The 101183-nt window shown below is 69.7% G+C and carries 94 protein-coding genes, 3 pseudogenes and 3 riboswitches; of the genes and pseudogenes, 39 read left to right on the top strand and 58 right to left on the bottom strand.

Features of this window, described 5'->3' with window-relative positions:
• The 7 genes and pseudogenes from AB0I71_RS24315 to AB0I71_RS24345 all read right to left on the bottom strand — a co-directional run.
• Window positions 1-963: pseudogene (locus tag AB0I71_RS24315) on the bottom strand (hypothetical protein); the annotation flags it as partial.
• 61 nt (window positions 964-1024) lie between these two features.
• Window positions 1025-2170: a hypothetical protein gene (locus tag AB0I71_RS24320; RefSeq protein ID WP_357588291.1), complete on the bottom strand. Its 1146-nt coding sequence runs from the start codon at window positions 2168-2170 to the stop codon at window positions 1025-1027.
• A gap of 326 nt (window positions 2171-2496) precedes the next feature.
• A complete protein-coding gene (locus tag AB0I71_RS24325; RefSeq protein WP_357588293.1) occupies window positions 2497-2730 on the bottom strand; it encodes a zinc-ribbon domain-containing protein in 234 nt (77 codons plus the stop codon).
• A gap of 92 nt (window positions 2731-2822) precedes the next feature.
• On the bottom strand, window positions 2823-3680 hold the full coding sequence (locus tag AB0I71_RS24330) for an SRPBCC domain-containing protein (RefSeq protein ID WP_357588295.1): 858 nt from the start codon (window positions 3678-3680) through the stop codon (window positions 2823-2825).
• Window positions 3673-4230, bottom strand: a complete 558-nt coding sequence (locus AB0I71_RS24335; protein ID WP_204025161.1) for a helix-turn-helix domain-containing protein — start codon at window positions 4228-4230, stop codon at window positions 3673-3675. The genes AB0I71_RS24330 and AB0I71_RS24335 overlap by 8 nt, the downstream gene beginning before the upstream one ends.
• 102 nt (window positions 4231-4332) lie before the next feature.
• Window positions 4333-5673: a class I SAM-dependent methyltransferase gene (locus AB0I71_RS24340; RefSeq protein ID WP_357588298.1), complete on the bottom strand. Its 1341-nt coding sequence runs from the start codon at window positions 5671-5673 to the stop codon at window positions 4333-4335.
• A complete protein-coding gene (locus AB0I71_RS24345; protein WP_357588300.1) occupies window positions 5670-7049 on the bottom strand; it encodes an FAD-binding oxidoreductase in 1380 nt (459 codons plus the stop codon). Before AB0I71_RS24345 ends, AB0I71_RS24340 begins: the two co-directional genes overlap by 4 nt.
• Window positions 7050-7174: 125 nt before the next feature.
• Between AB0I71_RS24345 and AB0I71_RS24350 the strand changes: the two genes are divergently transcribed.
• Window positions 7175-7876, top strand: coding sequence for an RICIN domain-containing protein (locus AB0I71_RS24350; RefSeq protein WP_357588302.1), 702 nt, complete (start codon window positions 7175-7177; stop codon window positions 7874-7876).
• 13 nt (window positions 7877-7889) lie between these two features.
• Here AB0I71_RS24350 and AB0I71_RS24355 read toward each other — a convergent pair whose 3' ends face one another.
• Window positions 7890-9191 carry an MFS transporter gene (locus AB0I71_RS24355; protein ID WP_357588304.1) on the bottom strand — a complete coding sequence of 434 codons (1302 nt, stop codon included), beginning with the start codon at window positions 9189-9191 and terminating at the stop codon, window positions 7890-7892.
• Window positions 9192-9262: 71 nt separating this feature from the next.
• On the opposite strand from AB0I71_RS24355, the gene AB0I71_RS24360 reads away from it, so the two are divergent.
• On the top strand, window positions 9263-10249 hold the full coding sequence (locus AB0I71_RS24360) for a DJ-1/PfpI family protein (RefSeq protein ID WP_357588306.1): 987 nt from the start codon (window positions 9263-9265) through the stop codon (window positions 10247-10249).
• Between the two features lie 73 nt (window positions 10250-10322).
• Here AB0I71_RS24360 and AB0I71_RS24365 read toward each other — a convergent pair whose 3' ends face one another.
• The 4 genes from AB0I71_RS24365 to AB0I71_RS24380 all read right to left on the bottom strand — a co-directional run bounded on the left by AB0I71_RS24365 (window position 10323) and on the right by AB0I71_RS24380 (window position 14893).
• On the bottom strand, window positions 10323-10790 hold the full coding sequence (locus AB0I71_RS24365; RefSeq protein WP_357588308.1) for a DinB family protein: 468 nt from the start codon (window positions 10788-10790) through the stop codon (window positions 10323-10325).
• Window positions 10791-10800: 10 nt separating this feature from the next.
• The gene (locus AB0I71_RS24370) at window positions 10801-12753 is read right to left on the bottom strand and encodes a VWA domain-containing protein (RefSeq protein ID WP_357588310.1); all 1953 of its coding nucleotides are present in this window, start codon (window positions 12751-12753) and stop codon (window positions 10801-10803) included.
• A 2-nt stretch (window positions 12754-12755) separates the two neighbouring features.
• Entirely contained in the window at window positions 12756-14201 is a 1446-nt protein-coding gene (locus AB0I71_RS24375) for a sigma 54-interacting transcriptional regulator (protein ID WP_357588312.1), read from the bottom strand.
• A 101-nt stretch (window positions 14202-14302) separates the two neighbouring features.
• Window positions 14303-14893 (bottom strand): TetR/AcrR family transcriptional regulator, encoded by a 591-nt coding sequence (locus AB0I71_RS24380; protein WP_357588314.1) that lies wholly within the window; start codon window positions 14891-14893, stop codon window positions 14303-14305.
• Between the two features lie 74 nt (window positions 14894-14967).
• Here AB0I71_RS24380 and AB0I71_RS24385 point away from each other — a divergent pair, with 74 nt between their 5' ends.
• A complete protein-coding gene (locus AB0I71_RS24385) occupies window positions 14968-15423 on the top strand; it encodes a GNAT family N-acetyltransferase (protein WP_357588316.1) in 456 nt (151 codons plus the stop codon).
• A 57-nt stretch (window positions 15424-15480) separates the two neighbouring features.
• Here AB0I71_RS24385 and AB0I71_RS24390 read toward each other — a convergent pair whose 3' ends face one another.
• The 3 genes from AB0I71_RS24390 to AB0I71_RS24400 form a co-directional block, all read right to left on the bottom strand.
• The gene (locus tag AB0I71_RS24390) at window positions 15481-16548 is read right to left on the bottom strand and encodes a hypothetical protein (RefSeq protein ID WP_357588318.1); all 1068 of its coding nucleotides are present in this window, start codon (window positions 16546-16548) and stop codon (window positions 15481-15483) included.
• A 77-nt stretch (window positions 16549-16625) separates the two neighbouring features.
• A complete protein-coding gene (locus tag AB0I71_RS24395) occupies window positions 16626-17276 on the bottom strand; it encodes a response regulator transcription factor (RefSeq protein WP_357588320.1) in 651 nt (216 codons plus the stop codon).
• Window positions 17273-18520 (bottom strand): histidine kinase, encoded by a 1248-nt coding sequence (locus AB0I71_RS24400; protein ID WP_357588322.1) that lies wholly within the window; start codon window positions 18518-18520, stop codon window positions 17273-17275. The genes AB0I71_RS24395 and AB0I71_RS24400 overlap by 4 nt, the downstream gene beginning before the upstream one ends.
• 194 nt (window positions 18521-18714) lie before the next feature.
• Here AB0I71_RS24400 and AB0I71_RS24405 point away from each other — a divergent pair, with 194 nt between their 5' ends.
• A complete protein-coding gene (locus tag AB0I71_RS24405; protein ID WP_357588324.1) occupies window positions 18715-19998 on the top strand; it encodes a TIR-like protein FxsC in 1284 nt (427 codons plus the stop codon).
• A complete protein-coding gene (fxsT, locus tag AB0I71_RS24410; protein WP_357588326.1) occupies window positions 19995-24047 on the top strand; it encodes an FxSxx-COOH system tetratricopeptide repeat protein in 4053 nt (1350 codons plus the stop codon). Before AB0I71_RS24405 ends, fxsT begins: the two co-directional genes overlap by 4 nt.
• Here the strand turns inward: fxsT and AB0I71_RS24415 are convergent.
• The 4 genes from AB0I71_RS24415 to AB0I71_RS24430 all read right to left on the bottom strand — a co-directional run bounded on the left by AB0I71_RS24415 (window position 24016) and on the right by AB0I71_RS24430 (window position 28545).
• Window positions 24016-26022, bottom strand: coding sequence for an HEXXH motif-containing putative peptide modification protein (locus AB0I71_RS24415; RefSeq protein WP_357588328.1), 2007 nt, complete (start codon window positions 26020-26022; stop codon window positions 24016-24018). The genes fxsT and AB0I71_RS24415 overlap by 32 nt on opposite strands.
• Window positions 26019-27227 carry an FxsB family cyclophane-forming radical SAM/SPASM peptide maturase gene (locus AB0I71_RS24420; protein WP_357588330.1) on the bottom strand — a complete coding sequence of 403 codons (1209 nt, stop codon included), beginning with the start codon at window positions 27225-27227 and terminating at the stop codon, window positions 26019-26021. Before AB0I71_RS24420 ends, AB0I71_RS24415 begins: the two co-directional genes overlap by 4 nt.
• Window positions 27209-27379: an FxSxx-COOH cyclophane-containing RiPP peptide gene (gene fxsA / locus AB0I71_RS24425; protein WP_099847423.1), complete on the bottom strand. Its 171-nt coding sequence runs from the start codon at window positions 27377-27379 to the stop codon at window positions 27209-27211. Before fxsA ends, AB0I71_RS24420 begins: the two co-directional genes overlap by 19 nt.
• Before the next feature lie 197 nt (window positions 27380-27576).
• Window positions 27577-28545, bottom strand: coding sequence for an aldo/keto reductase (locus AB0I71_RS24430; protein ID WP_357588333.1), 969 nt, complete (start codon window positions 28543-28545; stop codon window positions 27577-27579).
• Window positions 28546-28934: 389 nt separating this feature from the next.
• On the opposite strand from AB0I71_RS24430, the gene mgrA reads away from it, so the two are divergent.
• Window positions 28935-29930 (top strand): L-glyceraldehyde 3-phosphate reductase, encoded by a 996-nt coding sequence (gene mgrA, locus AB0I71_RS24435; RefSeq protein WP_357588459.1) that lies wholly within the window; start codon window positions 28935-28937, stop codon window positions 29928-29930.
• Between the two features lie 65 nt (window positions 29931-29995).
• Here mgrA and AB0I71_RS24440 read toward each other — a convergent pair whose 3' ends face one another.
• Entirely contained in the window at window positions 29996-31018 is a 1023-nt protein-coding gene (locus AB0I71_RS24440) for a lytic polysaccharide monooxygenase (RefSeq protein WP_357588335.1), read from the bottom strand.
• Between the two features lie 69 nt (window positions 31019-31087).
• Between AB0I71_RS24440 and AB0I71_RS24445 the strand changes: the two genes are divergently transcribed.
• The gene (locus tag AB0I71_RS24445) at window positions 31088-32089 is read left to right on the top strand and encodes a 2-hydroxyacid dehydrogenase (RefSeq protein ID WP_357588337.1); all 1002 of its coding nucleotides are present in this window, start codon (window positions 31088-31090) and stop codon (window positions 32087-32089) included.
• 89 nt (window positions 32090-32178) lie between these two features.
• On the opposite strand, the gene AB0I71_RS24450 is transcribed toward AB0I71_RS24445, so the two are convergent.
• Window positions 32179-33090, bottom strand: a complete 912-nt coding sequence (locus tag AB0I71_RS24450) for an AraC family transcriptional regulator (RefSeq protein ID WP_357588339.1) — start codon at window positions 33088-33090, stop codon at window positions 32179-32181.
• Between the two features lie 81 nt (window positions 33091-33171).
• Between AB0I71_RS24450 and AB0I71_RS24455 the strand changes: the two genes are divergently transcribed.
• Window positions 33172-34143: an SDR family NAD(P)-dependent oxidoreductase gene (locus AB0I71_RS24455; RefSeq protein WP_357588341.1), complete on the top strand. Its 972-nt coding sequence runs from the start codon at window positions 33172-33174 to the stop codon at window positions 34141-34143.
• Between the two features lie 123 nt (window positions 34144-34266).
• Here AB0I71_RS24455 and AB0I71_RS24460 read toward each other — a convergent pair whose 3' ends face one another.
• Window positions 34267-35694 (bottom strand): aldehyde dehydrogenase family protein, encoded by a 1428-nt coding sequence (locus tag AB0I71_RS24460; RefSeq protein ID WP_357588343.1) that lies wholly within the window; start codon window positions 35692-35694, stop codon window positions 34267-34269.
• A gap of 232 nt (window positions 35695-35926) precedes the next feature.
• Between AB0I71_RS24460 and AB0I71_RS24465 the strand changes: the two genes are divergently transcribed.
• The 6 genes from AB0I71_RS24465 (at window position 35927) to AB0I71_RS24490 (ending at window position 45404) form a co-directional block, all read left to right on the top strand.
• Complete coding sequence (locus AB0I71_RS24465) at window positions 35927-36763, top strand: helix-turn-helix transcriptional regulator (protein WP_357588345.1); 837 nt, start codon at window positions 35927-35929, stop codon at window positions 36761-36763.
• Window positions 36764-36915: 152 nt separating this feature from the next.
• Window positions 36916-37968 carry a trypsin-like serine protease gene (locus AB0I71_RS24470; RefSeq protein ID WP_357588347.1) on the top strand — a complete coding sequence of 351 codons (1053 nt, stop codon included), beginning with the start codon at window positions 36916-36918 and terminating at the stop codon, window positions 37966-37968.
• 109 nt (window positions 37969-38077) lie between these two features.
• Entirely contained in the window at window positions 38078-38476 is a 399-nt protein-coding gene (locus AB0I71_RS24475) for a carboxypeptidase-like regulatory domain-containing protein (RefSeq protein WP_357588349.1), read from the top strand.
• A 257-nt stretch (window positions 38477-38733) separates the two neighbouring features.
• Window positions 38734-42663, top strand: a complete 3930-nt coding sequence (locus AB0I71_RS24480) for a ThuA domain-containing protein (protein ID WP_357588351.1) — start codon at window positions 38734-38736, stop codon at window positions 42661-42663.
• Window positions 42664-43406: 743 nt separating this feature from the next.
• The gene (locus tag AB0I71_RS24485) at window positions 43407-44465 is read left to right on the top strand and encodes an RNA-binding domain-containing protein (protein WP_357588353.1); all 1059 of its coding nucleotides are present in this window, start codon (window positions 43407-43409) and stop codon (window positions 44463-44465) included.
• A gap of 114 nt (window positions 44466-44579) precedes the next feature.
• Window positions 44580-45404: a hypothetical protein gene (locus AB0I71_RS24490; RefSeq protein ID WP_204015509.1), complete on the top strand. Its 825-nt coding sequence runs from the start codon at window positions 44580-44582 to the stop codon at window positions 45402-45404.
• A gap of 578 nt (window positions 45405-45982) precedes the next feature.
• On the opposite strand, the gene AB0I71_RS24495 is transcribed toward AB0I71_RS24490, so the two are convergent.
• Both AB0I71_RS24495 and AB0I71_RS24500 read right to left on the bottom strand, forming a co-directional pair.
• The gene (locus AB0I71_RS24495; RefSeq protein WP_357588356.1) at window positions 45983-46678 is read right to left on the bottom strand and encodes an HAD family phosphatase; all 696 of its coding nucleotides are present in this window, start codon (window positions 46676-46678) and stop codon (window positions 45983-45985) included.
• Window positions 46675-47118: pseudogene (locus AB0I71_RS24500) on the bottom strand (GntR family transcriptional regulator); the annotation flags it as partial. The gene AB0I71_RS24495 and the pseudogene AB0I71_RS24500, both read right to left, overlap by 4 nt.
• A 26-nt stretch (window positions 47119-47144) precedes the next feature.
• On the opposite strand from AB0I71_RS24500, the gene AB0I71_RS24505 reads away from it, so the two are divergent.
• The 4 genes and pseudogenes from AB0I71_RS24505 to AB0I71_RS24520 all read left to right on the top strand — a co-directional run.
• On the top strand, window positions 47145-47276 hold the full coding sequence (locus AB0I71_RS24505) for an integrase (protein ID WP_357588358.1): 132 nt from the start codon (window positions 47145-47147) through the stop codon (window positions 47274-47276).
• A 1071-nt stretch (window positions 47277-48347) separates the two neighbouring features.
• Window positions 48348-48578: a DUF433 domain-containing protein gene (locus AB0I71_RS24510; RefSeq protein ID WP_117228534.1), complete on the top strand. Its 231-nt coding sequence runs from the start codon at window positions 48348-48350 to the stop codon at window positions 48576-48578.
• Window positions 48575-48952 carry a DUF5615 family PIN-like protein gene (locus AB0I71_RS24515; protein WP_357588360.1) on the top strand — a complete coding sequence of 126 codons (378 nt, stop codon included), beginning with the start codon at window positions 48575-48577 and terminating at the stop codon, window positions 48950-48952. The genes AB0I71_RS24510 and AB0I71_RS24515 overlap by 4 nt, the downstream gene beginning before the upstream one ends.
• A 59-nt stretch (window positions 48953-49011) precedes the next feature.
• A pseudogene (locus AB0I71_RS24520) lies at window positions 49012-49275 on the top strand (DJ-1/PfpI family protein); the annotation flags it as partial.
• A gap of 106 nt (window positions 49276-49381) precedes the next feature.
• Here AB0I71_RS24520 and AB0I71_RS24525 read toward each other — a convergent pair.
• From AB0I71_RS24525 to AB0I71_RS24535, 3 genes are read right to left on the bottom strand one after another with little or no spacing between them, the layout of a single operon-like run.
• Complete coding sequence (locus AB0I71_RS24525) at window positions 49382-49714, bottom strand: hypothetical protein (RefSeq protein WP_357588362.1); 333 nt, start codon at window positions 49712-49714, stop codon at window positions 49382-49384.
• A 35-nt stretch (window positions 49715-49749) separates the two neighbouring features.
• Window positions 49750-50010 carry a superoxide dismutase gene (locus AB0I71_RS24530; protein WP_357588364.1) on the bottom strand — a complete coding sequence of 87 codons (261 nt, stop codon included), beginning with the start codon at window positions 50008-50010 and terminating at the stop codon, window positions 49750-49752.
• A 5-nt stretch (window positions 50011-50015) separates the two neighbouring features.
• Window positions 50016-50630, bottom strand: a complete 615-nt coding sequence (locus AB0I71_RS24535; RefSeq protein WP_357588366.1) for a superoxide dismutase — start codon at window positions 50628-50630, stop codon at window positions 50016-50018.
• Between the two features lie 64 nt (window positions 50631-50694).
• Here AB0I71_RS24535 and def point away from each other — a divergent pair, with 64 nt between their 5' ends.
• Both def and tsaD read left to right on the top strand, forming a co-directional pair.
• Window positions 50695-51243 (top strand): peptide deformylase, encoded by a 549-nt coding sequence (def, locus tag AB0I71_RS24540; protein ID WP_357588368.1) that lies wholly within the window; start codon window positions 50695-50697, stop codon window positions 51241-51243.
• Window positions 51244-51246: 3 nt separating this feature from the next.
• A complete protein-coding gene (tsaD, locus tag AB0I71_RS24545) occupies window positions 51247-52287 on the top strand; it encodes a tRNA (adenosine(37)-N6)-threonylcarbamoyltransferase complex transferase subunit TsaD (RefSeq protein ID WP_357588370.1) in 1041 nt (346 codons plus the stop codon).
• 160 nt (window positions 52288-52447) lie between these two features.
• Here tsaD and AB0I71_RS24550 read toward each other — a convergent pair whose 3' ends face one another.
• From AB0I71_RS24550 to AB0I71_RS24580, 7 genes are all read right to left on the bottom strand, one after another.
• Window positions 52448-53377: an ECF transporter S component gene (locus tag AB0I71_RS24550; RefSeq protein WP_357588372.1), complete on the bottom strand. Its 930-nt coding sequence runs from the start codon at window positions 53375-53377 to the stop codon at window positions 52448-52450.
• Complete coding sequence (locus AB0I71_RS24555) at window positions 53374-55005, bottom strand: ATP-binding cassette domain-containing protein (RefSeq protein WP_357588374.1); 1632 nt, start codon at window positions 55003-55005, stop codon at window positions 53374-53376. Before AB0I71_RS24555 ends, AB0I71_RS24550 begins: the two co-directional genes overlap by 4 nt.
• Window positions 55002-56243, bottom strand: coding sequence for a CbiQ family ECF transporter T component (locus AB0I71_RS24560; RefSeq protein WP_357588376.1), 1242 nt, complete (start codon window positions 56241-56243; stop codon window positions 55002-55004). The genes AB0I71_RS24555 and AB0I71_RS24560 overlap by 4 nt, the downstream gene beginning before the upstream one ends.
• On the bottom strand, window positions 56236-57165 hold the full coding sequence (locus AB0I71_RS24565) for a hypothetical protein (RefSeq protein ID WP_357588378.1): 930 nt from the start codon (window positions 57163-57165) through the stop codon (window positions 56236-56238). The genes AB0I71_RS24560 and AB0I71_RS24565 overlap by 8 nt, the downstream gene beginning before the upstream one ends.
• Complete coding sequence (locus tag AB0I71_RS24570) at window positions 57162-58616, bottom strand: prenyltransferase/squalene oxidase repeat-containing protein (RefSeq protein WP_357588380.1); 1455 nt, start codon at window positions 58614-58616, stop codon at window positions 57162-57164. Before AB0I71_RS24570 ends, AB0I71_RS24565 begins: the two co-directional genes overlap by 4 nt.
• 149 nt (window positions 58617-58765) lie before the next feature.
• Window positions 58766-58835, bottom strand: a riboswitch (cobalamin riboswitch).
• A 128-nt stretch (window positions 58836-58963) separates the two neighbouring features.
• On the bottom strand, window positions 58964-59452 hold the full coding sequence (locus AB0I71_RS24575; RefSeq protein WP_357588382.1) for a hypothetical protein: 489 nt from the start codon (window positions 59450-59452) through the stop codon (window positions 58964-58966).
• A gap of 37 nt (window positions 59453-59489) precedes the next feature.
• Window positions 59490-60533 (bottom strand): peptidase, encoded by a 1044-nt coding sequence (locus AB0I71_RS24580; RefSeq protein WP_357588384.1) that lies wholly within the window; start codon window positions 60531-60533, stop codon window positions 59490-59492.
• A 98-nt stretch (window positions 60534-60631) separates the two neighbouring features.
• Window positions 60632-60778, bottom strand: a riboswitch (cobalamin riboswitch).
• Window positions 60779-60981: 203 nt separating this feature from the next.
• A riboswitch (cobalamin riboswitch) is annotated at window positions 60982-61129 on the top strand.
• A 135-nt stretch (window positions 61130-61264) separates the two neighbouring features.
• Between AB0I71_RS24580 and AB0I71_RS24585 the strand changes: the two genes are divergently transcribed.
• Together AB0I71_RS24585 and AB0I71_RS24590 are read left to right on the top strand one after the other, a co-directional pair.
• Window positions 61265-61777, top strand: coding sequence for an acyl-CoA thioesterase (locus tag AB0I71_RS24585; protein WP_357588386.1), 513 nt, complete (start codon window positions 61265-61267; stop codon window positions 61775-61777).
• A gap of 3 nt (window positions 61778-61780) precedes the next feature.
• Window positions 61781-62062 carry a hypothetical protein gene (locus tag AB0I71_RS24590; protein WP_357588388.1) on the top strand — a complete coding sequence of 94 codons (282 nt, stop codon included), beginning with the start codon at window positions 61781-61783 and terminating at the stop codon, window positions 62060-62062.
• A gap of 944 nt (window positions 62063-63006) precedes the next feature.
• Here AB0I71_RS24590 and AB0I71_RS24595 read toward each other — a convergent pair.
• From AB0I71_RS24595 to AB0I71_RS24655, 13 genes are all read right to left on the bottom strand, one after another.
• Entirely contained in the window at window positions 63007-64950 is a 1944-nt protein-coding gene (locus AB0I71_RS24595) for a hypothetical protein (protein ID WP_357588390.1), read from the bottom strand.
• Window positions 64951-65466: a hypothetical protein gene (locus AB0I71_RS24600; protein ID WP_357588392.1), complete on the bottom strand. Its 516-nt coding sequence runs from the start codon at window positions 65464-65466 to the stop codon at window positions 64951-64953. It abuts the gene before it with no gap.
• A gap of 29 nt (window positions 65467-65495) precedes the next feature.
• Window positions 65496-66878: a dsDNA nuclease domain-containing protein gene (locus tag AB0I71_RS24605; RefSeq protein ID WP_357588394.1), complete on the bottom strand. Its 1383-nt coding sequence runs from the start codon at window positions 66876-66878 to the stop codon at window positions 65496-65498.
• Window positions 66879-67405: 527 nt separating this feature from the next.
• Window positions 67406-68740, bottom strand: a complete 1335-nt coding sequence (locus tag AB0I71_RS24610) for an ATP-binding protein (protein WP_357588397.1) — start codon at window positions 68738-68740, stop codon at window positions 67406-67408.
• A 116-nt stretch (window positions 68741-68856) separates the two neighbouring features.
• Window positions 68857-70350: a class I SAM-dependent DNA methyltransferase gene (locus tag AB0I71_RS24615; protein ID WP_357588399.1), complete on the bottom strand. Its 1494-nt coding sequence runs from the start codon at window positions 70348-70350 to the stop codon at window positions 68857-68859.
• The gene (locus AB0I71_RS24620) at window positions 70343-71623 is read right to left on the bottom strand and encodes a restriction endonuclease subunit S (protein WP_357588401.1); all 1281 of its coding nucleotides are present in this window, start codon (window positions 71621-71623) and stop codon (window positions 70343-70345) included. The genes AB0I71_RS24615 and AB0I71_RS24620 overlap by 8 nt, the downstream gene beginning before the upstream one ends.
• Window positions 71620-74373, bottom strand: a complete 2754-nt coding sequence (locus AB0I71_RS24625) for a DEAD/DEAH box helicase family protein (protein ID WP_357588403.1) — start codon at window positions 74371-74373, stop codon at window positions 71620-71622. Before AB0I71_RS24625 ends, AB0I71_RS24620 begins: the two co-directional genes overlap by 4 nt.
• 209 nt (window positions 74374-74582) lie before the next feature.
• Window positions 74583-74993 (bottom strand): Imm1 family immunity protein, encoded by a 411-nt coding sequence (locus AB0I71_RS24630; RefSeq protein WP_357588405.1) that lies wholly within the window; start codon window positions 74991-74993, stop codon window positions 74583-74585.
• Window positions 74990-75475 (bottom strand): DddA-like double-stranded DNA deaminase toxin, encoded by a 486-nt coding sequence (locus AB0I71_RS24635; protein ID WP_357588461.1) that lies wholly within the window; start codon window positions 75473-75475, stop codon window positions 74990-74992. The genes AB0I71_RS24630 and AB0I71_RS24635 overlap by 4 nt, the downstream gene beginning before the upstream one ends.
• Window positions 75472-75999: a DUF6244 family protein gene (locus AB0I71_RS24640; RefSeq protein ID WP_357588407.1), complete on the bottom strand. Its 528-nt coding sequence runs from the start codon at window positions 75997-75999 to the stop codon at window positions 75472-75474. The genes AB0I71_RS24635 and AB0I71_RS24640 overlap by 4 nt, the downstream gene beginning before the upstream one ends.
• Window positions 76000-76276: 277 nt before the next feature.
• A complete protein-coding gene (locus tag AB0I71_RS24645) occupies window positions 76277-76894 on the bottom strand; it encodes an AAA family ATPase (protein WP_357588409.1) in 618 nt (205 codons plus the stop codon).
• Complete coding sequence (locus AB0I71_RS24650) at window positions 76891-78873, bottom strand: ABC transporter ATP-binding protein (RefSeq protein ID WP_357588411.1); 1983 nt, start codon at window positions 78871-78873, stop codon at window positions 76891-76893. Before AB0I71_RS24650 ends, AB0I71_RS24645 begins: the two co-directional genes overlap by 4 nt.
• A 150-nt stretch (window positions 78874-79023) precedes the next feature.
• Window positions 79024-79506 carry an NUDIX hydrolase gene (locus tag AB0I71_RS24655; RefSeq protein ID WP_357588413.1) on the bottom strand — a complete coding sequence of 161 codons (483 nt, stop codon included), beginning with the start codon at window positions 79504-79506 and terminating at the stop codon, window positions 79024-79026.
• 245 nt (window positions 79507-79751) lie between these two features.
• On the opposite strand from AB0I71_RS24655, the gene AB0I71_RS24660 reads away from it, so the two are divergent.
• Window positions 79752-80633: a helix-turn-helix transcriptional regulator gene (locus AB0I71_RS24660; protein WP_357588415.1), complete on the top strand. Its 882-nt coding sequence runs from the start codon at window positions 79752-79754 to the stop codon at window positions 80631-80633.
• Between the two features lie 501 nt (window positions 80634-81134).
• Here AB0I71_RS24660 and AB0I71_RS24665 read toward each other — a convergent pair.
• Window positions 81135-81851, bottom strand: a complete 717-nt coding sequence (locus AB0I71_RS24665) for a helix-turn-helix transcriptional regulator (RefSeq protein WP_357588417.1) — start codon at window positions 81849-81851, stop codon at window positions 81135-81137.
• 687 nt (window positions 81852-82538) lie between these two features.
• On the opposite strand from AB0I71_RS24665, the gene AB0I71_RS24670 reads away from it, so the two are divergent.
• Both AB0I71_RS24670 and AB0I71_RS24675 read left to right on the top strand, forming a co-directional pair.
• A complete protein-coding gene (locus AB0I71_RS24670) occupies window positions 82539-83390 on the top strand; it encodes a helix-turn-helix transcriptional regulator (RefSeq protein WP_357588419.1) in 852 nt (283 codons plus the stop codon).
• The gene (locus AB0I71_RS24675) at window positions 83387-83590 is read left to right on the top strand and encodes a DUF397 domain-containing protein (RefSeq protein ID WP_091330000.1); all 204 of its coding nucleotides are present in this window, start codon (window positions 83387-83389) and stop codon (window positions 83588-83590) included. The genes AB0I71_RS24670 and AB0I71_RS24675 overlap by 4 nt, the downstream gene beginning before the upstream one ends.
• A 134-nt stretch (window positions 83591-83724) precedes the next feature.
• Here AB0I71_RS24675 and AB0I71_RS24680 read toward each other — a convergent pair whose 3' ends face one another.
• On the bottom strand, window positions 83725-83925 hold the full coding sequence (locus AB0I71_RS24680; RefSeq protein WP_357588421.1) for a DUF397 domain-containing protein: 201 nt from the start codon (window positions 83923-83925) through the stop codon (window positions 83725-83727).
• Window positions 83926-84037: 112 nt separating this feature from the next.
• Between AB0I71_RS24680 and AB0I71_RS24685 the strand changes: the two genes are divergently transcribed.
• The 9 genes from AB0I71_RS24685 (at window position 84038) to AB0I71_RS24725 (ending at window position 90386) form a co-directional block, all read left to right on the top strand.
• Window positions 84038-84574, top strand: a complete 537-nt coding sequence (locus AB0I71_RS24685; protein ID WP_357588423.1) for a DUF6879 family protein — start codon at window positions 84038-84040, stop codon at window positions 84572-84574.
• A gap of 8 nt (window positions 84575-84582) precedes the next feature.
• Entirely contained in the window at window positions 84583-85437 is an 855-nt protein-coding gene (locus tag AB0I71_RS24690) for a helix-turn-helix transcriptional regulator (RefSeq protein ID WP_357588425.1), read from the top strand.
• Between the two features lie 129 nt (window positions 85438-85566).
• Window positions 85567-85716 (top strand): hypothetical protein, encoded by a 150-nt coding sequence (locus tag AB0I71_RS24695; RefSeq protein WP_357588427.1) that lies wholly within the window; start codon window positions 85567-85569, stop codon window positions 85714-85716.
• Between the two features lie 42 nt (window positions 85717-85758).
• Window positions 85759-86154: a DUF1232 domain-containing protein gene (locus AB0I71_RS24700; RefSeq protein ID WP_043723897.1), complete on the top strand. Its 396-nt coding sequence runs from the start codon at window positions 85759-85761 to the stop codon at window positions 86152-86154.
• A 559-nt stretch (window positions 86155-86713) separates the two neighbouring features.
• Window positions 86714-87697, top strand: coding sequence for a radical SAM protein (locus AB0I71_RS24705; protein ID WP_357588429.1), 984 nt, complete (start codon window positions 86714-86716; stop codon window positions 87695-87697).
• Window positions 87690-88433 (top strand): hypothetical protein, encoded by a 744-nt coding sequence (locus AB0I71_RS24710; RefSeq protein ID WP_357588431.1) that lies wholly within the window; start codon window positions 87690-87692, stop codon window positions 88431-88433. Before AB0I71_RS24705 ends, AB0I71_RS24710 begins: the two co-directional genes overlap by 8 nt.
• Before the next feature lie 98 nt (window positions 88434-88531).
• Complete coding sequence (locus AB0I71_RS24715) at window positions 88532-89320, top strand: hypothetical protein (RefSeq protein ID WP_357588433.1); 789 nt, start codon at window positions 88532-88534, stop codon at window positions 89318-89320.
• Window positions 89317-89898 (top strand): AAA family ATPase, encoded by a 582-nt coding sequence (locus AB0I71_RS24720; RefSeq protein WP_357588435.1) that lies wholly within the window; start codon window positions 89317-89319, stop codon window positions 89896-89898. Before AB0I71_RS24715 ends, AB0I71_RS24720 begins: the two co-directional genes overlap by 4 nt.
• Window positions 89899-89936: 38 nt before the next feature.
• A complete protein-coding gene (locus AB0I71_RS24725; protein ID WP_357588437.1) occupies window positions 89937-90386 on the top strand; it encodes an NUDIX domain-containing protein in 450 nt (149 codons plus the stop codon).
• A 170-nt stretch (window positions 90387-90556) separates the two neighbouring features.
• Here AB0I71_RS24725 and AB0I71_RS24730 read toward each other — a convergent pair whose 3' ends face one another.
• Entirely contained in the window at window positions 90557-90838 is a 282-nt protein-coding gene (locus tag AB0I71_RS24730; RefSeq protein ID WP_357588439.1) for a hypothetical protein, read from the bottom strand.
• A gap of 350 nt (window positions 90839-91188) precedes the next feature.
• Here AB0I71_RS24730 and AB0I71_RS24735 point away from each other — a divergent pair, with 350 nt between their 5' ends.
• Both AB0I71_RS24735 and AB0I71_RS24740 read left to right on the top strand, forming a co-directional pair.
• The gene (locus AB0I71_RS24735; RefSeq protein ID WP_158573876.1) at window positions 91189-91347 is read left to right on the top strand and encodes a hypothetical protein; all 159 of its coding nucleotides are present in this window, start codon (window positions 91189-91191) and stop codon (window positions 91345-91347) included.
• A 142-nt stretch (window positions 91348-91489) separates the two neighbouring features.
• Window positions 91490-92248: an HAD family hydrolase gene (locus tag AB0I71_RS24740; RefSeq protein ID WP_357588464.1), complete on the top strand. Its 759-nt coding sequence runs from the start codon at window positions 91490-91492 to the stop codon at window positions 92246-92248.
• Between the two features lie 119 nt (window positions 92249-92367).
• On the opposite strand, the gene AB0I71_RS24745 is transcribed toward AB0I71_RS24740, so the two are convergent.
• Entirely contained in the window at window positions 92368-92784 is a 417-nt protein-coding gene (locus tag AB0I71_RS24745) for a hypothetical protein (protein ID WP_357588441.1), read from the bottom strand.
• Window positions 92785-92923: 139 nt separating this feature from the next.
• On the opposite strand from AB0I71_RS24745, the gene AB0I71_RS24750 reads away from it, so the two are divergent.
• Window positions 92924-93283, top strand: coding sequence for a hypothetical protein (locus tag AB0I71_RS24750; RefSeq protein WP_357588443.1), 360 nt, complete (start codon window positions 92924-92926; stop codon window positions 93281-93283).
• Between the two features lie 363 nt (window positions 93284-93646).
• Here the strand turns inward: AB0I71_RS24750 and AB0I71_RS24755 are convergent, their stop codons facing one another.
• The 6 genes from AB0I71_RS24755 to AB0I71_RS24780 all read right to left on the bottom strand — a co-directional run bounded on the left by AB0I71_RS24755 (window position 93647) and on the right by AB0I71_RS24780 (window position 98304).
• Window positions 93647-94861: an acyl-CoA dehydrogenase family protein gene (locus tag AB0I71_RS24755; RefSeq protein ID WP_357588445.1), complete on the bottom strand. Its 1215-nt coding sequence runs from the start codon at window positions 94859-94861 to the stop codon at window positions 93647-93649.
• A gap of 187 nt (window positions 94862-95048) precedes the next feature.
• The gene (locus AB0I71_RS24760) at window positions 95049-95603 is read right to left on the bottom strand and encodes a GAF domain-containing protein (protein WP_204013531.1); all 555 of its coding nucleotides are present in this window, start codon (window positions 95601-95603) and stop codon (window positions 95049-95051) included.
• Window positions 95600-96205 carry an ATP/GTP-binding protein gene (locus AB0I71_RS24765; protein WP_357588448.1) on the bottom strand — a complete coding sequence of 202 codons (606 nt, stop codon included), beginning with the start codon at window positions 96203-96205 and terminating at the stop codon, window positions 95600-95602. The genes AB0I71_RS24760 and AB0I71_RS24765 overlap by 4 nt, the downstream gene beginning before the upstream one ends.
• The gene (locus AB0I71_RS24770) at window positions 96180-96557 is read right to left on the bottom strand and encodes a DUF742 domain-containing protein (RefSeq protein ID WP_091330042.1); all 378 of its coding nucleotides are present in this window, start codon (window positions 96555-96557) and stop codon (window positions 96180-96182) included. Before AB0I71_RS24770 ends, AB0I71_RS24765 begins: the two co-directional genes overlap by 26 nt.
• Window positions 96554-96976 carry a roadblock/LC7 domain-containing protein gene (locus AB0I71_RS24775; RefSeq protein WP_204013538.1) on the bottom strand — a complete coding sequence of 141 codons (423 nt, stop codon included), beginning with the start codon at window positions 96974-96976 and terminating at the stop codon, window positions 96554-96556. The genes AB0I71_RS24770 and AB0I71_RS24775 overlap by 4 nt, the downstream gene beginning before the upstream one ends.
• A 38-nt stretch (window positions 96977-97014) precedes the next feature.
• The gene (locus tag AB0I71_RS24780; protein ID WP_357588451.1) at window positions 97015-98304 is read right to left on the bottom strand and encodes an ATP-binding protein; all 1290 of its coding nucleotides are present in this window, start codon (window positions 98302-98304) and stop codon (window positions 97015-97017) included.
• 278 nt (window positions 98305-98582) lie between these two features.
• Between AB0I71_RS24780 and AB0I71_RS24785 the strand changes: the two genes are divergently transcribed.
• Both AB0I71_RS24785 and AB0I71_RS24790 read left to right on the top strand, forming a co-directional pair.
• Window positions 98583-99695: an AAA family ATPase gene (locus AB0I71_RS24785; protein ID WP_357588453.1), complete on the top strand. Its 1113-nt coding sequence runs from the start codon at window positions 98583-98585 to the stop codon at window positions 99693-99695.
• A complete protein-coding gene (locus AB0I71_RS24790; protein ID WP_357588455.1) occupies window positions 99692-100279 on the top strand; it encodes a kinase in 588 nt (195 codons plus the stop codon). The genes AB0I71_RS24785 and AB0I71_RS24790 overlap by 4 nt, the downstream gene beginning before the upstream one ends.
• A gap of 31 nt (window positions 100280-100310) precedes the next feature.
• Here AB0I71_RS24790 and AB0I71_RS24795 read toward each other — a convergent pair.
• The coding region (locus tag AB0I71_RS24795; protein ID WP_357588457.1) for a hypothetical protein at window positions 100311-101183 on the bottom strand (873 nt) is incomplete at its 5' end.

Raw genomic sequence — 101183 nt, forward strand, 5'->3', positions numbered from 1 at the left:
GCGCGGCTGCGGCGCACCATCGTCGTCGAGGTGCTCGGTGTGGGCGGTGAACGCGTCCCGGTCGCCGTCCCACCGCCCGGCCACCCGGGCGCCGGGCGGCAGGGCACGCAACAACCCCAGGCCGCGCCACATCAGCTCCCAGGTGGGCGTCAGCTGGTCCCGCAGCAGCCTCTCCAGCTCCGCGTACGCCTCGACGCGCGTCGCCTCGTCGGCACCGGCGGCGGCGTACGCCTCGATGGCCGGCGCCAGCAGCCGGTTGTCGAACTCGGGATCGGTGGCCGGGCCGGCCGGCGGGCAGGTCGACGGGTCCTCGGCCCGGGCGGCCGCCTCGGCTCCGGAGAGCCCGGCCGGTGGAGCGATCCATCCCAGCAGCGCCGGCAGGTGCAGATCCTCCACGGCGCTCTGTCCGGTCGCCCAGTGCAGCGTCAACGCCTGGGTCATCGCCAGCAGCGCCGACGAGCCGGGATGCTCGGCCCGTTCGGCGAAGAAGGTCAGCCAGCGGCCCAACAGTGGCACCTGCGCCGGCACCGGATACTCGCCGTCGACCCGACGGAACCGGGTGGAACGACCGAGCAGCCGCAGGAACGTCACCCCCGCCGGATTCGGCACCAGCAGCTGCGGAGCGTCGAGGTACCGGTACCGGACCTCCCGACCCCGGTCCACGGAGACCGCCTCGTTCGCCGTACGGTGCCCGTCCACGTACGGCAGGAGGATCGCGGCCAGTTCGGCGGCGAACGCGAACCGTTGGTCCCGGTTGCGTGGCTGCGGCACGATCAACAACCGCCCCTCGCCGGGGGCCGAGCCGACCATCGCGGCTAGGGGGGCGTTGGCCTCCCCCGCCATCGCCAGCGGCACCAGCACCAGCGGCCGCCTGGACAGGTGCAGATGCCGGACGGTCGCCACCGGTTGCGCCACCCCGGAGGCCACCGCCTGGGCCGCCGCCAACGCCCGCAACGTACTCATGCCGGCACTCCGCTGCGCTGCGTGCCGACATGAGGCACCACCATTCCCTCGCTCCGCTCGATCATGCCGGTGCGGCGAGGGCGTCGGCGCGCAGGCGAGCCGCGGTCCGCAACAGCGCGGCGGCCTCCGCCCGCTCGGGGTCGGGGGCGGGTTCCCCACCGGCGAGCGCCAGCACCTCACCGACGTCGGCGATCCCGCCGAGCGCCTCGCGGACCGGGCGGCCGAGCGCCCCGGTCTGCCCGCGTGCCTCGTGCCGACAGAAGTACGCCAGCTCGCAGCTGGCCAGACAGTCGGGGGCGTACCGGGCCGGCACCCGCGCCAGCGAACCGGCCAGGGCCGCCGGATCAGCTGCGGGGTCGGCGGTGAAGTCGGCAGGTACGTCGGCCAGCAGCGTGTCGAGCCGGTCCATCCGGTCCAGTTGCCGGCGCACCACAAGCAGTTGCCGGCGGACGTCGAGCAGATGCGCGACCGGCTCGTTGCTGAAGTCCCGGGGGCAGACCAGCACCACCTCGTGCGACACCAGGTGCGGGTCGTGGCCCCGGGCGGTGAACAGCTCCCGTAGGGCCAGCACGTAGACGGCGGACTGCACCGCCGCGGCGGCCAGCTTCGCCGGATCGGCCTGACCGTCGATCACCGGGAACGACTTGATCTCGACAACGTGGAACCGGCCGCCCAGCTGGGCGGCCACCAGGTCCGGTTCCAGGTGTACCCGCTGCCCGGCGACTGCCAGGCCGAGCATCGGGTGGTCGAACAGCGCCGCCGGCTCGTCGGCACGCGGCGGCTCCCCGGCACCTGGCGGCTCGTCGGAGTCGGGATCGACGGGCGACACCGCCCCGGTGAGCAGCGTCGCCGAGCGTCGGGCCCGGGCGGCCGGGTCGTCACCGTCGCCGAGGTCCGTCCAACTTGCCGTCGTCGGCACCGGCACGCCCAGCCGCTCCGCGACCAGTCGCAGCAGCTCCGCCCCGCCGCCGGCCTTCACCTGCGCCTCGAAGGTGTTGCCCCGGGTGATGGCGAAACGGGACTGCCCGAACCGGGCGGGAAAGCCGACCCGTGCGGCCAGCGTCGGCTTGTCCACCCCGGCACCGTCGAGGACCGCCCGGCGGGTGCAGCCCGGGTTGCCGGTCAACGCCGCGATCGTGCGGGCGTTGTGTCGTTTCGGAGGTGCGTCGCCCCGGATCGCGGCCAGTCGCTGCTCGGTACCCGTCACGACAGGCCACGATAGCCGTGCCGGCGAATCCCGGCCCGTCGCGCACGCCGGAGCGGGCCAGCATGCCGGAACGGGCGGCACGCAGGAACGGGCGGCACGCCAGGCCGAGCCGGCGCGTCATCCGGGACGGCGCCCGCGTCAGTGGCGGCCGGAACGGTTCCGGGGCGCGCGGGGCAGGGCGCCGCCGGCCACCGATCCGCGCAGCCGGCGGGACCGGCGACGCCCGGGCGTGCAGGGTGGCCGGGCCGCATGGTGCAGCGGCGGGGTCGGGCCTTGTCCGCCCTCGCACCGTCGCCAGCCGATCAGCCAGCCCAGCAGGCTTCCCATCAGGCGGCCATCAGGTGCTCGGCCTCGGCCCGGTCCACCGGGTACTCGGCGGCGCAGAAGGTGCACTGCTGGATGTGGCGGGTACGCACCGGGATCAGTGGGATGAAGAAGAGGCTGAACTTCGTCGAGCGACGGGTGAGCACCTGGGCGGCCTGGTGCCCGCAGTGACGACAGACCTGCTGCACCACCGCCGACCGGGTGACCCGGGTCCGGAGTCCGAAGATGAGGAACACCGCCGGCCATTACCCCGTCACGCGCCGGTTGATGCCAGCACGATGGGCGGTCACCCGACTACCTCCGGGTGACCGCCCACGCTTGTCGCTGCTCAGCCGGCCGTGGCGGCCGTCTCCTCGGGCAGCCAGATCGGCTGCCAGTCCGGCACCTCGTGGAAGCGACGCAGCTCGGCCCACCCGGACACGATGCCGGCCCAGGCCGCGTACGGCGGGTTCTGCTCGTCGAAGCCGCTCTGCACGAAGGTCAGCTTCGTCCGGCCCTCGGACTCGGCCAGCTCCCAACTGGTGACGCCGGCCGGCCCCCAGTCGATGGACATCTTCCGGCCCGGCTCCAGGTCGACCACCTTCGCGGCGAATCCGCTGTCGAAGCCGCCCATGGCGTACCGGCCGCCGACCCAGGGTTCGATGCCGATCGGGTAGCCGAACCAGGCGCTTGCCTGCTCGGAGTCGGTAAGGGACTCCCACACCTTGTCGGCCGGTGCGGCGATCTCCAGATCGCCTCGGAAGTCGGTGCCGGTGAAGTCCACCTTCGGCAGCAGCGGCTGGCCGGCCAGGTGGGCCTCCAGGTTGGCGATCGTGAGCGCCCAGTAGGTCTGGAGGACACCCCGGATGCTGGTGCCGTTGACCACGTCGTTGAAGTCGAAGTGGGTCTGCGACAGCCGCAGCACCGTGGCGTCCGGCCCGTCCGCGCTCAGCGTGATTTCGGTGGTGGTCTCCACCCCGTCGAGCAGCCAGGCGAAGCGGAGCCGATCGTCGTCGGCGTGCAGTACCCGCTGATGTGGGGCGTCGCCCTCTGGCGTGTAGCGACCCCAGAACTCGTACCGCTCGGGCAGCTCGACCTCGGCGTGCTCGGCCAGCCAGACGCGCAGCTCGGCGGGGTCGGTCAGGGCCTGGCGCACCCGCGCGATCGGCGCGGCGAGTCGGGCGGCGAGGGTCATCGGTTCAGTCACTGTCGGTCCCCTTCGGGTAGCAGGCCACGGCGAGCTTGAAGGCGTCTCCCTCGGCGCCGCCGTAGCGCGTGAACAACTCCTGCAGCGCGGACTGCAGGTCGTGCAGAAACTCCTGCCGGCGCTCCGCCGGCACGCGGATCTCGCCGGAGACGCCGATCGACGGCAGCTCCGGGGCGGTGCGGTCCAGGGCGGCGACGTCGGCCTGGACTTCCTCCATCAGGTCCAGCAGGTAGCCCAGGCTCAGCTCGTCACGGGTGCGACGCAGCCCGATCCGGCCGACCAGTCGGGGTGAGAGCCAGTACGACCGGGCGGCGGCCTGGTAGATGCCCTCGGTGATGCCGCGGACCTTGCGCTGGTCGACCTGCTCGACCAGCCCGGCCGCGACGAGTTGCTTGACGTGGTAGTAGACGCGCTGTGGCGTCTGCTCCAGCCGGGCGGCCACCTCGGTGCAGGTGCGTGGCTCGGCCAGCTGCCGCAGGATCTCGACGCGCTGCGGCTTCAGCAGCGCCTCGGCCTGCTCGATCTGCTCCAGGTACAGGACATCTCTCATGGCAAAATCAGTTTGTACGTAAAAAACTTCCTTGTCAATGGCTTCGCGAAAGGCCGCGCCGGCAGATCCGGCGCGGCCCTGCTCAGTACCGCGGTGACCCGGTCAGGGCAGCCAGTCCGGGCGCAGCGGATAGCCGTTCACCGCGTCCGGGCCGTTGCGCGTCGCCACCACCTGGTGCAGCTGGATGCCGTTGCGCTCGAAGGCCAGCCGCGAGCCGGCCATGTAGAGCCCCCACACCCGGGCCGTGCCCGCACCCACCTCGGCGACGCAGAAGTCCCAGTGCCGCACCAGGTTGCGGCACCACGCGGCAAGCGTCAGCGCGTAGTGCTGGCGCAGGTTCTCCTCGTGGTGCACCTCCAGCCCGACATCGTGGATCTCGCTGATCAACCGGCCCGGGCCGGCCAGTTCACCGTCCGGGAAGACGTACCTGTCGATGAACGCCCCGGACCGGTGCGGCGCCCGGTTGTCCGCCCGGGTGATGCAGTGGTTGAGCAGCCGGGCCCCCGGGCGCAGCCGGTCACGCAGAAACCCGAAGTAGGCCGGATAGTTCCGGACTCCGATGTGCTCGGTCAGGCCGATCGAGGACACCGCGTCGAACTGTTCGCGCGGCGCGTCGCGGTAGTCCAGGTGGCGCACCTGCGCCAGCTCGGACAGCCCCTCCCGCTCGATGGCGGCCTGCGCCCACTGCGCCTGCGCCCGCGACAGCGTCACACCGAGCGCCTTGACGCCGTACTCGCGGGCCGCGTGCCGGACCATGCCGCCCCATCCGCAGCCCACATCCAGCAGCCGCATCCCCGGCCGCAGCGCGAGCTTGCCGGCGACCAGGTCGTACTTGTTCGCCTGCGCCTGCTCCAACGTGTCGTCCGGGCTGCGGTACACCGCGCAGGTGTACGTCATCGACGGGCCGAGCACCTTCTCGTAGAAGGCGTTCGACACGTCGTAGTGGTGCGAGATGGCGCTGCTGTCGCGGGTCCGCGAGTGCCGCAGGCCACCCACGATCCGCTTCCAGCGCGGCCGGGCCTCCTGCGGCGGGGCCGGCGGCGGCAGCAGCCGCTCCCAGCCCAGCTCGCGCACCAGCGCCAACCCGTCGGCCAGCGCCGGGGCCCGCATCCGCAACCCGCTGAGCACCCGCAACGCCTCGTACGGGTCGCCCGGGTGCACTCCCTCCAGGGTCAGGTCACCGCTGACGTAGGCACGCGCCATGCCCAGGTCACCCGGGGCGGTGAGCAGGTACGACAGCCCCCGCTCGGAGCGGATCGCCAGGGTGATCCCGGCGTCTGCCGGGCCGATCGAGCTGCCGTCGTACCCGGTGACGCGTACCGGCAGGGGGCCCGAGGTCACCGCCCGGACGATGTCCGCAACGGTGGTCCCACGCCGCCGGCCCCCGGGGGGCGGTGTGGCGGGAGCGCCTGCCGCTCCCTGGCTTCGGTCGGTGAGACTCATGCTCGTGCTACCGCCTTCTCGTACAGTCCGGTGAGCCGATGCTCCGGGTCGTACCGGTCCCGCACGGCGCGCCATGCCCCGCCGCCGTAGAGCCGGTCGAACGAATCCCGGTCGTAGTACGCGTCGGAGTAGAGCGACTTGTGCCCGCCCTTCTCCGACACCGCGCGCTCGATCTCCCGGTTGACGTCGCCGTCGGCGGCGCCCTCGGCGATCGGCACGCTCCCCCAGAACCCGATGTTGACGTAGTCCTGCCCGGGCCGTAGTGGATACAGCGGCCAGGACCGGGCCGATCCCGAGCCGGCCGGCTCGCGCAGCCGCAGCGGACACAACCACACAGGCGTCATCCCGACGCCGGCGGCGAACCAGTGCAGAAACTCGGCGGTGCGGTCCAGTGGGATCTCCACGTCCTGCACGACCCGCTCCCGGGCCGGCTGGCCCCGCCACCTGTCGATCCGGGCCGCCACCCGGTGCCGGTGCTCCAGGCGCACGATGCGGTGGTAGACGTCGCTGCGTCGCCATCGTGCCGGCCACAGCCGCCGCACCACCGGATGCTGCGCGCCGAACGCCGCCGAGCACCAGAACCAGTCGGTGTCCCAGCGCCACAGGTAGTCGTGGGTGGTCAGCGCGTCGTGTGGGCGTTGGCGCAGCGAGCGGTAGTAGATCTCCTGGCCGGTGTAGTCGGAGACGGCCGGCACGTCGTCGGTGAAGCTGCCCAGCACCAGGTACGACTCGCCAGGGCTGAACATCACCCCGTCCATCGCGTCGACGCTCTCGCCGGCCCAGCGGCGGGACGCGGTGATCTCGCCGATCGCCTCGGTCAACGCGGTCAGGTTTGTGAACCGCAGGTTGCGCAGGCCCACGTAGCGGCGGACCGGTTGCAGTTCGATCCGCAGCCGGGTGGCGTACCCGAGACTGCCGAGCGAGTTGGGGAAGGCCGCGTACAGGTCGGCGTGCTCGCCGTCGGGGCGGGCGGTGACCACCTCACCGGCACCGGTGAGCACGTCCAGCTCGACCACCGACTCGTGTGGCAGTCCGTTGCGGAACGAGGTCGACTCGATGCCCAGCCCGGTCACCGCCCCGCCGAGGGTGATGGTGCGCAACTGCGGCACCACAAACGGCATCAGGCCGTGCGGCAGGGTCGCCTCGACAAGTCGTTCGTAGGTGCACATGCCCTGCACATCGGCGGTGCGGGCGACCGGGTCGACGCCCAGCACCCCGCCGAGGCCGCTGACGTCCAGGCCGGAGGCGGGGGCGCTGCGCGGACGGAACAGGTTCGAGGTGCGCTTGGCCAACCGCACCGGCTGACCGGGTGGCACCGCCGCGTACGACCGTCGCAGCTGGGCCACCGCCAGGTCATGATCACGCAGGGCGTGCATGGGATCACTTTACGCGTCATGGGCCCGCCTGGCGGGATGTCCATCGGAGGCGTTTCGCACCGCAATCAGGTCGGCCGGCCGGGGGCGGTTGGTCGGCACCGGGCACCGTGGGACAGGATGCCGGCATGTCGGAAACCGATGGGTCGGGCACCGTCTACGGCACTCGCCGTCCCGCCGGGCTGCCCCGCGACCCACTGCTGGTCACGGCGCTGGCCCTCGGGCTGGTCGGCGTACTGCTGGGGGTGCTGTTCGCCACCGGCGTGCTCGGTGGCGACGATCCGGAGCCGGCACCGACGGTGGCCGCGCCCAGCCCGAGCGCGGTGCAGCCCAGCCCGACCGAGAGCGAACCGGAGCCCGGCCCGACGACGTCCGAACCCGCCCCCACGCCGAGCCCCAGCCAGGACCCGGACGCGGTCGTCGGACCGAAGGTGTTCCGTGGGGTCGGTTCCGGCCTCTGCCTCGGCCTCGACGGCGACGGCGAGAAGGCCCCCGCCAAGCTGGCCGACTGCGGCGGCGGGCCGGAGCAGCAGTGGGTCGTCAACGCCTTCGGCCCGGACACGGTGACGCTTACCAACGCCGCCTACAACCAGTGCCTCGACGTCGAGGGCGGCAGCGGCGACGACGGTGCCCGGTTGCAGCAGTTCGGCTGCCACGGCGAGGCCAACCAGCAGTGGCGGCTGCAACCTGTCGACGGCGGCGCGACCGTGCTGGTGGCCGTGCACAGCGGCAAGTGCGCCCAGGCGCGCGACGGCGGCGCCGGGGCCGGCACCGACATCGTCCAGGCCCCCTGCGACGGCAACCCGGCCCAGCGCTGGGCGCTTCAGTAGTCGCCCAGCAGGGTCAGCCGCGATAGCTCCACGCCTTCGATCCGGCGGCGACCGGGACCGGCTCTCTGACGGTGGTGCCGCGGCGGCGCAGCAGCATCAGCGACAGCACGGCCGCGCCCACCGACAACGTCCCCGCCACGTACCAGGCGAGGGTGTACGTGCCGAGTTGGTCGCGGACCAGGCCCGCACCACTCGCCGCCACCGCGGCCCCGAGTTGGTGCGAGGCGAACACCCAGCCGAAGACCACCGCGCCCGAGGTGCCGAAGTACTCCCGGCACAGCGCGACCGTCGGCGGTACGGTCGCCACCCAGTCCAGGCCGTAGAAGATGATGAAGACAAGCATGCTCGGTTCGGTGGTGGCCGCGAAGAGCCCCGGCAGCACCAGCAGCGATCCGCCCCGCAGCGCGTAGTACGCCACAAGCAGCAGCCGAGGGTCGAAGCGGTCGGTGAGCCATCCCGAGGCGACGGTGCCGACGATGTCGAAGAGCCCGACCAGCGCCAGCAGCCCGGCCGCCGTGGTCTGCGGCATCCCGTGATCGTGCGCGGCCGGGATGAAGTGCGTACCGACCAGGCCGTTCGTGGTCGCGCCGCAGATCGCGAACCCCGCGGCCAGCAGCCAGAACGGCCGGGTACGCGCGGCCTGGGCCAGTGCGCCCACCGCGCGGGCGGCGGCCCCACCCGCTGGCCTGGTCACCGGCTCGATCTCCGTCGCACCGTAGGGCGGTAGGCCGAGGTCCGCCGGGTGTTCCCGGAGCAGCCACAACACCAGCGGTACGACCAGCAGCGCCGCCCCGGCGACGACAAGTGCCGCCGCCCGCCAGCCGGATGCGGCCACCAGCATCGCCAGCAGCGGCAGGAAGACCAGCTGGCCGGCCGCCCCACCGGCGGTGAGCACACCGGTGACCAGGCCACGGCGGCGCACGAACCAGCGCCCGGTGACGGTGGCCACGAAGGCCAGCGCCATCGACCCGGTGCCCAGTCCGACAAGCACGCCCCAGCAGAGGACGAGTTGCCAGCTCGCGGTCATGAAGACGGTCAACCCGCTGCCGGCGGCGACCAGGGCCAGCGCGGCGGCCACCACCCGGCGGATGCCGAAGCGGTCCATCAGCGCCGCGGCGAACGGCGCGGTCAGCCCGTAGAGGAGCAGGTTCACCGAAACGGCAGCCGAGATGGTGGCCACCGGCCAACGGAACTCGGTGTGCAGCGGGTGCAGCAGCACCGACGGCGTGGCCCGGAACCCGGCGGCGCCGACCAGCGCCACGAAGGCGACTGCGGCGACGATCCAGGCCGGATGCAGGCGAGCGGGTCGATTCACCAGGCGAGTGTGCGGCGACCCGCCCCGGCCCGGCGAGTGGCCGGCAAGCCACCTTGCGCAATAATCGGGCCATGACTCCGCATCGGGTCGCCGTCCTCGCCGTCGACCAGGTGGTCGGGCTGGACCTCGGCACCCCCGCCCAGGTGTTCAGCACCGCCCGTGACGCCGCCGACGCGCACTTCTACACCGTCGACACGTGCACTCCGGGCGGTCGGCCGGTCCGCAGCACCGCCGGCTTCCGAGTGCTGCCCGACCACGGGCTGGAACTGCTGGAGCAGGCCGACACGGTGATCGTGCCGGGGGTGCACGGTGACGCCACGCTCCGCCCTGACGTCATTCCCGCCGAGGTGACCGGGGCGCTGCGGGCCGCGTACGACCGGGGCGCGCGGATCATGTCGATCTGCACCGGCGCGTTCGTGCTGGCCACCGCCGGGCTGCTCGACGGGCGGCGGGCCACCACCCACTGGGCGTACGCCGACCGCTTCCGCCGGCTGCACCCGCGGGTGGACCTCGATCCGGAGGTGCTCTTCGTGGCCGACGACCGGGTGCTCACCTCGGCCGGGGTCGCCGCCGGCATCGACCTGTGCCTGCACGTGGTGCGCACCGACCACGGCAGCGAGGTGGCCAATCAGGCCGCCCGCCGGTGCGTCATGCCGCCCTGGCGCGACGGCGGTCAGGCCCAGTACATCGAACGTCCCGTACCGCAGGCCCCCGACACCAGCACCGCCACCGCCCGCGAGTGGGCCCGCCAGCGCCTGCACGAGCCGGTGAGCCTGCGCGACCTGGCCGGGCAGGCGCGGATGAGCGTACGCACCTTCACCCGGCGGTTCCGGGCGGAGACCGGGCTGAGCCCGGCGCAGTGGCTGCTGCACGAGCGCACCGACCACGCCCGGCTGCTGCTGGAGAGCACCGACCTGACCGTCGAGCAGATCGCCCGGCGCAGTGGCTTCGGCACCACCGCCGCCCTGCGTCAACAACTGCACCTGCGCATCGGCGTCGCGCCCTCGGTGTACCGCCGGACCTTCCGTCGTACCCCCGAGTCGGCCGACACCCGCTGAACCGCCCGGCCACCGGGCACGGAGCCGACCGGGTCGCCGCGCCGCCCAGGCCCGACACCTGGGCGACCCCCGGTCAGGACCGGCCGCGCAGCGTCCGTAGCTCGTTCAGGTGGCGGGGCAGGTGCACGCGGGCGTGCAGGTCGATCGTGCGGCCCCACGGCAGCGGCTCGTCGATGACGAGTTCGAACCCCTCACGTAGGTGCGTCTCGACCGGGGTGTCCGCCGCCGCACCCAGCTGGGCCACCAACGCGACCAGCCGGTCACTCGTGGCCCGCAGCCGGGTGGCGAGGCCGTCGAGGCCGCCGCACTCGGCGGCCAGTTCGTCAAGTTCCGGCCGGTGGACCTCGTCCAGGTCGTAGAAGGCGTACGGCGAGCCGGCCAGCACCGCCTCGGTGGCCTCGCGCATCAGCTCGTCGCTGGCGACCAGGTGCGCCACGATCTGCTCGGCGCTGTACCGGTCGGGCGGCGGCGGCCCGAACCCGCCCGCGTCGACCTCGGCCAGCACCGCGTCGTACGCCCGTCGCAGCCCGTCGACCTCCACCCGGCCGAGCCTAGCGGCGGCCCCGGCGGGCCCGCAGGTAGTCGCTGACCACGTACTCGCCGAGGTCGTCGGCGTCCGGGGTGAACACCCGGCCGCCGCTGCGCCGGGCCACCGCGTCGACGAAACGGCGCAGCCCGGGATCGTCGCCCAGCATGAAGAGGTTCAGGGTGGCCCCGAAGCGGCCGAGCCGGTCCACCTCCCGGACCGTGGCCTCGATCGTCTCCGGCGACGACGGCCACGCGAACAGCGCCTCACCGTCGTCCGGGTCCAGGTGGGCTGTCGGTTCCCCGTCGGTCACCACCAGCACCACCGGCTCGGCGTCCGGATGGCGCCGCAGGTGCCGGCCAGCCAGCCGCAACGCGTGTTGCAGGTTGGTCCCCTGCATCATGTCCGGCTCGACGGCGGCCAGCTCCTGCTGGGTAAGCGTCTCCGCCCGCCGGCCGAACCCGATGATCTGCAACGCGTCCTGCGGAAACCGGGTCGCCATCAGGTGGGCCAGGGCCAGCCCGGTCTGCTTCATCGGCCCCCACCGCCCCTGGGAGATCATCGAGTACGACAGGTCGACGCAGAGCGCCACCGCCGCCGACGCTCGTCGTTCGGTCTCGACGACCTCGAAATCCTCGACCGCCAGTTGCACCGGCACCCCGGGGCCGGCCCGGCGGATCGCCCGGGTCAACGTCCGCACCACGTCCAGCGGCTGCTCGTCACCGTGCTCCCAGGGCCGCGACGCGCCTGTCACCTCGCCGGCCGCCCCGGCCGAGCGCAGGTCGTGCTGGCCGCGCGGGCCGGCGGTCAGCTCGGCGAAGACCTGGCGCAGCGCCGTGCCGCCGAGCCGGCGCAGCGCCTTCGGGCTCAGGGTCAGACCGTCGGCGTCACGGGTCACCCAACCCTGCCGGCGCAGCTCCCGCTCCAGCTCCCGCAGCCGGCGTACGTCGTCGGCCGCGTCCCGGCCCAGCGTCCGGGCCACCGCGTCAACGTCGATGTCGTCAAGGGTCGCACCGGGGTGCGCCTGGCCCAGTTGGTCGAGCAGGTCGTCCAGTTCGGCGATCTCGTCGAGCGCCCCGGTCGCCTCGCCGTAGCCCAGTGGCTGGCCGCCCTGCATCCGCTCGCCCCGCCCCCAGCGCAGGTCGGGCCGCAGCGCCCGCAGGTTTCCCTCCAACGCGGCCAACTCGCCGGCGAGCCGGTCACCGAGGGAGTCGCGCATCAGCCCGGCCAGTTCCTCCCGCTGCCGCTCGGACAGCGAGTTCATCAGCCGCTGCCCGGCCGCCGCGCGGCGGGCCAACAGGTCGATCAGCTCGTCCACGTCACGGGGCCGTTCCGGGAAGAACTCGCCGTGCCGGCGCATGAACTCGGCGAACGCGTCGGTGGTGTCCTCGGCGCGGGCGTGCCGGGCCAGCAGGGCGTTGAGGTCCCGCATCATCTCGGCGACCCGCTCCTGCACCGCCGGGTCACCGGCCAGCCGCGCCGAGTCGCGCAGCCCGGCGAAGCGCTGACCCAGCACGTCGTCACGCAGCCCGGCGAGAATCCGCTGGTAGGTCTGCCGGGCCTCGTCGCTGGCCCACCGGTAGTCGGAGAGGTCCCGCACCGCCTGCGCGGTCGAGCGGGGCAGGTCGTCCAGCACCGTCTCGGCGAACCGGGCCGCCTCGTCGTCCCGGCGGGCCAACTCGTCCCGCTCGGCGGCCAGTGCCTGGTCGAGCAGCGCCCGCGCCCGGGTCACCGCACCGTCCAGCTCCCCCCGGCGCAGCGCCTCGCGGCGTAGCCGGCGGGCGCGGGCGGTCAGCCCGTCCAGCCCGCCACGCCCCTGCGGGCCCCGACGCAGCAGGTCCCGCAACGCGTCACGGAGACTGCCGCCGGCCAGCACCTCTTCGCCGACCTGGTCCACCGCGGCCTGCACGTCGTACGGCGGCGCGAGCGGATCGGGTCCACCGCGCCACTGCCCGTACCGGAACCGGTTGCCGGCCATCGCTAGTCCCGGCCGCCGTAACGGGTCCGGCCGGTGTCGGTGACGTCCTTGCCCAGCCGGCGACTCAGATGCAGCCCTTCCAGCACGAACTCGACGGCCGCGGCGGCCTGCCCGGTGCTCGGCGCGTCGCCGATGCCGAGCCGGTCGAGCACCTTCGCCAGCCCCGGCACCGTGCCCACCTGCCGCAGCAGGTCGGCCGCGGACACCAACTCGCCGGTCTCGACCGACTGCCCTTCCTCGACCAGCGCGGTGAAACCGGACAGGTCCAGCCCGGCCAGCCGGGCCCGGAACGTCTCGGCGGTGGCGGTACGCAGCAGGTGACCGAGAAGTTCGACCTCCCGGCCCTCCTCGCCGCTCTCGAACTCCACCTTGCCGCGCAGCGTCGACGTCACCGACACCGCGTCTCCCACCCGCGCCACCGCCTCCGCCGACGGCAGCTCCGAGTCGGCGTCCAGCAGGCACGCCCGGCGCAGCGCGGCGGCGGCGACGGTCTCCGCGGCGGCGATGGCGAACCGGGCGGAGACACCGGAACGCGGGTCCACCGACGGCGACTCGCGTACCGCCCGGGCGAACCGGGCCAGCACCTCCAGCACGTGCTCCGGCACCTCGGCGACCAGGTCGGCCTCCTGCCGGATCAGGGCCAGCTCCAGTTCCAGGTCGGTCGGGTAGTGGGTGCGGATCTCCGCGCCGAAGCGGTCCTTGAGCGGGGTGATGATCCGGCCCCGGTTGGTGTAGTCCTCCGGGTTGGCGCTGGCCACCAGCAGCAGGTCCAGCGGCAGCCGTAGCTGGTAGCCGCGCACCTGGATGTCCCGCTCCTCCAGCACGTTGAGCAGCGCCACCTGGATCCGCTCGGCCAGGTCGGGCAGCTCGTTCACCGCGAAGATGCCCCGGTTGGTCCGCGGCACCAGCCCGAAGTGGATCGTCTCGGGGTCGCCGAGCGTGCGCCCCTGGGCAAGCCGGACCGGGTCCACGTCGCCGATCAGGTCACCGACGCTGGTGTCCGGGGTGGCCAGCTTCTCCCCGTAGCGCATCGAACGGTGCAGCCAGCCGACCGGCAGGTCGTCGCCGGCCTCGGCGACGAGCGCCCGTGACGTCGGGGTGATCGGGTGCAGCGGGTGCTCGTTGAGCACCGAACCGACGATCACCGGCGTCCATTCGTCAAGCAGCGTCGCCAGTGCCCGGATCAGGCGGGTCTTGCCCTGGCCGCGCTCGCCGAGCAGCACCATGTCGTGGCCGGCGAGCAGGGCGCGCTCCACCTCCGGCAGCACGGTGTCGTCGTACCCGACGATGCCGGCGAAGCGCGGAGCGCCGGCCCGCATCCGGGCCCGCAGGTTGTCGCGTAGTTCCTGCTTGACGGTGCGGTAGCGGTGCCCGGCGGCGCGCAGCGCACCGAGCGTGGCGGGCAGGTCGGCGGGTGGGAGCGGCGGAACAGGCGATGACTCACTCACCCGCCCACGCTAGCTCGCCACCGCCCGGGTCAGTCGCCGCCAGCCTGGCTCGATGATGAACAGTGCGGTTCGGCAGGCGACGGCAGCCGCCCGCCTGCGGCTCAGGGCTCGGTGTCGAGCGCGGCGAGCGCGGCGTCGAGGGCGCTGCGTTGGGCCTGCTCGCCGTAGGTCTCCGGGTCGACGCAGGCGAGCGTGTTGAGTCCTTCGACGAGGGCCACCAGGCTGGTTGAGGTGTCGGCCGTCTCGACCGGGCCCAGCTCCGGCCGGGCGGCGCTGACCAGCTCACGGACCCGGGTGACGAACCGGCGGTTGTAGTCGCGGTGCAGGTCGGCCAGGACCGGGTCGGCCAGCGCGGCGGCGAGGAAGCCGACCCAGACCCGCGCCTCCTCCCGCTCCTCCTCGGTGGGCGAGGCGGCCTGGAACAGCACGGCCCGCAGCGCCTCCAGGGGGCTATCCGCCGCGGCCTGTGCGGCGTCGGCACGCTGGCCGGTACGCCGGTGCAGCAGCTCGCGGGCGTGGACCAGCAGGGCCTGCTTGTCGGCGAAGGTGTGCAGCACCATGCCGGTGGTGCACCCGGCCCGCTCGGCGACGGCGCGCAGGGTGAGCCCGGGCAGGCCGCGTTCGGCCAGCACCGACCAGGTGGCCGCCGACAGGCGTCGCTGCTGGTCGGCGAGATCACGGCGTCTGGCCATCCGTACCCCTTCCCGATCGACGACTCATACCGTAGCGTACGTTACGGTAACGCTCGTTACGGAAAGGTTGACAGGTGCTCTCCATCGTTCGCGAACCCTGGGAGTCGACCGACGCCACCCGGCTACGTGCCGCCCAACGGGCCGAACTCGACGCCCGCTACGGCTGCGACGACCACGAGCCGGGCGCGCCGCCCACGGCCGAGACGGTAAGCATCTTCCTGGTCGCCCGCGACTCCGGAGGCACCGCCGTGGGCTGCGGTGGGCTGCGCTTCCTGGCCGCCGGTTCCGCCGAGATCAAACGGATGTACGTCTGTCCGCCGGCCCGGGGCACCGGTGTCGCGACAGCCATCCTGCGCGCCCTGGAGCAGGCCGCCCGCGACGCCGGCGTACGCACCCTGCTGCTGGAGACCGGCACCGCCCAACCCGACGCGATGCGCTTCTACGAACGGGAGGGCTACCGGCGCGTCGACAACTTCGGGCCGTACCGGGGCGAGCCGCTCTCCGTCTGCTACGCCCGCGACCTGCCGTGACCGGTGGACCCGGCCCGCCGCCCACCCCCGTGCCGGACGGCGGACCGGATCCACAGGTCACCCCTGGCCGCAGCGACCGCAGCCGCCCCGACGGCGCAGGTGGTACGCGTACGTGGCGGCACCGAGCGCGAGCCCCCACAGCGGGAAGAACATCAGCGGGGCACCCGCCGCACTGAGCCCACGGTCCGGCTCCCAGAACGCGGGGACGCTCACCGCGCTCAGGCCCGCCGCGGTGGCCAGGACCGCGACCACCGTCGCGGGGACCACGGCCAGACGCACCGGCACCCGCCGACCGGCCAGGCCCACCATCCAGCGCGGGAACCGCTCACCCCAACGCTGCACCAACCCCAGGGTGAGCACCGAACCGACGGTGGCGAAGGCGCCCAGCCCGGCCCCGGCCCAGACCGCGCCGTTCTCCCACAACTCGGCGAGGTCGTCCCGGGAGATGCCGAGTGGGATGCCGGCCAGCCAGGCGAACCGGGTCAGCGCGTACCCGAAGGGGATCACGGCCGCGACCCAGACAGCCCACCGGCCCCACCGGGCGGCGGCCGCCGGAGTGGTCCAGCCCCGACCCGCGCCGTTGCGGCCGCACCCCGCACAGGAGCCGGCGGTACGCCGCTGCCAGCCCAGCAGCGCCCCGCTCAACAGCACACCACCGGCCATCGCGGCGACGCGGGCGGCGAGCGCCCAGGTGAACACGTCGGCGTAATCGACAGGCGGCCAGCCGAAGGGCGCACCGAGCAGCAGCATCGGCGCGTATCCGAGCAGGGCCAGCACCTGCATGCCGGGCACCACCATGGCCAGCACGACCGCGACGGCCCAGCCGTAGCCGAGCAACAGCACCCGCAGCGGGCCGGTGGGCGCGGTGGTGCGGCTGACCAGGGCCAGCGCGGCGGCGCTGAGCAGCATCCCGGCGAAGAACTGTGGTCCCGCTTCCGTCGGGAGCAGCCGGAGCAGCGTCGAGTTCCGGTGCGGATCGTCGGCACCGAACGGGTAGCCGGTGCCGGTGCTGGCCGCCACCAGGGCGAGCAGGCCCCACAGCCCGAGCCAACCGGCGGCGAGTGGGGCGAGCAGACCGGTCCGACGGGACGTGTCGCGGTGTTCGAGTACGGCTACGTTCGTCATGCTTCCCAGCCTCGGCCGGGGCACCGGCCCTGCCCTCCCGTGCGGCGGGGAACCGTCTCCCCCTCGTGGGGGACACCTCACCCGGCGGGCGTGACGAACCCCGACTCGTACGCGGCGATCACCGCCTGGGTGCGGTCGCGTACCCCCAGCTTGGTCAGCACGTTCCCGACGTGCGTCTTCACCGTCTCGACCCCCACCACCAGACGGGCCGCGATCTCCGGGTTGGACAGTCCGGCCGCCATCAGCCGCAGCACCTCCGCCTCCCGTTCGGTGAGTCGGGCCGCCCGCAGCCCGTCGGCGTTCCGCCGCCCGTACGCCCCGACCAGCCGGCGGATCGCGGCCGGAAAGAGCAGCGACTCGCCCCGCGCCACCACCCGTACCGCCGCCACCACCTCGGCCGGTCGGGCCCGCTTGAGCAGGAATCCGCTGGCGCCGACGCGCAGCGCCTCGTAGACGTACTCGTCGTTGGCGAAGGTGGTGATGACCAGCACCCGGGGCGGCTCGGCGGAGGTGGCCAGCAGGTGTCGGGTGGCCTGGATGCCGTCGATCCCGGGCATGCGCACGTCCATCAGCACCACCTGCGGGCGATGCCGGGCGACGAGCGGCGGCACCTCCGCCCCGTCGGCTGCCTCGGCGACGACCCGCAGATCCGGCTGGGCGTCGATGATGGTCCGCAGCCCGATCCGGACCAGTTCGTCGTCGTCGACGATCAGCACGTCCACGCTCATCCGTCCGCCCCGATCGGTAGCCGCACCCGCACCCGCCACCGCTCTCCGTCCGCGCCCGCGGTGATCCGGCCGCCGAGCAGCAGCACCCGTTCCCGCATACCGACAAGGCCCCGACCGCCACCCGGCACTGCCGCCCCGTCGGGTTCCCGCTGGGTCATGGCGTTGACCAGCTCGATCTCCAGACCGTCCGGCGACGCGTCCACCCGCAGGGTCACCGGCCCGCGGCCGTGCCGGGCGGCGTTCGTCAGCCCTTCCTGCACGATCCGGTAACCCTCCCGGGAGACCGCCGACGGCAGGGCGTCCAACGAGCCGCGGCTGCGGCTGCGTACCGACGTCCCGGCCGCCCGGGTGTCGGCGATGAGCCCGTCCAGATCGGACAGGGTCCGCTGCGGAGCGACGATCGACGGCTCCCCGGTCTCCCGGAGCAACCCGAGCACGTGGTCGAGATCGTCCATCGCGCGCCGCCCGGTTTCCTCGATGGCGGCCAGCGCCCGGCGGACGAAATCCGGGTCGGCGTCGAGCACCTCCCGGGCGGCGCCGGCCTGGAGGGTGGCGACGGTCAGCGCGTGGCCGACCGAGTCGTGCAGTTCCCGGGCCAGCCGGTTGCGTTCGGCCAGCCGCGCGGCCCGGGCCTCCAACGCGGCGATCCGCTCGGCCGACGCCGGTCCCAGCAGCGCCGGGGCCATCGACGCGGCAAGCGCGCCGAGCCCGGCCACGACGTAGCCGAGAGCGGCCAGTACGAGCACCGCGAGGAGTGCCAACCAACCGGTGTCCCCGCCGTCGAACGGTCCGAACCGCTCGGCACCTGTCATCCCGACGTCCACCCCGGCCTGCGCGACGATGAACGCCAGCGCCATCGGCACGGCACTGAACAGCGCGGTCACCACCAGCGCGCCACTGGTCAGGTGCAGTCCGATCCAGAGCGCGGCGCGCAGCCGGGTCTCCCGGTCGAGCCGGTGACCGGGCAACGGCTCGGGCAGGTCGACCCCGAGCAGGCCACGGACCGCGGCGATCTCCAGCGCGCGGCTACCGCCGAGGAAGATCGGTACGACGGCGATGGTGGCCGCCGGGACCAGCAGCACCAGGACCAGCAGCCGGGGCGCCCCGGAGGTGGCGAACAACTGCCCGAAAGCCACCCCGAGCAACGCGTACGGCAGGGCGAGAACCCCACCGAGCAACAGGAACACGCCGCGCCGCCAGGTGGAGCCGGCGACCAGCGGACGCAGCGGCGCGCGAGGATCCATCGCCCCATGATGCCGGTGCCCCGTCAGGCCGGTCACCGCCACCTGGGATACGACAGTTCAGCGGGCTGCCACGCACCGCTTCCACACCTATACTCGCGGTGAAGCTCCCGCCGCCACGGCCGCTGGAACCTGGCCCACCGGCGACAGCCACGACCCAGCCACCCCATGGCCAGAGTCCCAGGCGCGGAGGTGCGGTGCTGTACTTCTTCCTCAGCTACGCCAGAGGCGACGAGGACGCACTCGTCCAGAAGTTCTACGAGGATCTCAGTGCAGAGGTGCGGCTGATCGCCGGTCTGTCCCGGGACGAACGGGTCGGGTTCGTCGACCGGACCATCCTGCTCGGCGAACGGTGGCCGCAGCGGTTGGTCGAGGCGCTCGGCAGCTGCCGGTCCTTTCTCGCCCTGATGACACCCCGGTATTTCCAGAGCCGGGTGTGCGGGCAGGAGTGGCAGCTCTTCGCCGAGCGCACCGCCCGGTTCGAGAGCCAGCGGCGGGTGGACACCTCGCTGCTCAAGCCACTGATGTGGATCCCCGCGCAGCCGGGGCGGATCCACCCGGTGGCCCACCCCTTGCAGTACACCTCCGACAGTCTCGGTGACCTCTACCAACGCCTCGGCGTGCGGCAGCTGATGCGGCTCCAACGGCACAGCGACGACTACCGCACCTTCCTGTTCGAGCTGGCCAGCCAGATCGTGGCCAGCGTGGAGGCCAATCCCCTACCGGAGCAGCACCGCCCGGTCGACCTTCAGGCAGTCGACAGCGCCTTCCACCCCGAGCAGGTCACGATCGGCGCCGACCGCGTCACCGCCACCGGCGGCGACGCCACCAACCCGATGTTGGTGCACTTCGTCGTGGCCGCGTCCAACCGCGACGAGATGCGCGGGATACGCCAGCACGTCACGGTGTACGGCGACGACCCGTTGCAGTGGGCCCCGTACCGGCCGCCGATGCCGGAGCCACTTGTCGACTACGCCCGGGAGATCGCCGCCGACCACAGCTATCAGTCCACCGTGGTGGAGATGGACCAGCTACCCCACAGCGCCGAGCTGGCCGCCCGCTACAACCAGATCCTGGTGCTGATCGTCGACGCCTGGATGACCCGCCTGCCACAACGGCGGCAGGCCCTTGTCGCACACGCCTCGGCGGCGTTGGGCGACCGGAGTGCCGCCACCGCGGTCCTCATTCCCAGCAGTCGCGACGACCCGGAGACCCGCGAGCACTGGCAGACGCTCTCCCGCGCCTGCCGGGAGATCTTCAACGAGTTCACTTCGGACGACGAGCTGTACCGGTCGAACATCATCACCCACCGGGCCTTCGAGGATGAGCTGCCGGAGGTGCTTGAGGTCGCCCGGAACCGGGTGTTCAGCCGGGGTTCGGTGCACCGGCCGCCCGACCCTGCGACGGACACCTCGCCGCCTCGACTGGACGGCCCGTGGGCGCGTGACGACGACCAGCGTGGAACGGGAGGACCAGCGTGACGAGCAGCGACCCGGTCGCGGCAGCCGCCGACAGAGAAGGCCGGATCATCACGTTCTACTCGTACAAGGGCGGCACCGGACGCACCATGGCGCTGGCGAACGTGGCCTGGATCCTCGCCGCGAACGGCCACCGGGTGCTCGCCGTGGACTGGGACCTGGAATCCCCCGGCCTGCACCGCTACTTCCATCCGTTCCTGCTGGACAAGGACCTGCGCACCTCGCGCGGGGTGATCGACATGGCGCGGGACTACGCCGACGCCGCGGTACGCCCGATGGACGAGACCGAGGACCCGGACTGGATCGGCACGGCGGCCGACGTGCTGCGGCACGCGGTGTCGCTGGAGTGGCGCTTCCCGACACCGCACCGCGACCTCACCGGCGGTGCCCGTCCCGTCCGGCCCGGTTTTCTGGACCTGCTCCCCGCCGGGCGCCAGGACCCGTCGTACACGAAGGCGGTGAGCACCTTCGACTGGCAGGCGTTCTTCGAGAAGCTCGGCGGCAACAGCTTCCTGGACGCGCTGGCGGCAAGCATGCGGGCGAACTACGACTATGTGTTGATCGACAGCCGCACCGGGGTCAGCGACGGTGCCGGCATCTGCACGGTGCGGCTGCCCGACGCGGTCGTCACCTCTTTCACCCTCAACGAGCAGAGCATCGACGGTGCCGCGGCGGTGGCCCGGTCGATCGTCCGCCAGCGCGGCGACCGGCCGGTGCGGATCCTGCCGGTGCCGATGCGGGTCGACAACGCCGAGCAGCTCAAGCTGGAGGCCGGCCGGGATCAGGCACGCCGACGGTTCACCCCGTTGCTGCCCCGGCTCTCGCCCGAGGAGACGGACAGGTACTGGGGCGAGGTGGAGATCCCCTACCAGCCCTACTACGCGTACGAGGAGATCCTGGCCGCCTTCGGTGACCGGGCCCATCACGAGGCGACCCTGCTCGCCGCGTACGAGCGGTTGACCCGCGCGATCACCGACGGCGAGGTCGAGGACCTGCCCCCGTTGGACGACCGACTCCGCCGGACCTGGCTGGCCAAGTTCGAGCGGCAACGGCTCGTCGGTGCCGCCCCCGACGTCTTCGTCAGTTACGCGGCGCTGGACCGGGTCTGGGCGGAGTGGATCTGCGACGAGCTTCGCGCCGCCGGCTTGCGGGCGGTCATGCGGGAGGTCGACTTTCCCGCCAACCCGTCCGGCGGTGACCGGGCCACCGTCGGTCTGAACGACGCCGCCCGGCTGGTCGTGCTGCTCTCCCAGGAGTACATGCAGTCGCCGAACGCGGCCGAGCTGTGGAGCCAGGCCACCACCCACGACCCCACCACCGGCACCAGCTACCTGGTGCCGGTGCGGCTGGACAATTCCCGCGCTCCCGGGCTGTTCGTGGAACGCGCACCTGTCGACCTGGTGGGGATCAGCGAGCAGGAGGCGACGGCCCGGCTGCTGGAGGCGTTGGGCCATCCCGCCCGGCCCGCCCCCGACCCGGAGGACACCCACCGACGCCGTCGCTTCCCGGGTAACGAGCCGCCGGTCTGGCGGGTGCCGCTGCCCCGCAACGTCCAGTTCGTCGGTCGCGGTCCGTTGCTGGAGGAGATGCGCGACTGGCTGTCCAGCTCGGACGCGGGTCATGTGCCGTTGGCGCTGCACGGTCTCGGCGGCGTCGGCAAGAGCCAGATCGCACTGGAGTACGCCTACCGGTTCCGCGCCGAGTACGACATCGTCTGGTGGATCTCGGCGCAGCAGCCCAGCGTGCTCCGGCTCGCCCTGGGCGCGCTCGCCGACCGGCTGGCCGCCGAACTCGACGCCCCGCTCAGCGGCAGCGTCAGCGAACGGGTCAGCTGGGTCCTCGACGTGCTGCGCCGGGGCGTGCCGTTCCGGCGCTGGCTGCTCGTCCTCGACAACGCTGACGAGCCCTCGGAACTGCTCGACCTGATCCCGCAGGGGCCCGGGCACATCCTGGTCACCACCCGCAACCACGCCTGGGCCCGGCCGGCCCGGATGTTGGAGGTGGGCGCGTTCGACCGGGAGGAGAGCGTCGCCCTGCTGCGGCGACGGGCCCGGCATCTGGCCGACGGCGACGCCGACCTGATCGCCGACCGGCTCGGTGACCTGCCGCTGGCCATCGAACAGGCCGGCGCGTGGCTGGCCACCACCGGCGAGACACCCGCGCAGTACCTCGCCCGGGTCCGGCGCTACCTGCCGGACATGCTCGCCGAGGAGTTGCCGGCCGACTACCAGCAGACCGGTGCCCAGCCGTGGCTGGTCTCGCTGGACAGTCTGCGGGAGCGCAATCCGGCGGCGGCGAAGCTGCTGGAGGTCTGCGCGTTCTTCGCCAGCGAGCCGATCCCGATGTCGTTGATCAACGGGGACCGCTTCATAAACGTGCTGCTCTCCTACGACGGGTCGCTGCGCGACCCGCTGCTGATGGGTCGGACGCTGCGCGACATCGGCCGGTACGCGCTGGCCCGCATCGACAGCGTGCGTGGCGGCGGCCGGGGGCGCGCTCAGGAGCGTGCCGACGAGGCCGGCCAGACCAGCCTGCGGATGCACCCGCTGGTGCAGGAGCTGATCCGGGAGTCCCTCTCCGAGCGGGAGAAGGACGAGAACCGTCAGCACGTGCACTCCATCCTGGCCGCCGCCAACCCCAAAGATCCCGACAAGCCCGACAACTGGCCGATCTACGCGGAGCTGTGGCCGCACCTGCTGCCGTCGCGGACCCTCACCTCGGATCAGCCGGAGGTCCGGCAACTGCTGCTCGACGTGGCCCGCTACATGTGGATCCGGGTGGACTTCGCCACCTGCGCCGAACTGGCCGAGCAGGCGATCACGCTGTGGCTGCGACGGTACGGCCCAAACGATCCGCAGACGTTGATGATGCGGTTCCAACTGGCGAACGCCCTGCGCCTGGAGGCCCGCTACCAGGAGGCCTACGACATCGACCGCGACGTCCACGACCGGCTTCGCGGCAGCCTCGGTGAGGACCACGAATACACGGTGATCGCGGCCGGCAGCCTCGCCGCCGACCTACGGGCGCTCGGCTTCTTCGAGCGGGCCCGCGAGCTGGACACCCGCACCGAGGAACTGGCCCGGGAGGTGTTCGGTGAGGACCATCCCCGCGCGCTCATCGCGGCGCACAACCTGGCCATCTCGCTGCGCCTGGTCGGCGACCTGCGTGGTGCGCTGAGCCGCAACGAACGCACCCTGGCCCGGCGCCGGGAGACGCTCGGCCCGATGCACCCGTTCACCCTGTTCTCCGCCGGCCAGTACGGCCGCGACCTGCGCGACACCGGCGACCTCGTCGAGTCACGCCGGGTGCTGGAGGCGGCGGTGGAGGCGAACCGGCTGGTGCTCGGCGAGGAGGACCCGGAGACGTTGCGGGCGTTGAAGAACTACGCGGTGACCCTGCGCAAGCTCGGCGAGTTGGAGCGGGCGCACGCGTTGAGCGCCGACGTGCTGGTGCGCTCCCGCCGCCGGCACGGCCCGGATCACCCGGACGTGCAGGCCAGTGCGATGAACCTGGCCTGCGACGAGTCGGCGATAGGTGACGACGCGGGAGCGCTGCGCCGGGCCCGACCGGTGCACCGCTGGTACCGCGACCACATGGGCGAGGACCACCTGTTCACCCTCGCGTACGCCAACAACCTGGCGATCTTCCTGCGCAAGGCGGGTGACGCGGAGGCCGCCTTCGAGGTCTCCGAGGAGGTGGTCGCCCGGTTCAGCGAGCGGATCGGTGCCGATCATCCGTACACCCTGGCGGCCAACATCAACCTGGCGAACTGCTGGTTCGGCCGCCGGCAGTTCGCCGAGGCCCTGGCCAGCGACCGGGAGGCGTACGAGCGCAGCCGGCGGATCCTCGGGCCGGGGCACCCGGACACCCTGGCGGTGGCGAACAATCTCGCCACCAGCCTGAGCGTCACCGGGGACCACGGCGCTGCCCGGTCGCTGCGGGAGCAGGTCATGCCGCTGTTCCGTCGGGTGCTCGGCGAGGAGCACCCGAACACCATCGCCCTCGTCGAGGCGAACCGGCTCAACTGCGATCTTGAGCCGCCACCGACCTGACCGGCGCCGGTCCAACCGACTGCGGCCCGCCCTGCCGCAGTCGGCCCGGGGACGGTTCGCTCGATGGCGGACTGTCCGGCCGCCGTCCGCTCGATGCTGGTTCGTCCGGTGCCGGGCCGTCCGGAGCGGACACGCACGTCACCGGCGCCAGCCAGCGGGACAACTCCAGCGGGTCCGGCGCCGCCGTGGACTCCGCGACCGCGCACAGCACCGCCCGGCACAGCTCCGGGTCGGCGCGCAGCGCCGTCTCGGTCGCCGGTAACCGAGCGTCGGCGAGCGTCAGACCGACCCACGCCGCCGTCTGGTCCGGCTGCTGCCGCAGTTGTCGCCGGTACCAGTCACGGGCCGCGAGGTGATCACCGGCGGCCAGTGCCAGGTCGCCGGCCGAGGCCTCCGGGAGCGCGTCGGCGAGGCGCTCGGCACCGCTGCGCAGCCGCTCGAAACGCGCCGGGTCGGCCAGCCGCAGCCGGACCAGGTCCAGTCGGGGGCTGCGGCTCAGCCACCTACCGTCGGCTGGGCGCACCGCGACCGGAACGGTGATCGCCGGGCACGCTGACCCCGCCCGCCAGGCGTCGGCGAGCCGCTGCACCGGCCCTGTCTCCGGCCGCCGGTTGCGCAGCCGCCACACCGTCCAGTGATCGTCAGCCGCCTCCCGGGCCAGCGCGGCGGCCTCGACCGGCACCACCTCGTCCCGCCAGGCGTCGATGACCTCGCCCAGCCGGGCGACGAACCGGCGTCCGGCCGCCGTCAGCCGCCCGTACGCACGGATGTCGGCACAGGTCCGGGCGACCCGGTCCCGCCAACGCGCGAACTCCACCTCGGCCAGCCGGGTCCGGCCGGGCGGGAGCACCGTCCGACGGGTACGCCAGAACTCGGTCACCGCCACGAAGGCGTAGACCCCGTGCAGGGCGGCACCGAGCGGACGGGGATCGTCGCGCCAGGGCGCGTAGTAGTACCGCCGGTCCTCGGCGTCGTGCAGCGGCTCGATGTCGGTGGCGGCGCCGAGTTTCGCGTGCTGGAACTCGTGCAGCAGGCCGAGCGCCAACGCCGTACCGTCGGCGGGCGGGGTCATCGAGACCGCGCCGAACGCGTCCATGCTTGTGACGTTCACCCCGGCGCTGGCCGAGTCGGACTGCAACGGCACCACGGTCCGCAACCCCTCAGAGATCGCTTCCGCGTCGCCCCGGTGGTGCCGGACCAGGATCGGCCAGGCCTCGTCCAACATCCGCTGCCACCGCCCGACCACGGCCGCGTCCAGCCGCCCGGTCGCGCAGAGCCGGTGGCAGTCGCGGTACGGGTCGAGGTCGTCCAGCCACAGGTCGATGCTGAGGCCGTCGGCGCTGCCGGTCAGCCGATGCAGGCCGGACCAGCCGGCACTGTCGACACCCGCGCCCGCCGGCCCGTCCCCGTCGGGCGAAGGCACCTCGACCGACCCCACCCGCACCCGGTCCCCCGACCGGGACACGGTCACCGGACCGATGCCGCCGCAGCGGGCCCGCCCCAGGGACGGCAGGAACACCTCACCTTCCGGTGCCGGGAGGGTCACTTCGAAGTCCAGGCCCGCCCGGATCGCCGCCGTCGCGGCCAGCGCGCCGAGATATCCCAGGTCGACGCCGGTCGGGCGGTCCGCCTCGGTGGGCAGGTCCAGGCCGGCGGTGGTGCGGCCGGACGCTGCCGGGACCGTGGAGCCGTCCGGCCGCTGACGCAGCCGGCGCAGGGTGACCGCCAGCCACGCGCCGGTGTGCGGCAGGGCGAGCAGCTCCGGACCGACCGCCGGACTCCGCCGGACCGCGGCGGTGAGCAGCGCGAAGTACGTTCCGGTCCGCTCCGGGCCGGCCAGGTCGAGCACCGCGCGCAGGTGCAGCATCCGTTTGCTGACCTGCCCGGCGCGAAGCGTACGCACCAGGTCGGCGCTGCCCGGACCGGCGGCGAGCGCGTCGAGATCGGCCGGCCGGAGCCGGTGGTGGCCGCTCACCGCTCCTTGCTCCGCAGGCTGGTCAGGTCCGCTCGCAGCCGGCCCGAGACGTGCTCGATGAGCAGGCGCAGATCTCGGCAGTACACCGAGGGGTTGCGGAAACTGCCGGCCCGGTACCGGTGCGGGTAGTTGCCGCCCCCGCAGACCAGGTGGACGGGACAGGCCCGGCAGTCGGCGGCCAGCGCCGACAGACCCGCCTGGCGTACGGCGATGGCGGGATGACGCAGCACGTCGTCGAAGGAGTGGTCGAAGACCGTCAGGTCGGTGTCGACCGCGCCGGCATAGGTCGACCGCAACGTGTCGACCTGTTCGTACCCGCCGTCGGTGTTGACCACGACGGCGGCGACCGGGCTCAGTCCCACCGACTCGGTCCGGCTGCTCCCGCCGAGCAGCAGATTGATCAGTTCCTCGAAGAGTCGGACCCGGGTGAGCCGAACCGGCACGTCGTACCACGCGTCGAAGGCGTCGCAGAGCCACCTGCCGTACGCCGCCGCTGTCGCGGCCTGCCCCGGCCCGGGCGGCGGGGCGTCCCAGTTGGCGTGTGGCAGCAGGAAGTCCACAATCGGCGGGCGGTACGCCAGCAGGGCTTCGTAGATCCGCCGGGGATCGGCGTCGAGGTCGACCACGCAGAGAATTCCGGCGTACGCCCCGGGACGGTCGGCCAGCAGCCGCAACGCCCGGTCGACCTGGTCGAAACTGCCGCGCCCGGAGGCGTACCGTCGGCGCCTGTCGTTGGCGGCCCGGTCACCGTCCAGGCTCACCCCGATCAGCACGCCCGCGTCGGCCAGCACGGACAGCGCCCGATCGTCGAGCAGCGTGCCGTTTGTCTGCACACTCACCCGGGCGGAGGCGGGGTGCACCGCCGCCCGCAGCCGCTCGGCCATTCGCGCCAGCGTCGCGGCGCCGGCCAGCAACGGCTCACCACCGTGCAGCACGATGCGGACCGCGCTCAGCTCGTGCGCGTGGACGTGCTCCGCCACCCGTCGGCAGGTGAGGTCGAAGATGTCGGTGGACATCAGCGGCGGATCGGTGCGGGCCCGGCGATCCGCCAGCTCGTACATGTAGCAGTAGTCGCAGGCCAGGTTGCACCTGCTGTGGACCTTGAGGATGTACTCGGAGAAGGGCACCGGCCGCACCGCTGCCGGAGGGTCCACCACTGCCTGACCACGCCCCTCGCCCGGCACGGTCACATCGCCGAGTTCCACCCGGCGACCGCGTCCTGCGGGCGGTCGATCTCGTCCAGGATCCGGCGTAGCGAGCAGGCGAACGGCGACCCGTCCAGCTCCGGCAGATCGGCGAGGCTCACGTCGCTGAGGTCCACCAGGACGCCCAGGGAGCCGTCTTCGGTCGTATCCATAGTGATCCGTCCACCCGCGAAGGAAACTCGCGCCCGAATGAGCGATGACTTGTGCGGGAGCCGCCGGACCAGAGCCCGTCCCTACCGCCGAACCCGCCAACGAACCGGGCCATCGTAGCGGCATCGTGCAACGCGGCGACTCGGGTGGGTCACCCCGTTCAACGCTTCCGATGGTGCTGTGGACATCGTCCGCACGGTCAGCCGCGGGTGCGGGACCTGATGAATTTCGGTACCGCGGCCAAACCGGTGACCGGACGGAACGCCCGGGCCGCGTTGACAAGTGCGGCGTACTCGTCCTCGGTCAGGTCGATCTCGGCGGCGGCCGCGTTGCGCTCCATCTGCTCCACGCTGGACGCGCCGGGGATGGCCACCACGTTCGGGTGACGCAGCACGTACGCCAGGGCGATCTGGCTCGGTGTCGCGTCGTGCGCGGCGGCCACCTGACGCAACGTCTCGATCAACGCGCTGCCGCGTTCCAGGTTCTCCGGCAGGAAGTACGGGTTGGCCCGGCGGATCGCGCCGACCGGCGGGTGGTTCGCGTCGTACCGCCCGGAGAGAAACCCCTGCGCCAGCGGGCTGTACGCGATGACCAGGCGGCCGGCCTGTTCCGCGTACCGGAGCAGGTCCTCCTCCGGCTTGCGGTCGAGCATGCTGTAGCGGACCTGGTTGCTGAGCACCCGCCGACCCAGCGCCGCCTCCGCCACCTGCCAGCGGCGCAGGCTGTAGTTGCTCACCCCGACCTCAGCGACCAGGCCGACGTCCTGCAACGCGCGCATCCCGCGCATGGTCCGGTGGTCGCTGACCACCGGGTTGGGCTGGTGCACCTGGTAGAGATCGATGCTGGTGACGCCGAGCCGAGCCGCCGAGGCGACCGCCCGCTGCTGCACCACCGCCGCGACCGGTAACACCGGCAGGATCTTGGTGGCGACGGCCACCTTGTCCCGGTCAGCGGCAAGCGCCGCGCCGAGAAGCCGTTCGCTGCGGCCGAAGCCGTAGATCTCGGCGGTGTCGAAGAGGGTCACGCCCAGCTCGACGGCGCGCCGGACGATGTCCGCCGCCAGCCGTTCGTAGTCGGCGCCGTAGCCCCACTCCCGCGAACCGAACTGCCACGTACCGAGGCCGATCCTGGACAGGGGCTTCGGGGTGTCGAGCCGCACGTAACGCATGGGTCGACGCTACCCGGCGCGGCACACGACGGCGCGTGGCATGCAGTACGAGCCGGGCTGACTTGGCGCCACCGACGCATGGCCGGCTCTGGCCGGGCTGCCGCAGCCGTCCCTGTACCTTGCCCTTCCGGCGCTGTCGAGCTGAGCCGCCTGCGCTCTGAGCCGGGCAGCCGCCAACGGGTCGGGGGTCGGGCCGCAGCCGGGAGGTGGCGATGTGTTCACGCTCTCAGCTCGACAGCGTCCGCTACCCCCGAGCTAGCTCCGGCGTCGGCCTCGCCGATCCGGCTCCGTCCGCCGCCACCGATCCCAGCACCGCCAGCAGGCCCATCTGCCCGCGAGGCTGGACCGTCTGCGTCCGGGTGTCGCCCGTCCGGCCTCGGGCTATGGTCATGATCGTGACCTACCTCGCCGCCGACGCGCGCTACGACCAGATGACCTACCGGCGCAGTGGAGCCAGCGGGCTGCGGCTGCCCGCGATCTCGCTCGGCCTGTGGCACAACTTCGGACCGGACCGCCCCTTCGAGCGCCAGCGGGACATCGTCCGGCGCGCCTTCGATCTCGGCGTCACCCATTTTGACCTGGCCAACAACTACGGACCGCCGCCCGGTTCCGCGGAGGAGAACTTCGGCCGGATGCTCGCCGGGGACCTCAAGGCGTACCGGGACGAGTTGGTCATCTCCAGCAAGGCCGGCTACCTGATGTGGCCCGGCCCGTACGGTGAGTGGGGTTCCCGCAAGAATCTGATCGCCTCACTCGACCAGTCGCTGCGTCGACTCGGCCTGGACTACGTCGACATCTTCTACAGCCACCGGTACGACCCGGACACCCCGCTGGAGGAGACGATGGGCGCCCTCGACGCCGCCGTCCGCTCCGGCAAGGCCCTCTACGTCGGCATCTCGAACTACACCTCCGAGCAGACCGAGCGGGCCGCGGCGATCCTGCGTGACCTGGGTACCCCGTTGCTGATCAATCAGCCGGCGTACTCGATGTTCAACCGGTGGACCGAGGAGGACGGGCTGCTCGACACGCTGGAGCGGGTAGGTGCCGGCTGCATCGCCTACAGCCCGTTGGCCCAGGGGCTGCTCACCGACCGTTACCTCGACGGCATCCCGGCCGACTCCCGGGTCCGCACCAGCGTCTTCCTCAACGAGAGCGACGTGAGTGAGCAGCGGCTGGCCACCATCCGTGGACTGGCCGCCATCGCGCAGCAGCGCGGCCAGTCTCTCGCCCAGCTCGCGCTCGCCTGGGCGCTGCGCGACCCCCGGATGACCAGCCTCATCATCGGCGCCAGCAGTGTGCCGCAGTTGGAGGCGAACATCGCCGCGGTGGACAACCTCGACCTGAGCGTCGAGGAGCTGGCCGACATCGACGCCCAGCTGGCCTGATCGGAGCGGACACCGGCCCGACGGTCACCGCCGGGCCGGACGTCCGGGCCACCACCCGCGCCCGGTCACCAGACGCGGGGGTTGGCCCGGTGGTTGCGTACCGTGCAGGGCCGGCCGGGCGACGGGCCGCTGCGGGATCCGCGGAGCCGCATGCCGACCAGCAGGATCAGCAGCATGACCAGCGCGCCACCGGCGATCATCAGCCACCGTCGGGAGTCCAGCGGGGTCACCGACGCGACCGGAACGTTGCTCTCCGCCGCCTCGCCCCCGGTGGCGCCGGCGACCCGCGTCGGCCCGTCCGCGCCGCCGCCCTGCTCCGGGCCGGTCTTCGTCGGGTCGTCCGGGCCGGTGCCCTTGGTGACCGCGTCCGCCGGGTCCGACCCGGCGACGCCGGCCTGCTGGACGTCCACATCGGAGCAGGAGTAGTAGGTGTCCGCGCTGTCGGAGTTCTGCCAGACCGTGTAGATCATGTGGCGGCCGGTACGGTCGTCCGGCAGCCGCCCGGTCATCTGGTACGCACCGTCGCGGACCGGCGGGTCGGTGGCCCGCAGGAACGGCACCGCGTCCAGATCCGCCCAGGTCAGCTTCTTCGTGGGGACGTAGCCCGGGCGGGTCAGGTAGAGCCGGAAGCTGCCCCGGTGCGGGATCGTGGTGCGGTAGCGGAAGACGAACTCGGCACCGGCCGTCAGCGGCGTCGCCGGCCAGTCGGACCGCGCCAGGTCCAGGCCCCGATAAGCCGACAATCCACCGCTGCACAACTCGCCGTCGGGGATCCGCTCCCGGTCCTGGCCGTTGACCCCGTACACCCGGATGTTGTCCCATTCGCGCAGCGCCGCACCCGCCTTGACCGCCGCCCGGCAGGCCGGCTTCTCGGCGTGCTCGCCGTCCGGAGCGCAGGCGGCGGACCGGCTGAGCGGGTAGGTCGGTGCGCCGTGCGCGGCCGCGGGCACCGCACCGGTCGTCAGCGCGACTCCGGCGCCCAGCACGATGACGACGATCCGACGTACGGCCATGGCTTGTGCGACCTCCCACGCACTGGTACGGACGCGGAGGGCGAACAGTTCGATGTGCACGCGGATCACCGACACGGATCGACGGGCCGCAGGACCCTCCCCCGAACCGGTGTCCGGCCTTAGCGTGAAGGGTGGAGGTGGCCCATGCGGGTGGCAGTGTTCAGCACCAAGCCGTACGACCGGACGTTCCTCACCGAGGCGAACGCCGCAGCCGGTCACGAGTTGACCTTTCTGGAGCCGCGGCTCACCGCGCAGACCGCCCGGCTCGCCGAGGGGTCGGACGCGGTCTGCGCCTTCGTCAACGACGACCTCTGCGCCGAGGTGCTCGACCAGCTCGCCGAGGTCGGCGTCCGGGTGGTGGCGCTGCGCTCGGCCGGTTTCAACAACGTCGACGTGGCCACCGCCCGCAAGCTGGGCCTGACCGTGGTGCGGGTGCCGGAGTACTCGCCGCACGCGGTGGCCGAGCACACCGTCGGCCTGATCCTCGCCCTGAATCGCAAGATCCACCGAGCCTACAACCGGGTGCGCGAACACAACTTCGCCCTCGCCGGCCTGCTCGGCTTCGACCTGCACGGCCGTACGGTCGGCATTGTCGGTACCGGTCGGATCGGTGTCTGCGTCGCGCAGATCATGGCGGGTTTCGGTTGCCGGGTGCTGGCCAGCGACCCGTATCCGAGCGACGCGGCCGTCGCCGCCGGGGTGGAGTACGTCCCCCTGGAGCGGTTGTTGACCGAGTCGCACATCGTGACCCTGCACTGCCCGCTCACCCCGGAGACCCGGCACCTGATCGACGCCGAACGGATCGCCCTGTTCCGCGAGGGCGTCATGCTGATCAACACCGGTCGGGGCGCGCTTGTGGACACCCGGGCCGTGATCAACGGACTCAAGAGCGGCCGGATCGGCTACCTCGGCCTCGACGTGTACGAGGAGGAGAGCGACCTGTTCTTCGAGGACCGTTCCGAACGGGTCCTCGGCGACGACGACTTCGCCCGCCTCACCACGTTCCCCAACGTGCTGATCACCGGGCACCAGGCGTTCTTCACCGAGGACGGCCTGCACAACATCGCCGCCACCACCCTCACCAACCTCTCCACAGTCGAACAGGACGGCCCCGACGCCGTCCCCACCCCCGCCCGGGTCTGCTGACCCCACCCCGCGCCGATCTTGCACTTTCGGTCGCCGAAATGCCGGACACCAGCGGATCTGCCCCGACAGGAAGTGCAAGATCGCGGGGGTCAGTGGGGGCGGTGGCGGCGGTAGGCGCGCGGGGTGTGGCCGGTGACGCGCTTGAAGGCGACGCTGAGGGCACTCTCGGAGCCGTAGCCGACCTGTTGCGCGATGCGGGCCAGGGTGTCGTCGCCGCGGCGGAGCCGGTCGGCGGCGAGTTCCACCCGCCAGGCGGTGAGGTACTCCAGCGGGGCCCGGCCCACGACCGCCCTGAACCGTGCGGCCAGGGTCGATCGGGACACCGAGGCGGCCCGGGCCAGTTCCGCCACCGTCCACTGGTGTGCCGGCCGCTCGTGCATCTCCCGCAGCGCCACGGCCACCACCGGGTCACCGAGGCCGGACAGCCAGCCGGTGCTCGTTCGGGCGTCGACGGCGAGGTGATGGCGAAGCAGCTGGATGAGCATGACGAGAGCGAGATGCTCGGCGACGAGACCGGCGGCGGCCCGCTGCTGTCGCAGCTCCGTGTCGACCTGGTCGATCGCCCAGCGCAGGGTGGCGGCCTCGGCGGCCGCCCCGGGCACGTGGACTACCGGGGGCAGGGCGTCGAGCAGCAGCGTGCGGGCCCGTTCGCCGAAGTGGAACGCACCGCCGATGGCCGCGAAGTCGTCGCCCGTCCCGGTGCGGGCCACCCCGCCCGTCGCCGCCAGGAAGATCGATCGCGCCGGCACCGGGACCGCCTCGGGGTCACTGAAGAGGGTGTACGACCGGGAACGGGTCAGCAGGTAGCAGTCGCCCGCCGCGAGCGGCAGTGCCTCGGTGGAACCGTCGAGGCGCAACCAGCAGCGCCCCCGGCGGACCGCGTTGAACTTGATCCCCGCAGGTGCCTCGAACTCGACAGCCCAGCTGCCGCCCGCCTCCATACTTGCGGAGACGTGGCCGGTGGTGCCGAGCAGCGTCAGCACGTCGTGCAGCGGGTCCATCCCTGCTCCCTGGACGAACACTAAAGAGAATTGGACGCAAAACCATAGTACGTCCAGCCCAGTGAACCTAACGTTGCCCGTATGGACGACAACACGAAGACCCGCTCCCGGGTGGTCACCCCGTTCGGGCCCCGGACCACCGCTGCGGAGGTACTGGACGGCGTCGACCTCACCGGTCGCCGGATCATCGTCACCGGCGGCGCCTCCGGCCTCGGCGTCGAGACCGTACGCGCCCTGGTCGGCGCCGGAGCGGAGGTCACCATCGCCATCCGCAGACCAGCCGCCGCGGGCGACCTGGTCGAGGATATGGCAGCCCTACCGGGCTCGGCCCGCGCCGCCCAGCTCGACCTGTCCGACCTGACCTCGGTCGCCGCCTTCGTGGCGGACTGGCAGGGACCGGTACATGCCGTGGTCGCCAACGCCGGGATCATGGCCGTGCCGAACCGTGAGCTCACCGCGCAGGGCTGGGAGGCGCAACTCGCCACCAATCACCTCGGGCATTTCGCGCTCGTCACCGGCCTGCACGACAATCTCCGCGCCGCGGGTTCGGCCCGCATCGTCCTGGTCAGCTCGGGCGCGCACCTGCGGGCACCCTTCGACTTCGCCGACCCGCACTTCACCGAGCGTCCGTACGACCGTTGGTCGGCGTACGGCCAGTCCAAGACCGCGACGGTGCTGTTCGCAGTCGGTATCGCCAACCGCTGGGCGGACCAGGGCATCATCGGCAACGCCGCCAATCCCGGCTACATCCTGACAAACCTCCAGCGGCATCTCGACGACGAGACGATGCGTGCCTTCGGCGTGCTGGACGAGGCCGGCAACCGGGTCCCGCTGGACTACTACAAGACGCCCGAGCAGGGCGCCTCGACCTCGGTCCTGCTGGCCGCCTCGCCCCTCGTCGAGGGCGTCACCGGGCGGTACTTCGAGGACAACCAGGAGGCCGAGGTGGTTCCGGCGCCGGAGGAGGCGGAGGCGGGGGTGGCCCCGCACGCCCTCGATCAGGAGGCGGCAGAGCGCCTGTGGGCGTACTCGGAGCAGGCCGTCGCGGCCTGAGCGGTAGACGTCGGCGCCCCTGCCGGGGTTGGCGCCGCCTGTCACGGGCCGTGGCACGGGGCACCTCATCGGCGTGGCGTGGCCGGGAGGAACAGGGGTTCCTCCCGGCCGTTGCGGTCCTGGTCAGCGCTGGATGGACTTGATCTCCAGGAACTCCTCCAGACCGGCCCGGCCGAACTCGCGACCGTTGCCGGACTGCCGGTACCCCCCGAACGGGGCGTACGGGTTCCACTGGCCACCGTTGACGTCGACCTGACCGGCCCGCAGTCGCCTGGCGACGGCGAGCGCGTGCTCGGGCTCGCCGAAGACGCCCGAGGTGAGGCCGTACATCGTGCTGTTGGCGATCTCCACCGCCTCGTCCTCGTCGGCGTACCCGATGATGGTCAGGACCGGGCCGAAGATCTCCTCCTGGGCGATGGCCGAGTCCGGGTCGACCCCGGCGAAGATGGTCGGCCGCACGTACGCCCCCTTCTCCAGCCCCTCCGGCCGGCCGGGTCCGCCGAACACGAGCTTCGCCCCGTCGGCGACACCCCGCTCGATGTAGCTCTCCACCTTCTGCCGGTGTGCCTCGTACGCCATCGGGCCGATCCGGGTGCTCTCGTCGTTGGGGTCACCGACGGTGTACTGGGCGGCGGCGGCGACCGCCAGGCGCACGACCTCGTCCTGGCGCGACGCCGGCACCAACATCCGTGGCCACGCGCCGCAGACCTGCCCGCCGTTGGCGAACGCCATCATCACCCCGGTCTCGACCGCGCTGGGCAGGTCGGCGTCGTCGAGGATCACGAGGGCACCCTTGCCACCGAGTTCGAGCGCGACCCGCTTGACGGTCTCGGCGGCGACTGCCGAGATCCGCCGCCCGGCCCTGGTCGAGCCGGTGAAGGAGATCATGTCGATGTCCGGGTGCGCCGAGATCGCCTCGCCGACGACATCCCCCGTGCCGTAGACCACGTTGAACACGCCGGCCGGCAGGCCCGCCTCGGCGGTCACCTCGGCGAGGATCCGCGCGGTCAGCGGCGCCACCTCCGACGGCTTGAACACCATGGTGTCGCCGGCGATCAGGGCAGGTGCCAGCTTCGACACGATCTGCTGCAACGGGAAGTTCCATGGCGTGATCGCCCCCACCACCCCGATCGGCTCACGAACGATCAGCGAATTTCCGACCTCCTCGGTCCACGCGAAGTCCTCGGCCAACGTGGCGAACGAGTCGGCTACCGCGACCGGGAAGCCGACCTGGGCGGTACGGGACATGCTCAGCGGCGAACCCATCTCGGCGGTGATCGCCGCGGCGATCTCCTCGCTCCGCTCGCGCAGGCCCGCGCCGATGCGGCGCAGCACGGCGGCCCGCTCGGCGGGCGGGGTGGCGGCCCAACCGGGGAAGGCGGCCCGCGCGGCGGCGACCGCCCGGTCCACGTCGGCGGCGGTGCCGGCGGGCACCTGGGCGACGATCTCCCCGGTCGCGGGGTTGCTGACGGTGATGGTCTGGACGGTTCCGGCGGGTACCACCTCGCCGTTGATCCAGTGTCCGGCGGGTGTCTGGGTGTTTGTCGTCATGGATCCGAGTCTTGGCTGGTCGCGCCGGGGCCAACCAGGCACAGCCGATCCGTGGTTGGCAGCTCGCCCGCCGGCTGCCCGGATCCCCGGACAACCAGAACCTGGCTGGCCCGGCCCGCTCGTGCCAGCGTGGGAAACAGTCCCGGACCTGCTGTTGTTCAGCAGGTGACGGACGTCCGGCCACGGTACGCCGGACCAGGCACAGATGATGCGGAAAGCGGAGGGAGCCGCCATGGACCGCGCTCGACTCGCCGAGTTCCTGCGCAGCCGACGCGAGGCACTCCAGCCCGAGGATGTCGGGCTGCCCCGGGGGCACCGTCGGCGGCGCACCGGCGGGCTCCGCCGCGAGGAGGTCGCCGCCCTCAGCGACATGTCGGCTGACTACTACAGCCGGATCGAGCAGCAGCGCGGTCCGCGTCCGTCGGAGCAGATGCTCGCCTCGATCGCCCGAGGACTGCGGTTGTCCGTGGCGGAACGGGATCACCTGTTCCGGCTCGGTGGATACCCGGCGCCGCAGCGGATCCGGCGCAACGACCACGTCAACCCCGGAATGATGCGCGTCTTCGACGGCCTCGGCGACGTCGCCGCCCAGGTGGTGAGCGATCTCGGTGAGACACTGACGCAGACCCGGCTGGCAGGTGCGCTGCTCGGCGACGACACCCGGCACACCGGCCTGGCCCGCAGCCTGCACTACCGCTGGTTCACCGATCCGGAGAGCCGGCGCATCCATCCCGAACAGGACCATCCCGCGCAGAGTCGCATCATCGCCGCTGACCTGCATCGCGCGTACACCCGTGACGGTCGGGACTCGCGAGCCGGGGAGATCGTGCACGCCCTGCTGGCCCGGAGTGCCGAGTTCGCCGAGTTGTGGCGCGAGCATCCAGTCGCCGGGGCGCACTGCGCGCCCAAGCGCATCCAGCACCCTCAGGTCGGGCTCCTCGAACTGCACTGCCAGGTCCTCGTCGACCCTGACCAGTCGCAGTTGTTGCAGGTCTTCACCGCCACCCCGGGCAGCGAGAGCCACGACAAGCTCCGACTCCTGTCGGTCGTCGCCGGCCAGTCAATCTGAGCCGCCCGGCGGTGCGCCCACGCCGACACGGTGCGCGATCTGTCCGAAACTGAACGTAGCGCTGTCGACGGACAGACAGAGACGAGTCTGGATCAACCTGGTCGATATAACTTCCCCCTCGGAAGCGTCCAGCTTCGATGAGAGGGGCTCTCGTGACGTCCACACCGTCCAGCAGAACCCGACCGGGGATCATCCTCGCGATCGGGATCACCACCGTCCTGGCGTCGGCGCTCGCCGCTGCACCGGTCTCCGCCGCGCCGACCGCCGAGGCTCCGACCACCGCCGCCCGCAGCGAGGTGCACGGCGCGGTCGCCGACTCGGGCGCCGTGCCCGCCGCCGTCGCGCTGCCCACGCAGCGCGGCCTCAACGGGGTACGGGGTTCCGGCAGCTCCGGCTCCGCCGGCACCGGCAAGGCCGGGCCGGGAGGCAACCGCTTCGACGCCGGCGGTCGTCCCGCCGCGTCCGACGGCGACTCGATCGGAATCCAGAGCGTCATCGGCACCGACAACCGGGTCCGGGTCGACCCGACCACCGTCTTCCCGTCCAGCGCCATCGTGCAGATCGTCCGCACCACGAACGGCAGCACCTGGGGCTGCACCGGCTGGCTGTACGGCCCGAGCATCATCGCCACCGCCGGGCACTGCGTGCACCCGGGCGGCGGCCAGAACGGCGGCGGCGGCAACAACTTCTACCCGCGCGGCGACTTCCAGATCATCCCTGGCCGCAACGGGGCGTCGACGCCGTACGGCACCTGCACCGCCACCCAGCTCCTCTCGGTCAACGGCTGGACCCAGAGCGGCGACGAGACGTACGACTACGGAGCCATCCGGCTGAGCTGCGCCGCCGGCAACACCACCGGCTGGTTCGGCATGTGGTGGCAGGGCGCGTCGCTCACCGGCACCGCGACCACAGTCAGCGGTTACCCCTGCGACAAGACCTTCGGCCAGCAGTGGCGGCACGCCGGGCAGACCGTCACGGTCACCCACGACCGGCAGGTGTTCTACCAGAACGACACCTTCGGCTGCCAGAGCGGCAGCCCGGTCTATCAGACCCGGGCCTCCGGCAGCTCCTGGTGCGTCGGGCAGTGTGTGATGGCGATCCACGCGTACGGCCTGCACGGCTCGTCGCCACACTCCACCAACAACCACGGCACCCGGATCACCGAGAGCGTCTTCAACAACCTGATCACCTGGCGTAACAGCTGAATCGAGCCGCCCGTGCGGGTGGGCGCGCGCGAGCCGCTCATCCGCACGGAACCGGCGTCACCCTGAGCACGTCCCAGCTACTGTCCGTCATTGAATTGAGGGAGCAGTCATGAGCAGGACACGCCTCGGGGTGCTCGCACTCCTGATCGCCGCACCGTTGCTGATCGGGGCGAGCCTGCTCGCGTTCGGCGGCGACGACCCCGTCTCGGACGACGGGCCGCCGCCCCCGCCGGGTCGCACCAACCCGACCGGAACCGTGACCGGCACCGTCACCACCCCGGCGGGCGAACCGGTACGCCAAGCGTCCGTGCAGGTCACCGCCCTCGACGAGCCGGCTCCGGCGATCCCCGAGATCGGCGTGCTGACCGGGGACACCGGCCGTTACGAGTGGCGACTTCCGCCGGGCCGGTACGAGATCACCGTCGGCACCGGCGAACGGAACAGCGCCCCGCAGACCGCGACCGTTACCGCCGGCCAGGTCACCCGACTCGACTTCACCCTTCCCTGAGCGGGCCTGCTGAGCTGGTGACCGCAGCCGGTCATCGGCCAGCTGGTTGATCCAGGAACTCGCTGACCTGCCGAGATAACGCTCTCACGAAGTTGGCCGAAGTGCTTGACGCGCCAGCGACGCGGCCGTAACGATGTATCTACATGTCTCACGCTCGCACCGGCGACGGCGCGTTGAGCGGGCCGCAGGCATGCTCGGCACCACCCTCACACCAGCAGGCGTGATCGGCGCACGCCGTCCTCGAAAGGACGACCACCGTGCGCAGATCTCTGAGATCGTGGCTCGGCGCCGTACTGAGCGCGATCCTCGTGGCCGGCGGCATCGTCGCCGTGCCACCCGCGGCCAGCGCCGCACCGTTCACCGTGCTGGTCTTCAGCAAGACCGCCGGATTCCGGCACGGATCCATCGGGCCCGGCATCGTCGCCATCCAGCAGCTCGGCGCGGCGAACGGGTTCGCCGTCGAGACCACCGAGGATGCGGCCCAGTTCACCGACGCCAACCTGGACCGGTTCGCCGCGGTGATCTGGCTGTCCACCACAGGTGACGTGCTCAATGCCACCCAGCAGGCCGCGTTCGAGCGGTACATCCAGGGCGGTGGCGGGTACGTGGGTGTGCACGCCGCCGCCGACACCGAGTACGAGTGGCAGTGGTACGGCGGGTTGGTCGGGGCGTTCTTCGCCTCGCACCCGGCCAACCAGACCGCGACCATCAAGGTCGCCGACCAGGTGCACCCGTCCACCGCCGCGCTGCCGCAGCGGTGGACCCGACTGGACGAGTGGTACAACTACCGCAGCAACCCACGGGGCAGTGTGCACGTGCTCGCCACCCTGGACGAGAGCACCTACACCGGCGGCGGCAACGGGTACGACCACCCGATCTCCTGGTGCCAGAACTACTCCGGCGGCCGGGCCTGGTACACCGGCCTCGGGCACACCGACGAGTCGTACGCCGAACCGAACTTCCGTTCCCATCTGCTCGGCGGCATCATGAGCGCGGCCGGCGCGGCCGAGGCCGACTGCGGCGGTACCGTGACCAGCAACTTCCAGCAGGTCGAGCTGGCGAAGGGCGCGGCCGAGACGGGCGAGCCGATGAGCCTGACCGTGCTACCGGACCGGGGCGTGTTCCACACCTCCCGTAACGGGGTCATCCGGCACACCGACGCGGCCGGCAACACCAAGGTCGCCGCCACGCTGCCGGTCTACACCGGCGACGAGGAGGGCCTGCAGGGCATAACCGTCGACCCGAACTTCGCCACCAACCGCTGGGTGTACGTGTTCTACGCGCCACCGCTGGACACCCCGGGTGGCGGGGCACCGGCCACCGGTACGCCTGCGGACTTCGCCCGGTGGGACGGCGTCAACCGGCTGTCCCGGTTCACCGCCAACGCGGACAACACCATCAACCTGGCGAGCGAGACGCTGATCCTGGACGTGCCGACCAGCCGGGGCATGTGCTGCCACGTCGGCGGTGACATGGACTTCGACGCCGCCGGCAACCTGTACCTGTCCACCGGCGACGACACCAACCCGTTCGAGTCGAGCGGGTTCACCCCGATCGACGAGCGGGCCGGCCGCAACCCGGCTTTCGACGCCCAGCGCACCTCAGGCAACACCAACGACCTGCGCGGCAAGGTGCTGCGGATCAGGCCGAGCCCGGCCGGCGGGTACACCATCCCGGCCGGGAACATGTTCGCGCCGGGCACCGCGCGGACCCGCCCGGAGATCTACGCGATGGGCTTCCGGAACCCGTTCCGGATGAGCGTGGACAAGGAGACAGGCATCGTCTACCTGGGCGACTACGGTCCGGACGCGGGCACCGCCGACCCGAACCGGGGCCCGGCGGGCAACGTGGAGTTCGCCCGGATCGACCGGCCCGGCTTCTACGGCTGGCCGTACTGCACCGCCCGCAACGACGCGTACAACGACTACACGTTCCCGTCCGGCCCGTCCGGCCCGAAGTTCGACTGCGCCAACGGCCCGGTGAACAACTCGCCGAACAACACAGGTCTCACCCATCTGCCGCCGGCCGTCCCGGCCTGGCTGCCGTACGGCGGATCCGGCTCCCCGCCGGAGTTCACCGGTGGCGGCCTGTCCCCGATGGGCGGCCCGGTGTACCGGTTCGACCCGAACAACACCTCAGCCGTGGCATTTCCCGAGTACTACGACGGGACGTACTTCGCCGGTGAGTTCGGCCGCCGCTGGATCAAGAACATCAAGCTCGACTCGACCGGCCAGCCGCTGAAGATCAACCCGTTCCCGTGGACGGGCACCCAGGTCATGGACATGGAATTCGGCCCGGACGGCGCGCTCTACGTGCTCGACTACGGCACCGGCTGGTTCAACGGCGACGCCAACTCGGCGCTCTACCGGATCGAGTACGCCCGCGAGGGCAGAGCCCCACGGGCGGTCGTCGCGGCCACCCCGACCAGCGGCGTCGCACCGCTTACCGTGCAGTTCTCGTCGGCCGGCACGCTCGACCCGGACGGTGACCCGTTCACCTACGCCTGGGACTTCGACAACAACGGCACCACCGACTCGACAGCCGCCAACCCCACGTTCACCTACACCACGAACGGCACGTTCAGCCCGACCCTCACCGTCCGGGACACCACCGGCAAGGTCGGTACGGCGAGCACCGTCATCACAGTCGGCAACAGTGCCCCGGTGGTCACCGTGAACACGCCGTTGAACGGCTCCACGTTCACCTTCGGGGACGCCATACCGTTCAGCGTCACGGTCACCGACGCGCAGGACGGCCCGATCAACTGTGCCCGGGTGAAGGTGAACTACGTTCTCGGCCACGATTCCCACGGCCACCAGCTCAGCAGCGTGCAGGGCTGCTCCGGGGTGATCCAGACCTCGGTCGACGGCGAGCACGACACCGCGGCGAACATCTTCGGCATCATCGACGCCGAGTACACCGACCTCGGTGGCGCCGGTCAGCCACCGCTCACCACGCACACCCAGGCCGTCCTCCAGCCACGGGTACGCCAGGCCGAGCACTTCGGCGACTCGTCAGGCATCCAGGTCGTCACCCCGGGCAGCGCGCACGGCGGCGCGGCGATCGGGTACGTCGACAACAACGACTGGATCTCGTTCCACCCGTACAACCTGACTGGCATCCAGTCGTTCAGCGCGCGGGTCGGTGCCCCGGCGGACGGCGGTGGCACCCTCGAACTGCGGGTCGACTCGCCCACCGGACCGCTCGTCGGTCAGGCGGCTGTGGTGCCGACCGGCGGGTACGCCACGTTCGCCACGGTCACCGGCGGGATCACCGCCCCGACCGGTACCCGCACCCTGTACCTGGTCTTCAAGGGCACCGGACCGTACTTCGACATCGACGAGTTCACCCTCTCGACCAGCCCGGTCGGCGGCCCCGGACCCGGCCCGGAACCGGGCGCCAACCTGGCCCGGGGCAAGCCGGCCCGCGCCTCGAGCGTGCAGGACGCCTTCGTCGCCGCAAACGCGTTCGACGGCCTGACCGGTACCCGGTGGTCCAGCGCGTTCAGCGACCCGCAGTGGATCGACGTGGACCTCGGTGCCAGCTATGACATCAACCGGGTCAAGCTGACCTGGGAGGCGGCGTACGGCAGCGGGTACCAGATCCAGACCTCGCCGGACGGGGTCAACTTCACCACCATCCGCACGGTGACCGGCGGTGACGGTGGCGTGGACGACCTCACCGGGCTGACCGGCTCCGGCCGTTACGTCCGGCTCACCGGCACCACCCGGGGCACCGGATGGGGCTACTCGCTTTTCGAGTTCGAGGTGTACGGCGGCACCAGCGGTCCGCAGCAGGGCGCCAACCTGCTGCTGAACAAGCCGACGTTGACGTCCAGCAACGAGGGGGCCGGCATGTCCGGTGCCCAGGCGGTGGACGGCAGCCTCACCACCCGCTGGTCGTCGGCGTTCTCCGACCCGCAGTGGATCCGGGTCGACCTCGGCAGCCCGACCGCGATCGGCCGGGTCAAGCTGAGCTGGGAGGCGGCGTACAGCAGTTCGTACCGCATCCAGACCTCGAACGACGGCACCACCTGGGCCGACGTGAAGGCGGTCACCGGGGCCGACGGCGGGGTGGACGAGCACACCGCGCTCGGTGCCAATGGCCGCTACCTGCGAATCTACGGCACCGCCAGGGGTAGCGCCTGGGGTCACTCGCTCTGGGAGCTGGAGGCGTACGCCAGCTGAACCGAACCAGCACCTACGTGGCCGGCACGGGAAACCCGTGCCGGCCACGGCAGGTCAGTGCCCTGACCTGCCAAATGCCTGCTAAAGATCGGTGCCGTGGAGAACCTGCCGCCCATCATCGAGCAGCAGCGTGGGGCGATCGGGTGAGCACACCGGTGAACGCGACGAACAGAAATCGGCACTGGTCGATGACCAATGCCGATTCAACTGCGTGAACAAGGGTGGACCCGAGGGGACTCGAACCCCTGACCCCCACACTGCCAGGGGGGCTGTCGTCCACCCGCCGCCAACCCGCCCAGTTGGCAGGCGGGCTCCCGCCACCGCCCACCCGCCATATCCCGTTAGTTCCCCGTGATGACCCCGTGAACTGGCATAAAACTGGCACGGCTTCCGAGCATGTACCGTGCACGCGTCGCAGCGTTGGCGTCACCCTAGGGAGGTCTGTTTCAGCAGCTCAAACGCTATGGGGTGACTCGGGTGACAGCAGTGACACCCAGTTGCCGACGGGGCGACAGTCAACCGTGACTTATTTTCAAGGCACACACGAGCATCGACGGCCAAGACTACGCGGCGCGCGGCCACATTGAAGCCGGCTTCAGATTCGCCGATCTTGCTTCGGCAAGCTTGAGGCTCGCTGGCTGCTCTTCGCAACCACTGCATGCCGCCTTGCATGGGGGGCGCAACACGGGCAATGTACACCTGTGCGCAGAACGGTGACGTGGGACAGATCCCAAAATACTCTGTTGACCACAAGCGGCCAGGCTGGACGACCCTACGATCACACAACTTACGAATTCGACTGCACCCTTGACTCTTTCGGAAATGTACTCCTTGCCGATCTCCTCGAAATCTTTAAGGAGATAAGCAAGCTAGCAAAGCCGCCAGAGGGCGGATTGACCCTTACCGCCAGAACCAATTACGCTCGACCAAACGTATGGCGACCATTCTCACACCGATACGACACCTTCTCTTACCATGAAGAGTGGGGAATTGCACTCGATTCGGAGTATTCGTGCCGCGAATTCACCAATGAGCCCGGTGCCATGGAATCAATCGGCCCACTACTCAGGGCAAACAAAGGGGTGTTGCGCAAGATTGATTGTCACGAGGATCGCGGCGAAGGCCCCTACGTTTGCCTCAAGGTGTCTTTTCCGCTGGACCGAACCGTCGGGCAAATCGTCGCTTTAAGCTTTCTATTTGATAGCTTGATCGCAAACGAGGAAGGTGCGCCCACTTCGCCGGCCGGCGTTCTGGCACTAATGGCATCGAAAATTCCCGAGGCACTACTAGGCCAGCCCGAGTCACAGTGGTTAGAGGTCAAGCAGAAGGGATATGGATTCGAGAATGATCGACAGAAACATGAATTTGCGCTCGACCTCGCAGCCTTTGCGAATTGCGACAGCGGGGGGATTATAGTCGTTGGACTATCGACAAGCAGGGACGCGTCCGGACAGGACATCATCACAGCTGCCAACGGCTGCTCGCCGGGATCGCTGAACGTCGACTCCTACGCCGAGGTAGCCAAACACCGGGTGGTACCACCGATCGAAGGTTTGGATATTCGAGTCATATCGAGTAACGACCGTTCCTTTCTTATGGCCCTGGTGCCACCGCAACCTCAACAATTCAGGCCATTCCTGGTGCGAGGCGGCGTCATTAGCGGGGACCGAGTTAGCGGAGCAGCCTTCACGATCCCTCAGCGTGTAGGAAGCGAAAAGTGGAATGTCTCAGCTGAGGCCGTCCACTCGCAGTTGGTCGCCGCACGTATCGCGCTAAGCAGGGCCGACACTACCGGCCGCTAGATACCCGCATCTCCGCCATGTTGCCGCGACCAGTGGGACGGAGTCGCAAGCGAGACGGACGAGTGACACCCGTGCCGACTCGCCGCAGCGATCGGACATCGGTCAACATCCGCGATGACGGTCCGCTACCCTGATGCCGTTGCCGTTGTCGCCGTCAAGAGTTGGAGCGGCATGAGCACTGACTTTGAGCGAGCAAGCCACTACCGTCCGTCAGCGTTTCCTTGCAAGACCTGCGAAGCACCGGCGGACAAGCAAGATCTAGTTCGCGCACCAACCGGATACGTATGGCGCTGTCGCCGGTGCAACAGCCAGTCCAGCGAGCTGTTGCCGTTCGACCCGCGACTGGCACCAAGTGGCAAAACCGAGATTCTGCTAGCAATAGAAACACTAAGCGTATATGTGCCGATTCTTCAGAAAATTGACCCAGACCTAATCTATCGCATTGTTCGGCCGTATTTCGACGCCGGATGGTGTGTACGGGATGTCCTGTACGCCATCAATTACCTACCGAACGGCGACACTCACCCCGGCCAGGGGGCGGCTTGGGTTAGAGGCGAGCACAGGGATCGCACGTTGTGGCGTATGCAGCAACGGCTTAGGACTTGGCGCTTCTCCGACAAGGAGGACGGCCAAGACATCATGTATGGGCCGTATACCGCGACTTCGTCTGCGATGGAACAGGTCGCTGAGTCACAGAAGCGTCGAGCGACGATGCGGACCGTGGAATGGCACGAGCAGGCAGAGGCAGCGAAACAGGCCCACCATAGCGGGGCAAAAGAGGTGGCCCGCCGACAGGCTGCGATCGCAGCGCGTCTAGCTCGTCAGCGCAAGAGCGTGGCAGACCAGATGGAGCGCGAACAGGTGCTGCGCGATATCAAGCGAGGGCGCGCTGCATCGTCTGCCAGAAGCGCATCTATCGTCCACGAAGACATCGACTAATCAACGTTCATCCTAAACTGCTCTCGCGAAAACCGACGCCGGGTAACACTATCGCCCTCACTGACGGCCTCTCTTCGCAGGCGTTCAATCCCCTGGTACCAGAGAGTCTCAGAGTCGCGATAATCGTCCCACTCACCTTCATCCGGATCAGGCTCCACCTCTGCCTGCGGCGCAAAGCGGTCTACAGCGGAAAGGGCTCGAACATCAGCCCGTCGGCTCGCCCACTCCCCTTGGGTGCTTAACAAGACGGTCGTTCGAGCGTCACACCTAGGGTTCTCGCAGTAAATCTCGACGCGTCCAAAGTCTCGGTGGCTGTCGTTCCACGAGGCGACAGCCTCGGAACTTCCACAAAATGGGCATTGAACCCGTTTGCCTTCCAGTATCTGCTGTCGAATCCAAGGACGTTGGCCCGCCGTCCATCCCCCGTTGCTCGGCACCGCTGGATCTTCGCCGTAGCCAGCCACACTCGGTCTCCCCTCATGGTGCGCACCTCGGTCTACCCAACCGATCATCGAGCGCGGTGTCAATCGGCAGTCTGGTCCACGTTGCTCCACAGAGGACACGCGTTGCTTCCGACGTCAGCTACTAATTCGCTCGATCAACGCTCCTGCTATCGCACTCATAGACGTGATCACCAGGTCAGCCTCTGCGGCCAGAAACTTCTCGACTTTGGCCGGCCGATTAGCGTAGCCAACCACGCGTACGCCTGCTGCCTGCGCTCCTTCGATGCCCGAAAGTGAGTCACCGATCAGAACGCATCTGTTCGGCGAGTGGCGTACCGCACGCACCGCTTGCAGGATCGGTTCTGGATCGGGCTTCATGCGATCCGGGGCGGCGTACGCACGGCCAACAACCGGTGACACATACCCGGCGGGGCGGTGCGCTTCTAAGTACGCGCTCACCGCGCCGGCCGAGTTGTTGCTGACCACCGCCACTGACATTCCGGCTTGCCGCGCCGCCACGATGACTTCCCGTCCATACGGCGTGGGTTCGGCAGTCTTGACGGCCCGGCGCTCGGCCGCGCAGAGCGCATCCTCTACCGCGCAGGTGGCGTCCTGGTCGTCGGCTGTCCCCGTGCGGCGGAGCACTTCCAGCGGGTCCGGCTCGCTGGCGAGGTCCGGCGGCACGTCGACCCCGTGCCGCCGGAGGACGTCGACCAACTCGGCGGCAACCTGCGGTGCGGGATATCCGGCGAAGATGCTGCACACCGGCCCGTCGAAGTCGAGTAGCAGTGCATCGACCTCGCCGAGCAGTCGGCCGAGGTCGGCGTTCATGCGTCGTACCGGTAGGCGATGGTCGACCACACTGAGTCGAACCATTGGCGGGATGCTTCCACGAACCGTGTGCCATGTGAGGCGTCGTCGTCGGTTACGGCGTAGTGGAACAGTGGCACGTCTTTGCCCATCAGGTCGTAGATGGCCATCGGCTCACCCTTGATCGATACGGTGCGCTCTACGACGGGGTAGAAGCCGTAGAAGACCTCTTCGCTGTTGAGGATGTAGAGCTTGAACAGCGGGGACGCCCGGTGTAGCCGTACCTCAACGGTGGTCGACCGGATCAGGCCGAGGTCGCCTAGCTCGGCGACCTGATCGATGATGCCGTCTGCTGCTCGGCGAGTGATTCGCTCTGCGCGTTCGCGTACCGCAGGGTCGTCGGCCTGTGTCTCGGCCCGTGCCGGTAGTGCCATGGGTGCGGTCATGTCGGAGATCAGCACAGAGCGGCGCGACGCTCAAGGAACTGATGGCGCGCATCGGTCATTCGAGCACCCGCGCGGCGATGATCTACCAGCACGCGACCCGTGACCGCGATCACGCCATCGCCGCCGCGCTGGACGCCTTGATCGAAGAGGCGCGAGGCAAGATCAGCGCGTGATCTGGCACGGATCTGGCACATAGCGGCCCGAGAGATTGACGAATGACAAAAGCCCTGGTGGGAGACAGTGTCTCTCACCAGGGCTTTTTGCTTGGGTGGAGCCGAGGGGACTCGAACCCCTGACCCCCACACTGCCAGCATGGTAACAATTCTGTCACGCCATACCAGCGGATGCCGACAGGTGCTTTGAGCAGGGGAAATTCTCTACGTCAGATCACACCCCCTGTGGCCACATGTCGCACGATGACGGCTATTTGATCTTGGGCTGTGACCACCAATGTGACCACGCTCAGTGTGGGAGGCTTCGTGCCATCCCGTCCGCCCACCCTCCAGGTAGCGCTACCCGGCCCCGGCGAATACGTCCACGGTGTGCTCGCGTACCGGCAGGACCGCGGTGTATGTGACACTCATCGACGGCGCAGCCGGATTCGTTGACGCGGCACGCCGGTTTGCCATCCACGGCAGTCCGACGGAACACGATCTCTGCCCGTTTCGGCAGTCAGCGTCGACCTGGCCGGCGCCGGGCAGGTCGCAGTTGCATACCGCACCGATGCCGCTTCCACGGTTTCGATGATGCACGACCCTGGCGAGTTGCACTCGTAGACGATGTCAGGCTCCCCACCATCGCCGCTCCTACCCGAACTGGGCTTGTTCGACTTCCACTTCCATTTCGGTGGACGACTTTCTCGCCGGTCTCACGCCGTGCTTCTCGTCGCCTTGGAGACTGTCGGTGATGAGGTTTCAGCCCGTCCGGGTCTCTGAAGGCGATCGGCGAATTGTGGCGTAGGCGTTGCCGTGCCACTGGAGCGGGTCATCGTGGTCCTGGAGCGGGTCGATGCTGATGTGCCGGACTACTTGATCTTGACATGTGAGCATGTGTGAGCACAAAATGTGGGAGGCCGGATGCCAGCCCGTGCGCTCCGGCGCCGTCCCACCGCGATCACCCTGCCCCGGGCTGCGGCCAACCACGCATTCCTCATGCCTGTTGCGGCATCCTCCGGATACCGATGGGGAGCCAGGTCTCAGGTTGGCCCGAGGTCGGGCTAGGTCACGACGGGTTACCATGCCGTCATGAACTTCGAACGGATCACCGTCAACCCGGCCCAGATGGGCGGTGCACCGTGCATCCGTGGGCTACGCATCCCGGTCGCGACGGTCGTGGCAATGATCGCGGACGGCATGAGCGCAGACGAGATCGTGTCTGACCTGCCAGACCTGACCGTTGAAGACGTCTGGGAAGCGCTGCGCTTCGCCGCCGAGGCTGTCCGGGAGCGGGAGCTGCCGCTACATCACGCGGCATGAAATTCCTGATCGACAACAACCTGTCGCCAGCGGTTGCCGCAGGTCTGCGCGCTCAGGGGCATGATGCCGAGCACCTCAGGGACTACGGCCTGGCAGCGGCGCCGGATGAGATCGTGCTGGATCGGGCACGCCAGGAACAGCGAGTGTTGATCTCCGCAGACACCGACTTCGGCACTCTGCTGGCCTCCTCCGGGGCCAGCGAACCGTCCGTGTTGCTGGTGCGGCGGATCAGCGGTCGTCGAGCCGCACAAATCGTCGCGATCCTGGTGGCGAACCTCGCCGCAGTCGCCGACGACCTGGCCAGTGGAGCGATCGTCGTAGTCGGCGAGGACTGGCTGCGGGTCCGGCCCTTGCCCATCCTGCGCGGCAAGTGACCCCCCCAACGCCGGATTGCATCAGCCACGAGTCGCAGTCGGTCATGTCACCCCCCTTCACCATGCTCCTGTTCGCGGCCGGACTCACCGCCGGGCGGCCGTCCATCACCCACCTCCGTGCGGCCGACGACCTGCGGGCCCAGGGCGGCATCGTCACCGACGCCCGCGTGGTCGACGACGGCGATCTGGTCACCGCAGGTGGCGTCACCTCCGGTCTGGACCTCGCGCTCTGGCTTGTCGAGCGCCAGCTCGGCGCGGCGCTCGCGGTCCAGGTCGAACAGGTGCTGGAGTACGAACGGCGCGGCACCGTCTGGCGCGCCTGACCCCACGCGAGGCGATTCGCTCTGTCAGATCCTCGGCGACGGGACGGCAACAGGAATAGCCGGACGGGCGTCATCCGGCAGCGGTGAGGTCGCGTTCGCAGGCAAGTTACCGGAGTGCCTCGATTCCGGTGACGGCCTCGATTCGGCGTTGTCCGCCACCGACCGACGACTCGCCGGTGAGTGCGAGGGAGCCGATCTGCGCGGAGTGGTCGACGTGGGTGCCGCCGCACAGCTCGCGGGACCACTCGCCGCCGATCTCGACGACCCGCACGGTCGCGTCGTAAATCTCGCCGAACAGGGCCAAGGCACCCTCGGCGCGGGCCTGTTCCAGGGGCAGGCAGCGGACGATGACGATGTCGCCGGCCTGGGCACCGTGCGCGGCGTGGCAGTCGCCGGGCCGCCGGCCGTCGCGTTCTGGCAGGTGTCGCCGGCACCTCACAGTGCCGGCGACACCGACCAGGTGATCATCACGCGTCAGTTGTCCGGCGGTGTTGCGGTGGCGGCGACGAGCAGGGACAGCTCCCGGACGAGGTCGTCCAGGGACTGGCCGCTCTGCGCGCGGAGCAGTCCGAGGCTCAGATCCGCCAGGAGGTAGAAACCGAGGGTCTTGGCCTGCTCGGAACTGAACGCGGCGAGCAGTTCCTCGGCGCCGCCGAGGTCACCGCGATTCTTGGCCGCGATGACCCCGGCGGCGCGTTGCACCAGTTCCGCCGCGGCCGGGGTGAGGCCGGTCATGGCGGTCAGAGCTTCGGGGTGGTGGCGCGGGCGGCGTCGAAGCGGGCGATCACGTCGGACCAGTTGACCAGGTTCCACAGCCGGTCCACGTAGTCGGGCCGGACATTCTTGTACTGCAGGTAGTAGGCGTGCTCCCAGGCATCGAACACCAGCAGCGGCGTGGAGCCCTGCCCCACGTTGCCGTGGTGGTCGTAGACCTGCTCCACGATCAGCCGCTGCGCGAGCGGCTCCCAGGCCAGCACACCCCAACCGGAACCCTGCACGCCCTTGGTGGCGGCCGAGAGCTGCCCGGCGAACGCCTCGAACGAACCGAAGTGCTCCTCGATCGCGGCGGCCAGCTCGCCCTCGGGACGGTCGCCACCATCCGGGGACAGGTTCCCCCAGAAGATCGAGTGCAGCACGTGACCGGAGAGGTTGAACGCGTACGTCTTCTCCAGGCCGACAAGAGTGGAGAAGTCGCCCTTGTCGCGGGCCTCGGCGAGCTCCTCCAGACCGTCGTTGGCGCCCTTGACGTATGCGGCGTGGTGCTTGTCGTGGTGCAGCTCGAGGATCTGCCCCGACATCGCCGGCTCCAGCGCGCCGTAGTCGTAGGGCAGGTCGGGCAGGGTGTAGACCGCCATCAGAACTCCTCTGGGATTGCTGCTCTTAATGCAAAGCTTTGGCAATTGCATAGGATAGGCCACTGTGCAGACCTCGACAGGGACCCCGCGCCCCATCACCCGTTACGGCACGCCCGTCCTGCACCGTCGCTGCGCCGAGGTGACCGACTTCGACGCCGCCCTCGCCCAGCTCGTCGCCGACATGTTCGCCAGCATGTACGCCGCCCACGGCATCGGTCTGGCCGCCAACCAGATAGGCGTCGACGCCCGGATCTTCGTCGTCGACTGCCCCGACGCCACCGGCACCCATACCGTGGCCACCGTCGTCAACCCGGTCCTGCACCTGCCCGAGCACCGCGACCTGGTGACCGACTCGGAGGGCTGCCTCTCCGTCCCCGGCCGGCACGCCGAACTGGCCCGCTGCGCCACCGCCACCGTCACCGGATTTGACATTCACGGTCAGGAAGTCCGGCTGGACGGCACCGGCACCCTGGCCCGCTGCTTCCAACACGAGGTCGACCACCTCGACGGCCTCGCCTACGTCGACCGACTTCCCAGCAAACTCCGCAAGCGAATCCTCACCACCAGCGCCGAACACCCTGGCGTCGGCGTGGGTACCGGCCAGGACGGCTGACGGGTGCCTGTCGTCCTGGGCATCGAAACCTCCTGCGACGAGACCGGCGTGGGCATCGTCGCCGACGGCGTCCTGCTCGGCGACGCCCTCGCCACCAGCATGGACGAACACGCCCGCTTCGGCGGGGTCGTCCCCGAGGTCGCCGCCCGCGCCCACCTGCACGCCGTCACGCCCATGGTCCGCCACGCCCTCGACCGCGCCGGATTTGGCTTCGGCGACATCGACGCTGTCGCCGTCACCGCCGGGCCCGGTCTCGCCACCGCCGTGCAGGTCGGCCTCGCCGCCGGCAAGGCCTACGCCCTCAGCCTCGGCGTGCCTCTCTACGGCGTGCACCACCTCGCCGGCCACGCCGCCGTCGACGTCCTCGAACACGGCCCGCTCCCCCACCGCTGCGTCGCGCTGATCGTCTCCGGCGGACACACCTCACTCCTGCTGATCGGCGACCTCGCCCGCGACCCCGTCGTCTACCTCGGCGACACCGTCGACGACGCGGCCGGAGAGGCAATCGACAAGGTCGCCCGCCTGCTCGGCCTGCCCTACCCCGGCGGACCCGCCATCGACCGCATCGCCCGCGACGGCGACCCTACTGCTATCGCCTTCCCTCGACCGATGACAGGCCCCCACGACCCGCCCTACCGGTTCTCCTTCTCCGGTCTCAAGACCGCCGTGGCCCGCTGGGTCGAGAGGCACGGCGACCGGGCGGTGCCCGTGGCCGACGTCGCGGCGTCGTTCCAGGAGGCCGTCGCGGACACCCTCACCCGCAAGGCCCTGGCTGCCTGTCGCGACCACCAGGTCGACACGCTGCTGCTCGTCGGCGGCGTCGCCGCCAACAGCCGGGTACGGCACCTCGCCGAAACACGCTGCGCCGCCGCTGGCGTACGACTGCGGGTACCGTCACCCCGACTCTGCACCGACAACGGCGCCATGATCGCCGCCGTCGGCGACCTCCTCGTCCGCGCCGACGTCGCACCGGACCGCCTCGACCTCGGCGCGGACCCGTCCGCCGTCCTGCACGGCGCCCTCCTGCACGGCCCACGCCCCTGACACAGGCACACCATCCCGCGCCCGACCTGCATCGGTCCTCACCAAGGACACGGGTAGAGGAAGGCGGGTACGGGTCAGGAACCGGCTTCCGCCCTGACGGCTTCTGGCATCCGCCCGATGGGCCTGGTGCCACCCTGGCGACGCCGCATCCGCTTCGCGATCAGATCTTCGTCGTCGGTCGCCAACCCGGAGATGCGGGTGGCGGTGACTCCTCGGCGTCAGGCCGCTGTCGAGGGTTTCGCGGCCGCACACCGAGACCGCTGTCTTGCCCGGGCGGGATGGCTGGCCCTGGTGTCGTGGCGAAGGTGACCGGCGCCTCGAAGGCGGCGCGCCGGGCGGCCCGGCGCAGAGCGGCCAGGACGGCGGGTCCGACCAGGACGATGGCCATCACGGTGGTGATGGCGCGGCCGGTGTCCCACCCGAAGGTGGAGGTGACGGCGGTGAACACGGCGAAGCGGTGCAGGTTGTCCAGCACCGGTGCCCCGGCGACGTAGGAGAGCTGGGTGTCCGCGCCGATGCTGAACGGCCAGAACCACAGGTTCATCAGCAGCCCGTAGCCGTAGGCGGCGATCGCACCGTAGCAAGCCAGCACCGCGATCTCGGCCCGACCCCGCAGCCGGGCCGGCAGCAGCCCGGCGCCGAGGCCGATCCAGGCGGCGGCCAGCATCTGGAACGGCAGCCACGGGCCGACGCCGGCGGTGAGCAGGGCGGAGGCGAACAGCGAGGTGGCGCCGAGCAGGAACCCGAAGCCCGGCCCGAAGACCCGGCCGGCGAGCACGAGCAGGAAGAACACCGTTTCGATGCCGGCGGTGCCGGCACCGAGCGGACGAAGGGCCGCGTTGACGGCGGCGAGCACGCCGAGCATCGCCAGGGCCTTGCTGTCGATGCCGCCGGAGCTGAGTTCGGCCAGGACGACGGCCAGCAGGATCGGTAGTACGGCGATGAAGACCAGTGGCGCCTCGGTGGTCCGGGCCATGCTCTCGGGTTGGGCGGACACGAAGAATGGCCAGCTGAAGGTAGCCAGCGCGGCGACGGAGGCCAGGACCAGCACGACGGCCGTACGCGGGGCGACCCGCAGGGCGGTCGTCATCCTCGTGTCCCGACCTCGGCCAGCGCGGCGGTGACCTGCTCCACGGTCAGCCAGGGCTGCGGTGCCAGCACCTTGGCGACCTGCGGGGCGAACGCGGGTGAGGCGAGCATGACCTCGGCGGTGGTGCCGTCGGCCACGATCTCCCCCTGCGCCATCACGACGACGCGGTCGGCAAGGATGGCGACGAGTTCGACGTCATGGGTGGCGACGACGACCGCCCGACCGTCGGTGGCCAACCGCCGGACGATCGCGGTGAATTGCCGTTTGGCACGGTAATCCAAGCCTCGAGTGGGCTCGTCGAGCAGCACGACCTGTGGTGCGGCGGTGAGCTGGACGGCGAGCGCGAGGGCCAGCCGCTGCCCTTCCGACAGATCGCGGGGATGCTGGTCGCCGGGCAGCGCGGGGGTGAGCTGGTCCAGCAGCGCCCGGCAGGTGCCCACGGATGCGTCGGACTCCCGGTCGGCCTGGGCGCATTCGGCGTCCACCGTCTCCAGATAGAGGAGGTCGCCTGGGGTCTGCGGCACCAGCCCGACCCGTCGTCGAGCCCGACCGGCGGGCAGTGTCTTCGGGTCGGTGGCGCCGTCGGGGCCGACGACGGTGACAGTTCCGCTGTGCCGTGGGCCACTGCCCTGCACCGCCCAGAGCAGGCTGGACTTGCCGGAGCCGTTGCGGCCCATCAGCGCGACGATCCGGCCGGGATGCAGGTCGAGATCGACGCCGGCCACGGCAACGGTGCCGGGGTAGCGCACCACGATGTTGCGGGCGGCCAGTACCGGCAGACCAGCCGGTGGTGGTGTGGCCGGAGGCGCCGGGGCGTCGGCGAGCCGCTGCCGCAGGTCCGATGCGCGGCGACGGGCGTCGCGTACGGACAGCGGCAAGGGTGTCCAGCCGGCAGCCCGGCCCAGCTCGACAAGGGGTGGCGCGAGATCGACGTCGGCGAGCACGGCGGCCGGTTCGCCGTCGATGACGGTGCCGTCGCCGGGCAGGTAGAGCAGCCGGTCGGCGAACTGCACGACACGTTCGAGGCGGTGCTCGGCCACCACGACGGTGACGCCGAGGTCGTGGACCAGGCGGGTGACGGCGGCCAGGACATCTTCCGCTGCGGTGGGGTCCAGGGCGGAGGTCGGTTCGTCCAGGACGAGCACCTGCGGGTGGCTGGTGAGCACCGCGCCGATGGCGACCCGCTGCTGCTGCCCGCCCGACAGGGTCCGCAGCGGACGGTCCCGGAGCTCGGCGATGCCGAGCAGGTCGAGGGTCTCCTCGACGCGTTTACGCATGACCGGCGCCGGCAGGGCAAGTTGCTCCATGCCGTAGGCGAGTTCCTCTTCGACGGTGTCGGTGACGAAGGCGGCGAGGGGATCCTGGCCGACGATTCCGACGACGTCGGCGAGGTCACGGGGAGGGTGGCTGCGGGTGTCGCGGCCCTGCACGGTGACGGTGCCGTGGAGGGTGCCGCCGGTGAAGTGCGGCACCAGCCCGTTGATGGCCCGCAGCAGGGTCGACTTGCCGGCGCCGGTGCGGCCAGCGACCAGGCACAACTCGCCCTCGGGTATGTGCAGGTTCACGTCGCGCAGCATCGGTTCGGGGGTCTCGGCGTAGTGGACGGTCACCCGACTGAAATCGATCAACGTTGGGCCTCCGACTCGCTGGTGTCACGCTTCGGCGAGCTGCGGGTCGTGCCGTCCGATGGGATGAGCACCGGGCGGGGGGTGCGGTGATCCGCGAGCGTCGGCGGCGGTGCCAGCCAGGCCGGTGCGACCGCGACCGCGACGACCAGGAGCATCAGCGGGGTCAGTTCGGGCCAGGTGAGCGGGCTCACCGGCGGGTAGAGCCGGGCCGGGTCCACGGATCCGGCCACCGCCATCACGACGGCGGTGGCCACCCCACAGCCGGCGACGACAACCTCCGTGATCGGCCAGCGGTCCGGCCGGTAGCGACTGCGCCGGACCTGCCGGCCGGCCAGCAGCATCCCGGCGACGGCCGTCGCCAGCCCGACGATCAGCATCGGCAGACCGAGGTAGCCGGGCACGGTCGTGTCGAGCAGCCCGTACGTGCCGACGCAGACACCGACCAGTCCGGCGAGCACCAGCCCGCCGGTGAGGGCGCGCTGGCCGGCCGGTATCGCGGCGGTGCGGCCGTAGCCGCGCGAGTCCATGGCCGCGGCCAGGGCGAGGGATCGGTCCAGGGCGTCGGCCAGCACCGGCAGGGCGATGCCCCGCAGGGCACGCAGACCCTGCCCGGCGGCGCCGCGCAGCCGGCGGGCCCGGCGTACCCGCAGCACACTTTCCACAAGCTGTGGGGCCACCGACAACGCGACCACCACGGCGGTGCTGACCGCGTACAGGGCGCCGGGGACCGCTTTCAGCAGGCGCTTCGGATTGGCCAGGGCGTTGGCGGCACCGAGGCAGATGAGCATCGTCGCCAGGCGCAGCCCGTCGTAGAAGCCGCCGAGGAGCTGTTCGGCGGCGACCGGGCCGAACAGCCGGATGCCGGCCGCCCACGCCGGCAACGGAATCTCCGGCAGGTGAAGCAGGACGTGGTCACCCTGGCCGCCGCCGAACACGAGGCGGAACACCACCCGCATGGCCACGATCACCGCGCCGAGGATCAGGTACATCCGGAACGCGAACGCCCAGGGGGCGTCACCTCGGCGGCGCACGACCACAAGCGCGGCGGCGGCGACGAGCAGGGCCAGCGGAAGCGGGTTGGTGGTGTGGCTGGCCGCGGTCGCCAGCCCGAGCGCCCACAGCCACCAGGCACCCGGGTGCAGGGCGCGGGGTAGGCGTCCCGCCCGGGCCGGCCGGCTGTCAGGCGGTGTCACCGGTGCCTGTCGCCCCACCCCGTCGGCGGTGGCCTGGTCAGTCATCCGGCTCGGCGGTTCGCCGGCGGCGGGCGGCGACGATCCCGCCACCCGCCAGCGCGACCAGCAGGAGCACCCCCGCCACGGTGCCCAGCGGGAGGCCGCCGGTGTCACGCGTGGCGCTGAACTCGGTCGCCGGGTACGAGTCCGTCGGATCGGCCGACGGGGCGACGGGCGCAGCCGCGAGCGGCGGAGCGGTGGCGGCCGTCGTCGGCACGGGTGAGCTGCCGGGCGGGGTCGCGGTGGCGGCGGCCACCGGTGGGGTCAGGGTGACCCCGGCCGGTGGGGTACCGCCCGACATCGTGGGTGCGTTCGGTGCATCGACGGCCGGTGGCGGGGCGACCGGTGGCGCAACCGACGGGGCACGCGGCGGCGCCGGTGCGGACGTGCGGGGCGCAGGCGGGGGCGCGGGTGGTGTGGTGCGCGGCGGTGGTGCGGGCCGGGCGGGGGCCACACCAGGTCGGGGTGCGCTGTCGGCGTTGCGGTTGAGCGAGAACGACCAGCCTTCGAAGCTGCCCGATGGTGGCTTGCGGTTGAGCACACCCTTGTCGCTGTAGGTCCAGGTACCCCCGTTGGGCGCGTGCCAGTATGACCAGTAGGCGCTGGCCGGCGGCGTGTCGACGCACTTCTCCGTGCTGGCCGAGGGCTTGCCCTCGATCCGGCAGATGAATCCCTCGCCCCAGCGCAGTGTGCCGGCGATCTGGAAGCCGGCGGCCTTCAACGCCGCCAGGCCGGTGGTCTGGTCGCCGGGGGCGCACCGGACGACGGTGCCGCCGCCGAGTTCCTTGAAGTCCACCACGACGGTCACACCGGCGGCGTCGGGGCAGTAACCCGCGCTGCCGGCGGCCGTCGCCGGACCCGAACCGACCGGAACACTGGCGGCGGCCACGGCGAGGGTGACTGCGAGGCGGGTCGCCCGGATGCTCATGTGGCCCGCCGACGGCCGAGCACCAGCAGCACCGCTCCCCCACCGAGCAGCAGCAGGGCGGTGAGCACGTACCCGCCGATCGCCGCACCGGTGGTTGGCAGCCGGCCCGGTCCGGCGGCGGGACTGGTGACGGAGGCAGCGGGAGTCGGCGTCGTGGTGGGGGTGGGTGGCGTGCCGCTCGGGGAGGCGCTCGGTGTCGGGCTGTGGGTGGGCGCGGTGGTCGGTGTGGGCGAGGCGGACGGGGACGGTGGTCCGGTCGGGCTGGGTGAGCCGGTCGGCGTTGGTGGCACGGTGGCCGATGGGGTGGGCTCACCGGAGGGCGGCACGTCGAGGCCGATCCGGCCCAGCGGCATCTGGGCCAGCCCGAGTAGCGCTTGGGCGGTGGCGCGGCGCCACTGGTCCCGGAAGGTGTCGGCGATGCCGTCGGTGACCGCCTCGGTCAACGCGTCGCTGGCGTAGGCGATGGCGCCGGCGTCGGCCGCCGCGGCACCACCGTTGGCGGTGGTGAGCTGGAGCGCCGCCAGGGCTTCGGCGGCCCGTGCCGCTCCGGCGTCGCGTCCGGCCGCGGACAGGGCCTGCCCGGCGAGGCCGGTGCTGTTGGAGTTCGCGCCGCTGGTCGGCCCCGACCCGCCGAACGACCCGTCGGCGCGTTGCTGCGCCACCAGCCAGTCGGCGCCGCGCTGAGCGGCCTCGTCCGCACCTGTTGCGTCGGTCGCGAGCAGTGCTTGCACGGCCATGGCGGTCGAGTCGACGTCGAGGGTGGCATTGGCCTGGGTGTCGCAGGACGGCGACGGTGCTCCGTCGGCGTCGGGGTAGAGCCGGAAGCCGCCGGCCGTGCACTGCTGCCGGATGAGGAAGTCGACGGTTTCTTGCGGCGCGCCGCCGCTGCGGGCCAGGCCCAACACGGCAAAGGACTGGTCGAAGGTGTTGCTGGGGTCCGGGCCGGTGGCCTCGGTGGTTCGGCTGGTGATCCGGCCGCGCTGGTGCCCGGTGCCCGCCGCAGACAGCAGGGCCACGGTCTCGGCACGCAGGTCCCAGCCGCCGAAGTCGGTGGGGTTGGCGCCGGCGGCGGAGGCCACGTAGAGCAGTTTCGCGGTGGCGCCACCGTCGGTGAAACCCTCGATGCCCCAGTCGTCGTAGCTGTTGTAGGACCGTACGTGCGCGGCGATCTGCGCCGTCGCCGCCTGCCGAGTAGAGCCAGCCACCCCGGTGGCGGCGAGGGCGATCACGCCGTCGATGCTCAGCCCCCAGTCCTCGGGAGTGAACGGTCCAGGCAGGACGCCGTCGACGTATTCCCCGGCGAGCCAGGTCGCAGCGTCGCGCGCGGCGGCGGTGTGGGTCGGCGATGGCGCGGCGGCCACGCCGAGGGGGGTGGTCGCGACGATGGCGAGCGCTGTGGCGGTGGCGGCGCCGAGACCGGCGCCGACGCGCCGGAGCGGGAACGTGGGCATGAGGGGTGCCTTTCGCAGAGCGGTCGGTGAAAGCTCCGGAAGGCACCGACGGGCGGCATCCGCTCGCGTGGCCGCGACGAGATGCCGTACCTCGGTTACCCGGACTCCACCCTGTAGACCTCGACAGTGGAAGCCGCTCGTCCTGTGCGGGGCATTCCGGCTCGCGAGGCGGTGCTCGCTCACGGTTGCGGGTCAGCGTCGGCTTCTACCGACTTCCCCCCGTACGGGACGTATTCAGTTGTGTACCTGGCGCACCGGGTGTCGCCACCGTACCGCCGGTCACCTCGCGGCGCCAGCGTGGCGGGCGACACCCGGCACCTCCACGGCTCGTGAAGGGTACACGCAGGTCAGGGGGCGGTGATGCTGGGTGCCGCGCCGGAGCCGAAGGACCAGCCCTCGACCGTGCCCGGGGCCGGGTTGTAGCTGGTCGCTCCCAACGTGCTGTAGGTCCAGGAGGCGCCGCTGCCGGAGGCGTGCCAGTACGACCAGTACGCGCTGGCCGGCGGGGTGTTGATGCAGGGTTCCGTCGCGGCGGTCGGCTTGCCGTTGATCCGGCAGATGAAGGCCAATCCCCATCGCTGCGTACCGGTCACGGTGAAGCCTGCGCCCTGCAGGGCGGCCAGGCCCGTGGCCGGGTCACCGAGCGCGCACGCCACCTGGACGCCGCCGCCGAGCGCACCGTAGTCGACCACCACGGTGACCCCCGACGTCCCGGTGCACGCGGCGGCCTGCGCGGCCCGTGGAGACGGCTCGACAGCAATCAACCCGACGGCGACGACAGCCACCGCCGCGATGCTCGCCAGCCACCGACGGGCGGGAAGATGGACCTGGGACATGAGCACTCCTTGTGGTGGGACGGAATCTGCCGGCCGGTCAGCGGCAGGGCAGAGTGGGTGCGCCGGCGGTCGCGGTGACGGTGGAGAGCCGGGCATATCCGGTGCCGGTCAGACCGAGGACAGCCTGCGCGGTGGCGCGGGGGGCGGTACCGGGATCGAAGACGCCGCCGTCGAAGTCGACAGCGCCCCGGTCGGCGACCGGGGCGGCACACCCGACCTGAAGATCGGCCAGGAACACGCGGGCCCGGAGCCAGGCCAGCGGCCGGCCGCCGTCGCGCAGCGCCTGGGCGGCCAGTCCGGTGCTGTTGGCGTTCGCGACCCCACCGGCGTTGGTGAACCCACCGTCGTCGCCTTGCACCGAGAGCAGCCAGTGCAGCCCTGCGGCGGCATCAGCCTTACGACCGGCGGCCCGCAACGCCTGCACCGCGACGGCCGTCACGTCCACATCGGACGCACAGGCCGGCTGCGCGGGCAGCAGCGGATAGCCGCCGTCGGGGCACCGGGTACCCGCCAGCCATCCGGCAGCGGCCGCCGGCACACCTTGCGCGGTGCGGTCCAGCGCGAGAATCGCGAAGGACTGGCTGAACGCGTTGCTGAAATCACCCCACGCCGACCGGTCGGTGAAGCGGCCGCCGGACGTCTGGAGCGATTCCAGCCGGGCGATGAGGTCGACACCGCCGACGTCGGTCGGGTCACCGCCGCGGACCGCGACGGCGAGTGCGAGCTTGGCGGTCGCGCCCGCGTACGCCTCGGTGGTGCCGTCACCGATGTACCCGTCACGCACGTCCGGCCGGGTCGCCCAGGCCAGGGCTCGCGCGCCGAAGTCGTCGGCGACACCGGTGGCGGCGAACGCGAAGACCGCGTCCAGGGTCAACCCCTGGTCCGGGTACGCGACCCCGTCGAAGACGGCCTCGAAGCGTTCCCCGTCGACAAGCTGTCGGGCCAACCAGCCCGCGGCCGCATCGGATCGGACGGTGCCGGCCTGCGGGGGCGCGGCCATCACGGGTGTGGTCAGAGTGAGGGCGGCGAGCACACCGCAAAGCAGGGCGAGCAGGCGGTGCCGGCTCAGGCGGACGACCATCGGACGCGCCTTTCCGGCCCGGCGGTCGTCAGAAACCCGGCCCGCCCGGCGACGGCGCGGCTGGCCGGCCTCCGACCCGTGGGCCACGACGGGTGGGGAGCAGAAATCGCGGGTGCGGCAGGTATTCGGGCTCGCCACCAGGGAAGCTCCCGGCGGCCTACCGTTGCGGGCCAGCGCCGGACTTCGACCGGACTTCCCCCGCACACACACGCGGTTGTTCAGTTGTCGCGCCAGTCTCGTCTGCTCCCACAGCCACTGTCAATCCGCTACCGATCGCACACGGTGGGTCGTGACGGCGAGGTTCGTGGCGATCGCGGCCACGGGCCGACGCTCGGCGTCGGAGTGATGGGGCAACTCGCCACAGGTACCCGGGCCGGACGGTCGTCGGACCGGGTCAGGATAGGGTGGCCGACGGCGCTGGTTCGCCCGGCCGTGCGGTCGGGCGTCGTAAGAGGGAACCCGGTGAAAGTCCGGGACTGCCCCGCAGCGGTGAGTGGGAACGACAGCCGTCACCACGCACTGGGCCGCCCGGCCTGGGAAGCGACGGCCAGTAGGAGACCGGCCGAGTCCGGCACCGCCCACGAGTCCGAAGACCTGCCCGCGCTGCGGACACAAGGTGTGTGCGCTGCCGTCGACCTCGCGGGCGGGTCGGGCGGGTGACGCGCCGAGACGGCGCGTCCTCGACGTGCGCGCCGACGGGTCGGTGGCTTGTTCCCCGAGGACGGACACCCGTGCACGACACGACCACTCTCGCCGGCCGACCACCGTCAGCCTCCCACCTGACCCTGTCGCAGATCATGGACCAGCACCACACCAACCTGATGGGCACGGTCCACGGCGGCCGGATCCTCAACCTCATCGACTCCGTCGCCGGAGTGGTCGCCGCCCGGCACTCCGACGGCCCGGCCGTCACCGCCGCCATTGACGAGACCGCCTTCCTGCGCGCGGTCCGGGTCGGCGACGTCGTACACGTCGACGCCCGGATCACCTGGGCGGGACGCAGCTCCATGGAGGTCACCGTCAAGGTCACCGCCGACCGGTGGGACCGCGCCGTGCCACCGACCGACGTGGCCACCGCCCACCTCGTCATGGTCGCCGTCGACGACAACGGCCACCCCCGCCCGGTGCCGCCACTGCTACCCCAGACCGACGAAGACCGGCGCCGCTACCGCGAGGCACAGATCCGCCGCGAGCACCGCCTGGCCCTGCGGCAGGCCCTGCTCGACGGCACCGAGGAGCACTGAGACGTGCTCGGACTCTCCGCGGCGGCCCTCGCGGGCTACCTCGCCGTGATCTTCATGTGCGTCACGGGCACGATGATGTGGTGGACCCGCCGCAGCACCGCCTCCGGCCTTGCCGCGCCCCGGGCAAAACTCCCGCTCTGGGACAACAGGACCCCGCTCGGCGCGATGGTCGTGCTCGGCGTTTTCCTGCCCCTGTTCGGCCTGTCCCTGCTGGTCATCTTCGCCCTGGACCAACTCCTGATCCGCCGGCTTCCCGCACTGCGAAACTTCTTCGGCACCGTCTGACCCTGCCGAGCGCCGGCCGGCCCAACGTTCCGGGGAACCATCAACGGTGACCGGCCGCCTATCCGTAGGCGTGACTGGGTCGTCCGGCGCCGGCTTCGGTTTCCGGCACCCGCCTCGATTCGTGTGACTCGCAAGACGGCCAGCTACCCCGCCGCGTACCAAGCGGGTACGCCAGCACACCGGCGGGGCCGCTTCTGACGGTACGAGCCGGCACCCCGGTACCACACTGTTTTGCGCCCCACATTCCGCCCCGGCAGCACCCGAACAGGCGGCGCAGTCGAAAGATCCCTGGCCAGAGGCCGTTTCGGACGAAGTCTCAACACCGATCACCGAAGTACAGTGTGGGGCGCTGGGTGACCACGGCTGTGACCACGAGATCACAAACAATCGGCGCCAGTCGATGACTGACGCCGATTGACCTGCATAAACGCAAGGTGGAGCCGAGGGGACTCGAACCCCTGACCCCCACACTGCCAGTATGGTAACGATTCTGTCACGCCGTACCGCCGGATGCCAACAGGTGCTCTGAGCAGGGAAAGCTCTCTACGTCAAATCACACCCCCTGTCGCCACTTGTCACGCGATGACGGCTATTTGATCTTGGGCTGTGACCACCGAAGTGACCACGCTCAGTGTGGGAGGCTTCGTGCCACCCCGTCCAGCCAGCGCCGCCGCACCAGACCGAATAGCACATGGATACGATTCGGGAAAACAGGTGGTCTTCGCGATATCCGCACCAACGAGGCCGTTCACCTCGCCCGGCGGAACCGTAAACCCGAGCCACCCAGCAGGCGTGACCCGGCTGGTCGTCACCGGGCGGCCGTGACGCCGGGATCCGCCCGGCGCACGCCCCAGGACTGGTTTATCCAGTGCGCACTCCAGCGTCGCCGATGTCCGACAGATGATTGGGAGAGGACGGCGGCTTCCGAGGATTCGGCCGAGCTGTCACTGCTTCCCTTGGATGTCTTCGACCCGTTGGCCCTGACCGACCCCGGTGTTCGTGACTCCGGGAACGACTGAGCGCTGTGAGGTGAGATCGATCGTCGCATGTGTGCTCATGATGCCGGTGGCGAGGTCATTGTCGGCGACGATTATCTGAATTTTCCTGCCGTAGGTCTCCGCGAGAGTTACTAGTCGGGCATATAGGCGTCGGCCCAGTGCCACGTCTGGTTCCCGGTTACCGATTGCCTTACGTGGCGAGTCGATGATCAGGAGGTCGGGGAGAAGGACGCCGGGGTGGTCGATAGCTGTCGTGAGTAGGGTCAGGTGGTAGGCGACGTTGAGGGCGGTGCTGGCTCCGCCGCCGCTCGCTTGGAGTGCCTCGAACTCCGTGTCGCCTACCAGCGGCAGGAAAGTTGTGGGGTCGATTCGAGCTACGCCGTCAACAGGTATGCCGATGCGTTCGACTTCCTCCTTGAACGCCTCGTCAATGTCTTCGAGTTGAGTGCCGCGGCGCCGTAGAGCCTTCTCTCGTTCGGTGATGTCGACTGCGAGTTGACGCTGGGTTTTGCGGTGCTGGGCCACCTGTGCGCGAAGCTGGTCGAGCCGGCGCCACATCGCAGCGTGGCGGTTGGTCTCGTCAATCCTCTGCCGCAGGGCTTCTGTCTCGCGGCTCAGTCGCGCAACTAGTTCGATCCGGGGAGATACGGCTCCCGCAGTCGCCTGGTCGTACTCACGGTGGAGCGCCTCCAGTTCGGCATCTGCTTGGCTCGCTGCCTGTTGGGCCTGTGCATGGGCTGCGATATCGCTGCGCAGCAGTTGCTCGGTTTCGGCCATCTGGTCGTGGATGCGCCCGACGTTCTGAGCCGAGGACTGGATGTCGCCTAGGCCCACCGGCTCGATCGGCTGGCAGCAGAGGAGGCAGTCCGTCTCGGCGAGCTCGCGTGGGCCGAGTTCCTGCATGCATCGAGGGCAGGTGGAGAACTCGAACGGAGAGAGGAGTCCGACCGCTGTGCTGAGACGTTCTGCCTTGGCGAGATCCAGGTTCAGCTGAGCTAGTATCGCTTCCCTGCCGCGTATCGCCATCGCCATGAGGTCGGCTTCCTCGTGACGCTTCTTCGAGTTGGACAGCGCTGCGGATAACCGTCCCCGGCGTTCCTCTTCAGCCGCTGTCAGGGCCTCGACCTCCTCTCGCGTCGCCCGGAGCCGGTCCTCGGCCGCTCCGAGCTGTTGCAGAAGTTGTAGACGCCGTGCGCGCAGCTCGTCGGGGTCGGCTATGCCGTCCTCTCGGATGAAGCGGTCGATTGCGATGGCATCCTTCTCCAGTTGTTTGGCTTGGTCGCGCTCAAGACCTCGCCGGCGTTTGAGGTCGAGTAGCTCGGGGTCCGTGAGACCGAACATCAGCTCGAACGCGGAGATGCGCTTGGGGTTGACGTTGGGGTCGAGGTGACCGACTACCGAGCGGTCGATCTCCTTCGCCTGCAGGTAGCAGTAGCGGAAGATGTCCCTGAAGGTCAGCGCTGTGGTCCGCGCGTTGACACCCATGCGGCTCGTCGGCACGCGTTCGACGGGTATCCCGAGTGCTTCCAGCAAGAAGCGGGAGATGGACGGCCCGTCCGCTGGCGTCGGGCTCACCGGCCAGGTGTGCTCCACGACCCCCGACCCTGGCTCGATGATCTCCACGATTCCTGCATCGGTGCCGATGCGCCGGCGCAGAATCAGAGGGCTGTTGCCGGCCTGGATGGCCAGGTCGACGTGCGTAACGTGCTGGACCACCGCGGGTGTCAAGGCGGCGTTTCCCCCGAGCGCATGCTTGATGAGCATCAGGAGCGTCGACTTGCCCATACTGGTCGTGCCCGTGACGAGCGTAAGCGGCGAGGCGAAGTCGAACGAGTGTGCTGCGGTGTTGGTAGCGACTGAGAGCGACCTTATGCGAAGGTTGGTGGCCATCTAGATCTCGCTTCTGAGCGGGAGCGCGACAACGTCCGGTAGCCGCTCGTAAATCAGGTCCTTCAGCTCGCGGCCGGGCAGGTCGAAGTGCTGCCGGAGGAACCGGGCCCGCTCGGCCACGACCGCCCACGGATGCGTGGCTCCGAGTTGCCCACTGAGTTCTCGGCCGACGTCCGTCGGCGTGATCTCGGTAGCTCCGTCGACGCTCGCGTACGTCGCCAGGCGCTTGCCAACCAGTGCACCGAGTATGGGGTAGTACCGGTCGTCCCAAGGACCGTACTTGTACCGGATCATCCGGGTCTCCACCGCTCGCCGCTCGTCGGAGGTCGGTGCGGTGGCTGGCCATGGCGTTCCCGCCGGCAGCAGGCGTTCCGCCATGACCGGATACCTGAGCAGAAAGTCGACCTTGGCGAGCTTGGTCAGGCCACGGAAGGCGTGGCCCGGGTCAGCGAACTGGCAGATAAGAATGAGCACGCGGGCCTCGTGATACAGACTCTCCTGCCGCACGGCCAGCACAGCGGTCCGTGAAAGTGGCGAGGGTGTCATCACGCGACCTCAGGTCGCGCGAACCCAAACCTGCACAGGTCACTCAACTCGTAGGCGAACCCCACAATGTGGAAGTCGTCCAGCGGCACGCTGATCTTCGAGCTGAGTTTCGCCTGACGTAGCTCCTGGTGAAGAAGCGCCTGGAACTGGATGCCGTAGGGGCCGGCCTTGTCGATCAGCTGATGACGAACTCGGCGGACGATGTCGAGGATCTCCATCTCCAACCGGAACTCGGTCTCGATGTCTTCGGGAAACCCGGTTCTTGCCTGCGGCCACGTGTGAAGCCACAGGTCCCGAAGCCGGAGGGCATTGTCCTGTTCCGCCTCGTCAAGCAGACCGAGCCGCATCTTGTCGATGAGGCGGTGGCCACCGGCGGCACGGGGCGGTGCCTGACCCGCACGGAGCAACGGGACCGCTTCGCCGGCTGATCGTCGTGCCCCGAGACGCATAGCGGCGAGCACCGCATCCCGCGACACGGTCCGCCGGTCCACCGTCTGCGCCAGTTCCGACAACGGGTCGTACGCACCGGGGTTGGTCAGGAACTGGGCCAAGTCTGTTGGTCGGCCGCTACGATCTCGGCTCGCCTCCCCGATGAGCTGGGCCACTGCACCGTAGGCATCTGGAGCCGCCGCTTGCGAGTAACCCAGCCTGACCATCGCCGGCTCCGCTAGCTGCCGGATGTTGATGTCCTGGATGTGGCCCTTCGCTGCCCGGTCGCAGTCGAACCTGAAGACCAGCATGAAACGAAGAAGCATGTCGAACAGGCCGGGCGGTAGACCACTCGGGTCGTGCCTCCTCACCTTGGGTGGTGATGGAGATGTCGGCCTCGGGATGTTCTCCAGAGCATCGGACCTTTTCGCGACGTCCATCATGGCCCACGCCAGGTGCGCGAGGAGCCTTGTTCCGGCCGGAGTAGCGAGCGCAGCTGTCCGGCACACGTCAAACAGGGCGAGTGGCGACGGTTCGCTGCGTTTCCCGCCCAGTTTCGTGTTGCTGGCCAGACGTGCTGCTGGGCCGCTGGTGTATCCGAGCCACTTGTCAAAGAGGTGCGTCAGGCCGCCCTCGTCGCAAAGTTTGTTCATCGTGGTGTACACCATGTGGTCGTGGTGCTTCACCGACACCAGCTCCAGAAACGGGGGCTGGTCCCGCACGATGAGGAAGTCCTCGTGCCACTCGCAGACGATCTTGCTGATCGAAGGGTCGGACGGCATGCTCAGACAGAAGGACGCGATAATCTCCGTCTGGTAGTGGTAATTGCCCTGGGTCGGGGCACCCGCGTCCTCGGACGGTCGTCGATATAGGTCGAGAGCGAGCTGGCCGCTCGGGTCGACGCTCATGATCAAGCCGCGGTCCCGCTCGGCTCTCGATGATGCGTCACTCACGACATGGCCCACCTTCCTTGCGATCGGTAAGCGTGGCCTCACATCCAGCGAACCCGATCACACGGTGGTCACGCAATAGCCCATTGGATAGTGGAGGCCGGATCGTCGCTCAGACATGATCCAGCCGTTCGATCGCGGCGTATGGACCACCACCCGTCCGGCGGAGAGGTCTCGCGCTCGGCAGGCATGGCCAGCTACGTGTCGGTCTGCCCGCCGGGACCCGCTTCACGACCGCCGACTGTCGCACAGAGTGATCGGCTCGGGCCCGCCGGCAGATCTATTCGAGGTCGAGGTGTGCCAGGCTCGCGGAAGGGGCACCTGCGCGGTTTGCGCATCGGGTCGCATCCGACTCTGCCTGGGCCGGTCGGCAGCCATTTCGTCTGTCGGCTGACTCGGAGTCAAGCGGGCGCCCCGGGGGCACCGACCGGTCTGACCGGATGCCAGGCGAGGACAAGATCCACCGCCGGTATGGACGCGAGTTGAGGTCGAGGGCTGGCCCGAGGTTGCAAACGCCATCCCAGGTGCAGCTAATCTCCGCGCCGCAGCCCTGATAACCCGTGCCGGCTCCTGGCATCGGCTGAGCCTTCAAGGACTTGCTGCATTCCCAGCAATCCCGCGTCCAAGGCGATCTGCACCAACCAATCCTTGACCTGGGCGCTCCGGTCATCGACGGTAGCCAGGTCTAGCGCGGGATTCGCCAACAGGTGCGCCCCGCGAGACATTCCAGCATCAGGGATCAATCGCAGTCCGCCTATGTCCAGGACCTCGGTGATCGGTCGCGCCGTCCCCATGTGCAGAGCGCGCGGCTGTGGCACGGCTATAGGATCCACGCCAGCTAGCCCTGCCACCGGCTCGATCACCTCCTTGCTGGACAGGGTCGCGATCATCGCATCGATGAGGAGGCGAAGCTGGTGGATTGGGACACGCCAGGTGCAAGTAGCCTGACGGAGGCCATCGGTGGCAGCGCTGAAGCGAACGCCTAGATCGATCTCGACGCGCAAGTGCGTGCCGGGCTGGCCGTACGCGCCGGGCACCTCCAGTCGGGCGCATGCCTCGACCGCGGGATTTTGGTGATTGGTCCAGCCAGACGGGGCTCCGGACCACTCAAGCCGAACGGTGCGCGACCTGTTGAATCCCTTATGCTGAAACCGACTTATGCTGGCGCTGGCCGCTTCGCTGGTAACGAGGTCGGCAAGCTCCCGAGCAAGAAGAGAGTTTTGCAGGGCGGTGATGTAGGCGGTCACCGCTGACTCGGCCAACGGTCGCCACGTGGCGTCCGGTGCCATTGCGACGGTAAGTCCCGATCGGAGCACGAAGTCCACCGACTCATCCAGACCACCCGCCGCCTTGCTGGGCATTTGAGGTGCCGTGACGTTCCACGCGTCATTCTGGTACTGTCCCGCCGCGTTCTCAGCGAACAGGTCGCGAAGCCTTGCCCAGTCGGCGGGGTGGCTCGTGTTCTGATGCCGCACCCAAGCAACGCCATCGACGAGCAGGGGCCGTGTGTAAGTGCCGGGCACCACTCGAAGTACCAGCACATACAGTTCCGAGCTCTGGCCCAGCGGCACGGGAACAATCTCCGGCACATAGGGTGGTTCGATCTTGCTGTTGCAGTGCTCCACGATTGACTCGATAGCCTTCTCCTTGACGCCCTTGACGTCCCTCTTGTCGGTCACGCCGATGAGCATCAAGCCCCCATAGGTGTTGGCCATTGCAGCTACACCTTTGGCAATTGTCTGAGTGAACTGCTCCTTATATTCCACCACCGGCGATTCTGGACCAACCTGCCGCACCAGAGCGCGGATGCGGTCGATCGTGATTTCCGATAGGTGGGCATGAAGCAACGGGTGCGTAGGCGCCATCAGATCGTCACCTTCGGTAGTCTATTGCCGGCGTTTCGCACTAAGGTGCAGCCACCCACGGTCCTCGGCTCCACGCTCGCGAACCAAGCGAGAAAGCTTACGTCTCTGGCCGACTTTCATGATCCAGCGTCGTCAGGCGTAGCGGCGGCCTCCAGCGCGGCGGCGACCGCCTCGAATTCGGCTAGGGCGGCGGTGAGGTCTTCGACGATCTCTCGGGCGATGACCTCGGGTGCCGGGAGGTTGTCCATGTCCTCTAGGGACTGGTCGCGTAGCCAGGTGATGTCGAGGTTGACCTTGTCCCGGGCGAGCAGTTCCTCGTATGGGAAGGACTTGAACCGCTCGGTCTCGACGCGCTCGGAGCGGGGCTTACCCGGTAAGTAGCAGGCGACAAAGTCGTCGAGGTGGTGGCGGCGTAGCGGGTTCTGCTTGAGGGTGAAGTGCTGGTTGGTCCGCAGATCATAGATCCACAGCCGGTCGGTCCATGGCTGTTCGGCGGCAGGCTTCTTGTCGAAGAACAGCACGTTGGCCTTGACGCCTTGGGCGTAGAAGATGCCGGTGGGCAGGCGCAGTATGGTGTGCAGGTCGAAGTCCCGCAGCAGCCGCCGCCGCAGCGCCTCGCCTGCCCCGCCCTCGAATAGCACGTTGTCCGGCAGGACGACGGCGGCTCGGCCGTTGATGTCGAGGATCGTGGCGATGTGCTGCAAGAAGTTGAGCTGCTTGTTCGCGGTGGTGACCACGAAGTCCTGCCGCTCGATCTTCCGCTCTTCGCGGCCCTCCCGGCCGTTCGCGCCGATCACGGTGAGCGACGACCTGCGGCCGAACGGAGGGTTGGACAGCACCACCGAATACCGCTCGCCCGGGTCGGCGATCAACGCGTCCTTGACCTCGATCAGGCTCTCGCCGTTTGGAGTGCCGATGCCGTGCAGCAGCAGGTTCATCGCCGCGAGCCGGGCGGTGCCGTCGACCAACTCCACGCCGCGCACGAGAGTGCCGCGGAGGTGGGCCCGCTCGGTTGGGGTCAGGGTCTCGGCGTGACGCGAGGCGTGCTCGTGCGCCGCGAGCAGGAAGCCGCCGGTACCGGCGGCCGGGTCGACCACGGTGTCTCGGACGGTCGGCTGGATGCAATCGACCATCGCCTGAATCAACGCCCGGGGCGTGAAGTACTGGCCGGCGCCGGACTTGATGTCCTCCGCACCCTTGGAGAGCAGTTCCTCGTATGCGTCGCCCTTGATGTCCGTGCCGGCCGCCGACCAGTTCTCCTTGTCGATCAGGTCGACGATCAGCCGTTTGAGCTTGGCTGGGTCCTGGATGCGGTTCTGTGCCTTGCGGTAGATCGTGCCGAGCGTGCCGGGCTGGCGGGCCAACTCTTCGAGGATGTGCCGGTAGGTGATCTCCAGATCATCGCCCTCGGCGTCCAGAAGCCGCTGCCACGAGCAGTGCACCGGTAAGATCCGCTCAGGCTTCAGTGGCCGGGCCTCGCGCTCGTGCGCCATCTTCAAGAACAGCAGGTACGTAAGCTGCTCGGTGTATTCGATGGTGCCGACCCCGTCGTCGCGCAGCACATGGCAGTACGACCACAGCTTGTCGACCAACCGCCGTGCGTCAGACACCGGCCATCTCCTCAACCATGTCCATGTCACTCGCCCGCCCCGTCAACCGCCCCGAGAACGCGGCATCGAGCAAGGCTCTGCGAAGACCTTCTGAACGTCGGTTGCCCGTCGCCGCAGCGGCCTTGATACGCCCCAATTCTGCAAGGACAGCATCGATCCGGGCAACAATGCGGTCTTGCTGGCACCTCGAAGGTATCGGCAATCCGATTCGCCGCACGTCTTCGAGATTCAGCGTCTTGCGCGCTACCTCGTGTGCACTATTGAGCAATTGGCGTTGATTCGCGGGTGCCTGAAGAGCGTACGAGACGTAGTACGGGGATACGTCATCACGCGTCGGAATCACGGCAACCGCCCGCGCGACGTTTGCGCCCGAAAGCGAGGTCGGCGCAACCGCTGTGCGCCCAATCGTGCCGACGACCGACAGCAGTACTTCACCGCCCCGAAGCCTCGTGCGAGGGAACTTAGCGTCAATGCCGGGCGCAATCCGCTTCAGATTGGGCGCGTCAACTGCGCCGTCGCGAATGTCCCCCACACGAACCATCGGAATCCCACCGGGCACATCGGGACCCGGAACCAGAACGCCATATGCGATCTTACGGTCCCGTGGAACCAGGCTCTCAACGGAACACGTCGGCCAGTTCGTCGCCGTGAGCTCCGCGAATTCGCTGGCCAAGACGCTCCACCGCAGAGCCGTTACTCTGGACGAGAGAACATCCAGCGTGGTGGTTGCGGCGTTGAGGCGGGAGAGGTGGTCTTCGAGGATGTCGACGACCCGCCGCTGTTCCGCTATGTGCGGGTAGCAAACCGGTATCTCGCGGATATCCTTACCAGTAATGCCCGATTGGCCGGCCGTGGTCTTGATTCGAGGCTCAATGAATCGCCGCACCTCTTGCGTTTCGGCCAGAAGGGCAAGGAAACGACTGTCAATTTTATCGCCTCGCGGTACTACCCTGATAAGCTTGTCGGGGTGAACGATCACTTCGTCATGGTCCGGAACTCGCGCGCATCTGCCGACCAGATCTCGACTTCCGTTATATCGCGCGAATAGCAAGTCATCTGGCTTGATCGCGTATTTGGACGTCGTTGCGGCATCCAGGCCGGTGACGTACTTGCGTGCGCTAAGGTCCAACTTCCCGTCCCGAACAGCCGAGATTCGGAGGATCGGTACACCGTCCGGCTCGTCTGTCGGTCGGCGGGCGAAGATGCCGTTCCGAACGAACGACACTACGTCGCTGAGAATGCCAGCTCGCCACCCTGACGGCAGCCTGCTCATGCGGTCAGCCCCGTATTGAGTTGGTCAATCAGTTTTGCGGTGCGGGGGCCGAGGTCGCGGACGGCGCCGTCGATGCCGCCGCGTTCGGTGAAGGGGGCGTTGTCCAGGTCGTCGGAGCTGATGCCCGCCGACGCCGCAATCACTTCGACCATGCGGTCTAGCCACCACCTCTCCGTCTCGGTGAACGTCACCCCGGCCTGTTCCTGCTGGTGGAGCCAGCCGGCGTACCGCTCGCGGACCTTCTCCGCGTAGGGCACGAGTTCGTTATCTTGCCCGATGGTGTACCGGATCAGCGACACCAGGTCGGTGAGGGTGTGCCGGTCGCTGTGCCGGACACGGCCAGCCTCGATCGCTTGGTGGGCGGCCCAGATGAGGTCGATGGTCCAGTTGCGGGGTGGCCGCTGGATGCGTTCGGCGAGCTCCTTGATGTCGGCAAACGCGATCCGCCGCTCACGCGCCTCCATCAGTAGCTGGATCGCGGTGATCTCGTCGCGGTGCTCGTCCAGGTACGCCCGCCAGGACTCGACTATCGACCGGGCGCGGGAGGTGTCAACCACTCCGTAGGCGTCGTCGAGCACGTCGACGCTGACCTCGTCGATGATCCGGTCGTGGGTACGGCGTAGCTCCAGAATCCGCTGCCGTAGCTGCGGGTTCGCCGCGACAGGGCGTACCGCGGTGTCGAGCAGGTCTTGGACGGCGGCGTCGGGATCTGCGGCGCCGGCGATGGCGCGGGCCTGAGTGTCGGGGTCGACGGCGTCGACCAGGCCGCGGACGATGTCGCGGACCGAGCCACCGGCCACGGCGTCGAGTTCCGTGCGCTCGTCGGGCGTGAGTTGCAGTTCCAGTGCGACCAGGCGGGAGGCGAGGGTGGCGGTCTCGGCCTCGGTGATGGTGAGGGTGGCGGCCTTGTCGAGCAACTGCTTGAGCGAGATGCCCTTGTCCCGGTTCAGGGGTGGGTCGACGAAGTCGTGTTCGGTGACACCGACGGCGTCGACAATGACGAACCGGGTCTTCTGGGCGGCGTCGGGGGTGACGGCCTGGAAGTCGGCCGCGGCGATGGTGCGGGCGCCGCGGCCCTTCATCTGTTCGAAGTACGCCGCAGAGCGCACGTCGCGCATGAAGAACACGCACTCCAGGGGCTTGACGTCGGTGCCAGTGGCGATCATGTCGACGGTGACCGCGATGCGTAGGCTCGCCGAGGTACGGAACGCCTGGAGTTGGCCCTTGGGGTCGCGGGCGCTGTAGGTGATCTTCGCGGCGAAGTCGTTGCCCTTGCCGAACACCTCGCGGACGGTGGTAACGACTTCCTCGGCGTGGGCGTCGTCCTTGCAGAAGATCAGCGTCTTGGGGACGGTGTGCCGGCCGGGGAAGATCTCGGTGAACAGCTTGTCCCGGAACGTCTCCAACACCAGGCGGATCTGCGAGGTGGCGGTGACGGCCCGGTCGAGTTGCTTGTGGGTGTACTCCAGGTCCTCGTCGAGGGTTTCCAGCCGCTGGACGCGGGTGCGGCGGTCGACCTTCGGCACGATGGTGCCGGCGTCGATCTTCGAGCCCTGGCCGCTGATCTGGGTCTTGATCCGGTACAGGTCGAAGTCGACGTTGACGTTGTCGGCCACCGACTGCGGGTAGGTGTACTCCGACACCAGGTTCTGCCGGAAGAACCCGAAGGTCTGCTTGCCGGGGGTGGCGGTCAGGCCGACGATGTGCGCGTCGAAGTACTCCAGCACTCCGCGCCACACCCCGTAGATCGATCGGTGCGCCTCGTCCACGATCACAAGGTCGAACGTCTCCGGCGGCATCCCCGCGCTGTAGACGACGCTGACCGGGGCGTCCGGCACATACCCGTCGAGGCCCGGGTCGTCGCCCTCGGGAGCGGTGTCGCCAGCGAGGACCTTGTAGACCCGCTGGATCGTGGAGATCACCACGCTGGAGCTGCCCAGCATGCCGGCGCTGGTGAGCTTGTCGACGTTGTACAGCTCGGTGAACCGCCGCCCGTCGTCCGGGGTGCGGTAGTTCTGGAACTCGGCCAGGGTCTGGTCGGCCAGGTTGTTGCGGTCGACCAAAAACAGTACTCGGGTGAACCCGCCGTGCTTAAGCAGCCGGTAGCACTCCGTCACCGCCGTGTAGGTCTTACCCGCACCAGTGGCCATCTGCACCAATGACCGATCGAACCGCTGCTCGGCCAGCGAACGCTCGACACCCTCAATCGCGGTGATCTGCGCCGGCCGAAGTGGAGCGACGTTCAGCGGTGGCAGGTGACGAACCTTCGCCCGCCACGTCGGGCGTTTCGGATCGGCCTCCGCATTACGGACGATCCTCGCCAAGGCGCCGGGCTGCGGAAAGGCGAAGATCCGCCGCGCCCGGGGCTGCGGGTCGTAGCCGTTGGTGAAGTGGGTCTCCGAGCCGCTGGCCTCGAACACGAATGGCAGCCGCCCGTCGCGGGTCAGCGCCTTCAGCCGCACCGCGGGCGGCAGGCCCTCGGCGTACATGGCCGACTGCCACTCCACTCCCGACAGCGGCGTCCCTTCCGGCTTGGCCTCAATCACACCGACGACCCGCTGGTCGACATACAGCAGGTAATCGACCCGACCGTGGCCCTTCGCCATGATCGCCTCACGAACGGCCACACCCGTGCCCACGAAGAGGTTCGTCTCGGAACGGTCCTGCACGACCCAGCCGGCGTCTCGAAGCTGGCGGTCGATCAAGAGCCGGGCTCGCTGCTCCGCCTGGAGCCGAAGATCGTCAGCCATTGCCCCCACAGCCAGTAGAGGCTAGTCGATCAAGCATACGGTCCGCATCCTCCTCGTGACCGAGGATCACAGTTCGAACGGTTCAGAGCGTGTGCCGGCGAGGTAGCCATGGGCACTGAACGTCGGTCCGATGCAGGACCCAGACGCAGGCCCCGATGTGCTTCTCGCATCCTCGGCGGCTTCCAACACAGCAGAACCGCAGGCCCTACTCACTGGCCAGCGGGTAGGCGCGGTGGTGCGCCGGTTTTGAGGAAGGCGCCCGCTACTTGTATGGCCGTGTCTGGTCGCAGCCGGAGATGCTCGGTGGGGTATTCGGTGGGTACCCCGCCAAGGTCGAAGTGGAGTTCCTGGTCAGGTGGTGGCACTGTGGGGTCGTTGAGGTAGCCGCCGTCGTCGGCGATGTGTACCGCGAAGGCGTGGGTGCTGTGGCCGAGCCCGATCTGGACGCCGGGTGGCAGGTCGTCGGGGTCGTTGGTGATGTCGCTGAAGATCGTGACGACGACAGGCTCGCCAGCCTGGTGGATCTCGCGCAGGAGGGCTTCCAGAGCGTCGGGGTCGGTTAGGTCGACCTCGTGGTTATCGCGGTGGTCACCCCGGTCGTAGGTCCAGGTCACCTTCATGCGATCGCCTTTCCGTTTCCGGTGTAGGTACGCCAGTGGCGTACCTTCCCGTCATCGTCGCGTACGTAGACGTCCATCTGCGCGCCGGCTGGCAGCAGCCGGGAGAGGATCTTCTCGCAGCCATAGGGGGTGTAGTCGCAGGGCGGGTTGTTCGTCACTACGGCAGCGTGGGTGACGTGTTCGCGGCGCATCCGGGCCGCGAGCTTGGCCTCCAGATGGTCGGTCGTGGTGGCGATGAGCTGGTAGGCCGGTTTGAGGTCGACCGCGGCAGCCGGGTCACGGCCAGACTTGATGGGTATCCGCTGTCCATTAATCAGCGCTACACCGGAGGTCGGATCCTTTGCCTGCCGTCGAGGCAGGTCGCGAGCGGCGTCCGTCAGCCACTCGGGGAGCCGCTCGGATGGGGCATCTTCGGTCCCTCTCGTGAAGGTGTCGCGCCGGGTGGGCGGTTGGCTGACGTCGCTACCACCGCCCGTGGTCAGTTTCCCAGCTCACCGACCTGCCTAGCCTGCGCCAGCGCCGCGTCGACGCGGCCTCGGGCCTCAGCCCTGCGGGTACGGACGGCCGCGAGGATCTGCATCACCTGCTGCAGCCGCGCCAGCGTAGGACCGGGCTGACCGCCCTGCAGCGCTGCCACGACAAGCCGCCGCGCCTCGTCGACCGCGGCCGCCGCCGCGGCCACGCTGCCATCTACCGTATTCAACGCCGCGACCACCGGGGTGAGCGCGGCAATGGTCTCCTGTGGCGACGGTTGTTGCGCCACAGAACCTACAGACCGCGATGCTTCACTCAGGACGCCCGATGCCTCGTTCAACCGGGATCGGGCCTGCCCGATCACCTCTCGTACCCGGGCGAGACCGGCCGTGATGCCGATGAAGCCAGAGGCCACTGCGCGAGCGGCGATCTGCTCGATGGCACGGTCGACCGCTGCGGTCTCCTGCTGTGACCGGTCTACACCTGCAGTCATCGCCTGCAAGTCGGCGCCGATGGTGTCGGTCAGCGACATCGCCCTATCCCCCGCTCGAACGCCTCGCGCCTACCCACCCAACGGTGGCAGCCTAGAGACGCCCGCCGAGGTAACACAACGTCGGGAAGCGAAGCTGCCGGCGGTGTCTTCCGCCTGCTGCCTGATCGATGATCCCGCGACGTGCGGGTGTCTGTCTGTCGCGATTTCGGCGGCACGTCTCTCATTGATACGGTCCTACTTCCCTGGTGTACGCCCCTGGTGCCTTGCACTGAAGATGAGCGGGTCTGAGCTACGGAGTTCCGGTCCGGAGGGGGCGTCACGAAGCCTCCGTCACGGTGGTCGTCCGGTCGGCTTTGCGGGCGCAGTGCGGGCACCGTCGTGGGCAGGGTGTTTGAGGGTCGACGGTGGTGAGGCCGCTGGCGTGCAGGATCGTGGTGACCGTCTGCTCGAAGGTGTTGGTCTCGCCGATGACGGTTTCTCTGGGGATGTCGAGCAGGTCGCGGTGGGTGTACCAGCTGCGCATGTGTTCGGGGGTGAAGGACATGGGCTCGTCGCGACGGAGGTGGCGGCGGACGGTCTCGTCGAAGGTCACGTCGAGGTAGAACACGGCGACCGGTCCGGCATGGTTGTCGATGAGCTGACGGAGCGCACGGGCGTAGCGTTCGGTGTGCAGGATGCCTTCGAGGATGACGTGGTAGCCGAGGTCGAGGGCGGTGCGGGCGGTCGCGGTGATGAACGTCGGGGCGACCGGGTCGATGTGGGCGCTGTCGTGTTCCCGGAGCACGGTTCTGCGCAGGTAGTCCTGTTCGAGTAGGGCGGCACCGCGTCCGAAGCGGCGGCGTACCTCTCGGACGGTCGTGGTCTTTCCGCTGCCGGAGTTTCCCCGAATGATCACCAGCGTAGGCGAAGGGTTCGTCAGGTTCGGCGTCGTCATGGCGTGCTCCGTCCGGAGGTCGCGGTCTGTCGGGGAACCGCCGCGGCGGGACCAGTGGTGTCGTAGCCGGCGGCTTGCAGGGCGAACAGTTCCGCGTACCGCCCGTCGGCGTCGACGAGCTGGTCGTGAGTGCCGGACTCGGCGAGACGGCCGTGGTGCAGGACGAATATGCGGTCGGCGTGGCGGACGTTGGCCAGTCGGTGGGTGATCAGGATCGTGATGCCGCGTCCTTGCCGGTCGCGGATGGTCTGGAAGAGGGCGTCCTCGGCACGGGGGTCGAGGGCGGACGAGGGTTCGTCCATGATGAGCACGTCGGCGTCGCGCAGAAATCCGCGGGCGGCGGTGATGCGCTGCCACTGACCACCGGAGAGGTCCTGGCCGCCGGCGAAGGTGCGGTCGAGCAGCGTTTCGTACCCGTGGGGTAGTTCGGTGATCATGTCGTGGGCGACGGCGCGGGCGGCGGCTGCCTCGATGCGGGTCTGCTCGGCGTAGGTGGTGATGTCGCCGACGGCGATGTTCGTGGCGGCGGTGAACGGCCACTTGTGGTACTCCTGCGTCACCACCCCGATCCGGGCTCGTAGCGCGTCGGTGCCCCAGTCCTCGGCTGGTTGGCCGTTGTAGCGGATGGTGCCGCTGGTGGGGGTGCGGAGGGTGGCGATCATGGTGGCGAGGGTGGACTTGCCGGAGCCGTTCTCCCCGACGAACGCCACCGTCTGCCCCGCCTCGATGGTCAGGCTGACCTGGTCGACGGCCGCTGTGTCGCGGTCGGGGTAGCGCAGGCTCACTGCGTCGACGGTGATCTCGTCCAGCCGGCCCGGTGCCGGCAGCTCGGCGGCGGGTTCGGTGTGCGCTGGCAGGTAGTCGGCGGCGCGGGTCATGAAGCCGGTGTAGTCGCGGAAGTGCTGGCCCTCGGTGTAAACCCGGTCGATTTGGAACGTGACCACCGCCAGGGAGCGTTGCGCGGACTGCACGGCGATGACGCAGGTCGCGGCGGCGGCGAGGGGGATCTGGCCGTCGATGAGCAGCAGGCCGAGCAGGACGTACACGACGGCGGTGGCCACCCCGCCAATCATCGCGCCGACGGTGGTCGTCGTGGTGACCCGTCGTGCCAGGGCCAGTTGGATGCCGGTCTCGACAGCCATGACCCGGTCGTACTGGTCGAGCAGGAACCCCCGGAGCCCGTAGGAGCGCAGTTCGGGGGCGGAGTCGCGTTCGGCCATCAACCGGTGCAGCAGCCACAGCCGGCGTCGGCGTACCGACCCGGCGGCGTATGTCTGGTAGCGCAGGTGCCCGGCGCGCAGCGACGCCCACCCGTTCGGCACCGTCGCCACCAGCAGGGCGAGCAGCAACAGCGGGTGGACGACCACCACGGCGACCGCGACCGCGAGGACGCCGGCGAGGCCGGCGAGCAGATTCATCGACGCCTGCACTAGGCCGGTGGTGGAGTTCGCGCCGCGGGAGGCGCGTTCCATGTCGTCGGCGAACGCGTCGGCGTCGAACGCCTCCAACCGCACCGCCGTCGTCACCTCGAACAGGCCGCGTTCCACCTCCCGATCGACCTTCGGCGTCAGGCCGTTCTGCGCGTACCCCATCGCGGTGGCCATGCCGGCGCGCAACGCCGTCACCGCCGCCAGCGCGGCCAGGGCGGGCAGCGCCGCGAGGACCTTGTCGGCGGTCGGTCCGCCGGCGAACAGCTCCACCAGCACTCGCTGCGCCGCGAGGAGCCCGAACGCCGCCAGCACCCCCGCGCCGACCGTCGTCGCTGCCACCACCGTCGTCCGCAGCCGATCGGCGCGCCAGCTCACCACGAGCGCGGCCCAGACCAGGCGGGGTAGCTCGGAGAACACGGCGAGCAGACCGGCCTGCGCCCGCGCCCGCACACCGGTCTCCCACCACACCTCCCGCAACTCCGGCAGCATCGAATCCCGCGGCGGTTGGGGACGGGCGGGCGTCCGGTCGGGGTGGTCGATTCTGGGCATGGCGGTACCTCCAGAAGGTGAGCAGGGTGAACTGCGGTGGGTGGTGGTGTCTCGTGGAGGACGGCGGGACTGCGCCGGTGCCGCTGTCGGTGATCTCGGCTGGCGCCGCCGAGGCAGCGCCTTCCTCAGGAAGGCCCCGTTGGCCTCCGGTCAGGTGACCCGGACGCCGTCTTCGAGGTAGTAGGTACACCCGTCAGCGCGGGCGCGCAGCGCCTCGGCGATCCGGCGGGCCAGCAGCGGCCGTAGCCGCTGGGCGGTCTGGGGCGGGTCGGACCACGCCCAGCCCTTCAACTCTTCCGGTGGCACCACGATCCGTTCCGTCGCGGTGGCATCGAGGGTGCCGCCGTCGTAGATGACCATGACGCCCTCGGTGCGCCCGTCTCGGGCCGGTACCCAGTCAATGACGAGTGGAGGACCGGGCGACAGGTCTAGACCGAGCTCTTCCCGGCACTCTCGGATCGCGGCCTGGTACGGCGACTCGTTAGCCTCGACGCACCCGCCGGGGATCTCCCACTCCGCCTTGTAAACGGGTTCGACCAGTAGAACCCGCTCGTCCGCGTCGGTGATCAGCAGCCCGGCGGCCATCCGCTTACGGGGCAGATCGGCGGTGACATCGCGACGTCCGGAAGGCATGCGGAGACGGTAGGACGGGGCAGGGGCGACACGCCCGCAGCGCCGTGCGCTGACATTGTCGGTAGATTCCGACACCAACTCCGACACCGCCAGCACTGCCGTCCCGGCCTCCCGGCAGGGCGGCGAGAGCCCGCACGACCACCGCAGACAGCCAGGCAAAGGCCGTCAGTGGCAGCCGAAAAGTGTCACCGGGGGCGGCTACGGTGTTCGCTCATCGTGACCGCAGCAACCCGGGGGTGGCAGCGATGGTCGACCCTGACGAGATCACCGCCGCCCGCCGCGCGCTCGGTCGCCGCCTCGCCCACCTGCGCAAGAACGCCGGCCGCACCCAGCACGGGCTCGCCCGGCTCGTGCAGTACGGGCGCAGCTCGATAGCGAACACCGAAACCGGCCGACAGCTCCCCGAGCGGCCGTTCTGGACCCGCTGCGATCAGGTGCTGGGCACCGGGGGTGCGCTGATCGCTGAGTACGACCGCATCGCCGACCTGAACTACCGCCGCCTCCCGCGGCCGGCTGCTGGTACATCACGCCGCGCCGCCGATTACGGTGGGGAGGCCAGCATTCGAACCAACGGGAGAGAACAGTCCGTGCGGGTGATCTGGGTGAACGGCGCATTCGGCGCGGGAAAAACGACACTGGCGCAGCAGCTGATCGCGGACGATCCCCAGCTGCTGCTCTTCGACGCCGAACTACCTGGGTTCATGCTCCGGGAGATCGTGCCGCTACCGTCCAGCGGGGACTTCCAAGACCTGCGGGTATGGCGACGCAGTGTCGTGAACACGGCGGTCGCACTCGCGCAGGAGTACCAGCGGACACTGGTCGTGCCCATGACCGTCGTCGTTTGGCCCTACCTCGATGAGATCCTCACCGGACTGCGTGCCCACGGCATGGACGTCACGCACTACTTCATCACTGTTCCGACCGACGTTATCCGGAGGCGGATCGAAGCGCAGTCGCTCTGGCCACAGGACCCAGCCCGGGACGCGCAGGTCCGTACCTGGCGGCTGGCCCAGGTCAATCGGTGCGCTCACGCGGCTCAGACCCTGCCGGCCGGCACCGTCACCCTCGATGGGACGCTGCCCGTCGAGCAACTGGCGGCACGGGTGACAGGCGCGGCTCGTGGCTGACCCGCAGGGTCCGTCGTACAAGGGTTGCCGAGCCCGTGACCCGGTGCCGCGGTAGTTGTCGTCAGGGCTGCCGGGGCCTGCACTTAGGCGGCGGCCGACTCAGTACTCCCGCTCGTAGAGCAGACCCTCGGCGGCGGCCAATGGCACATCGCGGCTGCCGACCGGGTGGCCGAAGTACTCCGGTGGCGTCTCGCTCGGATTCGGCGTCATTCCGGGTGTGCTCTCGGGCTGTCGGGGTTCGGCGGGTGCCGTACCGGCGGGTGCGGGCGGTGTGGTCGGGGCGTCGTACCAGGAGGGGATTTCCCCGGCTGCCGCGATGACGGATGCGGAGAATGTTCGTACGGGGCATGGATTTCTGGCGCACCTTGCGCATGTCGTGGTCGCGGTCGGGTGGTGGCGCTGGTACAGCTCGACGGCGGTGGTGTGAGTCAGGGTGCCGCGCAGCGTGGGGATCGGGCGATGCATCGCGGCCCTCCCTGTTGGCTCGGCGGTTGGCGGCTGTCAGGACGCTGGGCGGATGCGGTTCGCGTGGTGGATCGGGGTGGCGGTGGGCCTGCGGGTGGCAGCCGGTTGGTCGTGTGCGCCGGGAATGGGGTCTTCGGGGTTGTCGAGAAGTAGCCAGAAGCGGGCTTTGGCGTGGCTGTCGGCGGCGGTGAGGGCTTGGTCCAGCATCGACTGCTCATCGAGCGCGGGGGTGCTCCGGTGCTCCCAGCTGGAAACGGCTGCGATGGTCGTGTCGAGGTGTTCGGAGAACGCGCGCAGGCTCATTCGTAGCGCTTCGCGTAACGCGCGGACCTCCCGTGTGGTCCACCGGCCGACGACGGCCGGCCCGCACCCGCACCCGGCCGGACAGGGCTCCACTGGAGAGATGGGCGGGGTTGATGGTGTCCCGGCCTGCTGGCGCCCCTGGTCGCGTGCGTGCTCTCGTTGTGCTTGGAAGGTTTGCACGAGCGCCTGGACCCGGTCCGACATGGCCAGCAGTGCTCCGCGTGCACCCAGGGCAGCGTCGGCGTTGCGCCAGAAGACGCGGGTGGTGTTGTCCCGGCCGACTTCGACGTTGGCGATCTGGCTTCGGGAGTAGCGAATGAGCTTGGCGAGATCGACCTGTCGCAGCCCGGCGACAGTACGCCACTGGGCCAGGTGGCGGCCAAGTTCTTTGCGCGCTTCGGCTATGTCGGTGGGGGTGATGTCGCCTGCGGTGTCGAAGCGGCGGGGCACCGGAGGCATGTGCCGGGCCAGGTGTGGTGGCCGTGGACTCGGGGCAGGGATCATGGCCGCTGCCGCTGGTGCCCGATCCGACGAACTGAGGCGTCGCCGACAGTCCTCGGCGGACTGGTCGGGGTCAGACCGCCTGGCTTGACGACGCCGGGGTCGATCGGCTTGCGGATCGGTCCGGTCACCACCGCGAGAAGACCGGGTGACCCGACATGTTCGCGCGCCCCGGTGACCACCTCGCTGGCGCCCGGCACCGTCCGTGTCAGGCCACACTGAGGGCGAGACATCGCGCAGACGCTTGTAGGTGCCGGCGCTGTCGTCATCGCGATCCGCCTCTGGTGGCCAGATCCGCCGCTTGCGCTTGGGATGCGTGGGCCTTTCCCGCCTCCCACGGCCTTGGGTCGAGCGGGCAGTGCGCCTGGCTGATCGGCATGCCGCATCCCGGACACCATCGCTGCGCACGCCTGAACAACGCGAACCCCGCCGCGAAGCCCACCAGCAGCGCCGCACACACCGCGATCCCCACTAGGAAGCCCACCGTGTACCTCCCCGACCTGATCGAGCGCTGATGGCAGACGTTCGCCGACCGACAGCAGACTAGTCTTAGGCATTCCTAGTCTTGCAGCCCGGACTAGATCCAGACAAGTTGCGTGGCCGAGGTTGTTCGTGGAGATGTGAGATGCTGTCCTGGTGCCAAACTGGCCTACTTTGAGACGCAGGCGACTCGCGCGGGAGCTGAGCAAATTGCGTGAGTCCATTGACATGACGATCGAGGAAGCTGCGGCGAGCGCGGGGATCTCCCCGTCACACCTCTCGCGGGTGGAGCGTGCGCTCGTGGGCGTTCGGGTGCCGGCGGTGCGGGCGTTGCTGCAGACCTACGGCGCGAACGCCTCGACCACGGCAGACCTACTCGACGCGGCTCAGGCGTCCACGCAGCGTGGATGGTGGCATCGGTACGCGGGAAGCATCCCCGACGAGTACGCGACCTACATCGGGTTCGAGTCCGATGCCACCAGGATCTGGAACTTCGAGCTGATCTCGATCCCGGGCCTGTTACAGACCGAGGGGTACACCCGATCGAGCCTGCACGGCGGCGTCGCTCGCCTCACCGAAGAGGAGATCGAGCGGCGAATCGAGATTCGCCTGCGTCGACAGGCGCTGCTGCACCGCGATCATCCACCGGCGCTGTGGGTCGTTCTCGACGAGGCCGCGATCCGTCGGCAGGTCGGCGGGGCGGCGACGATGGCCGAGCAGATGAAGCATCTCGCCACCATCGCGGCCCTGCCGCACGTGGACGTTCAGATCGTGCCGTTCGGAGCGGGCGCCCATCCCGGCGCTCCCGGAGGCTTCGTGATCCTCGGGTTCACCGACCCCGCCGACCGCGAGGTCGTTTACATCGAGACGATGGCCGGTGATCTCTACCCTGAAGGCGACGCCGAGGTGCGGAGCGTGACCCAGGCGTTCGACCGGCTGAGGGCGATGGCGCTCAGCCCGGATGACTCCGCATCGATAATCCGGGACGTGGCAAGGGAGCTTTCATGATCGACTTCAGCCGTGCCGTCTGGCGCAAGAGCACCAGAACCCAGCAGAGTGGCCAATGCGTCGAGGTGGCGAGGGTTGGTGAGGTGATCGGTGTGCGGGACTCCAAGGACCCGGACGGTCCCGTGCTGGCGTTCACGACCGGAGAGTTCGCCGCGTTTCTCGACGGGGCAGCCAAGGGAGAGTTCGACGACCTTGTCTAGAAGGACCAGCCGCGGCTGACCGAGGTCGCCCGCCGGCTGAGACGCCCGGCTCGGGCCTTCGGGCCGGGCGTTCTCACTCCCCACCACGACGCAGGCTGGGCGGGAAGGTCGCCGGCATGCGCCGGGTGAACCGGTCACAGGTTGCTGAACTCTCCGTGGTCGGCGCCCCGGAGGAAGGCTTGCCATCCGGAACGCGAGAAACGGAGCATTCCGCCCTCGGGGTTCTTCGAGTCTCGTACGGCAACCCCCTCACTCAGCGACGCGACCTCCACGCAGTCTCCGCTGAGGCTCGCCGAACTCTTACGCCATACCAGGCGCCCGGAAGCGTCGGACACGTTGACTCCCTTCGTTGTCTAGGGTCGAGACTGCCACAGAGCGCCCACCGCGACTAGTCTCAAGCCTCGACTAGACTTGATCGGGAAGGCAGCGGCAGAACGGGACAACCTGATGCAGATGGGCGAACTTCAACGCAGGCTGAGCACGGCCGCGCGGTCGGTGTTTCGGCTCGAAACGCTGCCCGCGTACAGCGCGGCGGGCGAGGTCGACCTGCTGCGCGACTTCCACGCGGGACGCCCGCTGCCACCCCGCACACCAGAAGCCGATCCCTGGCTACGGATGGTGGCCGACGGCGTGCAGGCCGGCACCCGTTGGAGCCGTGTCCACGTCCTACACCGTCCGCTATCGGACTACCTGCGCTTCGAGCTGCTGGGCTATCACGGCAACGTCTCTGCCGGCGAGGACGTTCGGATCGCGGACCGGGCGACGGCCCCTGAGGCACTGGGCGCGCTGAGGCAGGACTTCTGGCTCCTCGATGACGAGTTCGGCGTAATCATCGAGTACGACGGGGAGGGCCGGCGTCTCGCCATGGAGCCCACCAGCGATGTCGGGAGCCTCATCGCACAACGGGACCTCGCGATGACGCACTCGGTCCCACTTCGGGACTACCTGCCGACAGTTCAGGACGAGTTGCGTAGATCCTGGTGAATAGACCTGTGGACGATCAAACGGCGCTCGCGACCAGGCTGCGTGAACTCCGCGAGGACGCAGGTCTGTCGACCACGCGACTCGCCGCCGCCCTGGGCTGGTCGCAGTCAAAGGTCTCGAAGATCGAAAACCGTCGCACGAAACCGTCCGTCGACGACGTCCGGTCATGGTCCGCAGCGACGGGCGCCACCGCCGAGGTCACCGCCGAACTGACGAACGCCGCGGAGTCCATCCAGGTCGCATCGATCATCTGGGACCGGACGCTGACCGGCGGCCGGGCCGCGCACCAACGCCGGATCGGCCGGACCCTCGCCGAGGCATACCGGGTGCAGGTCTTCCAGCACGCCGCAGTACCCGGACTCCTTCAGACCGCGGAGTACGCCCGCAGCGTCCTCGCCCTCGCCGACGTGTTCGGCGTCAGCGACACCACGCGGGCAGCAGCCGCACGGGTCGAACGGCAGACAGCCCTGTACGAGAAGGGACGACGGTTCGACTTCCTCATCACCGAAGCCGCGCTGCGGTTCCGCCCCGTACCTCACGACGCGCTCGCCGCCCAATACGACAAGATCCTGTCAGTCGCCACGCTGCCGAGCGTGAGCCTGTCGATCCTGCCGACCGGCGTCCGCCCCTCAGCGGTACACGCCCATCCCTTCGTGATCTACACCCTGCCCGACGGCTCCCAACTCACCACGATCGAGACCTACACCCGCGAACTGACCCTCACCGACCCAGAAGAGATCCGCGTCTACTCACAGGTGTACGACTCGCTCCTCGCAGACGCCGCCATCGGCGAACAGGCCCGCCAACTGCTGGAAACGATGCGGGCCGAAGCCCTGAACTCAGCGGAGTCGCAGGCCCGGTAACCGCAAGCCGGGAGACCGACAGGCTCTCGTCTCGTACCGGTCGACGGCATCGGCCTGCTGGTCCGATACCGGACCCCCGTCGAACGGAGCCGCGCCACCATCGCTGCGGAGGTAGGGCACGTACACCGGATGCCTGTCCGGGTCGACCCGCCAGCCCGCTGGCCGGTCGTATGCGAACTCCGGGCCTGGCCGGTCGAGCACGTCGAAGCCGCCCGGATCCAACTCCTGCGCTGCAACGCTATGCAGTGGCACCTGGAGCCGCTGCCCCAGCACCACTGATCGCGCCGCCCCCGACAGCGATGACATGCTGAGCCCGTGATCATGCGTGACTGGCTCGTCGGCCTGGCCATCGCGGTCGTGCTGCTGCTTGCCTCCTGGGCGCTGCTGATCCTGCTCGCCCGGCGCCTGCCGCCCGGCATCATGCGCGACCTGGCCGCGTTCATCCCCGACTGCGTCACCACCGTCCGCCGACTGCGCACCGACCCCCGAGTGCCGCGCCGGGCGAAGATCGCCGTGCTGATCGCCGGGATCTGGGTAGCCAGCCCCATCGACCTGATCCCCGAGTTTCTGCCCGTCATCGGCCCCCTCGACGACATCGTCGTGGTTGCTCTCGCTCTGCGCTACGCCGCACGCCAAGTACCCCGAGACGTCATCCTCGCGGCCTGGCCCGGCGAGCCCCGGCTGATCGAACGGCTGCTCGGCACACCGCCGGCCTGACCACACCGGCGCGGCCCCGCCGGAGCCTGGGTCGGAAAAAAGATCGTCGGCCGCGTCAGCGACCGGACGTTCGTCCGCCTGGTGGATCGGACTGCTCGCCGCCAGAGCGCTGTTCCTCGCCAGCCTGTGAGCCAACCCGCCGCACTCCACCGAGCAACCTCACGATCGACCACTCGCCAAACTCGCCGTAGTGGAATACGCAGCCCTACCGGTCGGCCAACCCGCTCGTCGACCGGGGGCCACTCACGCCGGTGGTGTCGAGATCTCGTGTCGAAGGTGTTCGACATCGGCGCACGGTGGGTTCATTGGTCATGCCGCAGCGCCACCATCCACTTGGAGCAGTCGATGTGCGTCCCCCGTGACCAGGCTCCTCGCCTCGATTTCCCAGACGGCTGTCGGATGGCGGCGGGCGTCCGAAACTGGCATCGGTCGCCAGGTTCCGTGTCGAGGTGATGCTCGGGCTCCTCGGCAGCGGCTGGGCCGAAGCGCGCCTTTGTCTCGGTTGACGTCTCGACGCGATTGACCACTCATCAGGAGGCTCATGATGACCATGCTTGGCATGCCCGCTATGCCATCCGTCGCGCCTGAGCAGGCGGGTCCGGTCACCTTCACCGCCGGACATCACTTCACCGCGCGTGACGCGTCGATCGAGGAGTTGGTGACGGCGGCGAGGGCTCCTCTATCGGTGATCTTGCAGGTGACGAAACGGTGCAACTTCGACTGCTCGTTCTGCTCCGAGACGCTTCAGCTCCCGGATCCGACGCTGCCGCAGCTGGACACCATCCGCCGGAATCTGGCGGGCGTGTCGCGGGTGTTCCTGTCCGGTGGTGAACCGCTGCTTCGCCGGGATTTCGGGGAGATCGTGGACATGTACGCCGGGGATTTCATCGTCGGTGTGCCGACCAACGCCACCCGGGGGTTGCAGCACGCGAGGTCGATGGTGGGGAAGGTCGCGTTCGTCAACGTGGGCTTGGAGGGGCCGCGGTCGACCACCAATCGGGTTCGCGGCGACTACGACGAGGTGATGGCAGGCGTTCGGGGGTTCCTGGAGGTGGGCTTGCCGCTGTCGCTGTCGGCCGTGGTGTACCGGTCGACGCTGCACGCGTTGCCGTTTACCTATCAGATCGCGGACGTCATCGGCGCGGGCAAGCTGAAACTGATCCTGCCACTGCGCAAGGGCAACGCCCTCGATCTGGAGGAGAACGAGTTCATCAGCCTGGAGGAGGCTGGGCAGACCTTCGATCGGCTGACCGAGGCGCGGGCGGTGCACGACTGGCGGCCGGCGCTGCGGATGACGACGTGGACCCCGGACACCGAGGGGCACATGATCCTGGTGGAGGTGACCGGCAAGGCGAGCGCATGGCCGGTGTACGACGCCCCGGACCTGCTGGAGCCTCTCGGCAACCTCCTGGACGAGCCGGTGTCGGAGATCTGGGCGCGGTACCGGTTCAAGCGCAACCACTTCGCCAAGTATCTCGGTGCCAGCATCCGTACCGTGTCCAACGCCGGTCCGGCCGGGTCGGGTGGGCACGCCCGTGCGTGAGTACACGAACCTGCAGTGGCCGGAGGCGCCGTTCGGCGCCGACCAGCGTCCATTCGGCCGGCAGCGCGACATGCTGGCCGCGTTCGCTCTGGCCTGGGCGAACCTGCCCGGCGAGGGGCCGCTCCCGGTCGCGGCAGCGACCGTCTACCTCGGGGTCCGTCGGCACGGCAGCGCCTACGAGGTGGGTGAGGAGAGTCTGTCGATCGGGTTCCGGGCCGATGTCGTCGAGGACAGGACCGAGATACCCGAACTTCTCCGGTTGACCGATCGGGCGTTGACCCGGGCCCGCCGGCACGCGGCGGTCCTGGCCGGTCACCGTCTCGGCGACGATCTGTCCCGCATGGCCGCGCTGTCCGCGGTGCCGCTGCGCGGTGCGGCCGGGGTGCTGGCCTCGTGGGTGAACCGCGCCGCGAAGCAGCGGGGCATGGCGCTCATGGTGGACACCTCGGTCGAGGCCAGTGACGCCGGCGCCGTTCTGGACATGCCGCTTGAGCCACTGCCCTGCCCGCTGCCGCAATGCCCGGCGTGTGCCGCCGAGACGGGGCGGTATGTGCTGGGCCGGGGCCTGGCGATCGGGTTGACAGCGGCGGTGCACGCCGGCCGTTACCGCTGGGAGGGGACCTTTCGCGTCACCGATGCCGTCGACAGGGCGGCGTGGGACGTACTGGAGGTCGGTGGGTCCGAGGATCACCCGCATGACACGGCCCGTCCGCCGGTTGCCCACGCGGCGGGGTGACGACCGCTAGCCTCGATGGCCGTCGCCCGCGACGTACCGCAGACGGCGGTCAGCCCGGCCGTGACCGGGTACGTCTCAGATGAAAGGGATGCAGGCTGGTGCGAGTGATCAGCGACGTCGGCGGGCCGGGCAGGGTTCCCGACCGGCCGCCGGGCACGCGCCTGGTCGCCTCGATCGACGTCGAGTGGAGCAAGAACTACCGGATCAAAGACGGTAACCAGGCGTTCTGCTACTCGGTGGTCTGGCTCGCCGTACCGCTCGACGGGGAGCCGCTGGTGGTGACATCCGGGCTGCCGTTCTGGGCGACGAGCGTGTACCTCGACCGCGAGGACGAACGACCAGACCTGGTGGAGGCAGCGGCCAGTGACATCGGCGCAGCGGCCGACGCGGCGGATCTGGTCGTCGGTCACCAGCTGTGCAGCGACCTGGCGGTGCTGGCCGCGAACGCGGGCACGGCGGCGCCGGCTGCCCTGACCGCCGCCCGGCAGGCATGGCGCGACCGCCGACACGCGGCCGTACGCGACCAGCGGGTGCTCGACACCCGCTTCGACGCCGCAGGCGTCCTTTCCCACACCTCACGACGGCTGGTCGACGTGTGCGGCGAGTTGGGCCTCGACGTGACGCAACCCGAGCTGGCGCGCAAATCCATGACCGCGCTCAACCGCGACTGGCTCCACAACGCCGACACCGAAGCGCGAGAACGAATCACCGTGCTGAACCTGCGGCACAGCCTGTCCACCGCGTACGTCGCGCTCCGCGCGACCGGCACGCTGACCTGGCAAACTCCGTTGAACGTCAACACCATGCTGGCCGACGGGCTCGCTGGACGGGTCGGCTGGCTCGAACACCCCACCTTCCGAGCGCTCACCAACAGGGGACGCGAATGAGCGTGCGGGACTGCGTACTCATCGGTATCGAGGGCACTCACGCTGCGGGGAAGACCACCCTGGTACACGCCCTGACCGCCCACTACCGGCAACGCGGAGTACAGGTCGACTGCACCGGCGAGCCGGCCCGCACCAGTCCGTTCATCGAAGAGATCGTCATCCACGGCAAGGGCACCTTCGACCTGGCAACCGAGGTCGACCTGTTCGCGCAACAGCTCTCGATGACACTGCGCACCGCCCGCCACAACAAACTACTGATCTGCGACAAAACCGTTGTCAACGTGCTCGCCTACGCCTGCATCGTCCTACCCGCTGCCGAAGCCAGCCGCGACGCCGACGTACTCGACGCGATGGCTCACTTCTGCCGGGCCTGGGCCCCCACCTACGACGCCGTGTTCTACCTCCCGGACCGCTACCCCGACCCTGCCGACCCCTTCCGAGCCAAGGTCACCCACCTGCAAGACAAGACCGCCGAGGCGGTACGGCGAACCCACGCCGAGGTCGGGCTGCCACTGGTGGAGGTGCCGGGTGGTTTCGGCACCCCCGAACGCATCGACTGGATCGCCCGGCGGGGTTGACCCGCTTCTCGCTGGTCAGCCAGCTACGCTCCGCCAGCGTGACCGCACCATCGACCCACCCCGTTGACGTACTACTCCTGCTCACCCACGCCGACCACGTCCTCCTCGCGCTCCGCGACGGCACCGGCTACGCCGACGGACAATGGAACCTGCCCAGCGGCAAACTCGAACCCGACGAGGATGCAATCAGCGCCGTCATCCGCGAGGCCCGCGAAGAAGTCGACGTGCGGCTCTCCCCGGACGAACTACAGCTCGTCACCACGGTGCACCACCGCAACCCCTCCGGACACGCCCGCGTCGGCCTCGTCTTCACCGCCACCCACAACCCTCGCCAGCAGGGCGAACCAACCAATGCGGAACCGCACAAATGCGCCAAGATCGAATGGTTCCCGATATCGCTGCTGCCCATGAACACCTACCCGTACACCACAGCCTGTATTCAAGCTTTCAGCGACGGCCGACCCCTCGTTCTGGACGGCTGGCGGTAATCCGGACGTCGGAGGCACGACGACACGACAAGGAATTCCTGGCGACCCAGTCGCGGATGCGCCGAGGCGCTCGCCGGGCTGCAGCGTCCGCAGGCGCGGCCCGAGCGGGATCGCCTGATGCAGAAGGAGCTCCCGGCGGACGTCGCCAGCGTTGTCGATCAGACGGGTGTTCACATAGGCCACATTCGGCTGGCGGGCAGGCGTGGCTGAAAGTTCTCACCTTCGCCGCGCTGGCGATCATTTCCACCGTTGGGGGTGAGGTGGTCTTCGTCCGGCAGCAGCGCGGCCCGTACCCGGCATGGCTGCTGCTGGCCGGCAGCAAAATTCAGTTCGGAAAGTCCGCGCAGGACGCGGCCCGCCGGGCAACGGCCCAACCGGGTCGGTAGCCGAAGCGGACGACTCAGGAACTCGCAGGTCAGATCCTTGACGGCGGCCTGCGGCGGGGTGAGCATCAGGGGTGCGGTCCACGCATCGGGCCGTGTCGGGAGCCAGCGAGGTGATGGTCCACGCGCTGGCCGGCATTCCCCGGCGGCAAGGTGGAACGCCCGACAGCGGCCGGGCCCGCCTCGATCGCGGACCTATCAATGAGACGTGTCGTCCCGAACCCCGTGCTGGGGCGGGGCGCGGCCACTTCCCCGGACGGGAAGTTCGAGGGCCTGCGGTGTACCCCGCGTGCGACGTGGTCACCGCGCCGAGAAACGCCGCTCACTCGTGTCCCTGACGTGCGCGCACGCCCGTGAACCTCTGTCGGTAGCGACTGGCGTGCGCGCATGCCGGTGCTTCCCGGAGGGAGGTGCACACCATGCCGAAGGAGACCCCGATGACCCGCGAGGCGGCCGACCGGATCCGCGAGGCGGCCGAGCGAGACCCGCACTCGCCGACTGCGCAGGACGGATTCCCCGACCGCGCCGATCGGGCCGTCGACCGCAACGAGGACCAACAGGACCCAGAGGAGGAGTAACCCACGCGTGTGGGCCCGGCCACCAAGCCGGGCCCACACCCGATGGGCTCAGCGCTTACGTACGCCGGGGCACCGTGACCGTCCGTGAGCTACGCGTCTTCTGCCCGCGCACGGCGCCTGTTGCGGCGACGATGGACGCATGATGCTGTTTCCGCCTGCGGCGCTGCTGCTGGACTTCGGTGGCGTTCTCGTCGAGTCGCCCCGCCACCAGCGGCCCCTTCCACCTGACCTGGTTCAGCGGCTGCACACCCTCACGGGACACGCCGTCCCGGTCGACACGATTGTCCGGGACATCACCGACGGAGCCCGTCGGTATTCGCGCTGGCGCGATGACACCAGCCGCGAGCGGGGTCCTCGGGAGGCGAGCCACGACCAAGTCTGGGACGAGTTCATCACCGTGGGGTGGCCGGAGGCGGCGCGGGCTGCCGTGCGGGCGGAGGCGGTGTCGTTGAGCTACGCGTGGGCGTGGGGCGACAACTGGACCGTACGCGACGGCATCACCGAAGCACTACAGGCCGCGGCGGCGGGTGGGATGCCGATGGTGGTGGTAAGCAACGCGATCAGCGGGGCCGCGCACCGGGACTTCCTCGCCTCGGTAGGTCTCGGGGCGCTGTTCGACGCCGAGTTGTACAGCGACGAGATCGGGGTACGCAAGCCGAACCCCGAGCTGGCCTGGCGCGCGGCGGACACGATCGGCGTACCGATTGGGAAGTGTTGGTTCGTCGGCGACATGATCGACCGTGACATCGCCTGTGCCCGCCACGCCGGAGCCGGGGCGGCGATCCTGATGCGCTCGTCGCGCACCGCCCGGGCGGTGCCCACGTCGGGGTTCGAGCCGGATGTCGTCGTTGATGACGGGTACGGGCTGCGGGACCTGCTACGCCAAGCTGGGCTGCGCTGACTGCCGAAGCCGAGCGGAACTGCCGGGCCCATGAATTTGTCCGGCGGACACGCGGGCTACGGCGTGAGGCCGTGCGGCTCGCGGCCAGCCGGATCAAGTAAGCCCACGGATGCGCACCCTCACGTCGGCTGCCTCTTGGGGACAGGGTGTTGGCAGCCTGCCGGCGGGGTGCGGGTGTCCGGGGTGCGGCGGCTGTCGGTGTAAAGCCGGAAGCCGTCGGCCTCAGCGACGATCGCGTCTCGGGCGTGGGGCCCCATGCGCGGATCCGACGGTGGGACGGGACCGGTGATGGTGGTTAAGGCCGCGAGGAGCTGGCCGGTGTTCGGATCGATGGTGAGGACGTCGCGTCGTGCCACGCCGGAACGATCGGTGTACGGGAGGGCTAGATCAACGCCGGTCCGCCCGACGCGGTCGGTGACGCCGGTTTGAACGAGGAGGCCGGGTTGCTCGGCAAGGAGCCGGAGGAGCGCGGCACGGACCGGGCGGGTGAGTGCGTGACGTTCGTAGAGCATCGCGACGCCGCCGATGATGTGCACCGGGCGGTCCCGGTCGGGGCCGACGGTGAGGAGCAGGTGGGACCGCAGGTCAGCGGCTCTGGTCGGTGGTGGCTGGTCAAACCGGTCGCCCCCGCTCTGGCCTGTCCAGCTGTGGTCTGGACCGTCGGGGGTGCAGCCGGTGGTGCTGATCTGGGTGCTGACCTGCCGGCCGTTCGCGGCGTCGTCGGTGCGCCAGAGTTGGTCGACGCGGATGCGCTGGGGCCATCCGGCCGGTCCAGGTGGGCCGGTGATGTCGCGGTACCAGGTGCGGCGTTCGACGTACTGGTATCTGCCGCTGGTGGTGTCGGCGGGTGCGGTGCTAAGGCTGCTGGCCAGACGGGTCAGCACCGGGCCTGCCGAAACCCATGGCGTGCTGGTCGCGGCCGGGGGCATCTGCGACGGAGCGGCAATGTCCCCACCGTCGGAGGCCGCGTCCCTGCCTGCGGGGATCTGCGTCGCGTCAGCGGTGCGATGGTGCGGGCCGGTGTGGATCGGGTAGGTAAGGACTGGTGTCATGGCGATGGTGAGGGAGACCAACGCCGCCGTCAGTCGTACCGTTCGGGAGGTCCGCGGTCGTCCTGGGGAGGCTGGCGTACGGAGCGGAGTCACGGGTGTTCCTCATCGTTGTTCTCGGTCGTGGATATGAGAGTGGTGACTCGCTGCTGCCTGCTCTGACGCCATGGGCGAGGCTCGTGCTGGTGTCGTCGACGTCGAAGCTGACGGCCACGGGCGGGCGCAGCGGCGGCGAACCGAGTCGCGTGCGGAGGTAGTCGGCCAGCACCGGCAGCGTGTCGGTGCTGGTGCTGGCCGAGGTCGTAGGTGGATGTAAAGAGGCGACACGCTGTCGTAGCCAGCGCGGGTGTCACCGCGTCACGCTCATTGCGGCTCGGCGGAGTGCGGGGGTTTTGAAGCGGGCGGACCAGGGTGGGGTGGTCGTGCCGAGGGCGTGTTCGGCGAGCCGGAGGAGTTGGATGTCGGAGGTTCCGGCCGGGGCAAAGATGTGCAGGGCGTCTCGGAGGTAGCGCTCCAAGGGTGATCGCTGGGGGTGTAGGCCGTGCGCGGCGTGGATCTCCATGGCGGTGCGGGCGGAGTCGATGGCGTACTCGGCGTTAATCAGTTTGGCGTTGATGAGTTCGGCGTCGCAGGGTTGTCCGGTGTCGAGCAGGTGGGCGGCGTGGTAGACGGCCAGTCGGGCGGTCATCAGCCGGGATTGGATGGTGCCGAGGCGCTGTGTGACGACTGGTAGGTGGGCTAGCGAATCGCCGTATCGGTGCTGGCTGGTGGTGTAGGCGACGGTCGTGTCGAGGATCGCCTGGTGCAGGCCGAGGGCGACGGCGGCGAGGTTGGGTCTGCCGTACAGGATGCTGGACGAGTAAGCGACGTCGAGACCGTCGCCGTCGGCGCCGAGCCGGTTGGCCGCGGGGACGCGGCAGTTGTCGAAGACGATCTCGCCGAAGCTGAAGCCGTGTAGTCCCATCGCGGGTTGATGTGGGGTGAGGTGTACGCCGGTGCGGTCGGCTTCGATCAGGAACGCGGACAGGCCACGGGAGCCGGGTCCGGTGCGGGCCACGACGCCGTGCAGGTCGCCGATGTGGCTGTTGCCGACGAAGGTTTTGGTGCCGGTGATGAGGTAGTCGTCGCCGTCGCGGACGGCGGTGGTGGTCATGCCGAGCACGTGGCTGCCGGATCCGGGTTCGGTGACGGCGATGGTGGGCAGGCAGGTGCCGGCGGCGATAGCGGGTAGCCAGGTCTGTTTCTGGTGGTCGCTGCCGAAGTGGATGATCTTCGCGGTGCCGAGGTGGGATGCCTGGATCATGGCGCCCATGGCGGCCGAGACGCGGGACAGTTCCTCAATGATGATCGTTTTGGCGAGGTGGCCGAGTCCGAGTCCGCCGTAGGTGGGGTCAATCGTGACGCCGAGCCAGCCCTGGCGGGCGATGTGTCGGGACAGGTCGTGTGCCACAGCCCGGGACGCCTCCAGTTGCGGGACGTGGGGTGCGATCTCGGTCTCGGCGAACGCGCGGACGGTGTCGCGCAGGTGGGTGTGACGGGGGGTAAGGCGGTAGCCGTTGACCATCTGCCGATCTCCTCGTGAGTCGCCCACGGCGTCCGCCAGTGGTGGCGGCGGGGTACGCCGCAGGCAGAAGGCCCGTGGTGGGGGTGCTGTCACAAGCAGTTCCGAACGGGTGTGCCGCCGGTCGGGGCGGCACGACGAGGTGGGGATGTCCCGTGGGGTCGGTGGCGTGTTCGGGCTGGTGTCCCGGCTATCGGGGGTGGTGGTCGCGCTGGTTGATGCGGGTGGACAGGTCAGCGGCCCAGGCTTTGATGGTGGTGAGCCCTTCTTGGCCCCAGGTGCGGGGTTCGGTGCCGACGACGCAAATCGTGCCGAGGGTGGTGCCGGTGTGGTCGATCAGTGGAGCGCCCATGTAGGTGCGGATGCCGAGCTGGTCGACGACCGGGTTGCCGGCGAATCGGGGGTAAGCGCAGACGTCGTCGAGGACCAGGGCGCGGCGGCGGTGCACCACGTGGGGGCAGAAGCCCTGCTCTCGTGACATGCGGCGGCCCGGTTCGACTGGGGTGGGCGCCGACAGTCCCGGCGGGGTGCTACGGCCGGTGTAGAGGCCAGCGAAGAACTGGCCGTGCTCGTCGAGGAAGTTCACCATCGCCCAGGGCATGTCGGTGATGTCGGCGAGGTTGCGGGCAAAGTCGTCGAAGTCGCGTTCCGGTCGGCCGAGGCCGAGCGCGCGAAGGCGCTGGAGTCGTTGTGGGGCCTGCGAGTCGGGCGGGGTAAGGGGTGGAGGTTCGAAGCTGTCGGTCATGTCGGGTTGCCTGCCTGTATCGGGTGGGTCCGGGCGGGGTGGGTGAGCAGGGTCTGCACGAGCGTCAACAGCACGACGGTCGCGGACCGTTGGTGGCGGGCGTCGCAGGTCACGATTGGCACCTCGGGGCGCAGCCCTAGGGCCTGGCGTACCTCGTGCGGTTCATAGCGGTGGGCGCCGTCGAACTCGTTCACAGCGACCAGAAATCGCATCCGGCGGGACTCGAAGAAGTCCACGGCGGCGAAGCAGTCCGGCAGGCGGCGGGTGTCGACCAGGACCACCGCGCCGAGCGCGCCGTGGCACAGTTCGTCCCACAGAAACCAGAACCGGTCCTGCCCGGGTGTGCCGAACAGGTACAGCATGGTGGCGGGGTCGATGGTGATGCGACCGAAGTCCAACGCCACCGTGGTGGTCGTCTTCGCCTCCACCCCGGCGAGGTCATCGACGCCGGTGCCGGCGGCGGTGAGCAGTTCCTCGGTACGCAGCGGCGTGATCTCGCTCGTGGCGGTGATGAAGGTGGTCTTGCCGACCCCGAACCCGCCCGCGATGAGGATCTTGAGGGCGTGCGGGAGGTGGTCAGAGTCGCTGTTGTAGGCCGGCAAGGAGTCTCTCCAGGATCGTTCGGTCGGTGGGGTCGGCGGCGGGGCTGGGTGGGCGGGTGCGGACCGCGCCGACCGCCACCAGGTCCGACAACACCACCTTCGTGACCGCCGCCGGCAGCCTCATCCGGGCTGCGACCTCGGCGACTGTGGTCGCCGCGCCGCACAGCCTCAGCGCCACGTCGTGGTCTGGCTCCAACCGGCCCCTGGGCCGTACGCCGGTGGCCACCACCCACGACAGCAACTCCATCGCCGTGGTGGGTCGGGTCCGCCCCGCGCTGACCGTGTACGGGCGCACCAGACGTCCAGCCGCCTCGTCGAGCCACGCCTCCTGATGCGCGCCGCCGGCCGTCATCGCAGGGCGGGGGACGGCAGTACGGTGCCCCGGGCGGGTGTCGCCAGGTACGGCCGCACGCTCTTGACCATCTGGGACATCTCGTAGCCGAGTACGCTGACATCGGCCTGTCTGCCTGCCAGCACCGCCAGGACCGCGCCATCGCCCGCGGCGGTAACGAACAGCAGCGTCTCGTCGAGTTCGGCCACCACCTGCCGTACGCCGGAGCCCGCGTCGAACCGGTCCGCGGCGCTGCGGGTCAGCGAGAACAGGCCGGAGGCGATCGCCGCCAGATGGTCCGCGCTGTCGTCGGCCATCCCGTGGGCCGCGCGAGGCAGCCCGTCGGAGGACAGCAGCAACGCGCTGCGGGTATGCGGCACCCGTTCCACCAGGCCGGACAGCAGCCAGGCCAGTTCCGATCCGGACGCACTACCAGTCATCGCACACACTCCTCTTCTCGACATCACACGGTCAGTGGTCATGAACCCGGCCGCCCGCTGTGCTGCTCGGCGTCGGCGGAAGCGGCGCCGCGCAGGAAGTCCGCCATCAGCGTCGGGCTGTGCTCACCGGACGGCTGGTTCACCGCTGCCGAACGGTGCTCCCGCAGCGGTGCCGCCAGATGCGCCTGCCGCTCGCGGCGAGGCAGCGCCGGGCGTGTCCCGCTCGCCTCCTGCATGTGCCCGGCAGTCGTGGCGTCGTGTCTCGCCGGCAAGCCGCCTCGGGGCGCCCCCTGCGCCTGCCCCGCACTCGGCGGCGAAGGGTGCAGTGCGCTGGCCGGGATAACCGCGACACCGACCGTGGGTGATGAGATACCTGCCGGTCCCCCGCGCGACGAGGAGCGACCTGCGTCCGCGGCGGCCGGCTGGTCGGCCGTCCGATCCCCGAGCAGGTCCACCGGCAGGATGACCACCGCCTGCACCCCGCCGTAGACGTTGTTCTGCACCCTGACGGCGATGCCATGCCGGCGGGCCAGCGCCGAGACCACCCAGATCCCGATACGGCCGTCACGCAGCAGATCCGCGACCTCCACCCGGCCCGGGTCCGCCAGCAACGCGTTCACCCGATCCTGCTCCGCATGAGCCATCCCCAGGCCCCGGTCGTCGACCTCGACGGCCACCCCGGCCGCCACACGTCGTGCGCGCACCGTCACCTCCGTTTGCGGAGGCGCGAACGCGGTCGCGTTCTCGATCAACTCGGCCAGCAGATGCACCACGTCAGCGCCGGCGTGCCCGCGTACGGTGCCCTCCACCGGAGGCACCACCCGCACTCGCGCGTAGTGCTCCACCTCGGCGATCGCCGAACGCAGTACCTCCATCAGCGGCAGCGGCCTGCTCCACTGCCGCCGTGGTACGGCCCCGCCCACCACCGCGAGGTTCTCGGCATAGCGGCGGATACGGGTCGCCAGATGGTCCACCTGAAACAGGCCCTTGAGCAGATCAGGATCCTCGACCTGCCCTTCCAGCACGTCCAGCAGCTGGATCTCCCGATGCACCAGACCCTGCAACCGGCGCGCAAGGCCGACATACACCTCCTGCTGCGCCACCACCACCGGCAGACCCGCAGCAGGCGCGACGGCCACCACGTTGGGGGCAAAGGACCGGGCCATCCCACGAGCGCGCACCGCAGCGCCCGCGACGATCACGACGCAGGCACCGGCCGCGACCATCAGCACCAGCCAAGCCATGACCGGAACGGGCCCTGCCGGCAGCGTCACCGCCCAGAACGCGACGCCCAGACCGATAACCGCCACCACCACGGCTGGTGCCACGAATGACCACAGCAACCCACCCTGCGGGCCTGTATCGGACTGCCCGTTGGTACTGCCGAGCCAGACTCGCAACCCTGCCTCCCCTGGTAGGTGGTGAAAGCAGCTGCTCGCACCACCGGCTGCGACCGAGATCCTCCGGAGTAGCGGGCCGTCCGCCGTACCGGTGGGTTCTGCCGTCGCAGCGATCGATGTCGGGTTTCAGTTATCGTCGGATCGCGTTGTGTCGAACACTGCCGACGCGAAGATTCGACACAGGACCGTCCACGCGAAGGTGGATCATGAGCGACGCGCAGCGAATGCGGGATGCGAAGAAGACCCTGGGTCGCCAGCTGGCCACGTGGCGCACCCTGCGAGGGCTTCGACAGCACGACCTCGCCGACGCGATTCCGATGTCCCGCAGCACCATCGCCGGTGTCGAAGCCGGCGCCCAGGTGGTGGACGAGACGTTCTGGAGCCGCTGCGACTCCCTCTTGCACGCGGACGGGGAGTTGCTCGCCACCTACCGGCAGTACCGCGAGCTGGAGCGGCGGTATCAGCAGGAAAGAGCGGAGGCGGCCCGCCGGAAACGGTGGGGCGCGGTAACGGCTGTCGCTCGCACCGGCGACATACGGCACCACGAGACCGCCGTGGCCGCGCCGCGCATAGAAGCCGACGAGCAGGCGGCCGGTCCGCCGCCGGTCAGCATCATGCAGGAGGTACTGGAGAGCGCCGTCACCGGCGCCTGCGGCAGCGATCCAGCAGGTGTAGACCTCAGCCTGCTGGAACAACGGGTGTTCGACGCCCACGACGCCCGGTGGCGGCGAGGACCTCGGGAGGCTCCGCTGCTGGTCGTCGTCGGCGGCTACGCGGGCAGCGGGAAGACGCAGCTGGGCGAGTTGCTCGCGGCCCTGACCGGGTGGCCATTGCTCGACAAGGACACGCTGACCCGGCCGATGACGGAAGAACTACTGCGTGCACTCGGCGGGGATCCGAACGACCGACACAGCGACACCTATCTGGCGGCTGTCCGGCCGATCGAGTACCGATGCCTCCTCAACGCCGCTTTCGACCAGCTGAGGCACGGCACCTCCACGATCGTCACCGCCCCGTTGCTGCGGGAGGCACCGGACCCGCGATGGCTCGACAGGATGAGAAGCCGGTTCACCGCATCGCAGATCAGGGTCGCCACCATCTGGGTCGACGCGGACATCGAGTCGATGTACCGGCGTCTGGCCAGCCGCGACGCGGCGCGCGACAGCTGGAAGCTGAACCACTGGAACGCCTACAGCGGCGCGATCGACCTGGCCCTGCGGCCGGCGTGGAACCACCTCGTCATTGACAATGGGACAGGTGCCGTGCGGCCGATCGAGGAACAGGCGGCACTGGTCGGCCGGATAATCTCACCGGCGTGAACCCTCCAGCGATAGTCCTCTACGGTCCGCCCGCCGCCGGTAAGGACACCATCAGCGAGGCCCTGACCGGCCTCGATCACCGGTACGTGCTGTTCGAAAAGCTCAAGATCGCCACTGAGTACGGCGATCGTCCTGGGTACCGGCTCGCGACCGAGAAGGAGCTGGCCGAGATGCGAGCCCGCGACCTGGTCGTCTACGAGAATGCCCGGTACAACAACCGGTACGTCGTTGACCGGCCCGGCCTCGCCGCCGCCTTCGCCACCGGCGACGTTCCCGTCGTGCACATGGGTCAGGTCGCCGGGGTACGCGCGCTGCGGGCGTACCCCGCGACCTGGCTGCGGGTGCTGCTGTGGTGCCCGCGGGACGTCACCGCGCGACGCGCCCGCCACCGCGGTAGCCCCGACGTCGACGCCCGGCTGACCGCCTGGGACGAAACCCTCACCGACCTACAGGCCAGCGATCCCGACGACTTCGATCTGCGTATTCAGACCGACCAGCACGAGCCGGCGGAGTCCGCCAGCCTCATCGACGCGGCCCTGACCGCCGCCCTCGCCCGAACCAGCGCGCCGGGCGCCGATCGCTGACCACCCCCAGTTATCGGTCATCAACGAGATGCTATGCCTTGTTGATGCGCAGCACCTGCGGCTTCCCGTCATCGACGGACAAGATGGCGTCGTACCTTCCGCTGGCTGGTTGGGATGTTGCTCCGAAAAACAGTTGGCTGTACGACGCCGTCACCGAGTAATTGCCGTCGACGTGGATAAGCCCCGTTGACGACTCGAAGCGTGGCTTGGCGTTGATGGAGGGGTCGCCATTGAGCTTCCAACTGATCTTGCCTGACCCGGCGCCAGAATTGATGTCAGGACATTCTGGAGGCAGCTTAGACTTCTTTGTCTTTACACATCTCTCAAAGGCGGTCTTCACTAGAGACAGAGCGAGCTCATCAGGGACTTGCGGATTGCGCTTCTCGATAGCCGGCCTGGGCGTATCGTCGTAGTTTCTCAGTTCTGCTAGCTTTGCTTTCCCTGCGGTCCACTCGACTCGGGCCCAGAACTCGATGACCCTCAACTTGAGGTCAGGGCCGGATGCAGTCTCGTAGGACGCCGTCAGGACAGCAGTGCCGAGAACGTGGAAGCGGCCTTCCTCGCCGTTGTAGTGGATGACGGCACCGTCGCCGGGCACCCCGTGGATCCGCCATGTCACGTTGGTAGCCTCGCCGGTCCACCAGTCCCCGACCCGCTGGGGGCAATTCTGGGGTTGCAACACCGGGGCCTTCGCGCAGTTTTGCAGTCCACCAAGTGCCGCCGCGAGGACAGCGGCGTCATTCGATCCTACCGGTCGCGTGCCATTCTCGACGGGGAACGATGACTTGGGTTCGGGCGGGTCGGGAATAATGTTGCAGAGGACGATCAGGACAACGACGGCTGCGCCGGCGATCCACATCCAGAAAGAGGGGTGAGACACTGAGGACGACCCCTCCCCCGCGAC

The organism is Micromonospora sp. NPDC049891, from assembly GCF_040660295.1.
GTDB lineage: Bacteria > Actinomycetota > Actinomycetes > Mycobacteriales > Micromonosporaceae > Micromonospora.

What these genes read in the sequence shown, in the direction of transcription:
- AB0I71_RS24575 (WP_357588382.1), bottom strand. Translation starts at nt 59,452, where the DNA reads ATGTCCCAGGTCCATCTTCCCGCCCGTCGGTGGCTGGCGAGCATCGCG.
- AB0I71_RS24505 (WP_357588358.1), top strand. Translation starts at nt 47,145, where the DNA reads ATGGCGCGCATCGGTCATTCGAGCACCCGCGCGGCGATGATCTACCAG.
- AB0I71_RS24625 (WP_357588403.1), bottom strand. Translation starts at nt 74,373, where the DNA reads ATGGCTGACGATCTTCGGCTCCAGGCGGAGCAGCGAGCCCGGCTCTTG.
- mgrA (WP_357588459.1), top strand. Translation starts at nt 28,935, where the DNA reads ATGATCGTGACCTACCTCGCCGCCGACGCGCGCTACGACCAGATGACC.
- AB0I71_RS24595 (WP_357588390.1), bottom strand. Translation starts at nt 64,950, where the DNA reads ATGGCCACCAACCTTCGCATAAGGTCGCTCTCAGTCGCTACCAACACC.
- AB0I71_RS24395 (WP_357588320.1), bottom strand. Translation starts at nt 17,276, where the DNA reads ATGAGCGTGGACGTGCTGATCGTCGACGACGACGAACTGGTCCGGATC.
- AB0I71_RS24620 (WP_357588401.1), bottom strand. Translation starts at nt 71,623, where the DNA reads ATGAGCAGGCTGCCGTCAGGGTGGCGAGCTGGCATTCTCAGCGACGTA.
- AB0I71_RS24755 (WP_357588445.1), bottom strand. Translation starts at nt 94,861, where the DNA reads ATGGTCAACGGCTACCGCCTTACCCCCCGTCACACCCACCTGCGCGAC.
- AB0I71_RS24390 (WP_357588318.1), bottom strand. Translation starts at nt 16,548, where the DNA reads ATGACGAACGTAGCCGTACTCGAACACCGCGACACGTCCCGTCGGACC.
- AB0I71_RS24740 (WP_357588464.1), top strand. Translation starts at nt 91,490, where the DNA reads ATGCTGTTTCCGCCTGCGGCGCTGCTGCTGGACTTCGGTGGCGTTCTC.
- AB0I71_RS24465 (WP_357588345.1), top strand. Translation starts at nt 35,927, where the DNA reads ATGGACCGCGCTCGACTCGCCGAGTTCCTGCGCAGCCGACGCGAGGCA.
- AB0I71_RS24610 (WP_357588397.1), bottom strand. Translation starts at nt 68,740, where the DNA reads ATGGCGCCTACGCACCCGTTGCTTCATGCCCACCTATCGGAAATCACG.
- AB0I71_RS24550 (WP_357588372.1), bottom strand. Translation starts at nt 53,377, where the DNA reads ATGACGACCGCCCTGCGGGTCGCCCCGCGTACGGCCGTCGTGCTGGTC.
- AB0I71_RS24640 (WP_357588407.1), bottom strand. Translation starts at nt 75,999, where the DNA reads ATGTCGCTGACCGACACCATCGGCGCCGACTTGCAGGCGATGACTGCA.
- AB0I71_RS24560 (WP_357588376.1), bottom strand. Translation starts at nt 56,243, where the DNA reads ATGACTGACCAGGCCACCGCCGACGGGGTGGGGCGACAGGCACCGGTG.
- AB0I71_RS24345 (WP_357588300.1), bottom strand. Translation starts at nt 7,049, where the DNA reads ATGCACGCCCTGCGTGATCATGACCTGGCGGTGGCCCAGCTGCGACGG.
- AB0I71_RS24720 (WP_357588435.1), top strand. Translation starts at nt 89,317, where the DNA reads ATGAGCGTGCGGGACTGCGTACTCATCGGTATCGAGGGCACTCACGCT.
- AB0I71_RS24785 (WP_357588453.1), top strand. Translation starts at nt 98,583, where the DNA reads ATGAGCGACGCGCAGCGAATGCGGGATGCGAAGAAGACCCTGGGTCGC.
- AB0I71_RS24675 (WP_091330000.1), top strand. Translation starts at nt 83,387, where the DNA reads ATGATCGACTTCAGCCGTGCCGTCTGGCGCAAGAGCACCAGAACCCAG.
- AB0I71_RS24450 (WP_357588339.1), bottom strand. Translation starts at nt 33,090, where the DNA reads ATGGACCCGCTGCACGACGTGCTGACGCTGCTCGGCACCACCGGCCAC.
- AB0I71_RS24495 (WP_357588356.1), bottom strand. Translation starts at nt 46,678, where the DNA reads ATGAACGCCGACCTCGGCCGACTGCTCGGCGAGGTCGATGCACTGCTA.
- AB0I71_RS24335 (WP_204025161.1), bottom strand. Translation starts at nt 4,230, where the DNA reads ATGAGAGATGTCCTGTACCTGGAGCAGATCGAGCAGGCCGAGGCGCTG.
- AB0I71_RS24530 (WP_357588364.1), bottom strand. Translation starts at nt 50,010, where the DNA reads ATGACCGGCCTCACCCCGGCCGCGGCGGAACTGGTGCAACGCGCCGCC.
- AB0I71_RS24445 (WP_357588337.1), top strand. Translation starts at nt 31,088, where the DNA reads ATGCGGGTGGCAGTGTTCAGCACCAAGCCGTACGACCGGACGTTCCTC.
- AB0I71_RS24775 (WP_204013538.1), bottom strand. Translation starts at nt 96,976, where the DNA reads ATGACTGGTAGTGCGTCCGGATCGGAACTGGCCTGGCTGCTGTCCGGC.
- AB0I71_RS24430 (WP_357588333.1), bottom strand. Translation starts at nt 28,545, where the DNA reads ATGCGTTACGTGCGGCTCGACACCCCGAAGCCCCTGTCCAGGATCGGC.
- AB0I71_RS24490 (WP_204015509.1), top strand. Translation starts at nt 44,580, where the DNA reads ATGACGGTCCGCTACCCTGATGCCGTTGCCGTTGTCGCCGTCAAGAGT.
- AB0I71_RS24565 (WP_357588378.1), bottom strand. Translation starts at nt 57,165, where the DNA reads ATGAGCATCCGGGCGACCCGCCTCGCAGTCACCCTCGCCGTGGCCGCC.
- AB0I71_RS24380 (WP_357588314.1), bottom strand. Translation starts at nt 14,893, where the DNA reads ATGGCCAGACGCCGTGATCTCGCCGACCAGCAGCGACGCCTGTCGGCG.
- AB0I71_RS24695 (WP_357588427.1), top strand. Translation starts at nt 85,567, where the DNA reads ATGCCTGTCCGGGTCGACCCGCCAGCCCGCTGGCCGGTCGTATGCGAA.
- AB0I71_RS24570 (WP_357588380.1), bottom strand. Translation starts at nt 58,616, where the DNA reads ATGCCCACGTTCCCGCTCCGGCGCGTCGGCGCCGGTCTCGGCGCCGCC.
- AB0I71_RS24580 (WP_357588384.1), bottom strand. Translation starts at nt 60,533, where the DNA reads ATGGTCGTCCGCCTGAGCCGGCACCGCCTGCTCGCCCTGCTTTGCGGT.
- AB0I71_RS24655 (WP_357588413.1), bottom strand. Translation starts at nt 79,506, where the DNA reads ATGCCTTCCGGACGTCGCGATGTCACCGCCGATCTGCCCCGTAAGCGG.
- AB0I71_RS24705 (WP_357588429.1), top strand. Translation starts at nt 86,714, where the DNA reads ATGCCCGCTATGCCATCCGTCGCGCCTGAGCAGGCGGGTCCGGTCACC.
- AB0I71_RS24370 (WP_357588310.1), bottom strand. Translation starts at nt 12,753, where the DNA reads ATGGCCGGCAACCGGTTCCGGTACGGGCAGTGGCGCGGTGGACCCGAT.
- AB0I71_RS24650 (WP_357588411.1), bottom strand. Translation starts at nt 78,873, where the DNA reads ATGCCCAGAATCGACCACCCCGACCGGACGCCCGCCCGTCCCCAACCG.
- AB0I71_RS24460 (WP_357588343.1), bottom strand. Translation starts at nt 35,694, where the DNA reads ATGACGACAAACACCCAGACACCCGCCGGACACTGGATCAACGGCGAG.
- AB0I71_RS24455 (WP_357588341.1), top strand. Translation starts at nt 33,172, where the DNA reads ATGGACGACAACACGAAGACCCGCTCCCGGGTGGTCACCCCGTTCGGG.
- AB0I71_RS24350 (WP_357588302.1), top strand. Translation starts at nt 7,175, where the DNA reads ATGTCGGAAACCGATGGGTCGGGCACCGTCTACGGCACTCGCCGTCCC.
- AB0I71_RS24515 (WP_357588360.1), top strand. Translation starts at nt 48,575, where the DNA reads ATGAAATTCCTGATCGACAACAACCTGTCGCCAGCGGTTGCCGCAGGT.
- AB0I71_RS24535 (WP_357588366.1), bottom strand. Translation starts at nt 50,630, where the DNA reads ATGGCGGTCTACACCCTGCCCGACCTGCCCTACGACTACGGCGCGCTG.
- AB0I71_RS24700 (WP_043723897.1), top strand. Translation starts at nt 85,759, where the DNA reads ATGCGTGACTGGCTCGTCGGCCTGGCCATCGCGGTCGTGCTGCTGCTT.
- AB0I71_RS24735 (WP_158573876.1), top strand. Translation starts at nt 91,189, where the DNA reads ATGCCGAAGGAGACCCCGATGACCCGCGAGGCGGCCGACCGGATCCGC.
- AB0I71_RS24360 (WP_357588306.1), top strand. Translation starts at nt 9,263, where the DNA reads ATGACTCCGCATCGGGTCGCCGTCCTCGCCGTCGACCAGGTGGTCGGG.
- AB0I71_RS24400 (WP_357588322.1), bottom strand. Translation starts at nt 18,520, where the DNA reads ATGGATCCTCGCGCGCCGCTGCGTCCGCTGGTCGCCGGCTCCACCTGG.
- AB0I71_RS24730 (WP_357588439.1), bottom strand. Translation starts at nt 90,838, where the DNA reads ATGCTCACCCCGCCGCAGGCCGCCGTCAAGGATCTGACCTGCGAGTTC.
- AB0I71_RS24510 (WP_117228534.1), top strand. Translation starts at nt 48,348, where the DNA reads ATGAACTTCGAACGGATCACCGTCAACCCGGCCCAGATGGGCGGTGCA.
- AB0I71_RS24660 (WP_357588415.1), top strand. Translation starts at nt 79,752, where the DNA reads ATGGTCGACCCTGACGAGATCACCGCCGCCCGCCGCGCGCTCGGTCGC.
- AB0I71_RS24685 (WP_357588423.1), top strand. Translation starts at nt 84,038, where the DNA reads ATGCAGATGGGCGAACTTCAACGCAGGCTGAGCACGGCCGCGCGGTCG.
- AB0I71_RS24645 (WP_357588409.1), bottom strand. Translation starts at nt 76,894, where the DNA reads ATGACGACGCCGAACCTGACGAACCCTTCGCCTACGCTGGTGATCATT.
- fxsA (WP_099847423.1), bottom strand. Translation starts at nt 27,379, where the DNA reads ATGGATACGACCGAAGACGGCTCCCTGGGCGTCCTGGTGGACCTCAGC.
- AB0I71_RS24475 (WP_357588349.1), top strand. Translation starts at nt 38,078, where the DNA reads ATGAGCAGGACACGCCTCGGGGTGCTCGCACTCCTGATCGCCGCACCG.
- AB0I71_RS24770 (WP_091330042.1), bottom strand. Translation starts at nt 96,557, where the DNA reads ATGACGGCCGGCGGCGCGCATCAGGAGGCGTGGCTCGACGAGGCGGCT.
- AB0I71_RS24340 (WP_357588298.1), bottom strand. Translation starts at nt 5,673, where the DNA reads ATGAGTCTCACCGACCGAAGCCAGGGAGCGGCAGGCGCTCCCGCCACA.
- AB0I71_RS24760 (WP_204013531.1), bottom strand. Translation starts at nt 95,603, where the DNA reads ATGACCGACAGCTTCGAACCTCCACCCCTTACCCCGCCCGACTCGCAG.
- AB0I71_RS24630 (WP_357588405.1), bottom strand. Translation starts at nt 74,993, where the DNA reads ATGAAGGTGACCTGGACCTACGACCGGGGTGACCACCGCGATAACCAC.